The following is an 82,466-nucleotide window of genomic DNA, read 5'->3' as shown; positions in this document are numbered from 1 at the left end:
GAAAGATGTCTACCGTTCGACTTGCATGTATTAGGCCTGCCGCTAGCGTTCATCCTGAGCCAGGATCAAACTCTCCATTGTAAATTATCATTATTTATACACTGTCCACAAGACCGCACTAAGCAAATCCTGTAAACGTCTCCCTGTCTGTTCTCAGGTTAATTTTTTTCGTCTTACATTACTTCAAAGAACTTGGTGCCGCTCATTTGCGGCCTCTGTCAGAATGCCGAATCTTTCGATTCCCGTTCCGTTTTTTCCCCTTCTCTGCCGAAGGGAGTGCAAAGGTAAGAGAGATTTTTTAATCTGCAATACACCCTGCGAAATTTAATTTTTAAAGTTTTTCGGAGGCTTCTCTCTCCCTACTTTGTCCCCTTCCCTGCCGAAGGGTCTGCAAAGGTAAGTGATCATTTTTGACTTCCAAACCCACACGCAAAATTAATTTTTTCAATGCTTCTTTAGAGCCTTTCCTCTCTTTCCCCGACTCCGTATGCGCCGTTTGGGAGTGCAAATATCTCCCTTTTTATTTTAAGGGCAAGGCCAGACGGGAAAATAAATGCTCACAATCCATAACTAGCTGAGTACAAAAGATAAAAATTAGTAAAGAATCTATCTCCTGCTCCTAGCAAGTAATTCCATCAATTTATGTCAGGAATTCTGCCAAATTTAGACATTCAGATAGTTTCTTCTGAACAATTAGAATTCGGCTTAATATCTGAATGTGGGAAGGGGCGGATAATACTTTTTGCGAGGGTCGCGAGACGAAAAGACATATCTGACAGAAACTTCGTGGGCTCCGCCTGTCACACGCTGCCCCAACTTTGAAATAGAATAATCAAAGCTGTATCCAAAATCCAAGCCGGAGTCTAATTCGATTCCAACCAGCCCAATTAAGGATTCATTATTTGGCAAATTATACTTGGTAGGCAGACCCCGATACCAAAATCCAAGAATCAAAGGCTCGAAATAAAACTCAGCTCCAATGTCCAATTGATCAAAAACGCCTTGAGATTTATAATTAAATGCAAATGCCAGCGACCTCTCCTGATCCGTATTGTTGAAATAATCATTGATATTCCCCGGAGCAAGATTAAATCTCACTCCCCCGTGCACAGAATATTTGACCGGAAGTCTGTTTGAATTTATTTCCAAATAGCTAATCTGGGGCTTCAATAAATGAAAAGCTGAAAAACCAAACCAAAACTTATCTTCATAATATAATAGTCCCGCATTCAGGTCCGCTGCCCTCAACTGACTGTCACCGGAAAACCCCGTTCCCGGATCTCCTACTATCACTCCCTTTTCTATATCTAATTGGGTACCTAAAATAACCCTGTCAAAAAGCACATCCCTTGACAAAAAACTTCCTTGTGCTCCTACATGAAGAAACCGTTTTTCCCCCAACTGTAATCTATAGCTGTACACCAAACCAAGTTCGTCAGTCCTACTTTGGGTGAATGATTCTCTCGCACCGGATATTACTATCCCAAATCCGGAATTATACTTTTCGGAAAAATGATCTGCATAAGCAGTATATGCGATAAAACTTTGATCCAACGCAGGCCATTGATTCCGAAAGTTGACTCCCACTCTAGTAAGACCTGTACTTCCCGCCAGTGCCGGGTTCAAATAAAAGGGATTGGCATAGAACTGCGAATACTGAATGTCTTGACTGAGAACATTGGAAGCGGAAAGAAGAAAAACAAAAACAAGGAAGTTTTTCATTATCTGATCAATTTGAACTTACCTGCTTTGGTCACTTTCTCTCCGTCAACGGCGACTCCATTATATCGATACACGTAAAACCCCGCATCAAGCAGCTTGCCTTCTAACTTACCGTCCCATCCGTCGGTATTTAAATCGTCTGTTTTGAAAATCAGGTCTCCCCAAATAGTAAAGATCAAAAGCTGACCTGAAACCAACCCTTTGGATTTTGGGACAAAAAACCGGTTTTCATTATCCATAGGAGTGAAGCCAGTAGGGAACATTATTCTATAGCTTCGCAAAATTGAGACTCTTTTAATCTCTGTTGATTCACACCCCCACTGATTCGTAACGGTAAGTTTCACATCAAAAAGTCCTTTTCTACCATAACTATGGGTAGGGTTTTGCTCAGAAGAAACAGCACCATCGCCAAAATCCCAACTCCAACTTTCAGCATCCGGATTAGACTCATCTGTAAACTGGAAGACATCATGAGGGAAGAATCCCCCATCTTCCTCACCTTTCACTCCTGTTTCTTGTATTTCAAATTCGAAATCTGCCAAAAGCTCCTCTTCAAGAATTATAAGTTGAAGTGGCTGCGGGGAGGAATAACATTCTAAATCTGCATGCTTAACCTGAAGTTCATATTCACCGGAAGGTGAAACCTCCTTCATTTCATCATTCAGATAAATTTTCCCTCCACCCATTAGCTTATAAGTATAAGTGAAAGGATCGTAGTTTGAAATAATACTTGTTACATCTATCCCCTTTTCCGGGATGCACTCCACCACAGGAGAAGGAAAATCAAAATCAGGAAATCCGGGGAAACTCACTAAAACCCGAGGAGAGACTGCAGGACAATTCAAGTGGTTATACGCTTTTACCAAGTACTCCCCTTCGGCATTCGCTGTGTATTGTGATGAGACAGCCCCTTCGATGAGCTTATCATCTTGATACCACTCATAGCGATCATATACTTCATCACCTTTAGCCCTCAAAGCCACACTCTCCCCTTCGCACAACCTCACTTCTTCAATCAAATCATCGCTATCATTTAAGAAAATATTCACCGGAACAGGGGATTCCTCAATTTTCAATGTTATGGCATTGCCCCTGGAGCTTTTTCCGTAATTGTCAGTAATGCTATAATAAGCAGTCACTGTTTGGCCTGTGAACCCGGCATTTGGAACAAAACTAAAGTCCCCTCCATTTACTCCGGCCATGAATGTACCTTGAGCCAATTCTAAGGTGCCATTCTCCTCAATGCATTTTCCCCTAGCACATATATCTCCGTTTTCTTCAATATCCCCGAGTGACTTATAAAATTGTAGACATCTAATCTCACTGTTTTCATTGGGAAGGACTACTTCTTCTTCTGTGATGTAGTACTGATTCTCCTGTCCTTCACAAGCTGTAAATTCCCCGAAATCTACTCCATCCGGATTCATCAATCCCTCATCATCGGAAACTTCTACGATTAGATTTCGAATCTCGTGAATATTTGTCTCACCGCCTGTAGATGCAGCAAATCCGATTTTCAGGTTCTGGGGCGCCTCATATGTAAAAGCCGTGGCCGGGAATATGGTTATTGTTCTGGGCTCGTTTGTAACGGTAGTCACAACCATCTCAAGTTTGATTATATAGCCTACACCATTCGGGTGAGGCTCAAGCTCAAGAAAAACTTTTCTATACCCGGGCTGATTCACGTCTTCTACCCTGCCAGTTCCATGACCGCCTGAGCTCAAAGGAAACTGATAGTCCACATCCAGAGCCAGATTGGCATGCCCCGGAGAAGGGTTGTAAGTTATTTTACCATTCACAAAGTCGTAACCATTCAATCCATTCCCTCCTCTTCGTAATATTATGCTGTTGGGAAAGAAACCGGCGCTTCCTCCCAAGAATCCTCCACTTCTATTTTCTGAAGAATTACTAAAATTACCAAAGACGTCAAACCCCAGACCTAGATATGCCCCAGTCATGCCGGGCAGATTCTCTTTCTGAGCGTATCCCAAAGACCCTCCAAACCCTCCAGGTCTAAAGTTTCTGGTTTCTGCATCAAACAAAAAGACTGAAAGACCATCAGCTCCGGTTCCTCCGTACATGAAATACTCAAATGACGCTTTGATACCATAAGCCGGAGAAAACGGCATGTCTATGTAAACAAATCCACTTTGATCTCTTTCAGCATCTGTCAAACGGAGTGCTCCATTCACCAAACGTGCACTACCTCCAAACACAGTTTGTGACCCCACCGATTCTCCGTCTACAAAAGTTTCACAATAGGGAAACCCTACCTGCGAATATGTCCTGAAGGGCATAACAAAGAACACTGCCGCTAAAAGTAAAAACCTCAAATCTACGTTTGGTTTGTAATGGAACAGCCAAAATACACTTTAAACACATAGAAATAAAAAAGCCCCTGATTTTAAATCAAGGGCTTCAGGTAAGCTGAGTTTGGTTAGCGTAGAATCGTTTGGATACGATCAGGGCCTACCGAAACCAATTTGATAGGTACATTCAATTCACTTTCAAGATATTCCACATAGCCTTTCAATTCAATTGGGAAATCCTCATAAGAATGGATATTCTCCAAAGAGCAATTCCAGCCTTTCAGAGTTTTATAAACCGGAGTGACTTCCTGCTCAGTGATCTCAAAGCTCAATTTGTCAATTCTTTCTCCATCAGGCAATTCGTAGTGCGTACACACCTTAATTTCCTTGAAAATATTGAGAACATCACCTTTCATCATAAATAACTGGGTGACTCCATTGATCATGATGGAATAACGAAGAGCGGGTAAATCCAACCAACCACATCTTCTTGGTCGACCGGTAGTACTTCCAAATTCATTTCCTTCTCTTCTCATATCCTCCCCATCCCTGTCGAATAGCTCGGTAGGAAAAGGGCCACTGCCCACCCGGGTACAGTATGCCTTGAATATGCCGAAAACCTCACCGATTTTGGAAGGAGCAACTCCCAGTCCCGTACAGGCACCGGCTGTCATCGTACTGCTACTTGTCACAAATGGATAACTACCGAAATCCACATCCAAAAGAGATCCTTGAGCTCCTTCAGCCAAAATCTTTTTATTGGCATCCAACGCTTCATTAACCACATATTCGCTGTCGATTAGATTCAAGGTCTTGAAAAATTCGACTGCTGAGAAAAATTGCTCTTCCATACCCGGCAACTCGTCCAAGGGATGATTATAGAATGAAAGGGTGGTTTTATGCTTGGCAACTAAAGCTTCATATTTTTCCTTGAAATCCTGACTTAGGATATCCCCTACCCGAAGCGCAGTTCTTCCGATTTTATCCTGATAGGTTGGGCCGATTCCTTTTAGGGTAGATCCGATTTTCTTGTCTCCTTTGGATTGCTCCAATGCTGCATCCAGTAATTTATGGGTAGGGATGATAATCGTGGCTTTCTTAGAGATTACCAGATTTTTCATGTAATCAATAGAGAATTTCCCCAATCCATCTATTTCCCTCTTCAGCACAATCGGGTCGAGCACGACACCATTGCCTACTATATTAAGTATCTGTGAGCGAAAAATCCCAGATGGGATCTGATGCAGAACATGCTTTATTCCGTCAAACTCCAAGGTGTGTCCCGCATTCGGGCCCCCTTGAAAACGGGCTACAATTTCATACTCAGGCGCTAATACGTCTACTATTTTTCCTTTTCCTTCATCTCCCCACTGGAGACCTAGAAGTACATCCATCTTCATTTGATGTGCGGTCTTATCTGTTACACTTGACTTTTTGAAGCGTGAAATTTGCGATAAGCCCATAGAAAACCAAGGGAAAGGGTGTAATTATTTCGAATCAGCCAGATTGATGTTGTAATAATACATCACATCCTCATCCGGTTGATCTTTGGCTCTGAACATCAAACCATACTTGGTATTCAAGTAATCAGGTGAAATATCCGGGTTCATTTCTGTCAGGTTAAACTCTTCTGTTTTTTGAAATTCAAGGTCAAAAACTTCAATAAAATTGGAAGCATCTCTGCCTCCCCCTCCTTTTACCAGTCTGATATATTTGTCTGAACTGCCCAAATAGGTAAAATATCCATAGCGAACCTCCTCCCCCCATAACTTACCTAATTCCCATTGCAACTCACCGGAATCTACCTCATCCGAGTAATTCTGAGGCAGATCCCTTTGGGAAGGAAATGAATTAGAGCTTGAGGCAAATGTATTCTGTTCTTGAGACCTTAAGTCATAAACAAGGAAATCACTAAAAGAAGGATAACTGATAATCAGTTTATTTCCCACTACATTGAGCTGAGGTTCATCACCACCACCCATAATTAGACCCTTGTATTTTACTTTATATCTTAAATCAAAGTATTTTTCAGAATCCAAAACCACGGGTAGAAAGAACATTGAGTCCGAAGACGCTTTATATCCGGCGACCCGAATTTGATTATCATCATCAAATATAAAATACCCAACTCCAGAATCCTCATCCAAACCGTATAGTTCATGAGCAAATGAAGGTGTGGGAACAGAGATCCCTAAATATTCTGTATCTCCAAATATGCCAAACTCATGCATAAATTTCATCGATACTTCTCTAGTCAATTTATTTTGATTAAAAAACTGCTGTGGGTTCATAAAGACTATATGATCATCAGTTGTAAAAAATGATAAGACATTTCCAACTCCATATGGCCCTTGGTTTTCCATAATGTCACCATCCTTTATCCATGCGGAATCTGCTGATACAAAAATACTATCAAGTGAATGTGCGAACTTATTATAAATAACTCCTTTGCTCCGAGAAGAGTCCAATGACACAAAGTATCTGGGTTCAGCTGTTATTCCACTTTCTCCAATATGGAATTTCTTTCGCTCCGAAATCTCCAAAAAAACATCTTGCTCAGACACTTCCTTCTCCGAACAGGATATCAACAATAAAACTAGATAAAAAAGGGAATTACATTTTCTTCTTAAATTCATCCACTGATTCAAAAACCGTGAAAATATTATTCAACTTAGTGATTATCAATAGTTTTTTTACATGTTCAGAGGGTGCAGTCAAGTAAACCTCTCCATCTTTATTTCGCATCTTGGTAAGCATAGTGATCAGAAGACCTATTCCGCTAGAACTGATGTATCTGACTTCACTCAGGTCAACCACGAAATTTTTGGCACCTTCTTCCACTGCGTCCGAGACGACCTCGACCAGTTTTGGCCCCATTTCATCACCTATCAAATCACCCTGTATAAATAGGTAATGAGCCAGCTCATCCTTACTCGTATTATAAGTTAACTTCATGGAGTATCTTCTTTTCTGTTATCGCAATTCTCTTTGGTACAATTACCATACAATATCAAGGAGTGGTGTAACACTTTGAAATTCAAAATCTCACCAACAGTGTTTTGAATATTCTGTATTCTGGGATCACAGAACTCAAGCACTTGACTACAATCTGTGCAGATCAAGTGATCGTGTTGCTTGAAACCGTAAGATTTTTCGAATTGAGCCAGATTTTTGCCAAACTGATGCTTGGTCACCAAATCACATTCTACCAATAGATCCAAGGTGTTGTAAACCGTAGCCCGGCTTACACGGTAGTTCTTATTTTTCATACTGATGTAAAGTGACTCTACATCAAAATGGCCCGACCGGGTGTAAATTTCTTCGAGGATAGCGTAGCGCTCAGGAGTTTTTCGGAGCTTCTTTGTCTCAAGATAAGCTGTAAATATCTTCTTTACCTCTTCGAAGTGAGTAGTATTCAAAGGCATTTGCTGGGTATTTTTTTAAATATAACTTTTGTAAGTAAGAAAAGATTCATTGGATCAATCAAACCTTGAAACCTTCAATATTCCATCGACCTCCACCAGATTTTCAATCAGGCTATCAAGATGCTCAGTACTATGTACATACAGCTTAATTGTCCCTTCAAATATACCCGCATCTGAGTCTACCGTGATCGATCGCATATTTACTTTTAGTTCATTGGAAATCACTTTGGTCACATCATTGATAAGACCTACCCGATCTGTGCCGATAATCCGCAGCCCAGCCAAGAATGCAATTTCTTTCTGGCTAGTCCATCGGGCCTTGATTACCCTGTTGCCATGATTGGAAAGCAGCTCTAATGCATTCGGACAGGAAGTACGGTGAATCTTGATTCCTTCATTTACAGTCACAAAACCAAAAACATCATCTCCCGGAATAGGATTACAGCATTTGGCCAAAATATAATCGACCACATCCATATCCTCACCAATAAGAAGCTGATCGTGATCCGGACCTTTCAGATTTTTAATTTCCTTGGTAAAAGAAGATTCATCTCTTACCTTCTCCTGGCTTGATTTGTTATGAAGTTTTTGTGTGGCTTTAAAATCTTTGAATGATTTGATCGAAGTAGGATCGATCGCTCCTATTCCTACCCGAAAATAAAACTCATTGGCCGTCTTAAGCTCGAAAAACGCCCGAAGCTTTTCGACAGATTCAGAATTGAAATCCATCTTCATTTGCTTCATCTTACGCTGCACAATCTCTCTTCCATCTAGGATCGCAGACTTCTTATCCTCACGAAGGGCGTCCTTGATCTTAGCCTTTGCCCTGGAAGTAACGACATTATTGAGCCAGTCCTCGGTAGGCTTTTGCTTGTTGGAAGTAAGAATCTCTACCTGGTCACCATTTTTCAATTTATGGGAAATAGGCACGAGTCGCTGGTTGACTTTTGCACCTATGCACTTAGCTCCTACTTCAGTATGAATCTCAAATGCAAAATCCAAAGCGGTGGAACCAAATGGCAATACTTTCAGATCTCCCTTGGGAGTAAACACAAACACCTCGTCATGGAATAGATTTCCTCTGAAATCATCCATAAACTCTATGGCATTTCCATCATTGGACTCGAGTAAACCCCGAACTTGGGTGATCCAGTCATCTAATCCGGAATTTCCTTTTGAGTTTTCCTTATCCTTGTATTTCCAATGGGCAGCATATCCCCGCTCAGCTATCTCATCCATTCGTTCTGTACGGATCTGCACTTCCACCCATTGGCCAGTCCCACTCATTACAGTAGTGTGAAGAGATTCATAGCCATTGGACCGAGGCGTACTTATCCAATCTCTGAGTCGATCAGGATTTGGACGATAAAAGTCCGTGACAATAGAATATACCTGCCAACAATCAGCTTTTTCACTGTCAAGATCACTATTAAGAATAATACGGATCGCAAATAAGTCATACACCTCCTCGAAAGGAATTCCCTGTTTCTTCATCTTATTATAGATGGAGAAAACTGATTTGGGTCTACCTTTAATTGTGAAATCCAAACCCGTCCTTTTCAGTTCATCCTCTATTGGGAGAATAAAACTTCGGATGAATTTATTCCTATAGGACTTTGATTCGTTTATTTTGAAAACAATATCCTTGTAGGTGGCCGTATCGGTAAATTTCAGGTAAAGATCCTCTAACTCAGACTTGATCGCATACAATCCCAGCCTGTGCGCCAACGGTGCATACAGATACATGGTTTCAGAGGCAATTTTGAGTTGCTTGTGCCTCGGCATGCTGCCGAGCGTCCTCATATTATTGAGTCTATCGGCGAGCTTGATCAAAATCACCCGTACATCGTCGGAAAGCGTGAGAAGCATTTTACGGAAGTTCTCTGCCTGCTGCGAGCTTCCGTACTCAAAGACTCCTGCGATTTTGGTTAGACCGTCTATAATAGTCATCACCTTATAGCCAAACTCCCGCTCTATATCCTCAAGCTCCCATTCAGTATCCTCCACTACATCATGCAGCAAAGCCGCGACAATGGAAGTAGTGCCCAGCCCGATTTCTTCCACGCAGACCAGTGCTACCTCCAGCGGATGGTAGATGTAAGGTTCACCGGACTTGCGTCGCATGTCCTTATGTGCATCAAGCGAGACATTAAAAGCCCTTTTGATCAGCTTGGCGTCTCCATCCTTAAGAATAGGCTTCGCCTGTCTCAATAGCCTTCGGTAGCGCTTGAGTATTTCTTTTCTTTCTTCTTCTATGTCCACTTCAATCATACAGGAGGAATTTAATACAAAAATGGGGCTATAGGCTCATCTTATATCAAATGTTGAATATTTTTTTTCTTATGCTATTGCATTTTATTTATTAGTACCTACATTTGCATCCACAATTGGAATTGGAATATTTATTCCGCTCTTAATTGTGCGTATTGCGGATGTGGCGAAATTGGTAGACGCACTAGACTTAGGATCTAGCGCCGCGAGGCATGGGGGTTCGAGTCCCTCTATCCGCACAAAATACCGAACCCTCAATCACTCACCTGTCTTCAACTACAGGAAAGGGATTGGGGGTTTTTAGTTAATCTTCATTATTAAATTTTGAGCTTTGGAAATCACACAAGACAAGCATTCAGCAAATCAAGCTTCAATTAAAATTAAATTAAACGAAGCAGATTACCAACCTAAGGTAGACGCAAAACTTAAGGATTTTGCCAAAAAATCAAACATCAAAGGATTCAGACCCGGTAAGGCTCCTATGTCAATGGTGAAGAGCATGTATGGCACATCTGTACTTGTGGAAGAGATCAACGCTATACTTAGTGAATCACTGAATACTTATCTGAAAGAGCAAACTTTCAAAATCTTGGGAGATCCTCTTCCTCAAGATCAAAATGGTACAATCGACTGGAAAACTCAAAAAGACTTCGAATTTGACTATAAAATCGGATTTGTAGAATCTATAGATCTTACGCTTGACCCTAAGATCAAAGCGACAAAATACTCAATCAAAGTAGATGACAAGTTGATCAACGAAACTCTTGACAACCTAAAATCTCAATACGGAAACAGCACTAATCCTGAAGTAAGCGAAGAAGGTGACCGCATTTACGGTGACTTAAAAGCTACTGAAGGCGAATTCGAAAAGACAGTCTCTTTGGATTTGACTAAAATCACAAAAAAACTTGCAGGAAAATTCATCGGTGTAAGCAAAGAAGCTGTCGTAGAATTTGAGGCAAAGGATGTAAAAAAAGGTCAGTGGGAAGAGGCTTTCGGGCTAAGCGAAGAGGAGTCTAAGGACATAGAAGGAGCGTTGACTTTGACAGTAAAAAACATCAACAGAACAGAGACAGCCGAGATGAACCAAGAGTTCTTCGACAAGATCTTCGGTCCTGATGTAGTAAAGTCTGAAGAAGAGTTTGTCACTAAAGTACGCGAGACACTTCAAACTAATTACGACAAGGAATCCAAGGTATTCACTGAGGAAGAATTGAAGAAAGTATTGACTGAAGCAGCGAAAGTTGACCTTCCTGAAGCTTTCTTGAAAGAATGGCTGATGATCGCCAATGAAGGTAAAGTAACTGAAGAAGATATTGAGAAGGAGTTTCCTATCTACTCAAGACAATTAACGTGGTCTTTGATCTCTAACGAGATTGCTACCAAAAATGAAATCAAAGCTGAACACGACGAGGTGATCGAGAAAACCAAACAAATGGTTCGTGAGCAATTCGCAGCTTCAGGCCTTGGAGCACAGATGGAAGACAGCATGGACATGTTCGTGGACAATTACCTGAAAGGTGAAGAAGGTCAGAACTATATGAATATGCTCACTTCAATCCAGAACGAAAAAGTACTTGCTTTTGCAATGGAAAAGATAAGTTTGAAAGAAAAGGATATAAGCATCGATGAGTTCAAGGAACTTTTAGAGAAGTAAATCGCTTAAATCATCATAAAAAAGTCCTTATTAAAGGGCTTTTTTTATTTTTGCTTACCACAACAAACTCAACAGATGATTAACAAAGAAGAATTCCGTAAATACGCCATTCATAATCAAGGCGTTAGTGGTACTGCTTTTGACCAGTACACTCAACATATTGAAAACATGACTCGTTCTGTAATCGAAGAGCGACCTCAGAATTTCAGAGAGATTGACGTATTCTCAAGGTTGATCATGGACCGTATCATTTTCCTGGGCACAGGAGTAGATGATCACATTGCCAACATCATTGTAGCACAGCTACTTTTCTTAGAATCAGTGGATTCCAAGAAAGACGTACTGCTTTATGTCAATAGCCCCGGGGGATCGGTGACTGCAGGTCTTGGGATTTATGACACTATGCAGTTTATCAGCCCTGATGTAGCAACTATCTGTACCGGGATCGCTGCTTCTATGGGCGCAGTATTGCTTGCAGGTGGTGCAGCAGGAAAAAGATCTGCCCTTAAGCACTCCAGAGTGATGATACACCAGCCTTCAGGCGGCATGCAGGGAAAATCCACGGACATGGAAATTTCCCTGAAGCTTATACTATCCATGCGTGAAGAATTGTATGGTATTCTGGCTCAGCATACCGGCAAAACTCCGGAAGTGATAGAGAAAGATTCAGAAAGAGATTATTGGCTTAAGGCCGAAGAAGCGAAAGCTTATGGCCTTATCGATGAAGTATTAGTTAAAAAACCAAAATAATGGCTCAAGTTACCTGCTCCTTTTGCGGTAGAAATAAGAAAGATGTAGATCTAATGGTGTCGGGTATCTCTGCGCACATTTGTAATTTCTGCATTGATCAAGCTCACATGATTCTTGGCGAAGAAGACAAAGCCAAGAAAACAGGTGACACCAAACCAAAAATCAAGCTCAAGAAACCTAAGGAACTTACCAGCTACTTGGATCAATATGTAATTGGCCAGGAAGATGCTAAAAAAGTTTTGACGGTGGCTGTTTACAACCATTACAAGCGTCTTTTCCAAAAGGATGAAAATGATGAGGTGAAGATTGAAAAATCCAACATCATCATGGTCGGTGATACAGGAACAGGCAAAACCTATCTGGCAAAAACACTGGCTAAGACTCTGGAAGTACCTTTTTGTATCGCCGATGCGACTGTATTGACTGAAGCAGGCTACGTAGGGGAAGATGTGGAAAGTATCCTGACCAGATTGCTCCAAGCGGCGGATTACAATGTAGAAGCTGCTGAACGTGGTATTGTATACATTGACGAGTTGGATAAAATCGCAAGAAAATCTGACAATCCTTCCATTACCAGAGATGTGAGTGGAGAGGGAGTGCAGCAAGCAATGCTAAAACTTCTGGAAGGTACTGTCGTAAATGTACCACCTCAGGGAGGCCGAAAGCATCCTGACCAGAAGATGATCGCTGTGAATACTGAGAACATTCTCTTTATCTGTGGCGGAGCTTTTGATGGGATAGCCCGACACATCGGTAAGCGCCTCAACACGCAGCCGATGGGATTTAGCAAAGCTGCTGCGGATGCAGTGGCTGACCGTGAAAACCTATTGCAATATGTGACAGCTCAGGATTTGAAAGCCTTTGGCTTGATCCCGGAATTGATCGGGCGACTTCCTGTATTGACTCACTTGGATCCTCTACATGCAGATGCATTAAAAAGAATCCTTACAGAGCCTAAGAATGCTTTGGTGAAGCAGTATGCCAAGTTGCTTAATTACGAAGGAGTCAAAGTCACATTCGAAGAAAGTGGAATTGACTTTATCGTGGAAAAAGCAGTGGAATTCAATCTGGGAGCAAGAGGATTGAGATCAATTTGCGAAGCAATCATCACTGATGCGATGTATGATATCCCATCAGATGATTCTATCAAAGAACTGGTCATCGATGCGAAATATGCCCACGAAAAATTTGACAAATCTAAATTTAAGCGACTACAGGTCGCCTAATAACAAAACCCTGTTTCACTCGAAGCAGGGTTTATTTTTTTCCAAGACTTTCCAAAATAAGTCCTGCGGCAGTGTCTGAAGCAGAACTCTCTCCGATTTGCTCCTTGATCAAATCATACCCCTGCAACATTTGCCCCCTATACACTTGATTTCCGAGAATCTGCTGCAGCTCAGCTTTCAGATTAGGAATGGAGAAATCATGCTGAATAAGCTCCTTTACCACTTCTTTATCGGCGATTAAATTGACCAAGGAAATATAAGGCACCCGGATCAAATTCTTGGCTATTGCATAAGAAACAGAACTCGTACGGTAAACAACCACCTGCGGCACTCTAAAAAGAGCAGTTTCCAAGGTAGCAGTACCTGATGTGACCACCGCAGCTATCGCATGTGAGAGCAAATCATAAGTCTGATCAAAAATCACCCGAATGCCTGCGTCAATTCCCCTCCGGTAAATACCTGTCCCGAGATCCCCCACTCCGGCAATTACAAACTGGGCATTAGGAAATTCTTTGACCAAAGCGATCATCCGATCCAGCATGGCGTTAATCTCTTGGGCTCTACTGCCGGGTAAAAGCGCAATAATAGGCTGATAGCTCAGTTCATTCTTTTGGAAAAAAAACTCGTGGGGGACAAATTTAGAAATCTCATCCAAGAGAGGATTGCCTACATAATGTACTTGAAGGTCATATTTTTTGAAAAAATCCGGTTCAAAAGGTAAGATTGAATAAATCCGATCTGTAAAAGCTTTAAGCTTTAATGCCCTTTTCTGATTCCAAGCCCATACTTTCGGAGGGATATAGTAATGGACGGGGATATTGTTTTCCTTAGCGAAAGCGGCAATTTTCATGTTGAACCCACCGTAATCTACAAGAATGATCGCATCAGGTTGATAAGAAGCAATGTCGTTCTTAACCAGCTTAAGGTATTTCATCACCTTCCGGAAACCCAGCATCACCTCCAAAAATCCCATCAGAGCAACTTCCGCATAATCTACAGCCAGCTCAACCCCAGCCTCTCTGGAATAGGATCCACCCATCCCACGAATAGCCAGATTGGAATCTTGAGCCAGAAGTGATCTCACCAGATTAGAAGCATGCAGATCTCCTGATCGTTCGCCGGAGATGATGTAGAGTTTTTTAAACAATTTCAAATTTTAAATTTCAAATTTAGGCTATCACTCCCCATAATACTCCACAAAATTCCTTGGAGTCTCGTACAAGGTAAGTTTGTGCAATCCTCCATGGGAAGTAATCGCATTCACGGCAGGCTCTAGAATCTTCCAGAATTCCATAATAAGGTTCTCGCAACTGGCCAATTTCCCTTCCATAAAATCCACATCTACGTTCAGGTTTTTATGATCCACTTTCTCAATCACCAAATCACGGATGATGGTGCTGAGTTTCTTGAGATCCACTACGAATCCTGTGTCAGGGTCAGGCAAGCCTTTTACCGTCACAATCAGTTCAAAATTGTGCCCATGCCAGTTCATATTGGCGCAGGGTCCAAAGACTTCTATATTTTTATCATCTGACCACTTCGGATTCCAAAGCTTATGGGCTGCATTGAAGTGTTCTTTTCTACAAACGTAAATCATCTCATATAGTAATTGGCGACAAAGTTAACCAGAAGATGCGGAATATGGAATTCGCTTGTGCTGTAAGGAGATTAGAAAATCGGGATCTGGGATTAAGGAGGAAACTATACTCCTCTTCGAATAGCTACGTACAAAGTTCACTATAGCACTTTAATGGTAATCCGCCTATTCAAGGCTTGATTTTGCGAACTGCTGTTAGGTACCATTGGTTCCTTGTCTCCTTTCCCCTCTACAAGCACGCGGCCATGATGAAACCCATTGCTGACCAGGTACTCTTGTACACTCTTGGCCCGCTGCAAACTGAGATTCTGATTATAGTTTGCACTACCTACATTATCCGTATGCCCTGTGATCAAAATATTCACATTGGGATTCTCAGATAAAAATTTAACCAGTCTTTTCAGGGATGAAATTGATTCTGATTTCAAGCTGTACTGATCAAATTCAAAAAACACATTTTCAAAAACAAATTCCTCTCCCGGAGCCACAGGCACCAGCTCCACTTTCAAATCTTTTACATTCTTGATATTATCCCGCTCCACATTATATATTTTGGGAATAAAGCCTTTTTTCTCCACGTACAATCCGGAGATCGCCTTATCAGGATAAAGCATTGTGAATGCACCGGTCTTGCCATCGGCCTTGAATCTGTACAACGTGCTGTCATTAGTCAATGACACCAGTGACAAGGTAGCGTCAATAGGGTCACCTGTTTTTGAATTAAACACTCCTCCTTCTGTAACAGTCAAATTCTCCCCCAAAGAGATCTCAGAAGGAAATTTGAATCTGTACAATAACGAGCGGTCATTTGCTCTTTCAGAAGTGGTCAACTCGGTGAAATAGGCATAATCCTTTTGTGCAGTTATAAATAACCCGACCTGATCCAGTTGATCATTGATGGGTAAGCCTAGGTTTTCAGGTGTGGTAAATTCTCCGTTTACCACTTTTGAAAGATGTATATCCATACCGCCAAAGCCCGGATGACCATTGGACGAGAAGAAAAGTATCTCATTATTGAAAAACATAAACGGTGAGATCTCGTCTTTTGGCGTATTCACAACGTTTCCGAGGTTTTTTGCCTCAGACCAAGTTGCATCATTTTGCATGACGCTATACCAAATATCATTTCCTCCGTACCCGCCTTTCCTATTTGAAGAGAAAAACAATATCCTGCCATCGGCAGAAAGAGAAGGCTGGGAATCCCATGATCTGGAATTGACATTTTTTCCCATATTTCGGGGACGTTGCCACATTCCATTCACCTTGTAGGCTATATACAGATCGCAGCTCCCTTCAGAATCAGGTGCATCACAGGAAGTAAAGATGAGGATATTCCCATCTGCGGTAATTGTACATGTCCCTTCGTTGTAGGGAGAGTTGATAGCCTGAGCCACACTTTGAGGCTTTGACCAATCACCCTCGGGAGACACAAAGGACATAAAAATATCCTCCTTGTCATTATTACCGGTACCATCTCTTTTGGTGAAAAGAATCTGCTGCCCATCTGCTGTCAGTACAGGGAAATATTGAAGCTGAAATTCATTGAGTGGCGAGGGTAATATTTCCTTTTCGATCTGACGGTCATTCCCCAATTGTCCTGCCAAAAAATCCATCTGCTCCTTCATCTCCAAATAATTGGACAAGCGACGGAATGATGCATCAAACAATGGATCAGTAGCTACAAATTCATTGTAGGCATCTTGAAATCTCCCCTGCTTCAAATACACATGGGAAAGTACCCAGCCCATATCTGCCCGAAGTTTTTGAGTCGCATTTTTTCCTGACAGGCGGGCCTTGCCAGCCAGAGCGGTAGCTTCAGCCTCTTCAAACTCACCCTTGGTAATCCGGAGTTGAGTCAGTTTCACATAAGCTTCCAAAAATAATGCTTCCCGCTTAATTGCATCTTGATATTTGCCAATTGCCGCATCATATTGCCTAGTAAGCGTAAGTTCTTCAGCCTCCTTATACATCTTGATAGCCTTGGCATCAATGACCGAATAGTCTTGAGCTTTCGCAAAAGAAAAGGATAAAAAAAGAAGAATTCCGACTATAGCAGGGCGCATGGACTTAAGGTATGTCCATAAATTTATGAGTTTGAAGCGATATTTTCCATTTTGGGTGATTTTTTGCAAAATCAATGATGATCGGAGTGAACTTCCCGGCTTTGCTCCACTCGGGCTGAAGACGCAATTCACAGGTAGATTTCACCAGTAACGCATGCTCTTCGGCAAAAGAAAAATCACTCTGGTGGAAAACTACCACTTTCAATTCATCTGCCTCTGCATAGATCGAAGAATGTGGTTTTTTGAATTTCTTTGGAGAAAAACAAACCCAATCAAAATCTCCCGAGAATGGATAAGCACCTGAAGTTTCAATGTTGGTAGTAAACCCCTTTTCTTTCAAAAGTGCTGTCAACGGCCCCAGCTCATACATCAAGGGCTCTCCACCGGTGATCACGACCAACCTTCCCGGATAAGCCAAAGCTTCTTCAACGATCCTTTCGATGGAAAGAACAGGCCACTTGCCCGAATCCCATGATTCCTTGACATCACACCAGACACATCCCACATCACAGCCCCCAAGCCGGATAAAATAAGCAGGATACCCCGAAAATCTCCCTTCTCCCTGTATGGTATAAAAAGCCTCCATTACCGGAAGCTGAATTCCTTGCGCTACTGCTGCTTCTATATTCATCTGAATTTTTGATAAAGCGGGCAATTGAACCGCTGGGTGAATTAAGCCGCAAAGGTAGGGATTTTGAATTGGAAAATTGAATATTGGAAAATTGAAAGATTAACTCCGACATTTTTCATCCTTCGAATTCTGAACTTTTACAATCTTTTCATCATCACAATCCGATAATCATCCACAGTACCTTTTCTGATTACTTCCACAATCTTAAACTCTCTTTGTAACCCGAAGTTGATCATTGGAGGAAGTCGATTTCTGGTTTTAAAGAATATTTCTTCGAACCCATTATTTCTTGCCCAATCTTCCTGATACTCTGCCAGAGCAGTAGCCACACCACCTCTTCTAAACTCTGGGATGATACCACCCATCCATGAATAAAAGACCTTGGGTTTGTCACTTTGATACCCAACCTTAAACCCTATCAATTCATCTTCTACCACAGCTACCAACGATAACTGCCTCTTGTCTTCCAATCTTTTTCTGTAAAAATCCAAATCACCCCTACCTCCAAATTCCGGGATACGCATATGCACCCAAAACAATTCCTCAAGAGAAGCTTTACGAACTACGACTTCCAATGAATCACTTTTCATTATGTTGAAAATTTAAAAATCGGAAAACCACAGTACTAATAAACTTCTGCTGTCCTTTCAAAATCAATCTTTTTTAAGTGTTGGATAAGCCACTCCCAATTGCTCCAAATAGGTACCAAACTTAGTCTCATCGTAATAGAATTTTTCCATTTCCGGACGGAATTGATCCATAGTCTTTTTATTCAGGTAAATAGGGGCCTCATCTTCTGCAGAAATCATAGGCTTATATTCGGTTTCCTTGGTCTGCACATTTTTGAAATAATCCCAAGCCTCCTCAACTAATTCCGGCTGTAGCAAAAAGTCCAAAATTGTCATCGCTTCAGCTTTGGCTCCTGCAGTTACACCCTTATGTGCAATGGGAGTTGCCATGGCAATAGCATTGCTCCAGTGATGCCCCGGAAGTCCGGGTATATTGGAAGGAAATCTCAACGTAACAGTGGGAACTACCCAAGAGACATCTCCTATATCATCAGACCCTCCGGATATTGGTTCTTTGACAGGCAATCCAAGCGTATCCAATTTGGTAGGCAAACCTTCCGCTTTTTTAACCCCCAATTCAGTTTGCACTGCTTTCGCCAATTGCTGGTCTGCTTCAGACCATTCGGGCAAACCTACTTCAAGGATATTTGCATACATTTTCTCCGCAATGGTTTTATTGAAATGTCGTGGCCAGGCAGTCCCGAGAATCTTTGAGGTCACCTCAGTATCAGTCATCAGCGCTGCACCTTCTGCCATTTTATTAGCCATTCCATACATTTCCATTATGCCTTCGTAGTTCACATCCCTGAAATAATACCAAATGGAAGCTTTGGAAGGAACCACATTGGGCTGATCACCCCCGTCTGTAAAAATCGAATGCGAACGTTTCAGAGGATCTAAATGCTCTCTTCTATAATTCCAGCCTACATTCATCAACTCAGCAGCATCCAACGCACTTTTCCCCCTCCAGGGAGCTCCGGCAGAATGAGCCGCCTCGCCTGAGAATGTATATTCCACAGAGATCAGTCCAGTACCCGAAGTTTGTCCATAGCTCACTCCAAGATTATTTGCGACATGAGTGAAAATACAAATATCCACCCCATCAAATAAACCGTCCCTAGTGTACCAAGCTTTGGCCGCCACCAGCTCCTCCGCAATTCCAGGCCAGAGCACAAGCGTACCGCCTATATTCTCACGCTCCATAATCTCCTTCACCGCCAAAGCTGCTGTGATATTCAAAGGAATCCCTGCATTGTGTCCCTCTCCATGTCCCGGAGCTCCTTCCACAATAGGTTTATGATAAGCCACCCCCGGATATTGGGATGCCTTGGGAATGTTATCCACGTCAGAACCCAAGGCAATGGTCGGTCCCTCCCCGTTTTTCCAGGTAGCAAACCAGGCTGTAGGAATACCGGAGACACCCATTTCTATCTCAAAACCATTTTCACGGAGTATTCCGGTCAAGTACTTGGATGATTCAATTTCCTGAAAGCCCAATTCAGCAAAGCTGAAGATTTTATCCACCATCACCTGACTCATTTTGGCTTTCTGGTCTACCAGAAGCACAGCTTCTTGCTTGAGTTCGGCAATTCTCTTTGGGGTCATTCTCTTTTGGGCAAAAGAGTGCTGAGTCAAGAGTATCATAAAAAAGAATAACCCGGTATAGCGGCGTAGTAAAGTTGATTTCATCTGTTTATATTTTGATTTTTAATGGTCAGATGGAATCTCGCAGGGCGCATAACCATGCCTCTCCCGAAGCAGGTTCGGGACAAGTTGTGTGACTTTTTAGTCCTGCTCGATTTCATAGGATTAGTGGTTAGGTTGAGATGTAAAATATTAAAAATGTTTCATCAATTCTGACAAAAATGACCAAAGGAAAAAATGGATGTTGGGAGGAATTATGAATTTGAATTCCAAAGCCCGGCAATTTTTCTATTTTTGCAGGCGTTCAGCTAAAAAATAACGAATAATTCAATCATGGCGGAGTACAATTTTAGAGAAATCGAGAAAAAATGGCAGGCATACTGGGAAAACAACCAAACTTTTCTTGCCAAGGTAAACCCGGACAAACCTAAATTCTATTCTCTCGACATGTTCCCCTATCCCTCCGGTGCCGGACTCCATGTGGGGCATCCGCTGGGATATATTGCATCTGATATCGTCAGTAGATTCAAGAAGTTGAAGGGATTCAACGTTCTTCATCCGATGGGTTATGACAGCTTTGGACTACCTGCGGAGCAATATGCTATTCAAACAGGTCAACATCCTGCGATCACTACCGAAGAAAACATTACCCGTTATACGGAGCAACTGAAAAACATTGGATTTGCTTTCGACTGGAGCAAAGAGGTCAGAACCTCTAATCCAGACTATTATAAGTGGACGCAGTGGATCTTTATGCAGCTTTTTAATAGCTACTATGATCAGGATGCGGACAAAGCACTTTCCATCGAGTCTTTGATAGCGCGGTTTGAGAAAGAAGGAAATGCCAACGTAAAGGCTGTTTGTGATGAGGATACTCAAAAGTTCAGCGCTGCCGAGTGGAGTGCTTTCTCCGAAAAAGAAAAGCAGGAAACACTTCTAAAATACAGACTGACATTTCTAGCCGAAACCACCGTCAACTGGTGCGCGGCACTGGGAACAGTACTTTCCAATGACGAAGTAAAAGAAGGCTTCTCCGAGCGTGGCGGCCATCCGGTGGAGCGTAAAAAGATGATGCAGTGGTCGATGCGGATCACCGCCTACGCAGAAAGATTATTGCAAGGCTTGGAAAAAGTCGATTGGTCTGAACCGATCAAAGAAATGCAGCGCAACTGGATTGGAAAATCCATAGGAGCTGATGTGGTTTTTCAAGTAAAAGACTCAGAACAAACCATTAAGGTATTTACTACCCGAGTGGATACTATATATGGTGTCACCTATTTGGCTTTGGCACCGGAAAGCGATCTTGCAGCAGCTCTGATCACTGAAGATCAACGCGAAAAAGCTGAAGCGTACATTGAAGTAGCCAAAAACCGCTCGGAACGTGAGCGTATGAGTGATGTCAAAACCATCTCAGGTGCATTTACGGGATCCTATGCGATCAATCCATTCAACGGTGAAGAAATCCAAGTTTGGGTAGCCGATTATGTTTTGGCAGGCTATGGTACCGGTGCCGTGATGGCTGTACCTGCACATGATGAGCGGGATTACAACTTTGCCAAACACTTCGGACTGGAGATCAGACAAGTGATCGAAGGCTCCATGGAAGAAGGCTCTTTTCCGGGAAAAGGCGGCTTGATCATCAATTCCGGCTTTATCTCCGATCTATACATGAAAGATGCTATGGACAAAGCCATAGAATTTTTGGAGGAAAAAGGCATAGGAAAAGGCAAGATCCAATACCGGATGCGGGATGCGATTTTCACCCGACAGCGCTATTGGGGCGAGCCCCTTCCGGTTTATTTCAAGGAGGGACTACCCTATTTGATTGAAGAAAAAGATTTGCCTTTAGTATTGCCGGAGGTAGACAAATACCTGCCTACCGAAGATGGAGAACCTCCACTTGCAAGAGCGAAAGACTGGAACTACAAAACTCCGGATGGTGAATTCCCTCTGGAAAGAAGCACTATGCCCGGCTGGGCAGGATCAAGCTGGTATTTCTTCAGATATACTGATCCTAAAAATGAAACTGAATTTGCCGACAAAGCGAAAACAGATTACTGGGGAGCTGTAGATTTATACATCGGGGGATCCGAGCATGCTACCGGTCACTTATTGTATTCCAGATTCTGGACCAAGTTCCTTTACGATCTTGGGGTAGTGAGCGTAGATGAGCCCTTCCAGAAGATGATCAACCAAGGCATGATCCAAGGAAGATCAAATTTTGTATATAGAGTCAAAGGCACCAACAAATTTGTGAGCTACGGACTACGGGACCAATACGACTCATTTGCGATGCATGTGGATGTCAACATCGTCCACAACGATCAGTTGAACCTGGAGAAATTCAAAGCCTGGAGACCTGATCTGGCAGATGCCGAATTCATCCTGGAAGACGGCAAATACATCTGCGGATCTGAAGTGGAGAAAATGTCTAAGCGATATTATAACGTGGTTAACCCAGATGATATCGTAGAAAGATATGGCGCGGATACCTTGAGATTGTATGAGATGTTTTTGGGCCCCTTGGAGCAATTCAAGCCTTGGAATACCAACGGAATCGACGGAGTATTCAAGTTTCTCCGTAAGCTTTGGAATCTTTATCACACCAATTCAGGTGAGTTCCAGATATCTGAAGCCGAACCAAGCAAGGAAGAATACAAAGCCCTTCACAAGGCACTGAAAAAAATGGAGGAAGATATGGCTAACTTCTCCTTCAACACGTCAGTATCCAGCTTTATGATCTGTGTAAATGAACTTAGTGCGCTGAAATCCAACAAACGTAAAATTCTCGAACCTCTAGCCCTCTTGGTTTCGCCTTATGCTCCTCACATCGCTGAGGAATTGTGGAGCCTTTTAGGCAATGAAAAATCTATTACAGAAGCAGTATTCCCAGCCTTTGATGAAAGTCATCTGAAAGAAAGTGCATTCGAATATCCGGTGATGATCAATGGAAAAATGAGAGCAAAGATCAACCTAGACCTTTCCCTTACCAAAGATCAAATCCAGCAAGCCGCTTTGGCTGATGAAACAGTACAGAAGTGGCTGGAAGGAAAAGGTCCTAAGAAGATCATCATCGTTCCGGGAAAGATTGTGAATTTGGTAGTGTAAGTTTCAATCTAAGAGACGGTCTCATAAGTAGGTTTTCTTGTCTGGCTGAGTAGCCAGTCTGCCGAAGGCATGAAAGTCGAAGCCTTTTATGCGCTAATTAAGCCCATTTCGACTTCCCGCCACAGCGAGGCAAGCTGCTCAATGTGACAATTATGAGTTGTGAGACAGCCTCTTAGATTTTCAATACAACTAAATGAGCCGAATCAAACTAGTGTATGTAACACCATCCATGCAGTCATTTGTAAAAAGTGATATAGGGATTCTGCGCAACTATTTTGATGTTCGGGTCATCAATCAACCGTGGGGCAATAAAAAACTTGCTCCGCTCAATTTCATAGCTCAATTTTTCTCCATGCTCACAAACATATTCGGGGCAAAATTCATTATCGTCAATTTTGGTGGATATTGGGCTTTTTGGGGAATTGTCTTTGGTAAAGCATTTGGAAAGAAAGTCTTTATTGTCACGCATGGAACTGATTGTGCGAGTATTCCCGAAATAAATTACGGCAGCCTTCGCATCAGTCTACTGAAACGAATATGCAAATTCAGCTACCACAGAGCCGATGCAATATTCCCGGTAAGCGAATCTTTGATAGAAACGGAACTGTCTTTTGATCCAGCTATCACTTCACGAAAACAGGGGCTTTTACATTATTTCCCAACACTCCAAGTGCCGTTAAAAACAATCTATAATGGACTGGACGATAATGAATGGATACCGCCCGAAAAATCCTCAAGGATCACAAACAGCTTCTTGGCTGTAATGTCCTCCAGCCAATTTACACTCAAAGGTGGAGACCTGATCCTGAAAATTGCCCGCGAATATCCAGATTGCAACTTTTACTTTGCAGGTATCCAAGCTGCACAAATATCAGAACAAGCGCCTGAAAATGTCCGGTTTTTAGGTTTCCTAGCACCAAAGGAATTGCTCAGTTGGTATCAGAAAAGTGAGTTTTACTTTCAGCTTTCCGGTTTTGAAGGATTCGGCTGCGCATTATGCGAGGCAATGCTATGTGGAGCTATTCCCATAGGTTCCAATACCAATCATATCCCTCAGATAATAGGGGATTGTGGATTTATCATACCTGAGAAATCCCTGAAAGCGGCTATCGCCATCATGGATAAAGCACTTTCCGATACCAATAAAGATTTACTTTCGATAAATTCACGACTTCATATCCAAGCCAATTATTCTCTGACGCTTAGAGAGAAAAATCTAATCGAGTCTTTGGAGCAATTTACCTGCGAGTCATATACTAACTAATGGAACATTTATTAAGTAATATTTCGAGAAATTTATATGTGATTCCGGGCGGCTTTTTTGTCACCAAATTGTTTCGGAAATTCTTCACATCCCCGTCCAAAGGTGAAAACTGGAGGAATTTCAAGTTTAGAGGTGTAGCGATGAAAGTAGATATTGCAAAGCAAATGGGCAATGCAATCTACTGGCGTGGTGCCCATGACTGGGCTCCCATTTTTGTTTTGGAAAAGTTTTTAAAAAAGGGGGACACGTTCATTGATGTGGGTGCCAATCAAGGTGAATATTCCCTATGGGCTGCCAGAAAAGTCGGGATAGATGGCAGAGTAGTAGCTTTTGAACCCATGCAACAGCTTTTTGACCAATTGACTGAAAATATCCGGCTCAATGAAGCATTCCACAAATCCATTATACCTGTAAAACTAGGGTTATCAGACAAAAAAGGAGAAGTAATTCTCTATTCCAGTGCCGATTCCAACGAAGGCACAAACACCATTTACAACACGGAAAAATTCAGTATAGAATCTGGAAAAATTCAGCTTGACACACTGGATGAACAGCTAAAATCCTTGGAAATCACTAATGTGAATTTTCTAAAGATTGACGTAGAAGGAGCCGAACTTCAGGTACTAAAGGGAGCTTTGAATACGCTCAAAAAACATCGTCCGATTATTCTTCTGGAAATAAACAAGGATGCCTGCATAGCCGGAGGATATCTGCCGGAGGATATATTGGCACTTCTCAAGCCATTCAATTATTCCTTTTCGAAAATCGGGCTTAGAGGCTCGTTGAGTAAGGTGGACGAGCTCCCTGATTTCTGTAATATTCTCGCATTACCTCAGTAGCTTTTTCAAGAGCGGCAAAAAGTATCCCGACCGGGATTCTACCTAGTCCCCATCACAATCCATTCAAGCTTTACCCCCGGTACACTTTTTCGCTGATAGCAGGTCAAATCCAATACAACAACCTTTATGCTTTGAAACTCCTCAAAATCGTAAAAGGTGAACAGGAACAACAAACACATTGATTAATAGTCACTTTATCACTTAGACACAAATACTAAACAATCCATTCTTCCACATACTGGACAAAAGAATTTTTAAGAAATTTGAAGTTTTTAATTCTGACCGGAAAACATATTCTTCCTTCAGACAAAATGCCCCGTAAACCTTCCCAGTATTTTAATTCTCCAAAATCGCCTTTTCGGAATTTTTAAAAAGACTTTTTCAATTATACCAAATTTTCAATTTTAAAGACTCCATTCTCATTTGTTAACTATTTTTAACCGATTTTTTAAATTACCACACAATTTTGATCTAAATCAAAGATTTTTTAAACCGACTTTTTACATATTAACAAAATGTTAAAAAATATAAGCATAAAAAAAGGGAGCTTTTTAGAAAAAGCCCCCGAGAGTGGGTCTATTGTCAATCATCTAAAACCAAATATACTTTTGTAATCCTTGCTGTGTATTTGTTTTTTTGATCTTTTTATTTTGTTAAACATAGTGAAAATGTTTTAAAGCGCCCAAAAACAAATAATTATTTTATGCAAATATTTAAGAATACTAAGTCTTATGAGATTGAAATACTTTTGGAGTCAAGCCAAATTCTTGCTTAAAAGCACGGATAAAGTATGTGATATTGCGAAACCCCGACATATAACAAACTTCCTGAATCTGAAATCCACCGATAGTCAAGTACTGTTTTGCAAGCTTCAATCGTTCATGAAGTACAAATTCCATCGGAGTCAGTCCCATATCCTGCTTAAACGTACGGATAAAATGAGCTTTACTCATACAGGCTTGAGAAGCCAAATCCTCCAGAGAAATTATTTCCCTGACATTCTTCTTTATATACTCGACTACATGCGCCATTCTGTTTCCCGAAGCCAGTTCTTTATAGGATTTTTGCATCATATCCCTAGCCTGAGTCTGGCTCAGCCTAATGAGAAGTTCCTTGAGTGCTAACGAAGCAATCAGATCTTTTTCCTTCGAACCGTCTTTTACTCCTATTCTAATAAAGCGGTTGATGATTTCGGAGAGATCCTGAGTATTGATCAAATGAAAGTAGCTGAGGTCCAGCCCCCAGTCTTTATTAATCATTTTATCAGGGAATTTTTCATTCAACAGACTGAAAGTAGCTTCAATCATCTCCTTTGAGATGGAGAGGGCAATGCAATGCGTAGGGTTGTTTAAGTGAGCTTCAGGAAAGTCGATTTTCATCACTTCATTAGGCGGAACAATCACCGACTCACCCGGCAAATACTCAAATCCGGGCCTATCAAATAGATGCATTATTTTCTTGCCTTTGAGCATAGTGGTCAACACCAGATCTCCAAAAACCAAATTGACATCATCTGCCTTCTGATGAGTCTCGAAAATATTCAACTCACAGTTGTCCAGCGTGTAAGTAGTCCTATTTTCCACCAGTGTCTTCAAATCTCTGGTATTCCTCCACGGAACACCGGGAATAAAATCATTTTGGGTCATGCCTTTAAAATACTAATAATTAAACGCTTTCTGAAATCAGCTAGTCTTCTCTACAATCATTTAATCCCAATCAACCTCTTCAATTAGTCAACTCAGGTTGATGGGATGTTGTTCCAGTGTAATTTTTAATAACGGGAAATTTGGAGATTTGATCACAACCAAAATAACCGTGTACCATGACAACGCTAACATTATCACAATCCAAGCCTGTGGACCGCCCGTCTGTGAAGGATAAATACGATCATTTCATTGGTGGAAAATGGGTAGCACCCAGTTCCGGAGAATACTTTGACAACATTTCCCCTATCGATGGCAAGCCATTCACAAAGGCCGCGAGAGGAAACAAGGAAGACATAGAAAAAGCAATCGATGCCGCTCATGTTGCTTTCAAGACTTGGTCTAAAACCTCTGCTGCAGAAAGAAGTCGAGTACTGAACAAAATCGCCGACATCATGGAAGAAAATCTTGAAATGTTGGCTAGACTGGAAACAGTCGATAACGGCAAAGCACTTCGAGAAACAAGAGCTGCCGATCTCCCGCTTTGCATAGACCATTTCAGGTACTTCGCAGGAGTGATCAGAGCAGATGAAAGCAGCATATCTGAACATGACGAGCATACCGTAAGCATTGCTTTGCACGAGCCTCTCGGGGTAGTAGGGCAGATCATCCCCTGGAACTTCCCCCTACTCATGGCTACCTGGAAAATTGCACCTGCTCTGGCAGCCGGATGCTGTACAGTGGTAAAACCTGCTGAGCAAACTCCGGCCAGCATTATGGTGCTTATGGAGCTCATTGGCGATGTAGTCCCTCCGGGAGTGATAAATGTAGTCACAGGCTTTGGCGTAGAAGCAGGCAAACCGCTCGCCTCGTCCAATAGAGTCTCCAAGGTTTCTTTTACAGGGGAAACCACCACAGGACGCCTCATCATGCAGTATGCATCCGAAAATCTAATCCCCGTCACCATGGAACTTGGCGGAAAATCACCCAATATTTTTATGAAATCTGTAGCAGATGCAGACGATGAATTCTTTGACAAAGCTATAGAAGGAGCCGTGATGTTTGCTTTGAATCAAGGAGAAGTCTGTACCTGCCCTTCCAGAATTCTAGTTCATGAAGATATTTATGATGTATTCATGGAGCGCGTCATAGAAAGAACCAAAGCCATCAAAATGGGACATCCATTGGCTGAAGACACCATGATGGGAGCCCAAGCTTCCAATGACCAATATCAGAAAATCCTTTCTTACCTGGACATAGGGAAGCAGGAAGGCGCAGTGGCCCTTTGTGGAGGGGAGAGCGCAGGTCTGAATTCCGGTCTGGAAACCGGATATTACATCAAACCGACGATTTTCAAAGGAAACAATAAAATGCGCATCTTCCAAGAAGAGATTTTTGGCCCCGTTACATGCGTAACCACGTTCAAGACCACTGAGGAAGCCATAGCGACCGCCAATGACACGATGTATGGTCTTGGGGCAGGACTATGGTCAAGAGACGCCCATGAGCTCTACCAAGTTCCCCGTGCTATCCAAGCAGGCAGGGTATGGGTAAACTGCTATCATGCCTATCCCGCACATGCTCCATTTGGAGGTTACAAAAAATCAGGCTTCGGAAGAGAAAACCACCTTATGATGCTCGATCATTACAGGCAAACCAAAAACATGCTTATCTCCTACAACAAGGAGAAACTCGGATTCTTTTAAATTGTCAATTTCTAAAACCGGTAAAGGCAGGAGAATTCTCTTCTGCCTTTCTTTAGTTTCACCATATCTCCTTAATCATGCAATCAATCAAAAGAGTCCTCATCACAAAAGCCGCAAAAGAAGTGATAGACATACTCCAAAAGCGTTTCAATTCCGAACTGATGTTTCATCAAAGCGGCGGATGCTGTGACGGCTCCTCCCCCATGTGTTTTGAAAAAGGAGATTTCAAAGTAGGAAGTCAAGACATATGGCTAGGTGAAGTTTATGATTGCGATTTTTTCATCAGCGCAGATCAATTTGAATACTGGAAACACACGCAACTCACCTTGGATGTCGTCCCTGGAAGAGGAAGCAGCTTTTCCATAGAGATCCCGATGGGAGTCAGGTTTATGATCCGATCCAAACTTTTTACTTCGGAAGAACTGGAAAATCTAAGTCCAATAATGACAGGAGAAGAAAAACTTAGAGAGAACTAAACAGAAAACATCTGTTAAGATTCCGTTGTATTTTTCAGTATCTTCAAGAGTGTAATCACTCGCTATGAAGAAATTAATTATTGTTTTGGGAACTGTAGTGCTTCTTTATTTTGCTGCCACCCTGACCATCCCCCCTTACATAGAATCCCAACGAAACCCTGTCAAATCACCTTCACCCTATTCTGTATCTACTGAAGCACAAGCCGTTTATGATCGACTGGACTTCATCGCAGACCTTCATTGCGATGCCTTGCTTTGGGGAAGAGATCTGACCAAAAGAGGGGACCGGGGACATGTTGATTTTCCGAGGATGCGGGAAGCGAATGTAGCCTTACAGATGTTCACAATAGTATCCAAGTCACCTGCCGGACAAAACATGCAAAGCAATAGCTCCGATGCCTTTGACAACATCACTCCGCTCACTATTGCCAAGGGAGAATCTCCTGCCAGCTGGTTTAGCCTGATCAATCGCACGCTTTCGCAATCTGAAAAACTAGCGAATTTCATAGAAAAGGAAAAGGATAAAGCGATTCTTATTAAAAGTGGCGCAGATCTAAACAAACTTATTGCAGCCAGAAAGAAGGATAAAGCTGTTATAGGAGCCATGCTTGGAATCGAAGGAGCCCATGCACTGGAAGGAGAACTGGACAATCTTGACCAAGTCTATGATGCAGGAGTGAGAATGATCGGACTAACCCACTTTTTTGACAATCTACTTGGTGGCTCAGCCCATGGACAGAGTCAAGCCGGACTAACTGACTATGGTAAATCTGTAGTCCAAAAGATGAATGAACTGGGCATATTTGTGGATCTGGCTCACTGTTCGCCTGCGATCATAGAAGATGTATTGGCTATGACAGACAAGCCTGTGATGGTTTCCCATACCGGAGTCAGGGCTGTGTTGGATTCTCAAAGAAACCTCAGTGATCTTCAAATTCAGAAAATAGCCGGTAACGGGGGAATTATCGGCATCGCTTTTTTTGATGAAGCGGTCGGCGTACCTGAGTTGCCGAATATCATCGCTTCCATCAAACACATTCGGGATTTGGTAGGCATAGAATACGTAGCATTGGGTTCGGATTATGATGGAGCGGTCGCCGTACCTTTTGACATTACAGGATTCCCGCTTTTGGTAGAAGGAATGATGAATGCAGGTTTTAGTGAATCGGACATCAAAGCTGTGATGGGAGAAAATGTGAAGAGATTTTTCATGCAAAACCTCAACTGATGAGCGAAGCCCGTATCCATCAAGACAGCAAGTATTTCAAAAAACTTCAGGAATACCTTCGGGAGTTTGTCTACGGGGGAATTGACGGAGCTATCACCACCTTTGCTGTAGTAGCAGGTGGATTCGGCGCCGATCTTGATTCCGGTATTATAATAATTCTGGGTTTTGCCAATTTACTTGCAGACGGTTTCTCCATGTCAGTGGGCGCATACCTATCTGCCAAAAGTGACAAGGAGAATTATAAAAAACATGAATCGATTGAGTACTGGGAAGTAGAAAATTTGGCTGAAACAGAGCGTCAAGAGATTGTTGATATTTATAAAGCGAAGGGATTCGCCGGAGAATTATTGGAGCAAGTCGTAGATCAAATCACTTCCAATAAAGACCTCTGGGTGGCCGAGATGATGAAAGACGAACTAAGCCTAATGGAAGAAACAAAAAGTCCATTTAAAATCGGATTGGCTACGTTTTTCTCTTTTGTGACCATTGGCTTCATCCCACTTCTGATCTATCTCTGGACATTTTTCTACCCCTCGGCTATTGATGTTTTCTTTTGGACCAGCTTTCTCACAGGGCTTGCTTTTGTAGTGATCGGAGCTCTAAAATCTTTAGTGAATCAAACCCCTGTGATCAAGAGTATTGCAGAGACAGTCGCTTTGGGGCTTCTTGCAGCCGTAGTAGCATATTATGTGGGCGATATTCTTCAAAACTTTTTCATAAAACAATAACATGGAAACTATAGACGAAGTACTGGTTCGAATGGATCAAATCGTAGATGAGTGCAAAAGCACTCAATCCCGTATAGGTTATTTTGCAATCCTGTACCGACAAGTGACTCGGAGAATTAGAGACGGGATTCTGGCCCGGGAATTTGAAGACAATCCACGAATGGAAAAGTTAGACGTGTTATTTGCAGGCAGGTTTATAGATGCGTATGACTCATGGAAAAACGGCGTGCGGCCAACAGAAAGCTGGCTTATGGCTTTTGAAGCGAGTAAAGTGAGTAGGCATCTAGTTCTCCAGCATTTATTTCTTGGTATCAATGCACACATCAATTTGGATCTGGGGATTTCCGCTGCCGACACTATGGGTGCAAACCCCATTGCCGGCATTCAAAATGACTTCAATAAGATCAATGCTGTGCTGGCAGAATTGGTGGACGGAGTCAAGGCCAACATCAGCACAGTATCACCGATTTTTGGATGGTTAATTCCCCTGGCTAAAGGGCGTGATGAAATGCTGCTCAATTTCTCCATCCGGCTAGCAAGAGACGGCGCATGGAAATATGCCGGAGAATACTATGCATGCGAAGATCGGACCGCGTCGGTCTTTGAGCGTGATATGACTATTGCTAAACTGGCAAATAAACTGATAAACCCAGGTAAATTCTTGCTGTTTATCGTGAAAATAGTCAGCTTGGCAGAATGGAAATCCGTGAGCAGAACGATGGATCAATTGGATATGGTGGTGAAGGAAGCGCAGACTATTTAGGGCATGCTGAAAAACGCCAGTAATAAATCAAAAGCTATCCTATTGAATGATTAACCCATTTTTGATGCGAACGGTTTTTCAGCAAGTGTAGGTTTATTGACCACAATCGGTCTTAATCCATGCATCAGAAAATCCCAAAACCGGGACTTTCAAGCTAGCCTCAGCCATGCCATCTTCTTCGTTGGCCTCATTCGAGGTATAAGCATACATCTTCACTCGGCCGCCTTGAAGCTGGCATACCTGAGACTTTTTCAGCAAGCCCTATTTAGCAAGAAAAACCAATTCTCGCCTATCTGGGTAAAAATCAAAAAATATACTTCTTAAGAAAATCCTCACATCCCAACACAGGAATTTTAGAATAATAAAAGCCGTCCGAGTCTTCCGTCACGATCACTTCACAATCACTTCCCAAGGCAGAATAATATTCCAATCCATCTTCAAAATCATAAACTTGACGATCGGATAAAGTTTGGCTGCAGATCGTCTGGTCCACAGTGGTCATCAAAATCTTCTTGGACAACATTTCTATCTTCAACTTCGCCATTTCTGCACCGCTTTTCTTTTCTGAAAAGTAAAAAGCAATCGCCAAACATATAGGCGAAGTGAAAAGCTGAGTCCCCTGTCGATCTGCTAAACTAAGTACCCGAGAAGAAATAGGAAATAGTGGATATTCTTTGTTAAGTACTGATATCAAAATATTTGCATCAAGAAAAACCCTCATTTCTTAGAAGAAAAGAATTCATCTTTTACGTCTTTTCTACTTGGTGATTTTCGGTACTCAATACGTCCTTCAGCTACAAAATCTACCCAGTCAGAAAACGGTAAATCTTCTAAGGACTTATAGTTTTTGGAGGTAATCTGTGAATAGAGATATTCAGTCAGTCTAGAAAGACTGATGTTATTTTCTTCAGCAAATGACTTTGCCCGATCAATTACATCTTTATTGAATGATAATGTGACTTTCGCATCCATAACACCTGAATTTTAATATACGTAAAGATAATATTTTCTATACGTATAACATACTGTTTCGGATGTTTTTTTTCCACAAAAACCTGAAAATCAGCTATTACTAATTAACTGGTGATGATAGATTTTCATGTATATCCGCTTTTCTACCAGGTAAGGTCAAGGCTACTTCGGTCATCTGTCATCGGTCTTCCAGCCAATAAAGCAAGGAAAATATGGCTACTGGCATCATTGCGGATAATCATATAGATTTTTAAGCATAATGATGACTAAACCTAAAACTCTGATTCAATCCTAGCTATTTCCGCCTCCGTCTGAGCCTTGTTTTTTCGATTGGTTTTATCCTTTTGGAGATCGGTGGCATAGAAATGAGTGTCTTGGAAGTACCCAATTCTCGCTTCAGATTCGCCTTTGGCAAAAGTCCATTTTTCCCCTTTGAAAAGCCTAACCTTATCTTCATGCAATTCCAAATACTCATCATAAGGACCACGGGGAGAGATCAATTTCACAAAAATCGGTGCAGTTTCGATAGCTATGAAAAGCAACATGATAAATACGTTTGCCATAGCCATAGCTGAGCTTTCTTTTGTCAGCGCATCAAGTGCTTCCATCCTAGCAGCAAGCCCATCAAAGCCTTCGATTCCCGGCTGCTGCTTTTCAAATTCTAACTGACGTAATGCAATAAAATTACGGATTTGAGCTTCCAATGTATCGACCCGAATTTGATTTCTCAGCCTCAACCCATCCAAGGTTGATTGTGCCGCATCAAGTTGCTGCTCCTTCTTCTTGGCATTTGTACCCAGCCCTACTATTCCGCTGGTACCGGCTGTTTTCTCTCCAAACCGTTCTGCATCATACTCTTTTTGAAGTTGATCACGATAAGCTTCGAAATTTGCAACCTCAGCTTTTAAGGTATCTATTTTTGATTCCAGTTCTTGGATTTCGGGAAAGCCCTTAGCTAGATCCAGCTTGGATTGGGTTATAAATTCAGTCCGTTTCTCATCGATTTTACGATCAATTTCCCGTTCAAACATTTTCAATTCCAGAGGCTTTGAGATCACCAAAGCAAGCAACACCGCCAGCACCAATCTGGGAATTGCAAGCTTCCACTCACTCCATGCATTTTCCTTCTTCCTCATACTGGACACTATAAATCGATCCAGATTGAATATCATCAGCCCCCAAAGCACTCCAAAAAAAACGGCTGGCCATATGGATTGAAACACAGTATACAAGGCATATCCTGCAGCCAACGCTGCTAATATCCCTGTAAAAAACACCGTCGCTCCGATTCCTACATATTTATTCGATTCTGTGGGCGACCGCTTGAGCAATGGAAAGATAGCACCGCTGCAAAACCAGAAAAAACGGGTAATATGTTCCATACGGAGGAATTAAGGTTGATCCTCTTATCCAACGCTAAAACTCCTCCAAAAAAGATCAACCACAGAATCCACTCTATTGAAATGGGACGAAAATCCCAAAAAACAACTCATACTTCAAAATATCACAGAAAAAATGTGACGAAAATCCTTGATCTCTACTTCCAAACAAGAGCTGAAAAATGTCCGAACTGTACGCGCATGTACTGTAACTGATCGGTTTTGTCCATTTATATAAGAAACAGGGAGGGTCAAAAGACAATCATGGTATCCCGATATCACTTTGTTATATTTAAGCATGAAGAATTACATCTCCGCCACCCTGCTTTTCCTTTTGGTATTCACCCTGCAATTCACCTATGCCCAAGAAGACACCCCCTTCCAAGAGGAAGTGGATAGACGTGCTAAGGAAATCGACGATAGCGGATGGCAAAAAGGAAGTACGGTGTTCACCGGGAGCTCCAGTGTGAGGATGTGGGACAATCTCGAAGATCAATTTCCCGATGTTGCCCTAATCAACTCGGCATTTGGCGGATCACAAGCTGAGCACCTTTTGATGCATTTGGACAAAACCGTCCTGCGTTACTCCCCATCAAAAGTCTTCGTCTATGAAGGAGACAATGACATAAACGACGGCAAAGAAGTAACTGAAATCATGGAAAATCTGGATAAGATTGTATCTGAAATTCAAGCGAAATTTCCGGACACAATTGTCAATCTGATCGCTGCAAAGCCAAGTCCCTCACGGTGGGACAAAAAAAACTCTTACTTGGCGTTGAATGATTTAATCCGACAATACGCCACCTCCCATGAGGGCGTACATATTGTCAATGTCTGGGACATCATGCTTGATGATACCGGAAAGCCAAGAGCAGATATTTTCCTCGAGGACGATCTCCACATGAACGAAACAGGCTATGAACTTTGGAAGGAAATCTTTACTCCCTTCTTGAAGTAATATTGAGCTATGCGTAACTAACAAAACAGCAGGCCTGAACTGAAAAAATCAGATGCTTGAGCAATGGAACTAGGGTCAATTTCTATTCATTCAACCCTTCCTCCTATTAGAAGAAAACTAAGGTAAGTTGATTTGTCATACATTATAGAGCTAATAAATTCTGCTGATATGTAATCCGAAAGATAAACCGAGTGCCGGTTCATTCCGTACTTCCATGTGTCAGATTATTGAAGACGCACTTTATTAAAACAGAATTGTTCAAATTGAGTTTAGCGTATTCTGATTCCTTTATCTTCCAAATCAAAAAAGAACAAAGAAATGTTTAGCTCAAATAAACTTATAACTCCAACGCTATCGCTCATCGTAACACTGATGTTTGCCTGCGGGAATACTTCAGTTCAAAACAATGGATCATCTACAGATGCCGCTAAGCTGGCAGATTACAGAGGAAAAACCGAACTGGCTACTTTTGCCGGTGGATGTTTCTGGTGTGTTGAAGCGCCATTTGAAGGAATAGATGGAGTCATCACAGTGATCTCAGGCTATGCAGGAGGCAAGGAAAAAAATCCTACATACAGTGAAGTATCCAACGGTAAGACTTCCCACAAAGAATCCGTACAGATCACCTTTGATCCGGAAGTGATCAGTTACTCAGAATTGGTGGATATTTTCTGGCAAACTTATGATCCTACAGATGTAGGAGGTTCGTTCTATGACAGAGGATCTCAATACGAATCGGCTATTTTCTATCATGATGCTACCCAAAAGAAAGTGGCGGAAGAATCCAAAAAATTGTTGGACAAATCAGGGAAATTTGAAAAACCGATAGCTACCCCGGTGATTAAATACACCAACTTCTATCTGGCCGAAGATTATCATCAGGATTATTACAAAAAAAATCCACAAGACTATTATTCCTACAGAAATGGATCCGGACGGGACAAATTCATCAAAGCACATTGGCCTGAGCTCAGTGAAAACAAATACAAATCCCCTTCCAAATCTGAGCTGAAGAACACCTTGACGAATTTACAGTATAAGGTCACTATGGAAGATGCGACTGAACTCTCCTTCCAAAATGAATACAATGGCAACAAAAAAGACGGAATCTATGTGGATATCGTCTCAGGTGCTCCTCTTTTCAGTTCCAGAGATAAATATGAATCAGGCTCAGGATGGCCCAGCTTCACCAAGCCCATCGATGCCAGAGCATTGGAAAAGCCAACGGATGATGATCTCGGAATGCTTAGGGTAGAGGTAAGAAGTAAGTTTGGGAAAAGCCACATCGGCCATGTGTTCTACGATGGGCCGGAACCTACCAATCTTCGCTACTGTATGAACTCCGCAGCTATGAAATTCATCCCTACAGAAGAAATGGAAGCTGCAGGATACGGAGATTACTTGTGGTTGGTTAATTGATTTTTCCGGAAGAGGCTACCCGCCGGTGGCCTCTTTTATTGAGCATGGGAGCTAAAAGATTTTTTGATGCGTTTTTCAATAAAAACTCATCCCGATTTCTATCTTTAAGTCTAACTTGTTCTTATTATGAAAAAATTCGCTTGGATTGCCGGCATCGTTATAATCGGACTTTTGGCCGGGATATTTTGGTACAAATTTTACTTCGTATTTGGTGAAGGCGTGAAAGCAGGTAGCTTGAATTACTTCGTGAAAAAAGGAGTAATGTTCAAAACCTATGAAGGGAGGGTTGTCCAAGAAGGTTTTCAAAGCCCTACTGCAGGCGGACTTCAGAGCAACGAGTTTCGGTTCAGTGTGGTAGACAATGACGTAGCAGAGCAGCTGGAAAGAGCTTCCGGCAAGTTCGTAGAACTTCGCTACAAAGAATATAACGGCATGCTACCTTGGAGAGGAACCAGCAACTTCGTAGTCACAGAAGTGCTGACAGTAAATAATCTGGGCAAAACTGAAGGATCAGCTTTGCCCTTTGATCAATAATTAAGGGCGGGTCCAGTAATCCACCACAGTTACCTTATCCAAGTGGGGGCCTAGAACAGCTCCAAAAGCCTTATGAGCAGGGTGAGGCAAATACGCATCTCTAGCTTCATCAGAATGGAATGTCAGCGTGAAGGCATGTGTCAAGCCTTGGTTCAGACCTTCAGGACTGGAATTTGTTCCCCATTCGAAATCCTCAATCCCCTCAATCTCATTCTGAAGATTTCTGAAAGCATCCACTACGGATTGGATATCTTCGGGAGAGGAGGTCTCTTTGAAGCTAAAAAAAACACTGTGTCTTAGTACTGAATCGGGTTGTGATGCCATAGGGTTTTCGCGAATTTCTGTAATTTCTTTTTCGGTTTGTTTTTCTTCTTTTTGAGCGCAGGCAAGCGCCAATGCCAAAGGAAGAAAATAAAGTAGTTTCCTCATAGGTGTTAGATTTTTTACCAATCTAGGGAGATTCAGAGAAATATTCTAAATCTCACCAAGAATGTAGAACCCCATTCCAAAAAATATTAGGACCTCGTGGTTTTATTAATATTAAAACTATATTTAACGAAAATTTAGTAGATCTACGAATTCAAAGTAAAATGAAATATCCTATCTATCAACTCGCGGTGTGCCTTCTTGTTTTTGGCATTTATACTCGCTGTTCGACAAAAAACAGCGAAAGCACTATACCAGATGAAGAAAAATTTAAACTCACCAAAATTGACTCCTTTCAAGTAGACAATTTCACCAGAATTTCTATCCTCGATTACAGTCCTGAGGAAAAAATATATTTGGGTTACGCTATCAATGAAGATGACATCTTGGAAATTTCAGAAAAAGGACAAATTCTCAAGCGGGTACATAAGAAAGGAGATGGGCCTGGGAATTATGGAAATTGGAATCCCATAGGCTTGGGTTTTGGACCTACCGAAGAAAGGATTGTCGAATTGCCATTTGCGGTGTTCAGCTATGACAAAAATTATGAAGTAATACATAAGCATAGAATCATGTCCCCGCTACCTATTCGTGCCAATACACCTTTAGGAAGGCCACCGTTTTATCAACTGGCTGACACCACATATCTCTTGGTTGGCCCAAGTAATTATCTTACAGCCACACTTCTTATCCACAATCAAGAAGGAAAAGATACTCTCCAAAATTTCTATCAACTGAATATGCAAACCGGATCAGTCAAATCAGTTATTTCTTATGAAGACAATTCGATCTACAATTCCACAGAAAACATCTATCCGGAACTAATGGGGAAATCATTCTTTGCAGATCATGAAAGCAATGAATTTGCTGTGGTTCAGAATTTGGACACTGAGATTTTGATTTACGACTTACCTGAATTGACTCTCAGTAGATCGATTCAGATTGCACATTCAGAGTTCCTTACCTATCCCCCTCTCCCGATTGGCACTTCTTTTTCGGATGAAAGAACAATAGTACTAAACAAACTATCTGCACGAAATCAAAAGCTCCTGAATCTTGGAGACAAAACTTATTTACTGCAATACTTCACCGGTATATCCCAAGCAGAATATGATAGTAGAAATTCTGAAGAAGCCCCTTATATAGGGCGGTTTGATACCAGTGAGCAACGCATATTGATTTTCAAAAATGGCAAGCAGATTCCCCATGAACTTTCAGGCATAGACGGAAGCTTAATCATTTCACTTCCGGATAGCAAGATATTAGTTCAAGAACCCGAAAATTCTGAACTTGAGGAAGAGTTTACTCGATTTTCCATATATCAACTTCAACCCAACTGATCATGAAAGTGGCATTTTTCAGTACCAAATCTTACGACAAACAAAGCTTCAATGAGCTTGTACCCGACCACAGCCACGAATTCACTTACTTCGAGCCAAAACTTGACAGCAACACTGCCGCGCTTGCCGATGGACACGATGCTATCTGCTCCTTTGTAAATGATCATTTGGACGAAGGAGTTCTAACCAGACTCTCAGAAATGGGTGTGAAAAACATTGTGCTAAGATGCGCCGGTTATAATCAAGTGGACTTAGAAAAGGCTGAGGAATTGGGCTTCAAAATATGCAGAGTGCCCGCCTATAGCCCTGAGGCAGTTGCCGAGCATGCTCTGGCGCTGATCATGACTCTTGCCCGCAAAACGCACAAAGCCTATAACCGGGTTAGGGAGAACAACTATTCTCTGGAAGGTCTTACAGGTTTCAACATATATGGGAAAATCACAGGAGTAATAGGCACAGGAGCAATAGGCAAAGCCTTCTGCAAAATCATGCTTGGCATAGGATGCGAAGTGATAGCCTATGATATCAAAGAGAATGAGGAACTTAAAAAACTGGGCGTGCGATACCTTCCTCTTGATGAATTATTGACCCAAAGTGACATCATATCCCTTCATTGTCCTTTGAATCCTGACACCTACCATCTGATAAATAAACAGAGGCTGGCACAAATGAAAGAAGGGGTGGTACTGATCAATACAAGCAGGGGCGCATTGATAGAATCTAAGGCAGTGATTCAAGCACTGAAAACCCTGAAAGTTGGGAATTTGGGGATTGATGTGTACGAACAGGAAGAAGATCTGTTTTTCCAAAACCGGTCAGAGGAAATCTTACAGGATGAGGACATCGCCCGACTGATGACATTCCCCAACGTCCTGATTACAGGCCATCAAGCCTTTCTTACCAATGAAGCTCTCACTCAGATTGCTAAGGCTACCCTACAAAACTTGGATGAACTGGATGCCGGAGCGAAGCTAACCAACGAAGTAAAATGGAAGAAGGATTAGGATTAGGCCCCATGTGCTCAACTTACCCTAGTCACATTTGCCTTTCATCCAAGAAGACTGATAATTAGAAAAAACCATGTCAATTAGGCCTTCTCAAGCGGGCAAGAAAAAGCAGAAACTCAAACCACGAAAACCGCCTTGCCCGCTGTGGTAAAAAGAGAGATAAAAAAAATGCCTGCAAATCATAGACTTGCAGGCATTGACCTTTGTATTTCTTAACTGGGCAAAGCCCGATTGGAATTACTTAGCTACTTTCACGTTCACAGCGTTAACGCCTTTTTTACCTTGAACTACGTCATAAGTAACGTGATCGTTTTCACGGATTTCGTGTACTAGACCTGAGTGGTGTACAAATACATCTTCACTGTTGTCTGCTGGTGTAATAAAACCAAAACCTTTGGTTGTGTTAAAGAATTTTACTGTTCCTTCATTCATGATTACTAACTTTTTAAATTGGTGTTTCTATTAAATTTTTGATGTTGTGTATTCTGCGCTCTAGGCGGATTCTGTGGCCTAGGAGCATTTTCTTTTTTCGGTGGTTCTGGTTCTGGCGGAGTGTCTGAGATGTTACCAAACTCATCCACGTACGCAATCATATCGTCCAGATCTCCGCTCTTTGGCTGATCCTTACGAGCAGCCATTTTTTCTTGCTTTTCTTTCTTTTTTCTCTTTTTAAGTTCTGCTTTTTGCTTTTTAATGAATGTGTTTTGGTTTTTTGACATTGCGACGATTTTAATTGACAAATGTTATAGCCCTGCCGGTTTTTCCTGCACGACCTGTCCGGCCAATTCTGTGGATATAACTATCCATAGACATGGGAAGCTGGTAATTGATCACATGGGTCACATCAGCTACGTCTATACCTCTGGCCGCTACATCAGTAGCTACCAGGACTCGAGTCATTCCGGTCTTGAACTCATCTATAGTTCTGTTCCGGAAATTTTGGGACTTATTACCATGAATCAACCCAGACTTAATTCCGGACTGATTTAATTTCTTACTCAGCTTATCCGCAAGGCGTTTAGTTTCAGTGAAAATGATCACCTTCTCTAAGTCGTTTCCTCTGAATAAATCAGCAAGTATATCAAACTTATCCTTGCCTTCCGGCACACGGATAATTTCCTGATTCACATTCTCACTGGTAGTACCACCAGTATTTACTTTTATTTCTACCGGATTATTCAGCAATCCATCAATAAGAGACTTTTGGCTGGGCTCCAATGTCGCAGAAAACAGCATAGTCTGACTCCTTTTCGTCATTGAATTTACGAGTTTTTTTACATCATGTACAAACCCCATATCCAACATACGGTCAAATTCGTCCAATACTAACGTATTTACTCGGTTGAGATGCAGTAATTTACGATTGGAAAGATCCAATAATCTACCCGGAGTACCGACTATCACATGAAGTTTTCTGCCCAACGCCTTAACATCGGAGTTGATATTCGTCCCACCTATGAAAGTGTTGGAATACAAATTCATGCCTTTACTAAGACTTTTGAATTCCTCTTCGATCTGCAAAGCCAGCTCACGGGTTGGTGTTACTATCAAAGCAGTGAAATTCTGAGGATCCAATTTGGCATGTTCAATAATCGGAATCAAAAAAGCCCCCGTCTTACCCGAACCTGTATTTGATATCCCGAGCAAATCTCTTCGATCCATTAAAGAAGGAATAGCCTGCTCCTGAATATTGGTCATGCTTTCATAACCTTTTGCTTCGATATTTCTCAACAAAGCCGCGTTTAGATTAACGCTTGAGAATGGAGTCTCTGAGCGAAATCCTTCTTGCCCACTGGGCTGAGCCATTTTCACCAACAAGTTGGGATCTAACTTAGATTCCTTTTTGTTATTTTGGGCAGGTCTTCCCGCAGGACGTGAATTCCGTCTTTGGTTTGCTGCCACTGCTGGTCTTGTATTACTATTTCTATTACTGTTCATGATATAATTAGGCTTTTACCGGCTCCATTTTGGGAGAGTTACCCAGTTCATAGAGCATTTTAAAATGGTCTAACACAGCCATCAAAAAATGAGGTTTTGAATAATAAGGCACGTTGAATTCTTCAGCCGTCGCCTTCACAATAGGGGCTATTTCCCTGTAATGCACATGGCAAATATCAGGAAACAAATGATGCTCTACTTGAAAATTCAATCCTCCTACAAACCAAAACAATACTTTTGAATTAGGAGCAAAATTGCAAGTCGTAGCCAATTGATGAAGTATTCTTTCTCCTTCCACCACACCATCGGTATCAGCTTTGGGGAAATCCACCACCTCTACAATATGTGCGATTTGGAATACCATCGTGATCACAAATCCTGTCACAAAATGCATCATTATAAACGCTAGAATAATCATCCCCACTGAAAATGGAGAGAAGATAATAGGCAGACCCAGTACAACAGAGAAGTAAGTAAGCTTAAGGAAAATCAATTTCACTATTCCACTTCTGTATGCTTTCTCTCCGCCTTTGACAAGGCCTTTGTTATAATATCTCGTGAATCGGATAAAGTCTTTGGCAGTCACCCAAGATAGGGTAGAAAGCGAATAGAAGAACCAAGCGTATAAATGCTGGTATTTATGCAATCCGTTTTTCTCAGCATTCGGAGAAAATCTCAAAAAGAATGGCGCGTTGATATCATCATCATGCTCATCGATATTCGTATAACTATGATGAAGCACATTGTGCTGAAGATGCCAAACCATAGAGCTGGCGCCCACCATATCAAGGGTATACCCTACCCAGGTATTTACTTTTTTATTTTTGGAATAAGACCCATGGATGGCATCATGCATAACGCCCATGCCCACACCGGCCATTCCAAAAGCGGAAAGCAAATAACAAGCAAATAATTGAAAAGTGGTAGTAGCTACCCCTGTGACCACTAAAATAAGTGGTACGATATACAAGGAAATTAAAAGGATAGACTTAATAGCCATCTCAGTATTTCCATACTTTGATTTGTTTGCGGATTTGAAATGTCCGTAAACTCTCTTTCTTAATGTTTGGGAGAATTCAGATAATTCTGATTCTGAGAACCTTACTGTCTTAATGGCACTGTAATTAAATTATAAATACTAATGTTTCCCGTGGGATTTTCTCTGCAGGTTTTAATTTGAAGATTGGACTTGACCAAATCTTGTAAATTAAAAAAGTAGAAAGATGAAGAATTAAAACCTTGCGAGGGGAAACTCTTGAATTTGCTACTTAAGCAGGTTGATAATCAACGCATACTTTATTTCAAGTAAAAAGGTTGTCTTGTGGACAGCGCCTTTATGCTTACAAAGGTGAGGAGAAGATTCCGGATATCCTAATTCATCCCAAACGCAACTTATTCAAAAGCGTCAATTGAACCATGATATCAGGGAGAATTCACCTAAACACTCCTAATAAAGGCCCTCCAAACCTATTTTCAGTCGAAAATAAAATATGTCAGTTATTTATCTCAGTTATTTGGATTTCTAATCCCATCTCCAATTTACGATTCCATTTACATGAATCAAACCAACCTTGTTATATTTTTGGTTGGGTTTCAAATTTTGCCCTCGAAAAGCTTCTTTGTTCATGGCCAATAGTTGAAAATCGAGTTTTGGTTTTGACTTCGGAGAATACTTCATTCCCATGTTGATTTGCCTATATGACGGCATGTTGTATTTATTCTTCCAAGGAGCATCCAGCGGAGGAAGCCAATGGAACCCTAAATGGGCAAATGCTCTTAGGGTGGTATTCGGGAAAGTATATTCAGCAAAAGCAGTAAATGCGTCCAAAGCACTATTTCCTTCATTTCTTTCTCTTGGGACAAACGTGTACCAAGCGTCTTTCCCCCACTCTCTTGGACTGAGCCAAATACCATTTCCTCCGGTTTTAGTGTACGCTAAATGAAGATCCCAAGCTGACCTGTTGTATCTAAATCTTGTGGATACAGCCCAGTTCCTATCTTCTGCATCCTTGTATCTGTAAAGAGAATCTTCATTTCCTCCATTGCCCAATCCAGACTGAAAGCCTGCCTGAATTCCCCAGAACCAAACAATCTCAGATTGCTCTTTCTGCCAACGTTTCTCTGCTTTTGCCCATAGTGTATTTGAAATGTTCTGTACCATAGTAGTGGAAAGACTCAAATTCATGCTTTCTCCATCTCTTGCCACTTCTGCAATCCCAATCCAGTCGCTAAGGGTATTTCCTGCATATAAGGAAGCATTACCAATTAAATTTCGCCCTACAGGATAAACCCCTATACTTTCCCCAACAGAAAGCCATTCACTCGTTCCACGAACACTCATCCTTCCAATTCCCCAAGCAGAAAACCTGAGTTGATTATCAGCTGTAAACCACGCTTTTACCCCCTCTATTCCAGTGGGTGAAAGCCTGCCATCGTGTGCATTGACCCAATCTTCGTTAATAGGCATTCGCCCAGCAGCAATCCCCCAATTGCCTTTGGAATAGGTCAATGAAAAGTTCTCCAGCTTTCCAAAAATCCTGTCACCCTGATTTAACAGATCGAATAACCCTAATTCATACCTATTTCTACCTCCACTTACAGGATCCAGAGCAGTCAGATCGCTACTTAAAAGATTTGCGAAGACTCGATAACCTACCCTTAATTCCCAGTGCTTTATATAGTTGAGTTTTGTCCCTAGATTCAAACTTGTGCCCAAAGCATAGTCATCCTTATAGGTATCCCAATAGCTTGTACTCATCCAATACATTCGAAAATGGACATCAGGAGAGATTTGAAGTTTTCGTTCAGTTTGCTGCCCAAATGCTACAAAGGGAATTAAAAAAACAAGTCCAATTACAGATCTAATCATTTGAGAGCAGCTGCTTTAATCGCCTGAAAAGGGCCAAATTTATGCTGTTCTTCAGAAAACCCATCAGAATATGGCCCAAAAGGATGATCCATGGGCTTTTTGGAAACATCAGGCCAATCATCCGGAAAACCCCGCCTAGGTCTGTCCAAACTATTCACATACGCCGCCACATCCCAAGCTTCCTCATCTGTGAGAATTGGTTTTTCGTAAGTCGCGCCGAAAGGCATATTGGTTTTCACATAGCCTGCAAATCGTGACATACGAAACAATCCCGCCCCCTCATTATAGCTATGCTCACCCCAAAGCGGCGGGTAGATATAGCCACTTTCATCTGCTTTCATCACCCCCTGCCCATCGCTCATATGGCAGGCCAGGCACTGCCTTTCATAAATAGTTTTCCCTAAAACCGGATCAGCTGCCCTATCAAGCAAGGGCAATTCGTAAATCCCGGCACCTTCCGGCCTTTCTCCTTTCGGCACATTCTGACCAAGCCAACCCATATAGGCTACGATTGCTTTCATTTCTTTACTCTCGTTAGCCAGAGCCTCTCCGTTCAAGCTACGCTGAAAACAGTCATTGATCCTCATTTGGATATCTTCTGATTTGCCCGATCTTCCCCGCACCTTGGGGTATGTGCTTTTCACCGCAGAATAATTGTTTCCAAAAGGAACTGTTCCTGCAACCAAATGACAGTTTTGACAATTCAGCCCATTCGAAATCTTCATCACTTTGCCTTTGGGACCAAGGTATTCAGCTGTATTGGCGATAAGCTCACGTCCATAGCTTATTTCATCAGCATTTGTCTCTTTAGCTACCAAATTCCAGTCAGGCGCAGTCCACATCCCAACAGGATCCATCAAAGCCATAGATTGTGGTTTATCAAGCTGCTCAGGAGCATCAGCTAACTTGTCTTGGGAAAATTTCCACCCAACAGAATCAACGTACAACATCACTCCCACAAAACCAACAAGAACGCCTACAGCTATTAAGAGCCCAATGATAAGGGGGAATAGACTTAAGAGGATTTTCGGTATCTGGTTCATAACTACAGGATCAAGCTACAAAAATGACCTAAATCTTCGCCTAAAGATGTGATGAAGATCACCCTCACTCAAAAAAACTACAATTTGAGCCTACACCGGTCTTCTTATTTGGCTTCTGCCAAAAAAACCTGCTTACCTCCTACATTACCCTGCACTATAAAGTGGTCGTCATGTTTAAACAAATGAATATCCAGCTCGTCCCCCATTACACATTCCGCTAGGTAATTGATCAAAAAAGGCAAGGTATTGTAGCCGCTTTCTCTAAGGATATTTTCCACCCAGCGTACATAACTGGTGTTGTTTACATGATTGTTCAGGTCAAGATCTGAATACCTTACCTTGAGCTTTTCACTTTTCACTAGCTGCCCCTGAAGAATTATCTTCTTAGGTTGCCGCTCGGGCTTTTCCTTTGGGTCAAACAACTCAGGGGGTAGTGCATTTTCCGGCCTTAGTATTCTTTTGCTCTGCACATTCATCAAAACCCAGGAACTCATTCCTCTTGCGAGAAGATCCCCTTCGGGGTTGGTTACCAGAAACTCGCGAAAAGCGAAAAGCTTATCCACTCCTCTTCCTGCAGTGTAAACCTTTATCGAATCTCCCCACGAAGGCAGGTTCTCACAGGCAATATCCATACGGGCGAGGATCCAAGATAAATTCTGCTCTTGCAGATTTCTGCCAAAATCGGCGGAATCAGCGTGTCGCCACGCAATTTCCTGAAACAAATTAGACAATGCTGTCAAACTCAGCTTCCCGTCCGGGTCTACCTGATAGGAACGAATCTCAAAATCCTTTTGAAACTGAAAAACAAGCTCGGAACTCATTTAGCACGGTTAGGTGATGGCTTAACTGGAATAAGAAACACTGCTTTTCTTATGCTTGACAGTACGGTAATTCCCAATCCCGCAACGGCAATCAGCGCAAAAGAGAATTTTAAATTAAATAATTCTGCAATAAATCCAATCAAAGGAGGTCCCAGTAAAAATCCAAAGAATGATATGGTGGACACCAGGGCCAAGGCCACACTTGGAGTATACAATTTAGACCGCCCGGCTATACTGTAGGAAAGAGGAATAATAGAAGCTACTCCAAGCCCAACCAGTAAAAAGCCTGCTGTTGATACCGCAACAGTGGGAAATAATACTGCTAAACTCAATCCCACAAAAATCAAAACGCCACTTACCTGAATCACTGCAACTTTGGTAAATCGCGCGGCGATCTTATCCGTAATAAATCTGCCGGAAGCCATGGCTCCCATAAATGCGACATAGCCAAGTGCTATTAAAGAAGGATCTGATTGGACGACCTTTTTGAAGTAAACACCGCTCCAATCAAACATACAACCCTCAGCCATCATACCCAGAAAAGCGATCAGACTAATCCGAAGCAAAAGTGCGTCTGGCTTCTTCATCACCAATCCTCCTCCACCTTCCGTAATTACTTTTTCCTTGAAAATGAATCTTTGGGCAGAAAGTATGATAGTAATAGAGATCAACATCACAACCGCATAATGCAATGCTGGAGAAGCACCTAGAAATATCATCAGCGCTCCTAATCCTGCCCCTGAAAACCCAGCCAAACTCCAGAGTCCATGGAAAGAAGCCAAAATGCTTTTCCCCATCTGATCCTCCAAGTCAAGTGCCTGCGTATTAAGCGAGATATTCATCACATTTCCAAGCATTCCGTATAGGATAAGTACCGGAATAAGCAGCCAGGTGGTAGGAGCCAATCCTATCAAAGGAAGCGTCATCGCATAGGCAAAGCTGCCAAACATAATCACAGTCCGGCTCCCGTACTGATGCACAGCCCAGCCTGCTATGGGTAAGCCTATGACCGATCCCAGCGGCAGAAACAACAATAAAGTTCCCAACTGTCCTTCTGAGAGATCAAACTTGGCTTGAATATCGGGAATCCTTGCTGCCCAGGAAGCAAAGCAAAGTCCTACAAAAAAGAAAAAAGCCCCTAGGGCAACTCGTCTTTTGGAAAGTATGTTCATGAAACAGCTAGGTTTAAGAGGCTCACAAAAGTACGGAACATTAGGTCAAAATCATGCGGGATCCACAACATTGCTGCTGAAAACTAGCTACCTTAGTCCAACTCATCTTACCCAAACAACATGGAACTGGTCATAGCAGGAGCCGTAATCGTTACCGCAATTTCTATCGTACGCTTTATTATCAAAAAAGTTTTTGACTAAAAAAGCAACTTCCTTTCCAAAAAGTGGCTTTCGCCAATCAATTTTTAAATACTGCCCCTTAATTCGGCAGTTTATCCGAGAACTTTCCATACACCCAAGTTCCCGCTATAGCTGAAAGCAAAGTCACAATGACCACCGTAAATCCACTTCCAATCTGTGCGAAAAGCGGTCCCGGACAAGCCCCTGTAATTGCCCAACCCAGACCGAAGATAAATCCCCCAATGATCTGCCCCTTTCGGAATTCCTTTTTAGGAATTTTGATTTCCTCTCCCGTGATGGATTTGATCCGAAATCGCTTGATCAATTGGATGGAGATAATCCCGGTCACTATCGCCGAACCGATTACCCCATACATATGAAATGAATCCAATCGAAACATTTCCTGGATTCTAAACCAAGAAATAATTTCAGCTTTCACAAAAACGATCCCGAACAAAATCCCGAGAATCAAATACTTCATCAAGGCCAAACCTTGCTCTCCGGTTTCCTGAGAATTAGGTGCGTCACAAACTGCTTCGGGCATATTTTTTTCTACTTCTTTCATTTTCTTAGAGATTAAAATCCTACCAACTTCATTAAAGGAGCCAAAAACACCTGGGTCATCAGAAAGCCTCCCACCATAAAGAAAGTAGTCGCAACCAAGGATGGCCATTGCAGGGAACTGATACCCATAATCGCATGTCCTGACGTACAGCCTCCTGCATAACGAGTCCCGAAACCAACCAGAAAGCCTCCCAAAACAAAGAACACCAACCCCTTGGCCGTGAACAGATTTTCCCATGAGAAAATATCCGAAGGCATCAAACCGGAGAAATCAGTAATCCCCAAAGCAGCCAAATCAGCTTGGGTTTGTGTGGCAATGGCTATTTCCTCTGGATTGGATATAAATGTGGTAGCCACAAAACCTCCCATCAGAACCCCAAATACAAATACCAGATTCCAGATCTCTTTTCTCCAGTTATATTGAAAAAAGGGGATTTTTGCAGGAATACACATTGCGCAGACATGCCGAAGAGAAGAGGAGATTCCAAAACTCTTATTTCCCAAAATCAATAATGCGGGAACGGTAAGACCTATCAGTGGGCCAGCCACATACCAAGGCCATGGCTGGGATACCCAGTCAATAAAGTGATTCATATGTGACGTATTTTGGTTGATTATACTGAGCTAGAATACTTAGGCAAATAATCATGCCGATGGTATAAATAATCCGTGATCTGTGCGGAGACAGACCACGGTAAAACCTCTTGATTCTTGGCTCTTGATTCTAAAATCTTGATACTAGCTACTTGCTACTTACAGCAGCGTAGTGGGACACACAAATTCAGAAATCTCAAATTCCCCTGACTCCTTCAGCTCTTTGAAGCCTCCCTTGATATCGATCAGATTGTCATAGCCTCTGGCTCTCAGAATTGAGTTGAAGACCATGGATCGGTAGCCGCCTGCACAGTGCACATAGTAGGTTTTATCCTTATCTATTTTCAGCATGCTCTCATTGATGTAATCAAGCGGTGCGTTTTCAGCATTCAATACATGTTCAGACTGGTATTCGGACTCCTTCCTCACATCCAGAATATTCACCGAATCATTTTCTTTCTTAATCTCCGCAAGTTCTCCAGCAGAAATTGAAGTGATCTGATCAACCTCCTCACCTGACTTTTCCCAAGCTTCAAATCCACCCTTCAAATAGCCAATAGCATAATCATATCCTACTCTAGCTAGCCGGGTAACTACTTCTTCTTCCCTTCCCTCATCTGCTACTAGGAGAATCTGCTGCTTCAAGTCCGGAATCATCGCTCCTACCCACACAGCAAAACTACCATCGATTCCTATATTGATTGAGTTTGGCACAAATCCCTTGGCAAAAACCTGCGGTGCTCGGGTATCCAAGATTAAAGCTCCCGTCTCATTGGCTGCAGCCTCAAACTCTTTCGGAGTAAGCGGCTTCACTCCTCTTTCCAACACCGCGTCAATGCTGTCATATCCCTCAATATTCATCATGACATTCTGAGGAAAATAGGCAGGCGGTGGAGTTAATCCTGTGATCAGCTTCTTGGTAAATTCTTCTTTGGTCATCTCCTGAAGGGCATAATTAGTTTTCTTCTGGTTTCCCAATGTATCAGAGGTCTCTTTACTCATATTCTTGCCGCAGGCTGATCCTGCACCATGAGCCGGATAGACAATCAGCTCATCTGGCAAAAGCATGATTTTATTGCGAAGCGAATCATACAAATGTCCCGCTAACTTATCTTGAGTTAACTCTGCCACTACTTTCTGTGCCAAATCAGGTCTTCCCACATCTCCGATAAACAAAGTGTCTCCTGTAAAGATTGCTTCAGCTTTTCCCTCTTCATTGAAAAGCAAATAACAGGAGCTTTCCATCGTATGACCCGGTGTGTGAAGTACTTTTACTTTGGCCTTACCAATCTTGAATTCCTGTCCATCCTCAGCCACAATAGCATCAAAACCCATTTTCATAGTCGTAGGGCCGTACACAATCGATGCGCCGGTCTTTGCAGACAAGTCCTGATGTCCTGAGACGAAGTCCGCATGAAAGTGTGTCTCAAATACATATTTGATTTTTGCGTTTCTTCGCTCGGCTTTCTCTATGTAAGGCTGAACTTCTCTAAGCGGATCAATGACCGCTGCCTCTCCATCTGATTCAATGTAATAAGCTCCCTGGGCTAGGCAGCCAGTATATATTTGTTCGATTTTCATATGATTATAATTAGTCTTTTAAAGGCCATATGGAATCTCGCATGGTTTATAATCATACCAGTGTGTGACTTTTGAGTCATGCTCGATTTCATAGCTGTTATATGTTTAATTCTGTCTCAAAAGTAGACGTTTGGGTTTTAGTACTGAATGACTTTTGTCACAGAAGAGCTAGACACTTTCCACAATATTCGTTTTCAGAATATTCACCAACTGATGAGCAGGAATAACCCCGGACTCTCTCCATAGAATTTTACCTTTCTGAAAAAGAATCAAAGTGGGAACACCACGCACTTGAAATTTGCCGGCGGCCAATTGATTTTTGTCTACGTCTACTTTCAAAATGCGTACTTTGTCTCCCATTTGCTTAGCAGTATCCTCCAAAATCGGCTGCATCATTTTGCACGGGCCACACCAAGTAGCAAAGAAATCCACCAAAACAGCTTGGTCTCCATCTATCAATTCTTGGAATGTTTTAGTTTTTGCAGGCATGATTTCTGATTTTTTTGAAACAACAAAAGTAGAAGCAAAATCAGTTCAACACGGTAATTTTTATCACACAGAAAGGACTGGCAAATGGGTAGATGTTTTAAAATACCTAAAATCGCCCTAATTGGCATTTATTTTTTTTATTTTCGCCAGTCAAATTCCTTTTATTAAATGCTCAATTACAAGCAAATCAACAATCTGACCGGTTGGGTCGTTTTTGTAGTAGCTACTCTGGTGTACGTTCTTACTGTCGAACAAACTGCTAGTTTCTGGGATCCGGGAGAGTTTATAGCCGTAGCATACAAGCTGCAAGTACCTCACCCTCCGGGAGCACCATTCTTTCTTCTGGTCTATCGCATGTTCAGTTTCTTCTCTTTTGGAGACCCTCTTCAGGTGGCCTATTGGATGAATGTCGGCAGTGCGCTATTCTCAAGCTTCACCATCCTATTCCTTTTTTGGTCTATCACCTTGTTTGGAAAAAAACTTTTCAAAGTAACCGAGGGCCGGGAAGGCAAAGGGGAAACCATCACCTTGATGGGAGCCGGAATTGTAGGTGCCTTGGTGTATACTTTCTCTGACAGTTTTTGGTTTTCGGCTGTTGAGGCGGAAGTTTATGCCATGTCTTCATTTTTCACGGCTATTGTGATTTGGGCATTCTTGAAGTGGGATGTGATCAAGGATCCGCGGGAGGAGAATAAATGGATGATCTTCATCGCTTATTTAGTCGGGCTTTCTATCGGCGTTCACTTATTGAACTTGGTGACTCTACCGGCTTTGGCATTGATCTATTATTTCAAAAAATACGACAAGCCAAATCTGAAAGGAGCCTTGGTGGCCATGTTTTGTGGTGGAGTAGCCCTCATCATCATCAATAACTTTATCATCCCGGGACTTCCCAGCTTGGCAGGATCCATGGAGATTTTCTTTGTCAACAGCATAGGCTTACCATTTGGATCGGGAATCGTTGTATTCATGATCTTATTTTTCGCCGCGGTATTTTATGCCTACAGATATTCCCGTAAAAAAGGAAATGCCATTCTAAACACCGCATTACTTTCTTTCATTTTTATCCTTATCGGATATTCAAGCTATGCGCTTATTGTGGTGCGTGCCAATCAGGATCCAATCATCAATGAGAATGCTCCAAAAGACATTATCAGCTACGTATCGTATCTGAAGCGTGAGCAATATGGCTACAGACCTTTGCTCCATGGACAGTATTTCACTGCGCAATTGGTATCTCAGGAAGAGGGCGCTCCTGTCTACATGAAGGGTAAGGACAAGTATGAGATCGTGGACTATTCTCTGGTGAATACCTACGATCCTACCAAGACGACCATCCTTCCCCGAATCTACTCCACACAGGAAAGTCACAAGAGGCTTTACCGTCAAAAACTGGGGTTGAGAGAAGGACAAGAACCTTCCTTTGGTGACAACCTTTACTTTATGTTTTCACATCAGTTGAGCCACATGTACTGGCGTTACTTTATGTGGAATTTCTCAGGTCGGGAATCTGACTTCAGTGACGCACCATGGATAGGGATCACGGATGCATTCAAAGATTATCCTGATTACATCACCGAAAACAAAGGCCACAACAATTACCTCATGCTTCCACTTTTGCTGGGAATCATCGGGTTGTTCTTTCAGGCTAAAGTCGACCCAAAATCCTTCTATGTAAACTTGATGCTGTTCCTGATGATGGGCGTAGTGCTGGTGCTTTACCTGAATTCCCCTCCGGTTGAGCCACGGGAGAGGGATTACATCTATGTGGGTAGCTTCTACGCATTTGCGATCTGGGTCGGTATCGGTGTAATGGCAATTGCCCATATGATAGGCAGAGCTACCAAGAATCTGGCAACAGCCGGAATTATTGCCACGCTGCTTACGCTTCCTGTAGCAGGCCTGATGGCTGGACAAAACTGGAATGATCACAATAGAAAAGGAAGATACTTCTCAGTGGATTCTGCAAGAAATTTCCTAGCCTCATGTGCTCCAAACGCGATCTTATTTACAGGAGGAGACAATGACACCTTCCCGCTATGGTATGTACAGGAAGTGGAAAACTTCCGGACGGATGTCAGGGTGATTGTATTGAGTTACTTTGACACGGATTGGTATGTCAATCAAATGACCAGACCGGTTAATGAGTCAGAAGCATTGCCGTTTAGTTTGGATGCCAACCGCTACCAAAAAGGCACAAACGACGTGTTGTATGTCATGGAAAGAGAAGGCATGAATGCAATCTCAGTAAGGGAATATTTAAAACTGTTGAACTCAGGATCTGATCTTCTGAAGATGGAAACAGGCGGGAAATCCGTGGCCAATATGGTTCCTTCCAGAAACTTAATATTGGAGGTGGACAGCTCAGCCGTCGCCAATAAGGACATCATACCGGAACAGTTTGCCCCACTTTTTTCTCCACAAATGAACCTTCAGGTGAAAGGTAACTATGTCACCAAAGGGACTTTGATGCTGATTGATTTGATCACTTCCAATAATTGGGATCGCCCGATTTACTTCAACAACACTTCTCTTGCGACCATTGGCATCAACATCCAAGAGCACGTGGTGATGGAAGGATTGACTTACCGTTTACTTCCTGTAAGAAAGCCGGAGCATGTGCGTGAAGAGTTGGTAAATACAGATTTGGCGTATGAAAACTACATGACCAACTTTGCTTTCCGCGGCATGGATAATCCTGATGCTTATATGGATGAAGAATACAGAAGATTTTCTTCCAATCACCGAAGCGCACTGAACAGCATCGTAATTGCCCTACTGGATGAAGGCAACATGGAAAAAGCAGCATCACTTCTAAACTATGGATTGGAAGTAATGCCAAATGAAGCCATCCCGTACGATCTCTCCAGCGGGCAGTCTGTTCCATTGTTCTTTGAGGTAGGTGAAGATGAAAAAGCGCTGGATATCATCGACAAAGTATCCAAGAAATCACTGGACATGATCGAGTTTTACACCAAGGAAAAGAGAGATTACGACAGAGAAATGATGATATCAATCGAGATGATCCGTTATTTCATTCCATTGTTGGAAGAAAGAGGTTACCAGGAAAAAGCCCAAGAACTCAAGCTTAGAATGGAGCAGTTTCTCGGTTCACAGCAAGGTGGTGGCGGAGCGTTGGACAGAAGATAAAAGCAGCATATAGTTAGTAAAAGGGATTCGGATTGATTCGGATCCCTTTTTTTATGTTTTATAAAGAAAGCAATTTTACACGCTAATCGCTTTATTAATAAAGCAATTTTATCTATTTTTGCTTTATTAATAAAGCAATATGGAAGCGCTACTTCTTAAATCAAATCTGCTAATACGGGATCAAAAGTTAGATTTCAGGAGATTTCTGTTTGACAAAATAGATTGGAATGATCGTTTGATTGGAGTCCTTGGGGCTAGAGGAACGGGCAAAACCACTTTATTGCTACAATTAGCTGTACAAGAATTCACCCCGCAGAACACAGGAAGAGTCCTCTATACTTCTCTGGATGATATATACTTTTCTGCAAACACCCTAGTTGGGCTTGCTGAACAATTTGAAAAACTAGGTGGAGAAATACTGATTTTGGATGAAGTACATAAGTACCCCAACTGGGCAAGGGAAATAAAAAACATCTACGATTTTCAACGCGGCTTGAAAATCATTTTTACCGGATCTTCAATTATTGATATGATCAAGGAGAATGCGGATCTTTCCCGTAGGGCCATCTTTTACAACCTCCCCGGACTTTCATTTAGAGAATACTTAAACATCTCCGGCTTAGGGAATTTTAAAGCAATAGAACTAGAATCGCTCATTAAAGGACACGAATCCATAGCTAATAAAATAACTAAAGACTTTAAGCCTCTTATTCACTTCCCTAACTACCTTAAAGCCGGATATTACCCCTTTTTTAAGGAAAATCCGAACACATATTATATAAGAATAGAACAGGTTTTGAAACTGATATTGGAAATAGACCTTCAATTCATCAAAGGAATAGATTCTCATAACTTAAGAAAACTATATCAGTTACTTTATATACTCTCTCAAAGTGTTCCATTCACTCCAAATATCAGCAAGCTCAGCGAAAAGATCGGCATTACCAGAAACACCTTATTGCTTTATTTAAGCTATCTGGAAAAAGCAAAAATCATCAATTCACTTCAGGCAAACGGCAAATCCACAAGCATACTTCAAAAACCGGATAAAATATATCTTGAGAATACTAATCTGGGTTATGCAATTTCAAAGCAGGAAATTAACACTGGGAATGAGCGGGAAACATTTTTTTTGAACCAGTTGAAAAATGCCGGTCATGAAGTTCACCTGCCAAAATACGGTGACTTTTCTGTTAACGAAACCTATGTGTTTGAGATAGGAGGTTATAACAAATCGGCTACACAACTTCAAAATCAGGCAAATTCCTACGTTGTTTCAGATGGACTTGAGGTAGGATTTAAATCAAAAATTCCGCTTTGGCTCTTCGGATTCCTTTATTAAGGGATATGAAAATCAATCCAGAGGACTTAGCTTAAAACAAGAACCATAAAATATCTTTGAAAACAAATCATTGGACTCAGTCCCAAAAATAACATCCGTGTCCTCCGCAAAAAACTTTGCGAACTCAGCGGTAAAAAACCTATATAAACCGCTTCACAATCCAAAATATCAGAGCCAGTAGAAACACGACAATAGAAATCTTGTTGATGCCATGCATCATCCGCAGGTTGATATTGGATTTTTGATTGGGGTCTGGCTTTTGGAAAACCCGCACAAAGTAGTTTCCAAAATCACCCATATTGAAGAAGCTTTTTACTTTATTATTATCAGGCATAAGTTGAGTTTTTAAGGTAACAGAAAGGCTTGGGTATTGGTTTATTTTAACCTTTAATCAACCCCATTGAGGTTGTTAGAACCCCCAAAGACTAGATTGTCTCCGGCTCGTTCCACATACCGTCTTCTTTGATGATTTCTATCAATTTGTCCACTGCTTTTTCCGAAGGAACGGACCGCTTCATTACTTCCTTGCCTTTATATAGCGTGATTTTCCCTTTACCCGAACCCACATAGCCGTAGTCCGCATCAGCCATCTCTCCGGGACCATTTACGATACAGCCCATGATTCCGATTTTAACGCCTTTCAAATGATCAGTTCGCTTACGGATCATCGCTGTAGTTTCCTGAAGGTCAAAGAGCGTCCTACCACAGGAAGGACAGGAAATATACTCCGTCTTCGACATTCTCGTTCTCGCAGCCTGCAGCACGCCAAAGCCTACGGAGTTATGAAGTTTGATTTGCTCAAGTATTTCTAGGCGGGTATGTTCCTTCTCCTTCTCTAAGGAGATAAAGATACCATCCCCCAATCCATCAATCAGTAAGCCTCCCACATCAGTCGCTGCATAGAGCATGGTTTCATCCTGGGATTGATCCGGATAGCTCACCTTCACGATCACCGGAATCTCAGACTTGGCTTTCAGCAAACTCACAAAAGCTCTTCTAAGCGCAGGCATAGCATGCATATTCTCAGTCTTTAAAATCAAAACTGTGTCATTTCTCTCTGAGGCCAAAGCAATGGCTTCTTCAACCTGCGTATCATAAACTTCCAGAAAGTTCAATTCCGGATGAAACTTCCCCGCAGATGAAAACCCTGTCAAATCGAACAGTGGGAATTTATTCCGCTGATCTGAGCAGGTAATCCAACTAGCGGCATCCTGAATTTCCTTCATGCCATTTGGAAGCATAAAAGGGATAGAATTGGATCCTGAATAGACAAAATCACAGCCCTGATCATTCATTTTCCACTTGTCCAATTCCGGCAAATAGAAGTGTCCGACTGACTTAATTTCCTTCTCAGTGATATTTTCAACCTTCGAAATATCAGTAATGACCCTAGGTACATTGTGCCCGCCGAAGTTATAAATCTCTTTACTATGACGCTTGAAATGCTCGTATGGATTGACAGGATAATCTCGGATAGGGTTGATCTCAGCGTGTCCTGTACGATTGGCATATCGTTCTATCAATGCCTTGGCCACAGGTGCCTCAAACTCCGGATCTTCGGTCAGCGAGACCCGCACCGTATCTCCCAACCCATCTTCGAGCAAGGTTCCGATTCCGACAGCCGACTTGATTCTCCCATCTTCAGCTTCACCTGCTTCAGTCACTCCAAGGTGTAAAGGATAAGGCTTGAATCCACCCTGATCCAACTTCTCTACCAGTAATCGATAAGCCTGCACCATGACCTGCGTATTGGAAGACTTCATAGATATCACAATGTCGTGGTAATTCTCATCTTCACAGATCCTCAAAAATTCCAGTGCTGACTCCACCATTCCCAGTGGAGTATCACCGTATCTACTCATGATCCGGTCAGAAAGGGAACCGTGATTGGTTCCTATTCTCATTGCCGTACCATGCTCCTTGCAGATTTTCACCAACGGTAAAAAACGCTCACGGATACGGTCCAATTCTTCCTGATAAGTTGCGTCAGTATATTCTATGACTTCAAATTTTTTCTTGTCCGCATAATTACCCGGATTTACCCGTACTTTTTCCACAATTCTTGCTGCAACTTCTGCTGCATTTGGAGTAAAGTGGATATCAGCCACCAGCGGTGTAGCATAGCCTCTTTTGCGAAGCCCATCTTTAATAAGCTGAAGGTTTTCCGCTTCTTTTATGCTGGGAGCAGTGATTCTCACCAGCTCGCACCCTGCTTCGATCATACGGATACTTTGCTCGATGGAGCCTTCGGTATCCATCGTATCGACGGTGGTCATGGATTGTACCACGATAGGATTGTCTCCTCCTACGATGACATCCCCGATTTTCACAGGAATAGTTTTTCTCCTCGAATAACTCGTCAAGCTATCGCAATACAGCTGATCTAATGATTTGATAATTGGATCCATGGGGTTTATATATCTCCTAATTGAGGGCGGATTACTATTTCTTCAACAACAGACTGGGGCGAAAGGTTATAAGCTGACCAGACGCTCTCTGCAACATCCTCAGCTTTCATAAATCTTTCTACAGGTAAATCGACCCCCTCCCAGCTTGACGTATATGTCGCCCCTGCGAGGATGGAAGTCACTTTTATTTGATGCGGTTTTAATTCTTCTCTTAGGCACTTGGTCATACCCAGCATTGCCCATTTGGAGACAGCATAGGTTCCTCCGTTGGGGTAGGCGGTAAGTCCCGCCACTGAGCCCATAGAGAAAATATGTCCTGATTTCCTTTCTATCATTTCTTTGACAAACCCACGGGTTAAATAATATGCAGAATACAAATTGGTCTCCATCATCAGCTCAAAATTCCCCTCCGGCTCATTATGAATAGCTCCCGGGATAAAAACACCGGTATTATTCACCAGTACATCAGGAATTCCCACAGCCTTTATTTCTGTCACAAATCTCATAACATCTGCCTTTTTAGAAAGATCTGCCCGGATCGCATATACCCCGATCGTTGGATATTTCTCTTTCAGAAATGCCTTGAGACTTGCCAACTCAGCTTCGGTTCTTGCACAGGTGAAGACATCAAACTCCTCTGCAGCAAAGCGCTCAATAATAGCTCTTCCTATTCCTTTTGTACCTCCCGTGACGAGGATGCTTTTGCTCATTTGATTCGTAGTTTAATAGTTAGTATGACAACTATTAGCTTTCGCAAAGTTACATTAATTTATCAAAACAGCGCCGAAACTTGCATTCTCCCCACGTGGACAATACGGTCCAATCCCTGAGAATTTCTTCCCTCATATACCAAATTGAGCTGTAAGCCCTCTCCAATTTTCTGAAGCCAGTTGAGGTTCCACGTCACATTAGTCCCATTCGTAAGCGCCTGAAGCATTTCATACCCCACAGGCGAATTGGCAACTCCATTGTAATCGATTTGAATCAGCTTAAGATTTCCCGTCAGCGTAGTTTTCACTGCGCGCGCAAAACGAAGATCCATTCCCACCTGATGCAATTGGGCTTTTTCTTTGTATTCCACATTGGCAGTATTTACTTTCCCTATAAAATTATATGTCGCTGTCGTCCTGAAATATGGGGTCGGCTGCCAGGAAAACTCCGGCCCAATTTGATTCTGGGAGATCTCATAATTCCTATTGTCCAAGAAATCCGAAGCAGAAAGTCTGTCCCCTGTTCCGCCCAAAATCCTTAGTGTCGTCCGCCCGCTGAAATTATAGCGTGTATTCAATTTCCAATCTTTTTGAATCAAATCCTCAAAACCACCGGACAGCAGTTGCTTAAATTGAGAATCGAAATAGGTCAAGTCAAATCCATAGTTCGCAGAAGCGCGATTAAAGAAAAAACTGGACCGTATCACTTGACGAAGTGACAGAATATCCTCTCTATCCCCGCCACCGACGAAGGGATTGATTCGATCACCAAAGTCATCAGAAGTCACTTTTTTTTCTACACTGAGGCTGGTCGTATTGGAAAATTTATGCAGAAAGGAACGAAAACCCGAGCTCTCCTTCCAGGATTCCGGGAATTTTGCCTGAATACGATAATTCAAAATACTCGTGTACGCTTGGATATAGGTGTCCGTGGGCACAAAAATCTTAATGTATTGCTTCTCCTCAGGGTTGATCGCCAGATAAAACTCATTGAGCTGCTGCACCCCATCTCCGTTATCATCCCTCCACGTGTGTGTGCCGTCTCCATTCGGAGCAGGCAAAAAGACGAACTCACGCTGCAACTCCCGTCCATTTCCAATTGCATAGGAAATCTCATTCCTAATAAGATTTTTGCCTAGGCTCCCCTGATAATCAAGCTTTCCCATCACGGTAAGTTCAGAAGGCAAATCCCTTTGCAAATATTCCAGCTCCCGATAAGTGAATGTACTACTCAGACTGTGTTGAGCCCATTGCTTTCGAAAGGTGAAATTGGAAGTGAATGCCCGGGCATCCTTCAGCAATTGCCCCGCAAAGGGAGCTTTATCCTCCCGCCAAGCCGCATCCACCAAGAAGGAATAACTCAGGGAATCGCTGCTTCGCAAATAGAGCAAATGCTGTTTGAAATTCATGGCAGTGCTAAGAACAGAATCCGTTTCGGCACTTCGAAAGTCATTTTGATCCAAGGAGAATTGATAGCCGGGAACAACTATTTTGGAATTATAACTCACATCTCCCAAATATCTCGTCCAGTCCGAAGTGAGTGAATCCTGCTTGGAATTCAGTCTAAAAAACTCCTGTCGTAGACGGATTTTGGATCCCACCTGTACATTCCAATTGGCAGAATGCTGTGTTCCGTTGAGCATATTTTCTCTGTTTCTCAAGTAGAAAAGATAGTCAAAGCGATTGAGTGCATCCTTCTCAAAACCAACTCCGGCACGAAAAAACTGCTCAGCAGCCGGATTTTGCAAAGCTGTCTGCCCCAATCCCCAATCCCGGTCAAATTCAATATATCTGAATCGATCTATAAAATTGAAATTGGTGGAATTGTATTCGTATTCCGTCTGCCCCTTCATGACATAGCCTTTGAAAAGCGAGGATTCCCGACCTTCACTTTGTAGTCCTATCTTCATTCCCAGTCCCTGATTGTCATCATCACCCAACTCCGAGAAGAGGTTATTATCTACTGTAGATAGCGCCAGTTCAGAATAAACTTTCTCGTAATCATTAAGCTTCACTCTAGTCCCCGCTGTGACCATTTGTTTGCTGTCAGGAAGCGGAAGTTGGGACAAAATCGAATAGCTGCCTTGTGGCCGTCCATTCAATCGCGGAACATATTCGTAAACCGTTCCATTATGCAATTGACTGGATCGTCGGTAATCACCTTGACCCTCGCCCGCTTGGGAAAACCCCAACTCATAATGAGCTTTCTCAGGGTCGGTAGAGTACCGGTAGTAAATCAATTGATTTCCCAGCTCATCGAACTCAATGAGTTTCTCATATAAAATCCTATTCTGATCGAAAGCGACGCTATCTATCCTGGGAATTCTTGCCAGCTCTGCACTATCACCCACTGAAGCCAAAAGCCCAAGTTCTTCCTGTGAAAAATCAGTGAACAAGGGTCTGTTTCTATTATCCTTCTCTTGGTAATAATTCAAATACACATCCACTTTTCCATTGGTCTGGGTGTGGTTTGCACCGATGATGGACCGGGAGTAATTCCGCTCTGCATATTCAAAATCCACACGAACCCTAGAATATTGAGTAATCAAAACTTTGGGTGTAAACGTAATTTCCGCCTGATTGTAGTCAATCACGTAATCTTCATTGAATCCCCGCTTGACCTGCTTGCCATCTACGAATACGCGTTCGGAATTTGCCATGATGATCACAAAGCGTTCATTATTCGGGCCATTGATTCGATAGGGACCTAGAACTCCTTCCAAAATCGGGAGTTGAATGGAGGCAAATTTCCCTTTGGCTATGGAGGCAAAAGCCTGAGAACTGGCCGTCCAATTTTCGTTCAATTTATAATTGGATGTAAACTGCAGTCCCTGAACATTCTTATAATAACGCAAAAATTCAGACTGCCTTTGCTGCAACACCACATCTCCTGCAGCCAAGCTAAAATCATCGTTGTAAAGTTCGATCAATACATTGTCAAAGTCCTGGATTTGTTGGGTATTTCCTTCGGGCTGAAAAGGCACATTTTGATCTGTAATACTTGCTCTGATCTTGAGTTTATCCGAGATATCCCCTTCCAGCTGGAGATTTAGTGCTGAGTTTACAAATACATTCTGCGTATTTCCAAAGGATATTCCTCTCGTGAGGCTTCCTGACTTATAAAGATTTGTAGTAGGAAAAAGCTCTTCACGAAAATCAAATGCGGACAATTCAGCCATTCGCCCGTCTTTGAATTGGGCCGTGGAATCATAATCCGCCAACAACGTCCTGCGGGCAACAGACTGATCCAAGCGAATAGAAAAAGTCCGATAACATACTAACAGTGAGTCTGGCTTGAGCTCATTTTTAAAAAACACCTCAAGCGTATTCGAGCTGAGCTCATAGTTGAAATTGTAAGCTTTTCCGCTTTTATCTGTGATTCTGATAGTTTCTTCCAGTAAAGAGAGCGAATCCGGAATCAGAGGTTTGGAGAATACTTCTGTTTCTACCCATCGACATTTTTCCTGAGCCTTTACCGAAGTAAAAAATCCCAGCAATAAAATCCAGAAAAGTAGCCAAACACGCATGCTTACTTCAAAATGCCTTTTGACTTGAAGGTACTAAAAAGATAAATTAACCTATCAATGGAAAGGTGAGATAGAATGTCGTGCCTTTTCCAAGTTTAGTTTCAAACCAGATTTTGCCTCCTGCAGTCTCCACCCCGCTTTTTGCAATGGCCAATCCCAAGCCTGATCCTGTGGATTTGGTAGAGAAATTAGGTATGAAAATCTTATCCTTCAACTCATCTGATATGCCTTTGCCATTATCTGTAATCTCCAAGAAAACTGCTTGATCCGTCATCCAAAGCCATATTCTGATCACAGGTTTCACTCCCGGCTCTACAGCTTGGATACCATTGATGATCAGATTTGAGATCACTCTGCCGAACAGCTTGTCATCGCCCATAATCGGAATATTCTGGGTAAAGGAATCATCCTGAAAAATCAATTCCACCTGCTGATCACCACTGAACAGCTCCAAGACTTTGTTCACCACTGCTTTGAAATTCATCAGCTCGTTGTTGGGTAGGGGCATTTTAGCAAAAGTGGAAAAAGAAGAGGCAATTCCACTCAAGGCATCTACTTGATGAATCAGCGTTTCAAGTGATCTTTTCAACTTCTCGGCATCGTCCAATCTTCCCGCTTCCTGCAGCCGTATCAGGTGCTGAAGTGTGAGTTTCATGGGTGTCAGTGGATTCTTGATTTCATGCGCGACTTGCTTGGCCATCTCACGCCAAGCAGATTCCTTCTCGGTAGAAGCCAGCACCTTCTTACTGTTCTCCAGTTTGAAAAGCATATTGTTGTACTCATTTACCAACAAGCCGATTTCATCTTTGGATCCCCAGTGCATGGGTTCATTGTTTTCCAGATTTGTCACTTTTAGCTTTTGCGTGAGCAATTTGAACGGAAAAGTAAGATTCGTTGAGACGAAGTAAGAAACGAACAGAAAGAGAATAAAAATCACTACAAAAGCATTGAAAATATTGCTCAGCACCTCAGCGATCAGCGAATTCAATTCTGCTTCAGATTCGAAAAACGGTACGGCTAAAATCCCCAGATTCTCTTGTTTTGCTGTGGCCGGAATGGACAGATATACTGTTTTATACCTAAGCTTCCCTATTTGCTCATCGGCTAAATACTGACTTTGTCCCATCTCCTGGATCTCTGCAATTGCCTTGGGATTGATCAGCGGGGCTAGGATTTTCTTGTCAAAGATATTCGGGCGGTTAGTGGATTCTAATTTACCTGCGGTGCTGTACACATGAATATCACTTGCAGTGGTGTTGGCCAGTTCATTTACCTCTTCATTGAGCTGATCACCATCCACTCTTTCCAGCTTCTGATTATTGAGAAAGCTTCCCAGATTGCCTCTGATCAATACGGCCTTTTGGATATACTGTCTGTCCAGATCACTCCGATAGCTATTCGCAAGAAGCCCTATCGTGATGATACTGATGATAAGAATGGGGAAAAAGAAAGCAAAATTCAGGTAAAGCTGAAGCTTCGTGGAATAGTTGAATTCAAAATTCTTGACTCCTGTGATCAGCGTATTGATCAGAATAGTCAAGAAAGTCATGATCACAAAAAGCACGAAGAAGAGGGAGATATTTCCGAAGAAATGAGCTAAGGATATATTTCTGGATGATACAATGATCAATTCATCTCCATTCTCTATCCCAAAATGATGATATCCACTTTGTCGTACTCCCTCAGTTACCAAAGCTTTTCGGCTCAATACATCCTCAAAATCTCTACTCAGATAATTAAATGACCCGGAGTTTCTGATAAACTCCGAACCTTTGAAAATCGCATAATCATAAAGCACCGGGTCGAGCTTGTCATTATATTTTTTATCCAATAACAGCTTAGGATAGACACTGGTAGGCTGTACGCGCAATTGTCGCAGTTCTAGAAACACTGTCCCAATTGACGATCCCTCTCTGCTCATAGGAATAAAAGCTATAAATCGATTACCGGTATTCGATTGATTGCCCCGGATAAAATATAAATCCTTCACGCTTGTAGCGTAGTCACTTTTGATATACTCCAAGCGGATACCCTTGAGATTCTCAGAACCCGAGCCCAAGATCTGCTGTCCTGACGATGAGAAAATCCGGACTTGAACTTCAAACTGATCAAAGTAATTATCGAGATAGATTCTTCTGATTTTAGTCTCAATTGGCTCTTTGGAGAAAAGCGGATCAGCTATTCTGTTCTGGATAAACAAATCACTTTTGATTCGTGTGAAAATTTCTCCCAAGAAAAATTCTGTCATCACATCATTTTCGATGAGGTTCTGGTTAGCAAAGCGGACTTTGGAGTGAATCAATTCGCTTTTTTCTGTCTGAAAAGTGCTAATTCCTCCAATAACAGCCGTGACCAAACATGCGAAAAAGAAGGTTAAAAAAGTATCCAATCCCAGCGTAAAAGCATTCTTGAAAAGTTCGAGTCGGACAATAGTGACCAAAAATCCAAGATGAACCAACCATACTACTCCGCCCCAAATTGACAGGAAAAGCAGCAACCCACCAATAGGCAAACCTATAATCGCTATCCACTTATAATAAACTCTTTTATGCTGATTGATCTCCAGAAGCAAACTGAACATCGTCAGCGAAATCAGTACATATATCGCTCCCCAAAGGAAAAGCAGAAAAAAACTTATTCCCTTAAACCAATCGAATGAAGGAATGGAGCTGATATCCAAAGCCCACTGGGAGTTGATCATCAAATCCCGTGGGAGAGACCACACCATGTACAAGCCAAGGGAGCTTATGAACAGTGAGAAAAACAAGAACACAAGAAACTCACTCGGAGAAGTGAGGACTTTGATTTTCTCATGCATGATTTTGGATGCCATCTGATAGATCACCATGGCCAAAAGAAGAACTCCACACAGGGTATTGATCACCAAATCCCCCAAACTGGGATTGAACCAAGATGAAGCGTAATTGGCAGAATCGAATAATGACAGATTGAGGTAGTTCCCGGGAAAATCCAGCAACAGCATCATCATTCTGAATGCTCCCAGGACAAAAATCGCATAACCTATTGCCTGCCATCTTCTTCCCGACTTCCACTTACGCAGCACAAAATCCGAACTCAAAAGAAAATAAAGCAGGAAAATAGAAGCAAAGAATATGAGAATGGCGGGGTTGACTACCCTTCCGGCCGGACTGTAGCCAAAGAGGAAGTTGACTCCAAAAAGTGGAATTCCTGCCGGATTTTTAACAACTGATGACGCTTCATCAGGATTTGCGAAAAGCTCGAATCGGCTGTTTCCAAATATAGACGGATTTGGCCCCGTGATCAGGTAATTGTTTTCAATATTCCCCGGCCACACCAAGCGAAGCACATGAAGCATCACATAATCACCTCCATTTCTTTTTACTTTTCGGATTTTCAGTAGAAGTGTCCCATAAGGATCCTCCAGGAGTTGATAATCCTTGGCAAAATCAACTTGAGAAAAATCAAGCGTAAGGGTGAAATCCGACCAGAACAGTAAGTCTCTTTCCGTACTTAGTATAAAAAAGGGATGCCTGTGGGCAGGCCTGCTTATCTGACCAAAACTTAAGGTATCATCCGGCTTGACATCCATTAGAATCTGAATGAAATCCTCATCAAACTCCTTGTCCACAGCCTGCACACGATCCTGTAAAGCTTGTAAATAGATTTCCTGATCACTTTTCTGAAAGAAAAAGAAATTCAATATTAATACTGCAAGAAGAGAGAAAACACTGATCAATATGATCAGGCGACGGGAATCATGCTTCATTTAGATGTAAAATAAAAAAAGCAAAGTCCTTGATCAAACTTTGCTCTTCTATTCGTTCAGTGCAAGGCTATTTTTGCCTTCCTTTTTTTTGCATTTCTATACCAGAAAAAGCCCAGCACCATAGCTATGAGATATGGCATGACAAAAAGATACATGATGCCAAGATTCAAGCCCGCACCTATACTTGTCTCTCCATTACTTACATTATTCTCCACCGATGCCCTACACATGGCACACTGAGCAAAACCTGCTGTGTGAAACAGAAAAGTGACGAGTGAAAAGAATACTATTTTGAAAGCTTTTTTCATGTGATGATAATTTGTTTTTCAATGGCCACCCCGAATAGTCGGGGTAGGCTATGGAATCCCTGCCTAAAGGCGGTAGGCAGGTCGCATGTATTTATAATCATTCCAGTGTGTGTTCCCGTAGGTACGGGATCAGGCTCGATTTCATACTATATCCTACGCTTTATCAAGAACGCAGGTTTTCAATGTACATAATAAGGACTGATCATCAGGTAGACTATCACTCCGGTGACTGTCACATAAAGCCAGATTGGATAGGCAAATTTAACAACTTTTCTATGCTTCTCACGCTGATCTGTATATCCATAATAGTACGCGAAGAGAATAGGGAAAAGTGCTACAGCTGCCAAAATTATATGCGTAAGCAATAAGAAGTAGTAAATACTGCGGATCATCCCCTCACCACCGAAAGAGGTACTATCGGCTGCCGCATGATACACCACATAGGACACGAGGAATATTGCTCCCAAAGAAAACGCGGTAGTCATGGAGGCGCGATGCAACGGAATATTCCCTTTTTTGATGAAAAGGAGACCTGCAATCAAAGCTAAAGTAGCGGCAGAATTAATCACAGCATTCAGATGGGGAAGAAAATAAACCCACTCCGCACCCAGATCAATTTTAGATGGCATGAATATCAGCACCGCCACCACCACAGGAATGATTACAGAAATGGCAATAATCCAGCCCTTTACTTTCCCTTCATTTTCCATCAAACTATTTTCTTTCGCCAGCATGCATTAATACTTTAGTCTCTAACATCAATAAATCCACATCTTCGCGTGAAGTACCACTGTAATACCCCCTGATCCTTCCCAGCTCATCGATAAGCACAAACTTATCGCTGTGAACAAAGTCATCCGGAACTCCCAAACCATCCACAGTTGGGATGAGAAAGCCGCATTTGGCGAGGTCATAGGTTTCTTGAATTCCCCCTGTCAAAAAATTCCATTTTCCAGCCTCAGCATTATGCTTTTCGGCATATTCTTTAAGAATCTCAGGGGTATCATAGGTAGGATCGATACTGATAGACATGATCTGCACCTGATCATACTCCCTAAACATATCATTGACCCGTTCCATTTCGGCAGACATTTTGGGACAGATACTCGGGCATGAGGTGAAGAAAAAATCAACAATTGTGATCTTCCCTTCCATATCGGTCCTCCCTACTTTATCTCCTACCTGATTGGTAAAAGAAAACTCAGGAATGTAATGCTGGGTAGTATCAGCTATAGGACACTCACTGAAAGGGTTATCAACACCCTTTTCAAAGTATACAGGAATATCGTAACTGTTGCTTCCAAAACCTTTAAGAAACAGGAAAATCAAAATGGGCACCAAGAGGATGCATACCAACACCAACCCTTGCAATATTCTCAGACTTCTCATACTAGTGGTTTAACAAAAAAGAAGGTTAAAGTGTCTCACTTCAACCTTCTTTTATTATACAATTTATAAAACCTGATTAAAACCAGCGAAGTAAAAATATATCAGAGCCTTCCTTGATCAGGACGATTATCAACCAGAACAGAAATGTGATAGGCACGAGAATGGAATAGATCAGCGGCTTAACCTCATCTCCAAGGTGCATGAATTCCATCATAATATATTTGGCTTTCCATACGGTCAAGGCCATGAATAAGACATAAAGAATTATCCCTCTAGGCATGGTGAAAGCCATCACAAACTCTGCTGCAGTGATCAATAACAAAATCAAAGCTGTCTTCCAGATTTTCTTGATCTTATCGTTGTTTCTAGGTACAACGTTAAGTGTTGATTTATTTTCTTGAATATCCATAATTCTAATTTTTATAGCTTAGATCAGGTAGAACAACGTAAATACAAAGACCCAAACCAGGTCAACAAAGTGCCAATACAACCCGATTTTCTCAACCATCTCGTAGTGGCCTCTTCTATCATAAACTCCCACAGCTGCTTGATAAAACACCATGAATAGAAGTATTACTCCTATAGTAACGTGAAATCCGTGGAAACCGGTGATGAAAAAGAACAGATTCGCAAATGAAGCCGGCCCATATTCATTTACCAGTAGATTAGCTCCAAAGACAGTTTCCGTCACATTTCGGCTTAAATCATTGATATAAGTCAACACAACACCTCCGTCGGATCCATGGATAAAGTGACTCCACTCCCAAGCTTGACAGCTTAGGAAAGTAATCCCGCCCAAAAGAGTCCAAAGCATCCATTTCACTACATCATCTCTATCATTTCTATGACCGGCTTCCACAGCCAATACCATAGTAACAGAACTTGCAATCAAAATGAAGGTCATCAAACCTACAAATACAAGCGGTGCGTGAACTCCATGTACAAATGGGATGGCATCAAAAACCAATTCAGGAATCGGCCAGTATTCATTAGAACCTACAAACTCAGTAGCAGGCCCTGCATAAGAAGGATAACTGACACGAATCGCAAGATAGGTAATCAAAAAAGCGGCAAAAGTAAAGATATCCGAAAGAAGGAAAAACCACATCATGAGTTTTCCATAACTGGCTTTGAGAGGTTCGTTACCGCCTCCCCAGACGCCTCTTTTCGGGCTTACTCCTATAGCAGTAGAATGCGCAGACATAAGATATTGATTTGTACTTGGTTTATTTTAATGATTCAAAAGCAAAAACATAAATAGATACAACCACAAAGCAGCTAGAAAATGCCAGAATGTGGCAGCCATTTCAAGTGTATCCAGCGACTTGGAATGTACTTTATATTTATAGGTCGAAATTAATACAATAATCAGAAATATCACACCGCTGATTAGGTGAACGGCATGCAATCCGGTGAATACGTAGAGAAATGAGCCCGAAGGATTGCCTACGAAAAACACATTTTTATCCACCAACGCTACCCAACTAAACCACTGTCCCACGAGGAAAGTAATCCCAAAAAAGACAGCTAAGAAAAGACCTGCTCTAAGACCTCCAAAGTTATCTTTTTTTGCTGCTACATATGCGTATTGAAGGCAAATGCTACTTACGATTACTATGCCTGAGGTGTACCAGAAAATAGCAGGAAGTTCATATTCCAGCCAATTACCTTCTGATTGTCTCACAATGTAAGCACTGGTAAGTGCAGCAAAGATCATAACTATAGTCACCAAGAAAAGCCATAATGCAAATTTCTTTGGATGCATTGAGATCGGCTGATCTACTATATCTACATATTTTAGTTCCTTTTCCATCGTCGTTACGGTAGTTTATCCAATAAGTAAGCAATCTGTACGATGGGTAGGTACAAAAAGGATCCAAACATAATTCGAAGTGCAGATTTGCGTGAGCAGTCTTTCATCAACGAAAAGGTCTGGGCAAGAAATAACACTCCACACACGGTCGCCACAATACCTGAGGTCATTCCGGTAAGTCCAAAATAACTCGGCAGCAAACCCAGCGGTAATAGGAACAATGTGTATATCATAATTTGAATAGCAGTGTTCAGATCCTTACCGCCGCCGCTTGGAAGCAATTTGAATCCGGCTGCTTTGTAATCCTCATCTCCCACCCAGGCAATTGCCCAAAAGTGGGGAAACTGCCAGATAAACTGAATTCCGAAGATAATCAAAGCTTCATGAGAGATAGAACCGGTAGCGGCTGTCCAACCCAAAAGTGGGGGTAGTGCACCGGGAATAGCCCCCACAAATACTGCGATTGGCCCTACTCTCTTCAATGGAGTATAAACAAATACATAGAGTACCATACTTAATATTCCCAACCAAGTGGTCAAAGGATTTGTAAAGTACCAAAGCAAGCCAACCCCGACAATGGATACTATAGAGGTAACCCAAAGAGCTTCTTGAAGGGAAATAAGTTTTAAGGGAAGCGGGCGATTCTGGGTACGCTTCATTAGCTTATCCAGATCACGTTCCAAGATTTCATTGGCAGCGCATGAAGCCCCACTGATCAAGAAGCCACCAATAGCCAGTCCGATAAATCCAGACCAACCGAAACTCACCCCCCGATCACCAAGAATGTAGCCAAATACTGCAGAGAAGGTAACTAAAGCGGATAGCCTCAATTTTATCAACTCAGCGTAAGCTTTAATCTTGCCAACTACTAAACTACTAATATGGTCAGTTACTTCAACTGTCCTCATGATCAATTTGTATTTAATCGAAACTGAATGTTCTCTCTGATTTCTAGCAGCAAAATGACTTGCACCCCGATAATCAAAGAACCTAATAAGAGATGGATAGGCTGAAGAAATGCAGGAATACCAAAGTATGCCATTGCCATTCCTGTAGCTATTTCCAGTATAATCAGAATCATCAAGACCTGAGACCAAAGATTTACTTGAGATCTTCTCAGGGTGTATTTATACGCCCAGATGAAGTACAATATGTGAATTGCCAACAGAATTATAGAAAAGGACCGATGAATCAGGAATTCCAAACCTATCCGTCCTATCCACTCGTCCCTTAGCATATCTCCAAGCGAAGAGGAAATGATATCAATTTGCTCCCGTACTTGCGTACCTAGGACAATTTGGACCAACATCAGAATAGTACCAATCAACAAGATCAGCTCTATTCGTCTGGGGACGTCCATCTTTACTCCTTTACTTTTGATCAACCTACCAGACCTGTGGTAAACGTAGATCAGTAGAGAGACCAGTAGCAAAGCCAGCATCATATGGAAAGTGATCATCCAATGAAGCAAATTTGTAGAGACTACTATAGAGCCTATCCATCCTATGAAGATGACAAGGATAAGATTGAAAACAGATAAAATCGGTATCCATCGATCAACCTTTCTGAGAGGAATTGACTTCCAAACAGTAAGAATAATCAATAGCCCTATCACCACACCTGCCAATCGATTAAGATATTCTATCCAGGTTTTTACCGGGTTAAACTCTTCCTCAACAAGGATAGATTTGTCATTCGCTATTTCTTCCGCCTTCTCTGAGAATCCTAATTTTTCAAGTGTTGCCACAAACCGTTCGTTCTTGGCCAATCTTTTAGTGAGATAAATCTCCTGATAATTTGTAGGCAGCTGATCCACACTAGTCGGAGGAATCACGCTGCCGAAACATTTCGGCCAATCGGGACAACCCATTCCTGAACCGGAACTTCTAACTATCCCACCGATTAATATCAGTATATAGACAGCTATCACCGTGGCTAAACTCACCCGGCGAAAGCTATCCAATGATTTATTAGTGGCTTGTTTCATTTGAAGCCAAAACTGTCTCCTCATCCTTCATGATTTCCAGTTCCACTTTTACCAATTCCTGCTCATGGGGTAGATTAGACTCCGGTGTAGCGGAAAGAGGAACAGTCTGAGGGATGAAATCATCTTCTGCACCCGGCTTGGAATAATCATAAGGCCATCTGTACACAGAAGGAATTTCTCCCGGCCAGTTGCCATGTCCCGGTTCCAGAGGAGTGGTCCACTCAAGAGTATTGGATCTCCATGGATTCTCAGTCGCCTTTCTACCTCTAAACATGGAGTAAAAGAAGTTGAACAAAAAGATGAACTGTGCTAAGAAGGTGATAATCGCCGCAACTGACACAAACATGTTCAAATCCGTGTACATATTGGCAAAATCGAAGTTTGTCCAGGTATAATATCTTCTAGGAAATCCTGCAATACCGATGTAATGCATAGGGAAGAATACCATGTAAACACCTACAAATGTGATCCAGAAGTGAACGTAGCCCAGCTTGGCATCCATCATTCTTCCAAACATCTTAGGGAACCAATGGTAAACTCCTGCAATCATCCCGAAGAATGAAGCAGATCCCATCACCAAGTGAAAGTGGGCTACTACAAAGTAAGTATCATGAAGCTGAATATCGATAGCGGAATTTCCAAGGAAAATACCTGTCAATCCCCCTGAGATAAAGAAAGATACAAGACCAATGGAAAACAGCATTCCCGGAGTGAAGATCAAATTACCTCTCCACAATGTAGTCAAGTAGTTAAATACCTTTACTGCTGATGGTACCGCAATGATCAACGTCAAGAACATGAAAATAGATCCTAGGAAAGGATTCATCCCCGACACGAACATATGGTGAGCCCAAACAACAAAGGAAAGAACTGTAATACCCAACAATGAAATAATCATCGCTTTGTATCCGAAGATTGGCTTTCTTGAGTTGGTGGCTATTACTTCGGAGGTAATTCCCAAAGCAGGGAGCAAGACAATATAAACTTCGGGGTGACCCAAGAACCAAAACAAATGCTGATACAGAACCGGGCTACCTCCGGTGTTTGGAAGAGCTTCTCCATTGATATAAATATCAGATAGGTAGAACGAAGTGCCAAAACTTCTGTCAAACACAAGTAATAAAGCTGCCGCAAACAATACAGGGAAGGACAATAGACCAATCACTGCCGTCAGAAACAAAGCCCAAATCGTCAAAGGAAGCTTGGAGAAAGACATTCCTTTAGTTCTAAGGTTAATTACGGTAGTAATGTAATTGATACCTCCCATTAGAGAGGATGCGATAAAGAAAGTCATTGCAACCAGCCAAAGCGTCATCCCCAATCCAGAACCGGGAATAGCTTGTTCTAAGGCAGATAGAGGTGGATATACCACCCAGCCACCTGAGGCTGGACCAGTCTTAAGGAACAAGGAGATAAACATGATCACACCTGAAAGGAAAAACAACCAGTACGAAAGCATGTTCATAAATCCTGAAGCCATATCCCTAGCTCCAATTTGCAAAGGAATCAGAAAGTTGGAGAACGTTCCACTCAGACCGGCAGTCAGTACAAAGAATACCATGATGGTACCGTGCATTGTCACCAAGGCCAAATAAAATGTAGGATCCAATGCTCCTGTTTCATCAATCCATCCGCCAAGAATCGGACGAAGGAAAGACATGTCCATCTCAGGAAACCCTAATTGTAATCTAAATAGGATAGAAAGAAACCCGCCAAGAAGAGCCCAAAACATACCTGTAACCAGATACTGCTTCGCGATCATTTTGTGATCTTGGGAGAAAATATATTTTGTTACAAAATTATCATGGTGCTCATGGTCGTGATGATCGTGTGCTGCGTCATGATTTGCGACAGATGCTGTAGACATAATCTATAATTTTGTTTATTACTTTTCGCTTAATTGAATTTCCGCAAGCTCTTTAGTCTCTGAAGAAAGACCATTTGCTAAAGCCGGGTTCATTTGGATGAAAGACTTCTGCTCTGAATACCACTTCCGGTATTCCTCCGGCTCCACTACCTCAATAATTTTTTTCATAGAGAAGTGGCCTCTTCCACAGATTTCCGCACAGGCGATCTCGTAGACAAACTCAGGGTTTCCTGTTTCCTCTCTCATTTCAGCTGTGGTCTTAGTGGGTACAAACCAAAAACGCGTGGGCATTCCGGGTACAGCATCCATTTTCAATCTCATGTGAGGAGAAAAAACAGAATGTAGTACATCTCTTGCTCTAATCTTGAAAAGAACAGGCTCCCCTTTTGGGATTACGATTACAGGAGACGGAAAATCATCGATAGAATTCTTATCGTTGAAATCGATTCCATGTGCATTCGTTGCTGTGATCAGTCGATAGTCGTAATCTCCAAGTACATTGTCTTTGCCCGGATATCTCACGTCCCAAGCAAACTGATATCCCATGATCTCTACTGTATGGGCATTCTCAGGTGCCGGAGCAGTAATATCAGACCATGCTACCCAACCGGATATCACCAAACCTGCAAGTACAACGGCCGGAACAATAGTCCAGATAATCTCAAGCTTGTTATTGTCAGGATAGAAATCTGCTTTTCGTTTCTCGCTATACCGGTACTTGTAAGGAAAAATAAACAGCAACACATGAGTAATCAAAAATACTACTCCTGTGATTGCCATTGTCCACCAAAACAAGGAATCCGTAACTACACCGTGCTCAGATGCAATAGGCAGTTGATAATTGTCAAATTCTTTGATAGAATACCAAAACATCAAGGTGCCGGCACCCACCAAAAAAACTATGAATAAAATTGCATTTACCTTATTACTCCCTGAGGCGATCTTTTTATCAGATCCTTTTACCACAGAGACCAACGTTTGGATTCGATATACCATCCATATTATGGAAAATATCAAAAGAACCCCTACTCCAATCAGAAATCCGTACATACCTTAATTATTTCGGCTGTTATTAAATGTGATGATGATAGCTTTCTTCAAGCATTGGATGGTTTTTAGGAACAAGGTTCCCTTTTGCCAATCCGGTAAGAACTACAAACGTGAAGGCTGCGCCATATACTAAGAACATACCAACTTCCATAAATCCAACGCCTCCATTATGCCCTAACGTACCCGGTTGAACCATTAGGAAGAAATCTACCCAGTGACCCGCAATGATCAAGGCACAAACCAACTTCAAGAATACTCCGTGTCTCTTGGAATCTCTGGTCATCAACAAAAGGAATGGCAAAACGAAGTTCATTCCCAGATTGACAAAGATATATGGACCATAGATATCGCTGGACAATCTCTCGATAAAGTAAACAGTCTCTTCAGGGATGTTGGCATAATAAATCAACAAGAACTGGGAAAACCACAGGTAAGTCCAGAAGATTGTGAATCCAAAGATGAATTTACCCAAATCATGAACGTGATTCTCATTAACCATCTCAAGCAATCCTTGGCTCTTCAAGAATATTGTAATCAACGTGATCGTAGCTAAACCTGCCACAAACCAAGAGGAGAAAACATACCATCCAAACAGGGTAGAGAACCAGTGTGTGTCAATTGACATTACCCAGTCCCATGCAGAGATAGAAGATGATACAGCAAAGAAGATCAAGAAAAAAGCTGACCAGCTTCTGATTTTATACCAAGAAGAAGTACCTCCGATCAAATCCTCATTATAGGTAAAGCTTTGGAACTTCTTGAAAAAGAATACCCAGAATCCAAAGAACAAAACCATTCTCAAAATGTAGAATACAGGGAATGTTCCTTTAGCCATAGGCCAGTAGAAGAAAGCTCCTTTACCGTCTATGATACTATCATACTGAGGAGAAGTGGTGTCAAACAGGTAAGCATGTGTCCAGTGAAAAAGACTGTGATTTGCCACGAAGAAAGTGACGATCATCAAAACACCTGCAATTGGAAGCCAATTACCCAAAGAAAGCATTACCCTGATTATGGCCGTAGACCAACCGGCTTGCGCCGCATATTGGATAGCAAAAAAGAATACGCCTATAATAGCAATACCCGTGAAGTACACATTGTTGATCCAAAGGTTAGCGTATAGACGCTCATACCAATGAAACGGATGGGCTTCAGCTTCTACAGCTTCGTGATGACCACCACCAAACATCGCCATTACGATACCTAGTACTAGTAACACAGCTCCGATTCCCAAAACCATTAATACGGTTTTTTTGGTAGCTGCGGTGAAATCAAATTTTTGATCCAGATTATAGTGTTGTACGTCGTGAGCCATAATTAATTAGCTGGAGTTTCTACTTGTGTAACATCTTGGTCAGCTTCTACCGCTGCTTCATTGTCAGTAGTTTGAGCTACTGCATTGTCAGCATTTTGACCGCCTTGGAGTTCTTGCTTCACGTAATGAACAATTTTCCATCTGTTTTCAGGAGTAATTTGAGAACCGTGAGCTCCCATTCTTCCTTTTCCTTTAGTGATCACATGATAGATGTGACCTTCCGAAAGAGAAGTATATGCGCCACCGGTAAGATTGGCTACACCTCCTATGATTTCACCTACAGGGCCGTCTCCCAGACCACCTGAACCGTGACACGGTGTACAGTAAAGTCCAAACAGTCTCTGACCGTCTTTCAATACTGCTTCAGAGACCTTGATAGGATTTTTCACGTTGGATCCCGCCTCTTCTACTTCAAAAGCTTTGTACCGATATGGCAAATAGCCTTCCTTATTTCTTGGGACAGTGTTTGCAACAGGCTCTCTCATATTCATGCTATGAGGATTGTTGATATTACTGTTGAAATATTCGCCTTTTCCATCTTCTCTATTAGAGATGATATTACCTTTTGTCTCCGAATCCATGATCTGAGTCAAAGGCTCGTAAGCCACAGAGTGATACATCTGAGGGGCATATTCCAATCCTTGATTCTCTCCTCCAGCTCTACAGCCCGCTAGGGAAATCCCTGCCACTGCAATCCCTAAAATACTTAGCGTTTTAGCAATCTTCATTTTTCCGGATTTACTATTCAAAACTTTTTCTATTAACCTCTGATGCTCCCGAAGATTTCAATATCTCTTCAATCTTAGCCAACTCAATAGCTGAATTATTCGCTATATCAATTGCCAACACATGCTTATCATCAGTAATCCTCAAATCAAATATTCTAGGCTGCGCCCAAGGCTTCAGATTGGTGCTCACCATAAACACTCCTACCATACCGAATGATGCCAATAAGACAGTCAATTCGAAAGTAACAGGGATGAAATCAGGGAAAGCGCCATGATCTTTTCCACCGATGATCATAGGCCAGTCAAATGCCATCATATAGTATTGCATAGTCAAAGCCAAAGTAGTCCCAAGTAAACCGAACAAAAAGGCTGCAATAGGCAATTTGCTTCTCTTATAGCCAAGGTAATCATCTATTCCGTGAACAGGATAAGGTGAATAAACCTCGTGGATTTTGATGCCTGAAGACTTTACTTCCTTGATCGCATGAAGTAAGACATCCTCATCTTCATAAACTCCGGTAACAAAATGTGTATCTCTTTCCATGATTATTTATTCACTTTATCAGATGAAGACTTCAATACAGATTTAACTTCAGCCATGTTGATTACCGGGAAGAATTTGGCAAACAGGAAAAACAGGGTGAAGAACAAACCAAAGGTAAACAGGTAAACTCCTACATCAGTCCAGCTAGGGTAGAACATCGCCCATGAAGATGGCAGGTAATCTCTATGAAGAGAAGTCACGATGATCACAAATCGCTCAAACCACATCCCTATGTTCACTACGATCGACAAAGCAAACGTAGCTACGACAGAAGTACGGATCTTCTTAAACCAAAATAGCTGAGGGGAGATTACGTTACAAGTCATCATAGACCAGTATGCCCACCAGTAAGGACCCGTTGCACGATTGATAAATGCATATTGCTCTGCTTCTACGCCTGAATACCATGCAATGAAAAACTCGGTGATGTACGCGATACCTACTATAGACCCGGTGATGATAATTACAATATTCATCAACTCAATGTGTCCTATCGTGATGTAATCTTCCAGCTTATATACTTTTCTGGTGATAATCATGAGCGTCAATACCATCGCAAAACCGGAGAAAATCGCACCCGCAACAAAGTATGGAGGGAAAATCGTGGTATGCCATCCCGGTATGACAGAGGTAGCAAAGTCAAAGGATACAATTGTGTGTACAGAAAGTACAAGAGGAGTAGCCAAACCTGCAAGAATCAAAGAAACGGATTCGTACCTGCTCCAGGATTTTGCTGCGCCATCCCATCCGAATGAAAGAGCACCATAAATAACCTTTCTGAGGCCTGTAGCTCTATCTCTGATAGTAGCGAAATCAGGAATCAAACCAATGTACCAAAACACCAGAGATACAGAGAAGTAAGTAGAAATCGCAAACACATCCCAAAGAAGCGGGGAGTTAAAGTTCACCCATAGAGATCCAAAAACGTTTGGAAGGGGAAGTGCCCAATAGGCTCCCAACCATGGACGTCCCATGTGAAGTACCGGAAACATTGCCGCACAGATAACCGCAAAAATAGTCATCGCTTCTGCGGCTCTGTTGATGGACGTTCTCCACTTCTGTCTGAAAAGTAGTAATACAGCTGAAATAAGCGTACCGGCGTGACCGATACCTACCCACCAAACGAAGTTGGTGATATCCCAAGCCCAGCCTACGGTTTTGTTAAGACCCCACATACCAATGCCTTCCCAAACGGTGGCAACAACAGCTATAGATCCTAAAGCCAAAACACCGGCAGAAGTAAGAAAAGCAAGAAACCACCTGATATTTGGCTTTGCTTCTACATGGCGCGACACATCATGTGTCACATCATGGTAGGATTTACCCCCGGTAACTAACGGCTCGCGTACGGATGAAGTAACCTGCATAGTTTAATAAATTTTTATTACGCTTCGTTTTTGTCTTTATTTCTGATTTTTGTGAAGTACCAAATATTTGGGCTCACATTGATCTCTTCCAGTACATGGTAGGCTCTTTCTTCATTCACTTCTTTAGTGGCAGAAGTAGTGTTCTCCTCGATTTTCAGCATTTTAGAAACTCTGCTGTTTGCATCGTTCAAATCACCAAAAACCAATGCATCTGTAGAACAAGCTACCGCACAAGCCACGTTGATTTCTCCATCCTTCACTTTGCGTTTTTCACGCTTAGCTTCAAGCTTACCGGCTTGGATTCTCTGCACACACATAGAGCATTTTTCCATTACCCCACGGGCACGTACGGTTACGTCAGGATTCAATACCATTTTGCCCAAGTCATCGTTCTGAGCGATGTTTACTCCGGCAAAATCTTTATTGTCATGGTATTTGAACCAGTTAAATCGACGCACTTTATACGGACAGTTGTTTGCACAATATCTTGTACCTATACATCTGTTGTAAGTCATTTGGTTAAGCCCCTCAGAAGAGTGGGTAGTAGCAGCCACAGGGCAAACTGTCTCACAGGGAGCATTGTTACACTGCTGGCACATCATAGGCTGGAAGGTCACCTCAGGATTCTGAGCAGCTACTTCCATTCCGCTTAAGTCATCCGCAGGAGCATCTGAAGAATAATAGCGATCTATTCTGATCCATGCCATCTCTCTTCTGTTCAGCACTTCCTGCTTGCCTACTACAGCCACGTTATTTTCTACCTGACAGGCAACAGTACAGGCTCCACAACCGATACAGGAGTTCATATCGATAGCCAATCCCCAGTGATGATTGGAATACTGGTGACCTGACCATAGAGATATTTTAGAAGGCTTTACAAATTCACCGTCTTTATAGATTTTCGGATGATATCGGCCGGCAGATGCATCGACTTTATAGTCCTCCAGTATTGTCTCTTGGATAACGTTCTCACGTCCCATGAAAGTCTGGTGAGTCTGGGTACGGGCAATTTTATACGAATCCCCGGTAGCCTTCACTTCTACACCTGCGGTAATGTCCGCACTCACAAAGCCCTTGGTAACGTCAAGCAAGTTGTAAGCATTCACACCTACACCATTACCTACACGACCGGCTTTGCTTCTTCCATAGCCTACTGCCAGACCAAAAGTACCGTCTGCCTGGCCCGGCTGTATTAGGATAGGTACGATCAAAGACTTTCCGTTTACAGAGATTGATGCTTTGGATGTATTCTCCTCATTCATGGTCACTCCATTTTCAGAAGCCCATTTCTGTGATACAGTAAGGTAATTATCCCAAGTAGCTTTAGTGATAGGATCAGACATCTCCTGTAGCCAAGGGTTATTGGCATATGTACCGTCTCCCAATCCTATCTTCTGGTAAATCACCAATTCAGCTCCTTCACCGGCAGCAGAATAACTTTTGCCAACTGCCGCAGCAGCTGCACTGATATCAGACGCGGTAGCTACCACTTCTTCAGTGATTACAGGAATAGAATAAAAACCATTATATAAAGCCTTGTCCCAGAATTCTTGGAAATTGCCGACTTCAGATTGTCCGGCAAAGAATGGCTGCCAGTTAGACTGTAAGAAATCATAGTAGGTAGATCCGGATCCGGACCATTTCAAGAACGATTCCTGAGCTTGTCTTGTATCAAAAAGTGGGGAAATAGCAGGTTGAGACAAGCTATACTCTCCTACCTGAGGATTGAAATCATTCCAAGATTCCAGGTAGTGATGATCCGGAGCCACATACTGTACTAAAGAAGCTGTTTCATCCATAGTCAAGCTGGTAGCTACAGATACTTTGGCCTTAGCAATATTTTGTCCCAAAGCTTCACCTTGAGGGTGATCATAGACAGGATTACAGTTGTAGAATACCACTCCTCCTACTTTGCCTGCAGCAAGATCCGCAATGAACTGATTCATAGCGAGATCATTACCTTTTTTGTAGTTACTGGTTTTTACCAGATCAATGGTAGTTCCTACACTACCCAAAAGTTCATTGATGGCATTGATCACCACCTGTACATTAGGATCATTGGATCCTGATACTACAAGTGATTTGCCTCTTTGTGCCCAAAGGTCATCAGCAGCTTTCGAAAGGTTTGCTACTTCTACTGCGGGAGCAGATACAGAAGGAGCTCCGGCTTTCTTAGCCAAAAGGTTATACAGTCCTAAAATTGCCAATCCGCTTTGAGACGCTTTGATAGGAGTACGGTAATCAGCATTCGCACCAGTCAGTGACAAATTAGACTCGAACTGATAATGACGTGACATCTCAGCTTTCTCTTTTGTCACTTTTCTTCCTACAACATACTGCTTGCAGAATTCAATCGGAGCGATCCATGTTCCCAAGAAATCAGCACCAAAGCTGACGATAGTCTTCGCCTGATCAAATTTGTACGTTGGCAATACGGCTTTGCCGTAGTAAGTTTCATTTGCCTTGGTAATCCCATAGGCAGAAGAAGTATCGTAAGTCACTACATCCACCCCGCCCAAAGAATCAGAAAGTGCCTGAATGGCTTTTTCTGTAGAAGGAGAAAGTATCGTGTTGGTAACCAATTTAATTGTACCTGCAGCTTGCAATTTTGATGCTACCTCTTTATCCAACGTAGCCCAATCAGACTTTTGACCTGCAACATGCGGTCCTGCCAGCCTTTCTTTGTCATACAATGAAAGAACAGAAGCTTCAACTATTGCACTCGTGCCGCCTTTGGTGACAGGGGAAAGTGTATTTCCATCGACCTTAATTGGTCGGCCTTCGCGGGTTTTCACCACTACAGAAGCATACTCTCCTCCGGAAAAATAACTTGATGCGTAATAATTAGGAATAGATGGGTTGATATCAACCGGCTTATTCACATAAGGGATCATCTTTCTCACAGGAGCTTCACATGCTGCCAAAGAAGCAGCTGCCAAGCTGAATCCCATTACTTTCAGAAAATCTCTTCTGGAAGCACTACCCTCTTCATTGAGTGTAGAAGGAAGCTCAGGGAATTCCCTGTCCGCTTTTTTTACAAACTCTGGATCGTTAGTGAGCTGCTCAAGCCCTTTCCAGTACGTTTTTTTATTTTCCTTCATTTTATGATATAAGAATGAATTTGCGAAAAGAATAATGAATTAATAGTGGCACTTAGCACACTCCAAACCTCCGATGTCTTTTACTTTCAAAGCATCTTTGGAGTCAGAGTGAATCTGAACCAGCTTATCATAATAAGCATTGCCCTGAGTGGTAATTTCCGTCTGTCTGTGACAATCGATACACCATCCCATGGTCAGCGAACTATGCTGTCCGACCACTTCCATCTCTTGGATAGGTCCATGACAAGTTTGACACTCAACCTCACCCACTACCACGTGCTGGGAGTGATTGAAATACGCCAAATCAGGAAGGTTGTGGACTCTAACCCACTCAATAGGCTGATTGTTATCTATTGCATTGTAGATTTTCTGAATTTCCGGAGACACGCCTTCTTTGCCCTGTACATTCTGCACATGCGTATGGCAATTCATACAAATGTTGGCTGAAGGAATATTTGCGGATCTTCCGATCTCCACACCGGTATGACAATACTGACATTCGATCTCTAAAGTACCTGCATGGAGTGCGTGTGAATAAGCTATCGGCTGAGTTGGTGCATAGCCCTGCTGTATACCCACAGAGTAAAGTCCATCCAGCGCTGTTTTAGCCACCAATGCAACAACAAGCGCCGTTACGATGACGATAAACATGTCACTTTTAAATACTTTCCCCAGGTTAACTTTCTGATTGACAAACTCTTTGTCATCCTCATCAAGATCCTGCTTAGTAAGATATTTGGTCAAAACTGAGATAATCAACCCCAATACCACCAAAATCAACAGAAGAACGACTACCAGTACTCCCAAAATAATAGTAAGATACTCGCTTGGAATACCTCCGCCTGCCGAAGCCTCTCCATCGGTTGTCCCCCCGCCTGCTGAAGCAGTAGGATCAGCAGAATCACCATACTCTATATAAGCAAGGAGATTGTCCAGATCCGCGTCAGACAAAAATTCATGGGAGGGCATCTGAAGGTTATACTCCTTGTAAAGCTTGTTGTAATAGTCATTCCCAGATGCGATTACAGCCGAAGAGTTCTTGATGAAGTCCTTCACTATACCAGCCGGCTGCCTAACGGTTGCTCCTCTCACAGCTGGACCGGTAAACTTCTGATCTAACTTATGGCATGTTTTACAATTAGTATTAAACAGAGCCTTACCTGCTGCTACTGCTTCATCGCTACTATCAACTGACGGATCTGCAGCA

70 protein-coding genes, 1 tRNA gene and 1 rRNA gene (1 of these 72 cut by a window edge) are annotated in these 82,466 nt (G+C 42.1%); 19 read left to right on the top strand and 53 right to left on the bottom strand.

Annotation, left to right across the window (positions count from 1 at the left end):
• The 8 genes from J2X69_RS13550 to J2X69_RS13515 form a co-directional block, all read right to left on the bottom strand.
• Window positions 1–81, bottom strand: a 16S ribosomal RNA gene (locus J2X69_RS13550); the annotation flags it as partial.
• 624 nt (window positions 82–705) lie between these two features.
• Entirely contained in the window at window positions 706–1,722 is a 1,017-nt protein-coding gene (locus tag J2X69_RS13545; protein WP_310104097.1) for a type IX secretion system membrane protein PorP/SprF, read from the bottom strand.
• The gene (locus tag J2X69_RS13540) at window positions 1,722–4,055 is read right to left on the bottom strand and encodes a PKD domain-containing protein (protein ID WP_310104095.1); all 2,334 of its coding nucleotides are present in this window, start codon (window positions 4,053–4,055) and stop codon (window positions 1,722–1,724) included. Before J2X69_RS13540 ends, J2X69_RS13545 begins: the two co-directional genes overlap by 1 nt.
• Before the next feature lie 104 nt (window positions 4,056–4,159).
• Window positions 4,160–5,431 (bottom strand): adenylosuccinate synthase, encoded by a 1,272-nt coding sequence (locus J2X69_RS13535; protein WP_310104093.1) that lies wholly within the window; start codon window positions 5,429–5,431, stop codon window positions 4,160–4,162.
• Between the two features lie 87 nt (window positions 5,432–5,518).
• The gene (locus J2X69_RS13530; RefSeq protein ID WP_310104091.1) at window positions 5,519–6,622 is read right to left on the bottom strand and encodes a hypothetical protein; all 1,104 of its coding nucleotides are present in this window, start codon (window positions 6,620–6,622) and stop codon (window positions 5,519–5,521) included.
• A gap of 22 nt (window positions 6,623–6,644) precedes the next feature.
• Window positions 6,645–6,986: an STAS domain-containing protein gene (locus J2X69_RS13525; RefSeq protein ID WP_310104089.1), complete on the bottom strand. Its 342-nt coding sequence runs from the start codon at window positions 6,984–6,986 to the stop codon at window positions 6,645–6,647.
• Complete coding sequence (locus J2X69_RS13520; protein WP_310104087.1) at window positions 6,983–7,456, bottom strand: transcriptional repressor; 474 nt, start codon at window positions 7,454–7,456, stop codon at window positions 6,983–6,985. Before J2X69_RS13520 ends, J2X69_RS13525 begins: the two co-directional genes overlap by 4 nt.
• Before the next feature lie 54 nt (window positions 7,457–7,510).
• Window positions 7,511–9,727, bottom strand: coding sequence for a bifunctional (p)ppGpp synthetase/guanosine-3',5'-bis(diphosphate) 3'-pyrophosphohydrolase (locus J2X69_RS13515; protein ID WP_310104085.1), 2,217 nt, complete (start codon window positions 9,725–9,727; stop codon window positions 7,511–7,513).
• Between the two features lie 157 nt (window positions 9,728–9,884).
• On the opposite strand from J2X69_RS13515, the gene J2X69_RS13510 reads away from it, so the two are divergent.
• From J2X69_RS13510 to clpX, 4 genes are all read left to right on the top strand, one after another.
• A tRNA-Leu gene (locus tag J2X69_RS13510) sits at window positions 9,885–9,966 on the top strand.
• Between the two features lie 92 nt (window positions 9,967–10,058).
• Window positions 10,059–11,384: a trigger factor gene (tig, locus tag J2X69_RS13505; protein ID WP_310104083.1), complete on the top strand. Its 1,326-nt coding sequence runs from the start codon at window positions 10,059–10,061 to the stop codon at window positions 11,382–11,384.
• Window positions 11,385–11,459: 75 nt separating this feature from the next.
• Window positions 11,460–12,134, top strand: coding sequence for a ClpP family protease (locus tag J2X69_RS13500; RefSeq protein WP_304503149.1), 675 nt, complete (start codon window positions 11,460–11,462; stop codon window positions 12,132–12,134).
• Entirely contained in the window at window positions 12,134–13,360 is a 1,227-nt protein-coding gene (clpX, locus tag J2X69_RS13495; RefSeq protein WP_310104080.1) for an ATP-dependent Clp protease ATP-binding subunit ClpX, read from the top strand. The genes J2X69_RS13500 and clpX overlap by 1 nt, the downstream gene beginning before the upstream one ends.
• A gap of 31 nt (window positions 13,361–13,391) precedes the next feature.
• On the opposite strand, the gene lpxB is transcribed toward clpX, so the two are convergent.
• The 6 genes from lpxB to J2X69_RS13465 form a co-directional block, all read right to left on the bottom strand.
• Entirely contained in the window at window positions 13,392–14,513 is a 1,122-nt protein-coding gene (gene lpxB / locus J2X69_RS13490) for a lipid-A-disaccharide synthase (protein WP_310104078.1), read from the bottom strand.
• Window positions 14,514–14,537: 24 nt separating this feature from the next.
• Window positions 14,538–14,957, bottom strand: a complete 420-nt coding sequence (locus tag J2X69_RS13485; RefSeq protein WP_310104075.1) for a 6-carboxytetrahydropterin synthase — start codon at window positions 14,955–14,957, stop codon at window positions 14,538–14,540.
• A 140-nt stretch (window positions 14,958–15,097) separates the two neighbouring features.
• On the bottom strand, window positions 15,098–17,020 hold the full coding sequence (locus J2X69_RS13480; protein WP_310104073.1) for an OmpA family protein: 1,923 nt from the start codon (window positions 17,018–17,020) through the stop codon (window positions 15,098–15,100).
• A 4-nt stretch (window positions 17,021–17,024) separates the two neighbouring features.
• Window positions 17,025–17,651: a 7-carboxy-7-deazaguanine synthase QueE gene (locus J2X69_RS13475; RefSeq protein ID WP_310104071.1), complete on the bottom strand. Its 627-nt coding sequence runs from the start codon at window positions 17,649–17,651 to the stop codon at window positions 17,025–17,027.
• Between the two features lie 137 nt (window positions 17,652–17,788).
• The gene (locus J2X69_RS13470; protein ID WP_310104069.1) at window positions 17,789–18,241 is read right to left on the bottom strand and encodes a GNAT family N-acetyltransferase; all 453 of its coding nucleotides are present in this window, start codon (window positions 18,239–18,241) and stop codon (window positions 17,789–17,791) included.
• 63 nt (window positions 18,242–18,304) lie between these two features.
• Complete coding sequence (locus tag J2X69_RS13465) at window positions 18,305–19,909, bottom strand: peptidase dimerization domain-containing protein (protein WP_409014419.1); 1,605 nt, start codon at window positions 19,907–19,909, stop codon at window positions 18,305–18,307.
• 288 nt (window positions 19,910–20,197) lie between these two features.
• Between J2X69_RS13465 and leuS the strand changes: the two genes are divergently transcribed.
• The 3 genes from leuS to J2X69_RS13450 all read left to right on the top strand — a co-directional run bounded on the left by leuS (window position 20,198) and on the right by J2X69_RS13450 (window position 25,075).
• Window positions 20,198–22,972, top strand: coding sequence for a leucine--tRNA ligase (gene leuS, locus J2X69_RS13460; RefSeq protein ID WP_310104067.1), 2,775 nt, complete (start codon window positions 20,198–20,200; stop codon window positions 22,970–22,972).
• Window positions 22,973–23,165: 193 nt separating this feature from the next.
• Window positions 23,166–24,236, top strand: a complete 1,071-nt coding sequence (locus tag J2X69_RS13455; protein WP_310104065.1) for a glycosyltransferase family 4 protein — start codon at window positions 23,166–23,168, stop codon at window positions 24,234–24,236.
• Window positions 24,236–25,075: an FkbM family methyltransferase gene (locus tag J2X69_RS13450; protein ID WP_310104063.1), complete on the top strand. Its 840-nt coding sequence runs from the start codon at window positions 24,236–24,238 to the stop codon at window positions 25,073–25,075. Before J2X69_RS13455 ends, J2X69_RS13450 begins: the two co-directional genes overlap by 1 nt.
• Window positions 25,076–25,797: 722 nt before the next feature.
• Here J2X69_RS13450 and J2X69_RS13445 read toward each other — a convergent pair.
• On the bottom strand, window positions 25,798–26,721 hold the full coding sequence (locus J2X69_RS13445; RefSeq protein WP_310104061.1) for an AraC family transcriptional regulator: 924 nt from the start codon (window positions 26,719–26,721) through the stop codon (window positions 25,798–25,800).
• Between the two features lie 176 nt (window positions 26,722–26,897).
• Between J2X69_RS13445 and J2X69_RS13440 the strand changes: the two genes are divergently transcribed.
• From J2X69_RS13440 to J2X69_RS13420, 5 genes are all read left to right on the top strand, one after another.
• Window positions 26,898–28,424 carry an aldehyde dehydrogenase family protein gene (locus tag J2X69_RS13440; RefSeq protein ID WP_310104059.1) on the top strand — a complete coding sequence of 509 codons (1,527 nt, stop codon included), beginning with the start codon at window positions 26,898–26,900 and terminating at the stop codon, window positions 28,422–28,424.
• A gap of 77 nt (window positions 28,425–28,501) precedes the next feature.
• Window positions 28,502–28,900 (top strand): DUF779 domain-containing protein, encoded by a 399-nt coding sequence (locus J2X69_RS13435; protein ID WP_310104057.1) that lies wholly within the window; start codon window positions 28,502–28,504, stop codon window positions 28,898–28,900.
• A 64-nt stretch (window positions 28,901–28,964) separates the two neighbouring features.
• Window positions 28,965–30,128, top strand: a complete 1,164-nt coding sequence (locus J2X69_RS13430; protein WP_310104055.1) for a dipeptidase — start codon at window positions 28,965–28,967, stop codon at window positions 30,126–30,128.
• A complete protein-coding gene (locus J2X69_RS13425) occupies window positions 30,128–30,856 on the top strand; it encodes a VIT1/CCC1 transporter family protein (RefSeq protein WP_310104054.1) in 729 nt (242 codons plus the stop codon). The genes J2X69_RS13430 and J2X69_RS13425 overlap by 1 nt, the downstream gene beginning before the upstream one ends.
• Window position 30,857: 1 nt before the next feature.
• Window positions 30,858–31,619 (top strand): DUF5995 family protein, encoded by a 762-nt coding sequence (locus J2X69_RS13420; protein WP_310104051.1) that lies wholly within the window; start codon window positions 30,858–30,860, stop codon window positions 31,617–31,619.
• 93 nt (window positions 31,620–31,712) lie between these two features.
• Here the strand turns inward: J2X69_RS13420 and J2X69_RS13415 are convergent, their stop codons facing one another.
• The 4 genes from J2X69_RS13415 to J2X69_RS13400 form a co-directional block, all read right to left on the bottom strand.
• A complete protein-coding gene (locus J2X69_RS13415) occupies window positions 31,713–31,877 on the bottom strand; it encodes a hypothetical protein (protein WP_310104050.1) in 165 nt (54 codons plus the stop codon).
• Between the two features lie 46 nt (window positions 31,878–31,923).
• Window positions 31,924–32,340, bottom strand: a complete 417-nt coding sequence (locus J2X69_RS13410) for a PIN domain-containing protein (protein ID WP_310104047.1) — start codon at window positions 32,338–32,340, stop codon at window positions 31,924–31,926.
• Complete coding sequence (locus tag J2X69_RS13405) at window positions 32,337–32,591, bottom strand: DUF6364 family protein (protein ID WP_310104046.1); 255 nt, start codon at window positions 32,589–32,591, stop codon at window positions 32,337–32,339. Before J2X69_RS13405 ends, J2X69_RS13410 begins: the two co-directional genes overlap by 4 nt.
• A gap of 272 nt (window positions 32,592–32,863) precedes the next feature.
• Window positions 32,864–33,973 carry a DUF4407 domain-containing protein gene (locus J2X69_RS13400; RefSeq protein WP_310104044.1) on the bottom strand — a complete coding sequence of 370 codons (1,110 nt, stop codon included), beginning with the start codon at window positions 33,971–33,973 and terminating at the stop codon, window positions 32,864–32,866.
• 295 nt (window positions 33,974–34,268) lie between these two features.
• Between J2X69_RS13400 and J2X69_RS13395 the strand changes: the two genes are divergently transcribed.
• The 3 genes from J2X69_RS13395 to J2X69_RS13385 all read left to right on the top strand — a co-directional run bounded on the left by J2X69_RS13395 (window position 34,269) and on the right by J2X69_RS13385 (window position 36,881).
• Window positions 34,269–34,928, top strand: a complete 660-nt coding sequence (locus J2X69_RS13395) for a GDSL-type esterase/lipase family protein (protein WP_310104043.1) — start codon at window positions 34,269–34,271, stop codon at window positions 34,926–34,928.
• Between the two features lie 318 nt (window positions 34,929–35,246).
• Complete coding sequence (gene msrA / locus J2X69_RS13390; protein ID WP_310104041.1) at window positions 35,247–36,347, top strand: peptide-methionine (S)-S-oxide reductase MsrA; 1,101 nt, start codon at window positions 35,247–35,249, stop codon at window positions 36,345–36,347.
• Between the two features lie 126 nt (window positions 36,348–36,473).
• Window positions 36,474–36,881, top strand: coding sequence for a hypothetical protein (locus J2X69_RS13385; protein WP_310104039.1), 408 nt, complete (start codon window positions 36,474–36,476; stop codon window positions 36,879–36,881).
• Here J2X69_RS13385 and J2X69_RS13380 read toward each other — a convergent pair whose 3' ends face one another.
• Window positions 36,882–37,310, bottom strand: a complete 429-nt coding sequence (locus J2X69_RS13380; RefSeq protein WP_310104037.1) for a Dabb family protein — start codon at window positions 37,308–37,310, stop codon at window positions 36,882–36,884. It abuts the gene before it with no gap.
• A 161-nt stretch (window positions 37,311–37,471) separates the two neighbouring features.
• Between J2X69_RS13380 and J2X69_RS13375 the strand changes: the two genes are divergently transcribed.
• Together J2X69_RS13375 and J2X69_RS13370 are read left to right on the top strand one after the other, a co-directional pair.
• On the top strand, window positions 37,472–38,647 hold the full coding sequence (locus tag J2X69_RS13375) for a hypothetical protein (protein ID WP_310104036.1): 1,176 nt from the start codon (window positions 37,472–37,474) through the stop codon (window positions 38,645–38,647).
• Window positions 38,648–38,649: 2 nt separating this feature from the next.
• Window positions 38,650–39,651 (top strand): 2-hydroxyacid dehydrogenase, encoded by a 1,002-nt coding sequence (locus tag J2X69_RS13370; RefSeq protein WP_310104034.1) that lies wholly within the window; start codon window positions 38,650–38,652, stop codon window positions 39,649–39,651.
• A 240-nt stretch (window positions 39,652–39,891) separates the two neighbouring features.
• On the opposite strand, the gene J2X69_RS13365 is transcribed toward J2X69_RS13370, so the two are convergent.
• The 12 genes from J2X69_RS13365 to trxA form a co-directional block, all read right to left on the bottom strand.
• Window positions 39,892–40,086: a cold-shock protein gene (locus J2X69_RS13365; protein WP_086501652.1), complete on the bottom strand. Its 195-nt coding sequence runs from the start codon at window positions 40,084–40,086 to the stop codon at window positions 39,892–39,894.
• A gap of 5 nt (window positions 40,087–40,091) precedes the next feature.
• Window positions 40,092–40,373 carry a cold-shock protein gene (locus tag J2X69_RS13360; RefSeq protein ID WP_310104025.1) on the bottom strand — a complete coding sequence of 94 codons (282 nt, stop codon included), beginning with the start codon at window positions 40,371–40,373 and terminating at the stop codon, window positions 40,092–40,094.
• 10 nt (window positions 40,374–40,383) lie between these two features.
• A complete protein-coding gene (locus tag J2X69_RS13355; RefSeq protein ID WP_310104023.1) occupies window positions 40,384–41,592 on the bottom strand; it encodes a DEAD/DEAH box helicase in 1,209 nt (402 codons plus the stop codon).
• A gap of 7 nt (window positions 41,593–41,599) precedes the next feature.
• On the bottom strand, window positions 41,600–42,592 hold the full coding sequence (locus J2X69_RS13350) for an acyl-CoA desaturase (RefSeq protein WP_310104021.1): 993 nt from the start codon (window positions 42,590–42,592) through the stop codon (window positions 41,600–41,602).
• A gap of 522 nt (window positions 42,593–43,114) precedes the next feature.
• Window positions 43,115–44,461 (bottom strand): hypothetical protein, encoded by a 1,347-nt coding sequence (locus J2X69_RS13345; protein WP_310104019.1) that lies wholly within the window; start codon window positions 44,459–44,461, stop codon window positions 43,115–43,117.
• Window positions 44,458–45,504, bottom strand: coding sequence for a c-type cytochrome (locus tag J2X69_RS13340; protein ID WP_310104017.1), 1,047 nt, complete (start codon window positions 45,502–45,504; stop codon window positions 44,458–44,460). The genes J2X69_RS13345 and J2X69_RS13340 overlap by 4 nt, the downstream gene beginning before the upstream one ends.
• A gap of 104 nt (window positions 45,505–45,608) precedes the next feature.
• On the bottom strand, window positions 45,609–46,325 hold the full coding sequence (locus J2X69_RS13335; RefSeq protein WP_310104015.1) for an acyl-ACP thioesterase domain-containing protein: 717 nt from the start codon (window positions 46,323–46,325) through the stop codon (window positions 45,609–45,611).
• Window positions 46,322–47,497 carry an MFS transporter gene (locus J2X69_RS13330; RefSeq protein WP_310104013.1) on the bottom strand — a complete coding sequence of 392 codons (1,176 nt, stop codon included), beginning with the start codon at window positions 47,495–47,497 and terminating at the stop codon, window positions 46,322–46,324. The genes J2X69_RS13335 and J2X69_RS13330 overlap by 4 nt, the downstream gene beginning before the upstream one ends.
• A gap of 259 nt (window positions 47,498–47,756) precedes the next feature.
• Complete coding sequence (locus J2X69_RS13325) at window positions 47,757–48,242, bottom strand: DUF6691 family protein (RefSeq protein ID WP_310104010.1); 486 nt, start codon at window positions 48,240–48,242, stop codon at window positions 47,757–47,759.
• 11 nt (window positions 48,243–48,253) lie between these two features.
• Window positions 48,254–48,835, bottom strand: coding sequence for a YeeE/YedE thiosulfate transporter family protein (locus J2X69_RS13320; protein ID WP_310104008.1), 582 nt, complete (start codon window positions 48,833–48,835; stop codon window positions 48,254–48,256).
• A gap of 159 nt (window positions 48,836–48,994) precedes the next feature.
• Window positions 48,995–50,416 (bottom strand): MBL fold metallo-hydrolase, encoded by a 1,422-nt coding sequence (locus J2X69_RS13315; RefSeq protein ID WP_310104006.1) that lies wholly within the window; start codon window positions 50,414–50,416, stop codon window positions 48,995–48,997.
• A 168-nt stretch (window positions 50,417–50,584) separates the two neighbouring features.
• The gene (gene trxA, locus J2X69_RS13310) at window positions 50,585–50,905 is read right to left on the bottom strand and encodes a thioredoxin (protein WP_310104004.1); all 321 of its coding nucleotides are present in this window, start codon (window positions 50,903–50,905) and stop codon (window positions 50,585–50,587) included.
• 168 nt (window positions 50,906–51,073) lie between these two features.
• Here trxA and J2X69_RS13305 point away from each other — a divergent pair, with 168 nt between their 5' ends.
• Together J2X69_RS13305 and J2X69_RS13300 are read left to right on the top strand one after the other, a co-directional pair.
• On the top strand, window positions 51,074–54,055 hold the full coding sequence (locus tag J2X69_RS13305; protein WP_310104002.1) for a DUF2723 domain-containing protein: 2,982 nt from the start codon (window positions 51,074–51,076) through the stop codon (window positions 54,053–54,055).
• 139 nt (window positions 54,056–54,194) lie between these two features.
• Window positions 54,195–55,397, top strand: a complete 1,203-nt coding sequence (locus tag J2X69_RS13300) for an AAA family ATPase (protein WP_310104000.1) — start codon at window positions 54,195–54,197, stop codon at window positions 55,395–55,397.
• Window positions 55,398–55,536: 139 nt separating this feature from the next.
• On the opposite strand, the gene J2X69_RS13295 is transcribed toward J2X69_RS13300, so the two are convergent.
• The 21 genes from J2X69_RS13295 to J2X69_RS13195 form a co-directional block, all read right to left on the bottom strand.
• Entirely contained in the window at window positions 55,537–55,731 is a 195-nt protein-coding gene (locus tag J2X69_RS13295) for a DUF6728 family protein (RefSeq protein WP_310103998.1), read from the bottom strand.
• A gap of 91 nt (window positions 55,732–55,822) precedes the next feature.
• Window positions 55,823–57,805: a (E)-4-hydroxy-3-methylbut-2-enyl-diphosphate synthase gene (ispG, locus tag J2X69_RS13290; protein ID WP_310103997.1), complete on the bottom strand. Its 1,983-nt coding sequence runs from the start codon at window positions 57,803–57,805 to the stop codon at window positions 55,823–55,825.
• Between the two features lie 5 nt (window positions 57,806–57,810).
• Window positions 57,811–58,515: an SDR family oxidoreductase gene (locus J2X69_RS13285; RefSeq protein WP_310103995.1), complete on the bottom strand. Its 705-nt coding sequence runs from the start codon at window positions 58,513–58,515 to the stop codon at window positions 57,811–57,813.
• 62 nt (window positions 58,516–58,577) lie between these two features.
• Window positions 58,578–62,042 (bottom strand): hypothetical protein, encoded by a 3,465-nt coding sequence (locus tag J2X69_RS13280; RefSeq protein WP_310103993.1) that lies wholly within the window; start codon window positions 62,040–62,042, stop codon window positions 58,578–58,580.
• A gap of 46 nt (window positions 62,043–62,088) precedes the next feature.
• Window positions 62,089–65,790: a HAMP domain-containing sensor histidine kinase gene (locus J2X69_RS13275; protein WP_310103991.1), complete on the bottom strand. Its 3,702-nt coding sequence runs from the start codon at window positions 65,788–65,790 to the stop codon at window positions 62,089–62,091.
• Window positions 65,791–65,846: 56 nt separating this feature from the next.
• Entirely contained in the window at window positions 65,847–66,098 is a 252-nt protein-coding gene (locus J2X69_RS13270) for a hypothetical protein (RefSeq protein ID WP_310103989.1), read from the bottom strand.
• Window positions 66,099–66,277: 179 nt separating this feature from the next.
• Window positions 66,278–66,808 carry a DUF420 domain-containing protein gene (locus tag J2X69_RS13265; protein ID WP_310104102.1) on the bottom strand — a complete coding sequence of 177 codons (531 nt, stop codon included), beginning with the start codon at window positions 66,806–66,808 and terminating at the stop codon, window positions 66,278–66,280.
• Between the two features lie 4 nt (window positions 66,809–66,812).
• Window positions 66,813–67,487 carry an SCO family protein gene (locus J2X69_RS13260; RefSeq protein WP_310103987.1) on the bottom strand — a complete coding sequence of 225 codons (675 nt, stop codon included), beginning with the start codon at window positions 67,485–67,487 and terminating at the stop codon, window positions 66,813–66,815.
• A 76-nt stretch (window positions 67,488–67,563) separates the two neighbouring features.
• Window positions 67,564–67,896 (bottom strand): cytochrome C oxidase subunit IV family protein, encoded by a 333-nt coding sequence (locus tag J2X69_RS13255; RefSeq protein WP_310103985.1) that lies wholly within the window; start codon window positions 67,894–67,896, stop codon window positions 67,564–67,566.
• A gap of 18 nt (window positions 67,897–67,914) precedes the next feature.
• Window positions 67,915–68,691 (bottom strand): cytochrome c oxidase subunit 3, encoded by a 777-nt coding sequence (locus J2X69_RS13250; RefSeq protein WP_310103983.1) that lies wholly within the window; start codon window positions 68,689–68,691, stop codon window positions 67,915–67,917.
• Window positions 68,692–68,718: 27 nt separating this feature from the next.
• Window positions 68,719–69,300, bottom strand: a complete 582-nt coding sequence (locus tag J2X69_RS13245) for a cytochrome c oxidase subunit 3 (protein ID WP_310103980.1) — start codon at window positions 69,298–69,300, stop codon at window positions 68,719–68,721.
• 5 nt (window positions 69,301–69,305) lie between these two features.
• The gene (gene cyoE / locus J2X69_RS13240) at window positions 69,306–70,208 is read right to left on the bottom strand and encodes a heme o synthase (RefSeq protein WP_310103979.1); all 903 of its coding nucleotides are present in this window, start codon (window positions 70,206–70,208) and stop codon (window positions 69,306–69,308) included.
• Window positions 70,209–70,210: 2 nt separating this feature from the next.
• Window positions 70,211–71,287 carry a COX15/CtaA family protein gene (locus tag J2X69_RS13235; RefSeq protein WP_310103977.1) on the bottom strand — a complete coding sequence of 359 codons (1,077 nt, stop codon included), beginning with the start codon at window positions 71,285–71,287 and terminating at the stop codon, window positions 70,211–70,213.
• The gene (locus J2X69_RS13230; RefSeq protein ID WP_310103975.1) at window positions 71,271–73,154 is read right to left on the bottom strand and encodes a cbb3-type cytochrome c oxidase subunit I; all 1,884 of its coding nucleotides are present in this window, start codon (window positions 73,152–73,154) and stop codon (window positions 71,271–71,273) included. The genes J2X69_RS13235 and J2X69_RS13230 overlap by 17 nt, the downstream gene beginning before the upstream one ends.
• 18 nt (window positions 73,155–73,172) lie before the next feature.
• Window positions 73,173–74,204, bottom strand: a complete 1,032-nt coding sequence (locus J2X69_RS13225) for a cytochrome c oxidase subunit II (protein ID WP_310103973.1) — start codon at window positions 74,202–74,204, stop codon at window positions 73,173–73,175.
• 22 nt (window positions 74,205–74,226) lie between these two features.
• Entirely contained in the window at window positions 74,227–75,519 is a 1,293-nt protein-coding gene (locus tag J2X69_RS13220; protein ID WP_310103971.1) for a quinol:cytochrome C oxidoreductase, read from the bottom strand.
• Window positions 75,520–75,521: 2 nt separating this feature from the next.
• Window positions 75,522–76,247: a cytochrome c gene (locus tag J2X69_RS13215; RefSeq protein WP_310103969.1), complete on the bottom strand. Its 726-nt coding sequence runs from the start codon at window positions 76,245–76,247 to the stop codon at window positions 75,522–75,524.
• Window positions 76,248–76,260: 13 nt separating this feature from the next.
• Window positions 76,261–76,791: a DUF3341 domain-containing protein gene (locus tag J2X69_RS13210; protein WP_310103967.1), complete on the bottom strand. Its 531-nt coding sequence runs from the start codon at window positions 76,789–76,791 to the stop codon at window positions 76,261–76,263.
• Between the two features lie 2 nt (window positions 76,792–76,793).
• Complete coding sequence (gene nrfD / locus J2X69_RS13205; RefSeq protein ID WP_310103965.1) at window positions 76,794–78,158, bottom strand: NrfD/PsrC family molybdoenzyme membrane anchor subunit; 1,365 nt, start codon at window positions 78,156–78,158, stop codon at window positions 76,794–76,796.
• Window positions 78,159–78,175: 17 nt separating this feature from the next.
• The gene (locus tag J2X69_RS13200) at window positions 78,176–81,259 is read right to left on the bottom strand and encodes a TAT-variant-translocated molybdopterin oxidoreductase (protein WP_310103962.1); all 3,084 of its coding nucleotides are present in this window, start codon (window positions 81,257–81,259) and stop codon (window positions 78,176–78,178) included.
• Between the two features lie 39 nt (window positions 81,260–81,298).
• A protein-coding gene (locus tag J2X69_RS13195) for a c-type cytochrome (RefSeq protein WP_310103960.1) crosses the window boundary here: on the bottom strand, window positions 81,299–82,466 show its 3' portion. Its footprint extends 89 nt past the window's final position; 1,168 of the gene's 1,257 nt are visible here — the last part of the coding sequence; its start codon lies beyond the right edge, outside the window — the gene reads right to left on this strand; it ends in the stop codon at window positions 81,299–81,301.

The sequence above is a fragment of the Algoriphagus sp. 4150 genome, assembly GCF_031457395.1.
In the GTDB taxonomy this organism is placed as follows: domain Bacteria; phylum Bacteroidota; class Bacteroidia; order Cytophagales; family Cyclobacteriaceae; genus Algoriphagus.
This window is presented reverse-complemented; position numbering and strand designations above follow the sequence as displayed.

Excerpts from the sequence above, each read along its gene's own strand:
- J2X69_RS13545 (WP_310104097.1), bottom strand. The coding sequence starts at position 1,722 with ATGAAAAACTTCCTTGTTTTTGTTTTTCTTCTTTCCGCTTCCAATGTT.
- J2X69_RS13535 (WP_310104093.1), bottom strand. The coding sequence starts at position 5,431 with ATGAAGATGGATGTACTTCTAGGTCTCCAGTGGGGAGATGAAGGAAAA.
- J2X69_RS13525 (WP_310104089.1), bottom strand. The coding sequence starts at position 6,986 with ATGAAGTTAACTTATAATACGAGTAAGGATGAGCTGGCTCATTACCTA.
- J2X69_RS13520 (WP_310104087.1), bottom strand. The coding sequence starts at position 7,456 with ATGCCTTTGAATACTACTCACTTCGAAGAGGTAAAGAAGATATTTACA.
- J2X69_RS13515 (WP_310104085.1), bottom strand. The coding sequence starts at position 9,727 with ATGATTGAAGTGGACATAGAAGAAGAAAGAAAAGAAATACTCAAGCGC.
- J2X69_RS13500 (WP_304503149.1), top strand. The coding sequence starts at position 11,460 with ATGATTAACAAAGAAGAATTCCGTAAATACGCCATTCATAATCAAGGC.
- clpX (WP_310104080.1), top strand. The coding sequence starts at position 12,134 with ATGGCTCAAGTTACCTGCTCCTTTTGCGGTAGAAATAAGAAAGATGTA.
- J2X69_RS13485 (WP_310104075.1), bottom strand. The coding sequence starts at position 14,957 with ATGATTTACGTTTGTAGAAAAGAACACTTCAATGCAGCCCATAAGCTT.
- J2X69_RS13480 (WP_310104073.1), bottom strand. The coding sequence starts at position 17,020 with ATGCGCCCTGCTATAGTCGGAATTCTTCTTTTTTTATCCTTTTCTTTT.
- J2X69_RS13475 (WP_310104071.1), bottom strand. The coding sequence starts at position 17,651 with ATGAATATAGAAGCAGCAGTAGCGCAAGGAATTCAGCTTCCGGTAATG.
- J2X69_RS13470 (WP_310104069.1), bottom strand. The coding sequence starts at position 18,241 with ATGAAAAGTGATTCATTGGAAGTCGTAGTTCGTAAAGCTTCTCTTGAG.
- J2X69_RS13465 (WP_409014419.1), bottom strand. The coding sequence starts at position 19,909 with ATGAAATCAACTTTACTACGCCGCTATACCGGGTTATTCTTTTTTATG.
- leuS (WP_310104067.1), top strand. The coding sequence starts at position 20,198 with ATGGCGGAGTACAATTTTAGAGAAATCGAGAAAAAATGGCAGGCATAC.
- J2X69_RS13455 (WP_310104065.1), top strand. The coding sequence starts at position 23,166 with ATGAGCCGAATCAAACTAGTGTATGTAACACCATCCATGCAGTCATTT.
- J2X69_RS13450 (WP_310104063.1), top strand. The coding sequence starts at position 24,236 with ATGGAACATTTATTAAGTAATATTTCGAGAAATTTATATGTGATTCCG.
- J2X69_RS13445 (WP_310104061.1), bottom strand. The coding sequence starts at position 26,721 with ATGACCCAAAATGATTTTATTCCCGGTGTTCCGTGGAGGAATACCAGA.
- J2X69_RS13440 (WP_310104059.1), top strand. The coding sequence starts at position 26,898 with ATGACAACGCTAACATTATCACAATCCAAGCCTGTGGACCGCCCGTCT.
- J2X69_RS13435 (WP_310104057.1), top strand. The coding sequence starts at position 28,502 with ATGCAATCAATCAAAAGAGTCCTCATCACAAAAGCCGCAAAAGAAGTG.
- J2X69_RS13430 (WP_310104055.1), top strand. The coding sequence starts at position 28,965 with ATGAAGAAATTAATTATTGTTTTGGGAACTGTAGTGCTTCTTTATTTT.
- J2X69_RS13425 (WP_310104054.1), top strand. The coding sequence starts at position 30,128 with ATGAGCGAAGCCCGTATCCATCAAGACAGCAAGTATTTCAAAAAACTT.
- J2X69_RS13420 (WP_310104051.1), top strand. The coding sequence starts at position 30,858 with ATGGAAACTATAGACGAAGTACTGGTTCGAATGGATCAAATCGTAGAT.
- J2X69_RS13410 (WP_310104047.1), bottom strand. The coding sequence starts at position 32,340 with ATGAGGGTTTTTCTTGATGCAAATATTTTGATATCAGTACTTAACAAA.
- J2X69_RS13405 (WP_310104046.1), bottom strand. The coding sequence starts at position 32,591 with ATGGATGCGAAAGTCACATTATCATTCAATAAAGATGTAATTGATCGG.
- J2X69_RS13400 (WP_310104044.1), bottom strand. The coding sequence starts at position 33,973 with ATGGAACATATTACCCGTTTTTTCTGGTTTTGCAGCGGTGCTATCTTT.
- J2X69_RS13395 (WP_310104043.1), top strand. The coding sequence starts at position 34,269 with ATGAAGAATTACATCTCCGCCACCCTGCTTTTCCTTTTGGTATTCACC.
- msrA (WP_310104041.1), top strand. The coding sequence starts at position 35,247 with ATGTTTAGCTCAAATAAACTTATAACTCCAACGCTATCGCTCATCGTA.
- J2X69_RS13385 (WP_310104039.1), top strand. The coding sequence starts at position 36,474 with ATGAAAAAATTCGCTTGGATTGCCGGCATCGTTATAATCGGACTTTTG.
- J2X69_RS13380 (WP_310104037.1), bottom strand. The coding sequence starts at position 37,310 with ATGAGGAAACTACTTTATTTTCTTCCTTTGGCATTGGCGCTTGCCTGC.
- J2X69_RS13375 (WP_310104036.1), top strand. The coding sequence starts at position 37,472 with ATGAAATATCCTATCTATCAACTCGCGGTGTGCCTTCTTGTTTTTGGC.
- J2X69_RS13370 (WP_310104034.1), top strand. The coding sequence starts at position 38,650 with ATGAAAGTGGCATTTTTCAGTACCAAATCTTACGACAAACAAAGCTTC.
- J2X69_RS13365 (WP_086501652.1), bottom strand. The coding sequence starts at position 40,086 with ATGAATGAAGGAACAGTAAAATTCTTTAACACAACCAAAGGTTTTGGT.
- J2X69_RS13360 (WP_310104025.1), bottom strand. The coding sequence starts at position 40,373 with ATGTCAAAAAACCAAAACACATTCATTAAAAAGCAAAAAGCAGAACTT.
- J2X69_RS13355 (WP_310104023.1), bottom strand. The coding sequence starts at position 41,592 with ATGAACAGTAATAGAAATAGTAATACAAGACCAGCAGTGGCAGCAAAC.
- J2X69_RS13350 (WP_310104021.1), bottom strand. The coding sequence starts at position 42,592 with ATGGCTATTAAGTCTATCCTTTTAATTTCCTTGTATATCGTACCACTT.
- J2X69_RS13345 (WP_310104019.1), bottom strand. The coding sequence starts at position 44,461 with ATGATTAGATCTGTAATTGGACTTGTTTTTTTAATTCCCTTTGTAGCA.
- J2X69_RS13340 (WP_310104017.1), bottom strand. The coding sequence starts at position 45,504 with ATGAACCAGATACCGAAAATCCTCTTAAGTCTATTCCCCCTTATCATT.
- J2X69_RS13335 (WP_310104015.1), bottom strand. The coding sequence starts at position 46,325 with ATGAGTTCCGAGCTTGTTTTTCAGTTTCAAAAGGATTTTGAGATTCGT.
- J2X69_RS13330 (WP_310104013.1), bottom strand. The coding sequence starts at position 47,497 with ATGAACATACTTTCCAAAAGACGAGTTGCCCTAGGGGCTTTTTTCTTT.
- J2X69_RS13325 (WP_310104010.1), bottom strand. The coding sequence starts at position 48,242 with ATGAAAGAAGTAGAAAAAAATATGCCCGAAGCAGTTTGTGACGCACCT.
- J2X69_RS13320 (WP_310104008.1), bottom strand. The coding sequence starts at position 48,835 with ATGAATCACTTTATTGACTGGGTATCCCAGCCATGGCCTTGGTATGTG.
- J2X69_RS13315 (WP_310104006.1), bottom strand. The coding sequence starts at position 50,416 with ATGAAAATCGAACAAATATATACTGGCTGCCTAGCCCAGGGAGCTTAT.
- trxA (WP_310104004.1), bottom strand. The coding sequence starts at position 50,905 with ATGCCTGCAAAAACTAAAACATTCCAAGAATTGATAGATGGAGACCAA.
- J2X69_RS13305 (WP_310104002.1), top strand. The coding sequence starts at position 51,074 with ATGCTCAATTACAAGCAAATCAACAATCTGACCGGTTGGGTCGTTTTT.
- J2X69_RS13300 (WP_310104000.1), top strand. The coding sequence starts at position 54,195 with ATGGAAGCGCTACTTCTTAAATCAAATCTGCTAATACGGGATCAAAAG.
- J2X69_RS13295 (WP_310103998.1), bottom strand. The coding sequence starts at position 55,731 with ATGCCTGATAATAATAAAGTAAAAAGCTTCTTCAATATGGGTGATTTT.
- ispG (WP_310103997.1), bottom strand. The coding sequence starts at position 57,805 with ATGGATCCAATTATCAAATCATTAGATCAGCTGTATTGCGATAGCTTG.
- J2X69_RS13285 (WP_310103995.1), bottom strand. The coding sequence starts at position 58,515 with ATGAGCAAAAGCATCCTCGTCACGGGAGGTACAAAAGGAATAGGAAGA.
- J2X69_RS13280 (WP_310103993.1), bottom strand. The coding sequence starts at position 62,042 with ATGCGTGTTTGGCTACTTTTCTGGATTTTATTGCTGGGATTTTTTACT.
- J2X69_RS13275 (WP_310103991.1), bottom strand. The coding sequence starts at position 65,790 with ATGAAGCATGATTCCCGTCGCCTGATCATATTGATCAGTGTTTTCTCT.
- J2X69_RS13270 (WP_310103989.1), bottom strand. The coding sequence starts at position 66,098 with ATGAAAAAAGCTTTCAAAATAGTATTCTTTTCACTCGTCACTTTTCTG.
- J2X69_RS13265 (WP_310104102.1), bottom strand. The coding sequence starts at position 66,808 with ATGGAAAATGAAGGGAAAGTAAAGGGCTGGATTATTGCCATTTCTGTA.
- J2X69_RS13260 (WP_310103987.1), bottom strand. The coding sequence starts at position 67,487 with ATGAGAAGTCTGAGAATATTGCAAGGGTTGGTGTTGGTATGCATCCTC.
- J2X69_RS13255 (WP_310103985.1), bottom strand. The coding sequence starts at position 67,896 with ATGGATATTCAAGAAAATAAATCAACACTTAACGTTGTACCTAGAAAC.
- J2X69_RS13250 (WP_310103983.1), bottom strand. The coding sequence starts at position 68,691 with ATGTCTGCGCATTCTACTGCTATAGGAGTAAGCCCGAAAAGAGGCGTC.
- J2X69_RS13245 (WP_310103980.1), bottom strand. The coding sequence starts at position 69,300 with ATGGAAAAGGAACTAAAATATGTAGATATAGTAGATCAGCCGATCTCA.
- cyoE (WP_310103979.1), bottom strand. The coding sequence starts at position 70,208 with ATGAGGACAGTTGAAGTAACTGACCATATTAGTAGTTTAGTAGTTGGC.
- J2X69_RS13235 (WP_310103977.1), bottom strand. The coding sequence starts at position 71,287 with ATGAAACAAGCCACTAATAAATCATTGGATAGCTTTCGCCGGGTGAGT.
- J2X69_RS13230 (WP_310103975.1), bottom strand. The coding sequence starts at position 73,154 with ATGTCTACAGCATCTGTCGCAAATCATGACGCAGCACACGATCATCAC.
- J2X69_RS13225 (WP_310103973.1), bottom strand. The coding sequence starts at position 74,204 with ATGTACGGATTTCTGATTGGAGTAGGGGTTCTTTTGATATTTTCCATA.
- J2X69_RS13220 (WP_310103971.1), bottom strand. The coding sequence starts at position 75,519 with ATGGCTCACGACGTACAACACTATAATCTGGATCAAAAATTTGATTTC.
- J2X69_RS13215 (WP_310103969.1), bottom strand. The coding sequence starts at position 76,247 with ATGAAGATTGCTAAAACGCTAAGTATTTTAGGGATTGCAGTGGCAGGG.
- J2X69_RS13210 (WP_310103967.1), bottom strand. The coding sequence starts at position 76,791 with ATGGAAAGAGATACACATTTTGTTACCGGAGTTTATGAAGATGAGGAT.
- nrfD (WP_310103965.1), bottom strand. The coding sequence starts at position 78,158 with ATGCAGGTTACTTCATCCGTACGCGAGCCGTTAGTTACCGGGGGTAAA.
- J2X69_RS13200 (WP_310103962.1), bottom strand. The coding sequence starts at position 81,259 with ATGAAGGAAAATAAAAAAACGTACTGGAAAGGGCTTGAGCAGCTCACT.